This window comes from Mesorhizobium sp. M8A.F.Ca.ET.165.01.1.1, assembly GCF_004792065.1.
Classification (GTDB): domain Bacteria; phylum Pseudomonadota; class Alphaproteobacteria; order Rhizobiales; family Rhizobiaceae; genus Mesorhizobium.
The window spans coordinates 804,461-916,159 of record NZ_SRTH01000001.1 but is presented as its reverse complement, the minus strand read 5'-3'; the positions used below and the strand labels follow the sequence as shown (position 1 = coordinate 916,159).

The following is a 111,699-nucleotide window of genomic DNA, read 5'->3' as shown; positions in this document are numbered from 1 at the left end:
AGCACGACGAATTGCAGCCACACCGGCAAGGCCGCGGAGGCATCGATGAACTGCGGCAGGAACGCCATGAAGAATATCGCGGTCTTGGGATTGAGCACCTCGACAGCGATGCTCTCGAAGAACGCTCGGCATGCCGATTTGCGCTCGATCGCCGGCAGCGCCACGTCGCCCTCCACGCGCTTGCGAAACAGCGAGATGCCGAGCCAGATCAGGTACAGCGCGCCGACCAGTTTGACCGCCATGTAGAGCGGCGGAACGGCATGGAACAGCACCGACAGGCCTGCGGCGGCGGCAAAGACATGCACATAGCCGCCGAGGTGAATGCCGAGTGCCGCCGTCAGCCCCGACCAGCGTCCGCGCGCCATGGTCTGCGCGGCGGCGTAGAGCATGGCCGGACCCGGAATATAGGCGAAGATCGCCGTGGTGGCGAAAAACGCGATCAGCAGTTCGGTCGACGGCATTTTTTGTTCCTTTGTCGTTGGGTCTATGACAGGCAGCGCTTACTAACTTCAGTCCTTCGTCTCCGTTTTGGCGATACCACAAATGTTGGGTGTCTTCGAATTCGACCTATGACCTTTTTCTGGCGTTGGCGCTGCCCCTCACCTGCCTGCCGGCATCCTCTCCCCGTATAGAGACGGGGAGAGGGACGCTGTCATCGATGGTTTCGCCAATTTTCAACGTTGCAAGAGAAGGCGGCGAGGTTGCGTCCAGTTTCTTCTCCCCGTCACTATACGGGGAGAAGGTGCCGGCAGGCGGATGAGGGGCGGCGCTGCCCTGACGTGATTGTCAGCAAGAAGCCTATGGCGACTCGCTAGACAGCAGCTTTGGGTCTAATCACGGATCCTGCTTTGTCGACAGCCCGGCCAGCCTCCCTTATAAGGACCGGAATCGCACGCAACCAGAGGCCTTCATGATCATCGTCACGGGCGGCGCCGGCATGATCGGCTCCAACATCGTCGCCGCGCTCAATGCGGAAGGTCATGACGACATCCTGGTCGTCGACGACCTCACCGACGGCCACAAGATCGCCAACTTGGCCGATCTCAGCATTGCCGACTATCTCGACAAGGACGACTTCCTGGCCCGCATGGAAGCCGGCTCGCTCGGCCGCATCGAGGCAGTCTTTCATCAGGGGGCTTGCTCGACCACCACCGAATGGAACGGCAAGTTCATGATGGACGTGAACTACGCCTATTCGAAACAGCTGCTGCATGCCTGCCAGGCGCTGCGCGTGCCCTTTCTCTACGCCTCCTCGGCTTCGGTCTATGGCGGCGGATCCGAATTTCGTGAGGAGCCGGCGTTTGAACGGCCACTCAACGTCTATGCCTATTCCAAGAAACTCTTCGACGACTATGTCAGGCGCACCGTGTTCGACAGCGATCATTCGCAGGTCGCGGGGCTGCGCTACTTCAATGTCTATGGCCCGCGCGAGGCGCATAAGGGCGCCATGGCCTCCGTCGCCTTCCATCTGTTCAACCAGGTCGAGCGCGGCGAAAATCCGAAGCTGTTCGGTGCCCATGGCGGCTTCGGACCGGGCGAGCAAAGCCGCGATTTCATCCATGTCGGCGATGTCGCCGACGTCAATCTGTGGCTATGGAAGCGTGGCGCGAGCGGCATCTTCAACTGCGGCACCGGCCGCGCCCAGCCGTTCCGCGCCATCGCCGAAACGGTCATCGACACGCTGGGCAAGGGCGAGATCGAGTTCATAGAATTCCCCGACCATCTCAAGGGCAGCTACCAGAGTTTTACCCAGGCTGATATGTCCCACTTGCGCGCGGCCGGCTATAACGGGCAATTCCGCACAGTAGAAACCGGCGTCAGAGACTATGTCGAATGGCTGAAAGCCCAACGATCCTCGTGATCGGCCCACGCTGGGTGGGCGATATGGTGATGGCGCAGTGCCTGTTCTCGGCGCTGAAGGAGCTCCATCCCAACGCCGCGATCGATGTGCTGGCGCCCGCCTGGGCGGCACCTCTGGTCAAGCGCATGCCGGAGATCCGCCAGCAGATCGACTTTCCGCTGAAGCCCGGCACGCTCGAATTCAGCCATCGCCGCCGCTTCGGCCGCCTGCTGCGCGGCCGCTACGACTTGGCCTATGTACTGCCAGGCAGCTGGAAGTCGGCGCTGATCCCGTTCTTTGCCCGCATTCCGCGCCGTTTCGGCAATCTGCGCGAAATGCGCTATGGCCTTTTGACCGACATCGTACCATTGCCCGACGCCGTGAAACGGCGCACCGCGCAGGCCTATTTCGGCCTCGCCCAGGGCGGCAGTTTCCGCGCACCCCGGCTGACCGTGGACGCGAAAAACCAGGCCGCCCTGCTCGACCGCTTCGGTCTGGCGCCGCAAAAATTCGTGGCCCTGATGCCCGGTGCCGAGTTCGGCCCGGCCAAGCGCTGGCCAAGCGAAAGCTATGCCGGCCTTGCCCGCGAATTCATGGGCAAGGGACTGAAGGTCGCCCTGTTCGGCTCGAAGAACGACCGCGACGTGACGGCCGAAATCGCCGCATTGGCCCCCGGCGTCGTCGACCTCGCCGGCCAGACGCGGCTGGAGGACGCCATCGACCTGATCTCGGCCGCCCGGCTCGCGGTCTCCAACGACAGCGGGCTCATGCATGTCGCGGCCGCCGTCGGCACGCCGATCGTTGCCGTCTACGGCTCGACCTCGCCTGAAAATACGCCGCCACTGGCGGAACGGCGCGAACTGGTCTGGCTCGGCCTGTCCTGCTCGCCTTGCCACCAGAAAAACTGTCCGCTCGGCCACCTCAACTGCCTCAAGACATTGGAAGTCGGGCGGGTCGCCGCGGCGGCGGACCGGCTGCTGGAAGTTCCGGCCGCGGCATGAAGGTGCTGATCGTCAAGACATCGTCGATGGGCGATGTCATCCACACCTTTCCGGCACTCGAGGATGCCTGCCGCGCGCGGCCCGATATCGCTTTCGACTGGTGCGTGGAGGAGGCGTTTGCCGGCATCGTCGCGCTGCATCCGGCGATCGGCACCATCCACACGGTGGCGATAAGGCGCTGGCGAAAGAGCCTCTTCGACACGAACACCTGGCGCCAGGCGGCGGCCCTGCGCCGTGCCTTGCGCGCCTGCCGATATGATCTCGTCGTCGATGCGCAAGGCCTGCTGAAATCGGCCCTGGTGGCACGCCAGGCGCGTGCGCCGATCGCCGGCTTCGACCGGTCGAGCGCGCGCGAACCCTCGGCGACGCTGTTCTACGACGTCCCCTACGCCGTGCCGCGCGACCTGCACGCCATCGAGCGGACAAGGCGGCTGTTCGGGTTGGCGCTCGGCTACCGGCCCGATCTTTCGACGCTCGACTCCGGCATCGTCGCACCGATGGGCACGATCGCCGGCATCGACGGAAAAGCGGCCTTCCTGCTGCACGGCACCAGCCGCGAGGACAAGAAATGGCCTGCCGAGGACTGGATCGGAACCGCCCGCCTGCTGGTCGAGCGCGGCATGACGCCGGTCACCACCTGGTCGAACGAACGGGAGAAGGCCGTGGCCGAAGCGATCGCCAAGGCCGTGCCATCCACGGTCGTGCTGCCCAAATCGCCGCTGGCCGACATCGCAGCCATTCTCGGCCGCTCGACGCTCGTCATCGGCGCCGATACGGGATTGACCCACCTCGCCAGCGCCTTCGGCCTGCCGACGGTGGCGGTATTTTTGGCAACTGAACCGGGTTTGACCGGGCCGCGTGGGCAATATGCATCGACGCTGCTGGCAGCGTCCGGCGCGCGCGTGACGCCGGCGCAGGTGGTGGCGGAAGCGGAACGACTTTTAGAGCTTAGCCGGGCAAATACCCGGAAATACTGACTTTTCGACCGAACGATTGGAAAGGCCAGCGCCGCCCCTCATCTGCCTGCCGGCATCTTCTCCCTGTATAGTGACGGGGAGAAGGGGCTGAAATACGCGGTCGGTGCCAGCCACTTGGCGAAATCATCGATGACAGCGTCTTTCTCCCCGTCACTATACGGGGAGAAATGCCCGGCAGGGCAATGAGGGGCGGCGCAAACCTTCGCGCGGATAGCGCCTGTCAGCGCGGAGCCTCACCCAGCCGACGCCCTCAGATAAACTGCACCTGGACGATTTCGTACCCGCGTGCGCCACCAGGCGCATTGACCTCGATGGCGTCGCCGACTTCCTTGCCGATCAGCGCGCGCGCGATGGGCGAAGAGATCGAGATGCGGCCGGACTTCACGTCGGCTTCCTGGTCGCCGACGATCTGGTAGGTCTTCTTCTCCTCGGTGTCCTCGTCGACCAGCACCACGGTGGCGCCGAACTTGACCTTGTCGCCGCTGAGCTTGGTGACGTCGATCACCTCGGCGCGCGCGATATAATCCTCGAGCTCGTTGACGCGGCCCTCATTGAGGCTCTGCGCCTCTTTCGCGGCATGGTATTCGGCATTTTCGGACAGGTCGCCATGCGAGCGCGCCTCGGAGATCGCCTCGATGATGCGCGGCCGCTCTTCCTGCTGGCGCCAACGCAGTTCTTCCTTCAATGACGCGAACCCCTCGCCTGTCATCGGGACCTTGTTCATAGTGCCTGACCTTTCCTGCCGCCGCCCCCGCGTTTCGGGGGAAGCCTTGTCGTTGGGTACAAAAAGAAAACGGTCCGGCAGCCTCGGGCTAACGGAACCGTTTCACCGCAATTTCCCTGAATATAGCAATCTTTGCGGGCTTTTCACGCTCAAAAATCGGTTTTGCAAAAATCATCCCTTCTTTTGTCAGCGAAGGTGGCTATGGAATGGAGCGAACAAAAACGGCCGCGATCGCTCGCGGCCGCTTCGAGAAACCATGGTGCCCGATCAGCTCCTCATGAAATGTTCGATCTGCTCGGACAGCATGCCGTATTCGCGCGAACCCTTGCCGGTGCGCTTTTCGATCTCCGTCAGCTGCTGCTGGGCGCCGGCCAGGTCACCGATCTGCAGATGCGCCTCGCCGAGATATTCGCGCACCAGCGTGTAATTCGGGTCGATGCGCAGCGCTTCCTCGTAGTAGCCGAGGCCGACGGTAACGCGGCCGGAATGGCGGTGCGAATAGCCGAGATAGTTGAGGATGCGCGGATCCTGCTTGTTGGCGGCCAGAACGAGAACCGAGATCGCCTCGTCGTAGCGGCCGGCCATCGCCAGTGCATGGCCCGCATCATAGATGCTGTCGTCGTCCAGCATGCCTTCCTTGGGCGGCACGCATTTCTGCTTCTTCTTATCCCAGACCTCGCCCTTTTTGCATTGGGTGACAGTCTGGTCGCTGCCACCGCTGCTGCCGGCGGCAAACGCCGGAACGGCGAGGAACTGCAGAGCGACAAGCGCGCTCGCCGCCTGGATAAGCACTCTTTTATGCATGGAAACCTCCTGAGGCTGTGACAATGCCACACTAACGCCGAGCAGTCCGCGTTTCATCCCGGAAAAAAGCCCGGCTGGAGAACATGAGGTGACGGATGCCGCAAATCCGGTATCATCCGGCAAACGACTGACGGAGAGGCCCGTGCAGCGGCGGCGTGAAAAGACCTGGGATCTGACGATCGGACCCGACACCGTGCGGCTGTTCATTCTCAAGGCCAAGGCGCTGAGCGCGGCCGTCAACGAGGACTATGCCGACGGCGCCGAACACGAGGTCGAGTTCGACGGCGACAGGCATGACAACCATCACCACGACGGCCTTGCCGAGGAAAGCTCGGAAAACCTCACCGAGGAAGAGCTGCGCGAGCTGATCAACGACCTCAATATCGACGAGGCGGCCGAGCTGATCGCGCTGGCCTGGGTCGGCCGCGGCGACTACGACGCCTCGGAATGGGCCGAAGCGGTGGCGGCGGCGCGGGAGCGCGCCAACAAACGCACGGCGAAATACCTGCTCGGCATGCCGCTGCTCGCCGACTTGCTGGAAGAGGGGCTGGAAGCAATCGGCGCGTAACGCGGAGGTAACCGATTGTGATCGGGTCGAAGCGCCTGTCCAGGCAACTTCAGCCGACCGGCGCCGTTTCCGAGCGATGGCAACGCTGAGCTTTTCCCGATTCTGCACTCTGGCGCTGCTTTTGGCGGCGGCGGTTCTGCTGGTGACGCCGGCCGACGCCAGACATCGTCACAGACACCACGGGCCGCTAAGCCCGCGCGTGGATCAGCCGCTGACGCAGCGGGCCGACCAGCCGCTGCGGCCAAGAGGCAAGCGACAGTCGAGAGCGCGGGTCAGGCAGCATATCGCGCCAAAACCCGCACCGCAAAAAACGCAGGATGCCCAGCCGTCCGCCGATGTTCCGGTGCCCGAGCCACGTCCGGCGGACGCCCCAAAGGCAGACGCTCCAAAGACGCAGGACCGGAACACCGAAGGTCCGAAGAGCGGCGGAGCGCCCGATCTGCTCAAGGACGAAAAGTCCCATCGGAAAAGCCAGACACCGCCCGAACCACCAGCCGAAACGGAAAGCGAGCCGGAGCCGCCAGCCGTGGTGCCAACACCGACGCCTAAGCCCGACACCACGACGCCCGAGCCTCAGCCGCCGGCCGTCGCCCCCCAGCCGACGCCAAAACCGGCGGATGCGGGCGACGAGGAGAAGATGCTGCCCGATCCGCGCTCGGCCGATCTCCCCGCCGACAAGATGCCGGCTGAGGAAGTCGCCTGCCGCGAGCGCCTGAAGACGCTCGGCGTCGAATTCGAGGACCACAAAGCCGAGAGCAATCCCGAAATCGGCTGCTCGATCCCCTACCCGATCGTGCTGAAGTCGCTCGGCAAGTCGATCGCGATTGCCCCCGGCACCGAACTCAACTGCCCGATGGCGGAGGCGGCAGTGCGTTTTGCCGCCGACGTCATCCAGCCGGCCGCGAAAGCCGAATTCGGCGCGGACCTGAAATCGATCAGCCAGGCATCCGCCTTCGTCTGCCGGCCGCGCCACGGCACGCGCAAACTGTCGGAACATGCTTTCGGCAACGCGCTCGACATCGCCAGCTTTACGCTGTCCGACGGCAAGACGATCGAGGTCGGCCCGACACCGCCGGAAAAGGACGGCAAATTCCTCGACGCCGTGCGCAAGGCCGCCTGCGGACCATTCAAGACCGTGCTCGGCCCCGGCGCCGACGCCGACCACGCGCTGCACTTCCATCTCGATCTCGAACCGCGCCGGCATGGCGGCACGTTCTGCCAATAAATGCGGCTGTTACAGGCTCGCTGCCGCATTTCAGCCGCAGGCGTGAACGCGGGCGCTGAGTTTTCCTTTACCCTTGATCGTTAAAATGCCGGATATCCAACAGGATTCCGCCAATGGCCGGCACATTTCGCGCCGTTTTCCGCGCCGCCGCGCGGCAACTGAAACCTGCATCGCTGCTGGCCGCCGGTCTGGGGATGGCCGCGGTTTCGGCCTGCAACACCGGCAGCGTGCTGTCGTTGCAGCCCGCCGTCGATGTCGGCTCGCAGACCGCGGCCGTGCCTCAATATACGGGCATGCAGAGGCTTGTCCCGTCCAATCCCTACATGACGCAGGCCGCCTATCCACGCATGGATGAACCGATGTCGCCGGTGGAGCAAATCCCAGCCAGCGAAACCGATTGCCGCCAGCAGCTGAAGCGCCTCGATGTCGCCTACACCGACCTGGCGCCGATCCATGAAGGCCAGTGCGGCATCGACTATCCGGTCAAGGTCACCGCAATCGGCGGCATCCAGATGAAACCCGCCGCGACGCTGACCTGCGACATGGCCGCCACCTTCGCCGCCTGGACGAAGAACGAACTCGTTCCCTCCGCCCGCTGGCGCTATTTCTCCGGCGTCAGGACCATCCACCAGGGCTCGAGCTATTCCTGCCGCAACATTGCCGGTGAGGGCGTGCTGTCCGAGCACGGCAAGGGCAACGCGCTCGACGTCATGAGCATCGAACTCAACAATGGCGATGACATCGACGTGCGCAAGCCCGGCCTGTTCGCCTTCCGCACCCGGGGCTTCCTCAACAATGTGCGCGCCGACGGTTGCCAGTATTTCACCACCGTGCTCGGCCCCGGCTACAATTACGACCACCGCAACCATTTCCACTTCGACATCAAGAACCGCAAGAACGGTTATCGCGCCTGCCGGTAGAGCACCGCAATCAAGGACGATGGAATTTAGCCGGAGCCGGTACTTCGTCATCCTAGGGTGGAGCAGTCGCGAAGCGACGTCGCGGAGACCCTAGGATCCATGCCGTGACCCCTGAGCAGGTGCGACGGTGAGATGCTATCAGAAGAACGTGTGTCCACTCTCAGGCAGTTCCGCTCATTCTGAACCGCTGTATTCTTCGGCCGTTGTCGTGGCATGGATCCTAGGGTCTGCGCTGCGTCGCTTCGCTCCTTGCTCCGCCCTAGGATGACGAAGGCATGGTGGCAGCAACGAGACAGTGAGTAGATGATCCACGGAAGCCTTCGACGACGCGTAACGATCTGGCTGGTGGCAGGTCTGGCCGCCTATGTGGCGCTCGCCTATGTCGTCGCGCCGGAATTCTGGACATTCCGCGATCGCGGCTTTCGCAACCAGCGCTTCGAGATGGTCACCCACACGCCGCAAGGCATTCCCGGCGACCCGATCAATGTCGGCCTGGTCGGTACGGAGAAGGAGTTGGTGCACGCTTTCGCCGTCGCCGGCTGGGACACCGCCGACGCCGTCACCTTGAGGACCGCCATCGATATCGGCGAGAGTGTTCTGTTTTCCCGCCCCTATCCCGATGCCCCGGTGAGCCGCCTGCTGTTCGAGGGCCGCGCCCAGGAACTCGCTTTCGAAAAGCCGGTCGGCGACAGTGCTGACCGGCGCCACCACATCCGTTTTTGGCGGACGGATACGGTCGGCGACGATGGCAGGCCGCTCTGGCTGGGCGCCGCCAGCTTCGATCGCGGTGTCGGCTTGAGCCACGACACGGGCGCCATCACCCATCATATCGGTCCCGACATCGATGCCGAACGCGACTTTGTGATCGGCGATCTCAATGCCGCCGGCCTGTTGTCCTCGACCAGCGACCTGGCGGGCATCGGCGCCACCAAAACCGGCCGCAACGGTGGCGGCGACCCCTATTTCACCGATGGCAGGGCGATCGTCGGCGTGCTGAAGCAGTTGCGGTGATCACAGGTCAGGCCGTGGCGATGACGATCTTGCCGAACGGCCCCTTCTCCAGATGCTCGAAGGCCCGCGGCACCTCGTCGAAACCAAAGACCTTGTCGATGACCGGCTTGATCGCCAGCGCCTCGATCGCCTCGTTCATCCGTTCGAAGGCGCGGCGATGGCCGATCGAAATGCCTTGCACGACAATACGGTTGCGCAGGAAGGGCACGATCGGGAAGCTGAGTTCCATGCTGCCCAGCAGGCCGATGATCGACAGCCGCCCATCGGCGGCCAACGCGTCGAGCGATCGCCGCGCATTGTCGCCGCCGACCATTTCGAGGATATGGTTGACGCCGGCGCCACCCGTCAACTCACGCGCCACCTCGTCCCATGCCGGTTTGGCGCGATAGTTGATCACCTGCCAGGCGCCGAGCGTCTTTGCCCGCTCGAGCTTGCCGTCGCTGCTTGACGTGACGATGGCGCGCAGGCCGAAGGCGTGGGCGAATTGCAGCGCAAACAGGGAGACACCGCCGGTGCCCTGGATCAGGACGGTCTGGCCGGGCACCGGTCGTGTCGCCTCGGCCATGGCGAACCAGGCCGTCAGCGCCGCGATCGGCAGCGTCGAGGCCTCCGCGTCGTTGAGCGAGGGCGGCGCCAGCACGGCGGCGTCCTCATTCAGGAGCAGATAGTCGCTCAACGTGCCGGGCAGCGACGATCCCAGCGTGTGCTGGTGCAGCACCGGCGGCGCATCGCCATCCGGCCAGTCGGCGATCACCTGCCCCAGCACGCGCTGGCCGGTCCGGAAACGGCTGACACCGCCGCCGACCGCCACCACTTCGCCAACGGCATCGGAGGTCGGCACGAATGGAAAGGCAAGGTCGGGGATCAGCACGCCATCGACGATCATCCTGTCCTTGTAGTTCAGCGATATGGCCTTGATCCGCACCAGCAGTTCATGCGGCCCGGGCTCGGGAATCCTCCCTTCGGCCAATTCCAGCCTGGGCAGGCCGAAGCCGGTCATCCGCCAGGATCTGTTGATGTCGCTCTTCATTGCGTCTGCTCCCGATTGCATGGCTGGCGGGATATTTACGCCGTTTCACTGTGGAAAAAAGCGCTTCCATGATCCATAATCGGAAACGAGTTGGTGATCAGATTTCTACAATGGGAATAGATCGATGGAATCCGCGGATCTGCAAGGCATCGTCGCCTTTGTTCAAACGATCGAGGCCGGAAGCTTCACCGGCGCAGGCGAGCGGCTGCGCGTGACGAAATCGGCGGTCGGCAAATCGGTCGCGCAACTGGAACAGCGGCTTGGCATCCGCTTGCTCAACCGCACCACGCGCAGCCTCAGCCCGACCAGCGAAGGCCTGTGCTATTATGAAGCCTGCGTCAGGGCGCTGTCCGAGATCGAAGCCGCCCAGGCGCTGCTGGCCTCGCGCCGGCAGGTGCCCTCGGGCCGCCTTCGGGTCGACCTGCCCTCGGCCTTCGGCCACCGCTGCGTGGCGCCTGTGCTGTTCGACATTTCCAGGCGATTTCCCGATCTGGCCATGGAGATTTCCTTCAACGACCGCCGCGTCGACCTCATCGAGGAAGGCATCGACCTCGCGGTCCGCATGGGCGACCTCGACGACAGCCTGTCGCTCGCCGCACGCCGGCTCTATACCCAGCGCTCGGCCATATGCGCCGCCCCCGCCTATCTCGACAGAAACGGCAGGCCACGGACGATCGAGGACCTCGCCGGCCATGACCTGATCGGCTACACCCGCAACGGCGTCGCCCACGCCTGGAGCATCAGGCAAGCCGATGGCCATGTCGCGAAATTCACGCCGCGGGCAAGGCTGGTGCTCGACAATGGCGAGCCGATGCTGGGCGCTGTCCTTGCCGGCTGCGGCATCACCTTCCTGCCGACCTGGCTGGTGGCGGACAGCCTCAGGAGCGGCGCGCTGGAAATGGTGCTGGTGGACACGCTGGTCGAAAACATTTCCGTCCATGCCATCTGGCCGGCGACACGAGCCTTGACGCCCAAGGTGCGGGTCGTCGTCGACGCGCTGGTCGCGCACTTCTCGTCGCCACCCTGGGATGCCGCCTGATCGGCCCGTATCGCCGTCATCTTTTTAAAATGGTCGCCGACTATTTTCGAAAGCCGTGCGGCAATGCTATTGACCCCTCATGTTATACGTTGAAATCGCCACCGTGGTCGTCCTCATCTGCGTGAACGGCCTTCTGTCGATGTCCGAACTCGCCATCGTCTCGTCGCGGCCGGCTCGCCTGAAGGCGATGATCGACCGCAACGTCAAGGGTGCCGGCCGCGCTCTGGCGCTTGGCTCCAATCCGGGCAAATTCCTGTCCTCCGTGCAGATCGGCATCACGCTGGTCGGCGTGCTGTCGGGCGCCTTTTCCGGTGCCACGCTCGGCCAGAGGCTGGCGCAATATCTGGCCTCGACAGGCATCCGCGAGACCATCGCCGACCCGCTCGGCGTCGGCATCGTCGTGGCCATCATCACCTACGCCTCGCTGATCATCGGCGAACTCGTGCCCAAGCAGATCGCGCTGCGCGATCCCGAGCGCGTTGCCGTGAGAGCCGCGCCGGCGATGACCATCCTCGCCACCATCTCGGCGCCTCTGGTCTTCCTGCTCGATATTTCGGGCCGTGCCGTGCTCTGGCTGCTCGGCCAGCGCGGCGAAAGCGAGGAAAAGGTCACCGACGAGGAGATCAAGATGCTGGTCGCCGAGGCCGAGCATCACGGCACCATCGAATCCGACGAGCGGCGCATGATCGCCGGTGTCATGCGGCTCGGCGACCGCGCCGTGCGCGCCGTCATGTCGCCGCGCACCGATGTCGACTGGATCAACCTGCAGTCCGATGAACCCACCATCCGCAAGCTGCTGATGGACACCCAGCATTCGCGCCTGCCCGCCGGCGACGGCGGGGTGGACGCCATGATCGGCGTCATCCAGACGCGCGACGTGCTGGCAGCACTGCTCGGCGGCCGCGCGCTCGACCCCCGCAAATACGTGCGCGCGGCACCCATCGTGCACGACCAGGCCGACGCCCTTGACGTGCTGCAGAAGCTGAAGGAGAGCGACGTGCCGATGGCGCTTGTGCATGACGAATACGGCCACTTCGAAGGCATCGTCACGCCCGCCGACATTCTGGAAGCCATCACCGGCGTCTTCCGCTCGGACCTCGAGGCCGGCGAGGAAGAAAGCGCCGTCCAGCGCGACGACGGCTCATGGCTGCTCGCCGGTTATATGCAGGCCGACGAGATGGCCGAAGTGCTGGGCATCGACCTGCCGGAGAACCGCGATTACGAAACCGTCGCCGGCTATGTGCTGTCGCACATGCACCATCTGCCGGCGACCGGCGAATGCGTCGACGCCCAGGGCTGGCGCTTTGAGGTGGTCGATCTCGACGGCCGCCGCATCGACAAGCTGATCGCCACCCGCCTGCCCAGCGGCCACCGCGAAGTGGCGCGCTGACCGTTCAAATGTCCAAGGCCGACGGCGGTTATTAGAGCAATTCCAGGAAAAGAGTGAAACGGCTTCCGTTCGGAATTGCGTAAAAACAAAGAGTTGGAGCCGTTCGCGATTCCGTGAAACGCGGAACGGCTCTAGCGGCGCGCCGGTTCACTGCCGGTCGGCGGTCTACTGCTCAGCGAAAGCCCGCGCGAATGAATCGAGCAGCGGCCGCGCGAGATACTCCAGGAAAGTGCGATCGCCGGTGCTGATGAACGCCTCGACCGGCGTCCCGGGGTAAAGCTGCTCGCGCCTCACGCCGGGCGGCAGGTCGGCGGCAATCGTCAGCTTGGCGCGGAAATAGGGTTCACGCGTGGCTGGATCGATGAGCCGATCCGCCGAAATCTGTGTCACGGTGGCTGAGACCTCTGGCGTGAGCCGCGCGTTCAAGGCGGATAGTCGCAGTTTCGCCGGCTGGCCGACACGGACCTGATCGATGTCCTTCGGCCGCAGCTTCGCATCGACGACCAGGCCAGACGCGGTGGGCAGGATTTCCATGATCTTTTCGCCCGGAGCAATCACGCTGCCCTTGGAATTGTAGGTCGACGACACCACGATGCCTGCCGCCGGCGCCTTGATCGTCGTTCGCCGCAGCACCGCCTCCGCCGTCCTGATCTGTTCCTCGACATCGGCCAGGTTGGAGCGAACGTCGTCGAGTTTCGTCAGCGCCTCCTCGACGCGTTGCGTGGTCAGGCGCTCGGTCTGCTCCTGGGCCTCCACGATCTGGGTATTGGCCGTCGCCAGATTGGCCTCCAGCATCCCGGCTTGCCCGACGAGATCGGCCTCGCTGCGCAAAAGCTGGGAGTATTCGGTACGGTTGGTGAGGCCCCTGTCGAGCAGGCTGGTCTTGATGCCGAGTTCTTTCTTGACGACTTCGGCTTGTTGCTGAATGGCCTGTTTCTGGGCCTGCAATCCCACCACCGACTGCCGGTGCATGGCGACCCGTTGTGCCAGGATCGATTGTTCCGACCGGAACCGGGCGAGCCTGGCGTCGAATTCCTTTTGCTGTTCTCGAATCAGGATCTCGAAATCCGGCTGGAAAGGTTCCGGCGCCGCTTTGGCGATTGGCGCCAGCCTGTCCAACCCGTCGCGTTCCGCCTCCAGCCGCGCCGCACTTGCCCTGAGCGCGATCGACTGTCGCGTCAGCCGGTTGAGCTCGGCCTGCGCGGCCGTTGGATCCAGCACGACCAGATCCTGGGCCAGTTGCACGCGATCGCCTTCATGGACCAGCAGTGCCTGGACGATACCGCCCTCGCGATGCTGGATCTGGATGTTTCCGCCGGTTGCCGAGATCGTGCCTTGGGTGATCACCGCGCCCGACAAGGGGGCGCTGACGGCCCAGTAGCCGAAGCCGCCCGCCAGCAGCGCCATGGCTGCATAACCGGTAAGCGCCACGCGTCTTATGTCGGTGCGTGGCTGGCCGTCCAAGGCGATGCTCTGTGTCGTCATCTCACGATCCGAAACTGCCACCCGCGCGGATCGTCGGGACGAACGACCCGGTCACCACCGTGCTCTGCTGGACGCCCTTGCCGATGACCGAGCGCCGCAGCATCTCGCTGCTTGGGCCGAAGGCTTCGATCATGCCGCCGCGCAAAAGCATCACGCGATCGCAAGCAGCCGCGATCGAAGGCTGATGGGTGATCACGATGACCGTGACGCCCGCCGTCCGCGCGGCCGAAAGCGCCGCCTCTAGCGCGGCCTCGCCGCTACCATCGAGATGGGAACTGGGCTCGTCGAGCACCAGGAGCCGCGGATTGCCGTAGAAGGCGCGCGCCAACCCGATCCGCTGGCGCTCGCCGCCCGACAACGCCCTGTCCGACGGGCCGATCATGGTCTGGTAGCCGTCGCGCTGCGCCAGGATCAGCTCATGCACCTGGGCGCGCCTTGCCGCGTCCACGATGGCGGCATCGTGCGCCTCCGGGTCGAAGCGGGCGACGTTCTGCGCGATCGATCCCGGAAAGAGCTCGACCTCCTGCGCGAGGTAGCCGACATGCTTTCCGAGCTGGCTTTCGTCCCAGGTCCCGAGGTCGGCGCCGTCGATCCTGATTGAGCCGCCGGTCGGCCAGGCGGCACCCACGAGCAGCCGCGCCAGCGTCGATTTGCCGGCGCCGCTTGGGCCGACGATGGCCAACGCCTCGCCCGCGCCGATCGCGAAATTCAGCCGCTTGAGGATGGGCTCGGTGCCGGGCCGGGCATTCGGCGCCATGAAGAAAACATCCTGCGCGGAAATCGCGCCTGCCGGATCGGGCAGGATCAGTTTTCGCGGCTCGGCCGGACGCGCCGCAAGCGCCTTCTCCAGCCGCGTCCACGCGCGCCGGGCGTCGGCGATCTGCCGCCAGGCGCCGATCAGCTGGTCGAGCGGCTGCAGCGCGCGCGACGAGACCAGCGACGAGGCGAAGATCATGCCGGCCGTCATCTGCCCTTGAAGCACCAGCCATGCGCCGGCGCCGAGGATCGCCAGTTGCAGCATCATGCGCAACGCCCGCGAGGCGCCGCTGAAGATTGCATTGGCGCTCGAGGAGCGGTCATGGAAGGCGAGCGCCGCCGCTACGTGCCGTCCCCAGACCCGCGAGGCATTTTCCACCATGCCCATGGCGCGCAGCGTCTCGGCATTGCGGGCAAAGGCCTGTTCCGCCTGGCTGGCCAGAGCCGAGCGCTCCGTGGACAAGGCGTCGTTGCGGCCGATGGCGAGCTGGTTGGCCACGACCAGGAAAATCAGAAGCACCGCGCCGGCGACCGTCACCCAGAACAGCACCGGATGGATGAGATAGAGCAACGCAAGGAAGACAGGGGCAAAGGGCAGGTCGAACAGCACCGCCACGCCGCGCGACCTGATGAAGGCGCAGACCGAGGCGAGGTCGCGCAGCGGCGAAAGAACGCCGGCATATTTTGCGCCAAGCGAAACGGCGAAGGTGCTGGCACCCAGCTTGCGGTCGACGGTCGCCGCGACGCGCTGCGTGTAAACCGCCCGGATCGCGTCCAGCAGCCCGAGGAAGGCGAGCGCGAGAACCGCGATGCCCGAAAGATAGACAAGCGTCTCGACGCTGGAGGACGGCAGCACGCGGTCATAAACCTGCAGCAGGTAGAGTGGAATCACCAGCAGCAGGATGTTGATCAACAGCGAGAAGACGCCGACATCGGCGATGGCACGTATGAACACTGGGCGCAGGCCGGACGGTCCGGTCATTTGCGCATTTCCCGCCGCTGCATGACCCGGGACCTTACACGTGGCCCCCGAATTCGGAACCGCCGTGCAGCGTGCTGCTGGCGATGCTGTGCGTGGCGGTGCTGCTGGTGAGGTGCAGGGCGCTCGCCGGCGCATTGTCCAGCGTATAGGCGCGGATGTAGTCGATCTTCATCTCTGCAGGCGTCGCCAGATGATCGGGAGGCGCGCCGGCAAAGCCGCCGACCGCGAGATCGGCCAGCATGTACATGGGCTTGTTCATGTCGGACGGCGTCGCCGCTTCCGCAACCTGCACACCGTCATAGGTCCAGACGAGCTTGTCCGGTGTCCAGAGCAGGCCATAGGTGTGGAAGCCGGCGGTATCCATGGTATTCACCGTCGACGAGACCTTGGTGTGCGTTCCCGTTTCATTCGAGTGCGCCGTCATGATCAACGAGTTCGGGTCCTGCCCGCGCGTTTCCACGACATCCAGCTCCGGCGGCCACGAACCGTCTTCCGGCAGCAGCCAGAAGGCTGGCCAGGCGCCGGCGTTCTCGGGCAGGTCGGCCCGCATTTCGAAATAGCCGTAGGTTTGGGAGAAGGTGTCATGCGTGGTGATGATGCCTGACGTGTATTCGTAGTTGTTGATCAGCGGCTTGATGTCGGCCGGCGCCTGCGCGGCGGTGATGGTCAGCACGCCGTTGTTCACGCTGAACGGGTGGACGGAGCTCGTCGGCGCGTAATTGGCGTCGATGTACCATTGCAACTCGCCATTGTTGGTCAACGTGCTGCCGTTGGGCGCTCCCCACGAGAAATTGGTATCCCATGTGCCGCCCTGGTCGTTGTGAAGATTGAGCGAGTTGAACTCGTCGCTGAACGACAGCTTCATTGCCGACATGTCGATCGGCAGTTCGAACTGGCCGGGCTGCATCTTGTCGATGGTCGTGTCCTTGAACTCGAGAATCTCACCGGATCCCAAATTCAACAGCACGTTCGATCCCGCCTGGATCATGTTGGAATGGATGGCGTCGAACGACGTGAACCCATAGCCATTGAGGCGGACCGTGTCGGTGGCGGCAAAATTCGCGATCAGGTCGCTTCCATTGCCCTTCGAGACGATGAACGTGTCGTAACCGCCGCCGCCGTCGATCAGCACATCGTTTCCCGCGCCGCCGTCCAGGGTCTGGTGTCCGACCGTGGCGGTGATGATGTTGTCCAACCCATTTCCGAAGGCATAGTTGTTGGCGTGTGTGACGATGAGGTTCTCGACATTGTCGGGGAGCTTGTAGCTCATCCATGTGCTGATCGTGTCGATGCCTGCGCCAGCCGCCTCCGCCACCTTGTTGCCGGCCCCATAGAGGTAATAGATGTCGTCACCCGTGCCACCATGCATGGTGACGTTGACATTGCCTGCGCCATAGAAGGAGTCATTTCCGGTGCTGCCGTACAAGTCCGGCCCGGATCCCGCCGCCGAGTACCAATGGTTGGAAGCGCCGCTATAGGGAAGAGGAACGCCCACGGCGTTGACGAAGAAGCTCATCGGATAAACCCTTCTCGTGATGCCTGGCCAGTTCGCATCGTTCGATTCCCGCAGGCCGCATCCGGACCAACGTTGCCTTGCACGATATCGTTCCAGGAATTTGCCACATAGTCTGTCATAGCATCGACCATTCGGTGACATTTTCTGAGCGGACAGCACAACAGACCAACATAAAGTCTATGGACCGTAATCACGCGGGCGAAATATTTAATAAAAATTTCATGATGTGCAGAAGTCTACTTGCGGCCCGCCTGATTCAGGTCCGCGGATGAAGCTCTGCTTTTTGGCGAGCCCATACAATTGCCGCTCCGGGAACGAGGTCGAGCAAGGCTGGCGCTTCCACGTCGCCGATCTCGGCGACCGCCGCATCGATGGCGAACCACGCTTTTTGATTACCCGACTATCTCGGCATACTCGTCGATGACGAGAAACGCCTTGTGGACCCTCTCGGGATCCAGGCGCTCATCGACGACCAGATAATGGAAATCCCTGAAGATACCGATGATGCTTTGCGCGCCGCGAATCTGGCGGCGTGCCTCGAAGGCCGCGCCGCCCGTGCTGGCATATCCCGCCGACCAGTCGACCTGGCCCTCGCCGACGATGAGGCCGACGGCGACGTGGCCACGCGTCGGGGACTGATCGTCCCATCCGCTCCAAGCTATCAACGCTTCATGCGCCTTCATGTCATCGCCTCGCGGCATAAGCATAGGACGCTGGCTTGATGGCTTCAAACGCAAATGAGGGATTTGCAAATTTCAGGCTGAGCACTGCCGGGAGCGGTCCACCGCCGGTCCTGGAAACCATGCCGCGCCCGTTGCGCCCGGCAGTTTCGCCGCCATCCAGCCACACAAGGAATTACTTATATATACTGATTATATGCAGAAAATCTAATGTTGCGTTGAAGTAACGGCAGAAAAAAATCAGTAACGAACGCATCAACTGCGAGACAGGAATCAAACCCGGAGTTAACCTATTGCCGGTTTGGTTCGGCGCGAGCCACCCGAACCGCGACATTCGGCATGGCAGGCAGCAGAGTTTCGAGCGGGGCAGACTGATGAAGGCGAACGGCGGCGCGCTTCGGCGCATTTGGGACGGCACGCTCCTTGCGGGTGTGAACGGCGCGGCGGTCGCCTGCCTGTTTCCAGGGATGGCATCGGCGGCGCAATACGACGTCGCCAGCCTGGGCGAACTCAACAATGCCCTGGCCACGATCACTTCGACGGGTGACCCAACGCCCGTTATCGTCCTGAGGTCCGACATCACGACCAGCATCAACGTCCTGACTTCGACCAGCCCGCTGACGATCGACACGAATGGATACACGCTGACGGCTCCTCAATTCAGCGGTGGACAAGCGGTGATCGTGACCGGAACCGGCAATGTTGTCGGACTGAGTAACGTGGCCGGGCTTGTGGTTAATAATGGGGCTAACGTCACCAATGAGGTATCGGTTGAAGGCGCCTCGTTCAGCACTCCGGGCACCACCGGACAAATTGGCGCGAGCGTCATGAACAATTCGACGCTTGCCAACAGCGGCAGCATCGTAGGCGGCAACGGCACCACGGCTGGCGGTCCAGGTGTGCAAGTGAGCTCCGGTGGCCAGTTGACGAACAACGCGGGCGGCACCATTCAGGGAGGTAGCGGTAGCCAAGGATTGGGGGGCATCGGCGTTGCCATTGGGAGTCCTGCCGGCGCGCAGACAAAGCTCACCAATAACGGTACCATCCTGGGTGGCGAGGGTACGACCGGCGGTGGCATCGGTGTCGTGGTGCGCACCAACAATGTCGGAACGATTACCAATACTGGCAAGGTCCAAGGCGGCACCGGAGCGGCTGCAATCATGACCAACAGCGTCGGGGGATCGCTCAGCATCGTCAACAGCGGCAGCATCAGTGGCGGCGCGGGCGCCAATGCCATTTCTCTTATCGCAGGCTCGACAGGGAGCCTTAAGCTTGAACTTCAGGCCGGTTCGGCAATTATCGGGAATGTCGTGGGCGGAAATGGAGCGAATGACGTTTTCACCGTCGGGGGCGACACCGCCGCGGTCCTCGACGGCATGATCGGCGCAGCCGGCCAGTACCGAAACTTCGACATACTCGAAAAGACCGGAGCCAGCACCTGGGCGCTGACCGCGGACAACACCGCCACGCAAGCCTGGACGATCTCGCAGGGAACGCTTCAGATCGGCAATGGCGGTACGACCGGCAGCATTCTTGGCAATGTCACCAACAACGGCACGCTGGCCTTCGACCGCTCCGACACCTACACCTATGCCGGCGTCATCTCCGGCAGCGGCGCGGTGAGCCAGATCGGCACCGGCACGACGGTGCTCACCGGTGCCAACACCTATAGCGGTGGAACCACGATCTCCGCCGGCACGCTCTCGGTCTCCGCCGACAACAATCTCGGCGATGCTTCCGGCGGCCTGACCTTCAATGGCGGCGTGCTGCAGGTGACCGGAACCGCCTTCACCGGCACCGACCGCACCATCACCTTGGGGTTGCTGGGCGGCAGCTTCGACATCGCCGACGCCGGTAACGCTTTCACCGCCAGCCAGGCGATCACCGGCAGCGGCGCGCTGACCAAGCTTGGCGCCGGCACGCTGATCCTGACCGGCGACAGCAACTACGGCGGCGGCACGACGATCTCGGCCGGCACGCTGCAGCTCGGCAATGGCGGCACATCAGGTTCAATCACCGGCAACGTCGCCAACAATGGAACCTTGGCCTTCGACCGCTCGGACACCTATACCTTTGCCGGCACGATTTCAGGCAACGGCGCAGCGATCCAGCAGGGCGCCGGCACAACGATCCTGACGGCCGACAGCAACTACACCGGCGGCACGACGATCTCCGCCGGCACGCTGCAGCTCGGCAATGGCGGCCTGTCGGGTTCGATAACTGGCAACGTCACCAACAACGGCACCCTCGTCTTCGACCGCTCCAACGGCCTGGTTCTTGCCGGCGTCATCTCGGGCAGCGGCGGCGTGATCCAACAGGGTTCGAGCACCACCGCCCTGACCGGCGACAACACGTACAACGGCGGCACGACGATCTCGGCCGGCACGTTGCAACTCGGCAATCGCGGCACATCCGGTTCGATAACAGGCGACGTCACCAACAACGGCACGCTCGCCTTCTACCGCACGGATAGCTATACCTTTGCCGGCACCATTTCCGGCAGCGGAGCGGTGAACCAGTTGGGGTCCGGCACCACGATCCTGACCGCCGACAACACCTATGCCGGCGTCACGACGATCTCGGCCGGCACGCTGCAGCTCGGCAATGGCGGCACGTCAGGCTCGATAGCAGGTAATGTCATCGACAACGGGACGCTTGCCTTCGATCGTTCCGATGCAGTGACCTTTGCCGGCGTCATCTCCGGCAGCGGCGCGGTGAGCCAGATCGGCACCGGCACCACGATCCTGACCGCCGACAACACCTATGCCGGCGTGACGACGATCGCGGCCGGCACGCTGCAGCTTGGCAATGGCGGCACGTCAGGCTCGATAGCAGGCAGCGTGACCAACAACGGCACCCTCATCGTCGACCGCTCCAACGGCGTGACCCTCGCTGGCGCGATATCCGGCAGCGGCTCAGTTGTGCAGCAGGGCGCCGGCAGCACGACGCTCGCCGGTACGAACAGCTACAGCGGCGGCTCGACGATCTCCGCCGGCACGCTGATCGGCCAGGCAACGAGCTTCGGCACCGGCAACATCCTGAACGACGCCGCGCTCGTCTTCGACCAGCCGGCCAACGCCACCTTTGCCTCCATCATCGAAGGCAGCGGCACGCTTGCCAAGCGGGGCGCCGGCAATCTCGATCTCACCGGCATCAACACGCTGAGCGGCGCGACCTCGATCGAGGCCGGCAAGCTCTCGGTCAATGGCTCCCTTACCAACTCGGCCGTCACCATTCTCGGTGGCGGAGCGCTTGGCGGCAACGGCACCGTGGGATCGACGACACTCCAGGCCGGCGGCGTCATCGCGCCCGGCAACTCCATCGGCCTGCTGACCATCCAGGGCAATTTCGTCGGCGCGGGCGGCACGGTCGAGATCGAGGCTATTCTCGATGGCGACGCCTCTTCCACCGACAAGCTCGTCATCACCGGCAACACCTCGGGCACCGCCAACGTCAAGGTGATTGGCCTCGGCGGTGGTGGCGCGCAGACCGTCGACGGCATCAAGATCATCGATGTCGGCGGCACGTCGGCCGGTACCTTCAACCTTTTGGGCGATTACGTCTTCCAGGGCGACCAGGCCGTGGTGGCCGGCGCCTATGCCTACCGCATGTATCAGAACGGCATTTCCACGCCGGCCGACGGCGACTGGTACCTGCGCTCCGCGCTGATCAATCCCGTCGATCCTGGCGGCCCGACGTCGCCGCTCTATGCTCCCAGCGTGCCGGTCTACGAGGCCTATGCCGGCGTGCTGCAGAGTTTCAACCAGCTCGGAACGCTGCAGCAGCGCGCCGGCAACCGCTCATGGACCGGAGCGGCGCAACCCGATGCGGACGAGCGCGTCGAGGGTGGCAGTCCGATCTGGGGCCGCATCGAAGCCGCCCACAAAAAGTTCGACCCCGGCACGTCCACGACCGGCACCGACTACGACGCGGATCTGTGGAGAGTGCAGGCGGGCCTCGACGGCCAGCTCGCGCAAATGGCCTCCGGCGTCCTGATCGGTGGCGTGACCGTTCATTACGGTACGGTGAAGTCGGATATCTCCTCGGCTTTCGGCCTCGGCTCGATCGACACGACAGGCTACGGCTTCGGCGGCACGCTGACTTGGTACGGCAACAGCGGCTTCTATGTCGACGCGCAGGCCGAACTGACCTGGTTCGACAGCGACCTGTCCTCCGCCACGCTCGGCAACAGGCTGGTCAAGGGCAATAACGGCTTCGGCTATGGCCTCGGTATCGAAGCCGGGCAGAAGATCGGTCTCCAGGGCAACTGGTCGCTGACGCCGCAGGCGCAGCTCAGCTATTCCTCGGTCGATTTCGACAGCTTTACCGACCCCTACGGCGCCGTCGTCGCCAATGGCGGCAGCGACAGCCTGATCGGCAGGCTCGGCCTGTCGGCGGACTATGAAAGCCGGTGGAAGGACAAGACGGGCCGAACGAGCCGCTCGCATGTCTACGGCATCGGCAATCTTTATTACGACTTCCTCGACGGCTCCGATGTCGATGTCTCGGGCACCGTATTCAGCAGCAAGTCGCGGCAGCTGTCGGGCGGGCTCGGTGTCGGCGGCTCGCTGAGCTGGGCCGATGACCGTTATTCCGTCAATGGCGAGGTCTTGGCACGCACCAGCCTGGAAGACTTCGGCGACAGCCGCTCCATCGGCGGCACGGTCGGCTTCAAGGTCAAGTGGTAAGTCGAGCCAGGCGCGCTTTCCGGGAACGGGGAGCACGCCTGGTGAAAACCAGCGGCAAACCTACCCTCAGACCGCGGCTTCGATCGGCTCGGCAAGCCTTGGATTGGAACGCGCCGCGATCAGGCAACTGGCGACGATAAGGCCCGCTCCCGCCAGCGTGGTCCAGGTCACCGCCTCGTCGAAGAAGAACCAGCCAAGCGCGATCGCCCAGATGAAGGCCGAGTACTCAGTCGGGATCAGATATTGCGCTTCGGCGCGCGCGTAGGCCCAGCTCATCAGGAACTGGCCGGCGAGCGACAGCGCCGTCACCCCGGCGAGCGGAAGCCAGAGCTCGCGCGGCAAGGCGATGGCGAGCCAGGGCGCCGCGAGACCGAGCATGACCGCCACGCACAGGTTCTGGAACAGCATGATCTCGATCGGCTTGGCCACCAGTGCCTGCTGCCGCGCAAGGATCAGATTGTAGGCATAGAATACCGTCGATACCAGCACCGCCGCCGTGCCGAGCAAGGCATCCCTTGCATGGTTCGCCTGCCCGAACTGGCCGCCCACGATGATTGCGACGCCCGCTATGCCGGCCATTGAGGCCCAGATCGCCTGACGCTGTATGCGTTCACCGAGCAGCAGCGCGGCGAGCAGCAGGGCAAACAGCGGCGCGACGAAACTGAGCCCGATCGCCTCCGCCAGCGGCAACCGGGCGAGCCCCCAGAAGAAGGACAGCAAGACAAAGCCGACGACCGCGGCACGCAGCGCATGCAGCCTGAGCACGGAAGGCGCGGGCAGCCTGCGTGGCCCCATCGACCAGCCTGTGCCCGCAACCACTGTCGCCAGCAAGTTGCGCCACAGCACCGTGTTGTAGACGCCGACCGCGATGACCAGGACCTTCATGGCCGCGTCCATCCCCGACAGCAGGAAGATGCCAAGCGCGCAGACAAGCACCGGGATCATGGGAGAAACGGCGCCTGCCAGGCTGGATGACTTCACGAGGCCCCTCATGTGATGGATCGCAGCCGGATATATCAGGGCGGACCGGCGGGGCCAGATGGCAGCCTCGCCGATATGGCGGTCCAACACGCGTTCGAGATCCGGGACTCGAAGTTTCTCCCGCGCGTGTCGATTTCACCATGGCCCGTTCGTCATATGATTGAACCAACCCAACTAAGGAGAAAGACCATGCGGTTCATGATGCTGATGATCCCCGGCGGCTACGCGGAGGCGGCGCCCGATGTCATGCCTGGCGCCGAGGCGGTGGAAGGGATGATGAAGTACAATCACGAGCTGAAGAAAGCCGGCGTGCTTCTGACGCTCGACGGCCTGCATCCGCCGTCCGCCGGGGCGCGGGTCAGCTACAAGGGTGGCAAGCCTCTGGTCGTCGACGGCCCCTTCGCCGAGGTGAAGGAAGTGCTGGGCGGCTATTGGGTGATCGACGTGCGCTCACGCGACGAGGCCATCGAATGGGCCCGCCGCTGCCCCGCCGGAGAGGATGACGTGATCGAAATCCGTCAGGTCTTTGAAATGAGCGAATTTCCCGAGGACGTCCAGAAGGTGGCGGATCGTCTCGGCAGGATCAAGGATTGATCGCCAACAGAACCATCGAGGCCGTCTGGCGGATCGAGCAGCCGAAGCTCACCGCCAGATTGGCACGCACCCTCAGGGATGTCGGGCTGGCCGAGGAAATCGCGCAGGACGCCTTCGTGCTGGCGCTGGAGCGCTGGCCTCGCGACGGCATCCCGCGCAATCCGGCCGCCTGGTTGACGCAGGTCGCCAGGAACCGGGCGCTCGACCGGCTGCGCCGCACCACCATGATCGACGGCAAGCATCGCACGCTCGCCATCGACCTCGCCGAGCTGGAGCGCGAGATGCCCGACATCGAGACGGCGCTCGACGAGGATATCGACGACGACCTCTTGCGGCTGATCTTCACCGCTTGCCATCCCGTCCTGCCCGCCGAGCAGCGCGCCGCACTGGCGCTGCGACTCCTGGGCGGCCTGTCGACGCCGGAGATCGCCCGCGCCTTCCTGGTGCCCGAAGCCACCGCCGCCCAGCGCATCGTGCGCGCCAAGCGAACCCTTCGCGATGCCGCCATCCCGTTCGAGACGCCGCGCGCGGAAGAGCGCCGCGAGCGCCTCGCCGCAGTGCTGGAGGTGGTCTATCTCATCTTCAACGAGGGCTATGTGGCGACCGCCGGACCGGACTGGCTGCGCGCCGATCTCTGCGCCGAGGCGCTGCGCCTCGGCCGCTCGCTGGCGGCGCTGATGCCCGACGAGCCCGAGGTGCGGGGGCTGGTGTCGCTGATGGAGCTCAACGCCTCCCGCTTCGCGGCCCGCACCGGCAAAGCGGGCGATCCGATCCTGCTGCTCGACCAGGACCGCGGCCGCTGGGACTGGTCGCTCATCCGGAGCGGCCTCGACGGCCTGAATCGCGCCATGGTCCTGACCTCGGCGCCCGGCCCCTATCTGCTGCAGGCGATGATCGCGGCCTGCCACGCCCGCGCGGTCACCGCCGCCGACACCGACTGGATCGCGATATCGGCCTATTACCAGGCGCTTGCCTTGGCGGCCCCCTCGCCCATCGTCGAGATCAACCGGGCCGTGGCCGTCGGCATGGCGTTCGGTCCGGCGCAAGGCCTCGCCATCGTCGAGGCGCTGAAGGACGAGCCGCGCCTGAAGGACTCGCATCTCCTGCCCACGGTGCGCGGCGATTTCCTGGAGAAGCTCGGCCATCGGGCGGAAGCCAGCGCCGCGTTCCGCCACGCCGCCCAATTGACCGGCAATGACAGAGAGCGCGCGCTGTTGCTGGCCCGTGCCACCCTCAATGAGCGTCCGGCGGCGGCGCCTTCGGCGTGACATTGCGCAGGAACGGAACCAGCGCCGTCGCGATGACGAAGGCGGCCATGATCGCCAGGAAGGCGTCGGCGTAGGCCATGGTGGATGCCTCGCGATAGGCGAGCGCCCATAGCTGCTTCAGCGAAGCGGTGTGACCGTCGGCGACGGCACCGGGCAACTGCCCGTAACGCAGCGCGACGTTGTCGACCAGACGCATCGCGGCTTCGTTCTGCGGCGTCAGATGCGAAGCGATCGTCAGGAAATGGAAATTGGTGCGGTCGTTGAGGATCGCGCCGCAAATGGCGATGCCGACCGCGCCGCCGAGATTGCGCATCGTGTTGAACAGGCCGCTGGCATATTTCAGCCGTTCGGGCGGCAGGCTGCCAAGGCCGAGATTGACGCTCGGCGCGACGGCGAACACCTGCGGGAAACCGCGAAACAGTTGCGGAATGAGCAGCTCGGCCGCACCCCACTGGCTGGTGATGGCGCTGAAACTCCACATCGAGGCGCCGAAGGAGGCCAGCCCGAACATCATCAGCCAGCGCGTGTCGAAGCGCTTGGCGAGGAAGATGTAGACGGGAACGCCGACCATCGAGGCGACGCCGGTGGAGAACACAGCGAGCCCGGTCTGCAAGGCGTCGTAGCCCCTGACATAGCCGAGGAACAGCGGCGTCAGATAGATCGTGGCGAAGATGCCGATACCGGTGACGAAGGAGAGAAAACAGCCGATGGCGAAATTGCGGTTGCCGAAGGCACGGAAATCGACCACCGGCTGCGCAAAGGTCAGGCTGCGGATGACGAACAGAACCATGGTGATCCCGGCGACGATGGCGCCATTGCGGATCGTGGCATCGTCGAACCAGTTCCAGCGCGAGCCTTCCTCAAGGACGTATTCCGCCGTGCCCAGGCTGACCGCCATCAGCACCATCCCGATATAGTCGGCCCCCCTGAGCAGCGACGGATCGGCCTTGTCGATCTTGACCAGCAGCGCAACGAGGATGGTGATGATGGTGCCCGGAATGACGTTGACATAGAACAGCCAGTGCCAGTTCAGCGTGTCGGTGATCCAGCCGCCGATGACAGGCCCGAGCGTCGGCGCAATCGAGGCGATGCTGCCGACCACCGCTGCGGCATAGACCCGCCTTGGCCCCTGGAAATAATGGAACGACGAGGTGAACACCGTCGGGATCATCGACGCGCCGAGCAGCCCCTGCAGCGCGCGGAACACGATCATGCTTTCGATGCTCCAGGCGAAGCCGCACAGCATGCTGGCGAGCGTGAAACCGGCCGCCGAAATGGTGAACAGCCAGCGTGTCGAGAACACCCGCGTGAGCCAGCCCGACAGCGGGATGACGATAATTTCCGCCACCAGATAGGATGTCTGCACCCAACCGATCTGGTCCTGCGCGGTCGACAGGCCGCCGCCGATGTCCTGCAGCGACGACGCCACGATCTGGATGTCGAGAAGCGCGATGAACATCCCGACGCACATCACCATGAATGGCAGAATGCTGGCGATGAAGGATTGCGGGACGGCGCGCTCAGACATGGCGTCCTCAGTGCGCGCCAGTATCGACCATGACCGTGGTCGACAAGCCTGGCCGCAACGCGACCTTTTGCGCCTGGTCCTGGTCGATGGCGATGCGAACGGGCACGCGCTGGACGATCTTGGTGAAATTGCCGGTCGCGTTCTGTGGCGGGATCACGCTGAAGATCGCTCCCGTCGCCGGCCCAAGGCTGGTGACATGACCCTTGAGCGGCGCGTCCGGCGCGATGTCGGTATAGACCGTCGCCGCCTGCCCGTCGGTCATGTCGCGCAACTGGTCTTCCTTGAAATTGGCATCGACCCACAGGCCTGAAGCCGGAACGATGGTCAGGAGATAACTGCCCGGCGACACATAGGTGCCGACCTGCGCCAGCCTGTTGCCGACGATACCGTCGATGGGCGAGCGGACCTCGGTAAAGCCGAGATCGAGCTGCGCTGTATCGACATCGGCCCTGGCGGCCGCGAGCGCGGCGGTCGCTTCCGAGATCTGGGTGTTGAGCACATCGAGCCGTTGCGTGGCGGCCGCGAGCCCGGCGCGGGAGGCGGTCACCGACGCCCTGGCCTGGCCATCGGCGGCAAGGCTTCTCTGCGCGTCCTGCTGCGTGCCGGCTTTGGTGCTGGCCAGCGCCTCATAGCGTTTGGCGTCCTGGGCGGTGAAGACGGCCGCCACGTTCTTGGCCTCGAGATCGGCTTGCGCCTGCTCGATCAGCGAATTCTGCAGCGAGACCTGGGCGCGAAGATTATCGAGGGCCGATTGCTGCTGCTGGACGGCGGCCCGCGCACGGTCCAACGCCGCCATGAACGGCCGGTCGTCGATGCGGATGACGAGCTGGCCCGCCGTGACATGCTGGTTGTCCTCGACGAGGATCTCGTCGATGTGCCCGGCAACGCGTGGCGCCAGCGGCGTGACGTTGCCGCCGACATAGGCATCGTCGGTCGAGACGAGGAAACGGCCTGCCTGCCACCATTGGAGGCCATACCATCCGGCGACGCTGACAGCGACCAGGGCGCCCAATACCAGCAACGGCTTGCGGCGCTTCCTTGCCGGCGCGGGAATTTCAACGGTCGAGGGCTGCACTGGCTGCAACTCGGCAGCGGAGAGAACCTTGTTCATTTGCTCCGCGCCTCTTCACGGCTTTGATCAACCAGCGCGTTGTCGACAAGCGGCAGGCCGGAGCCGTTGCTGGTGAAGCGATATCGCTGGCGCATGCGGTCGGTGGCCATCGGCCCCGTGGCCATGGTGAAATCATCGCTGTCGAGCTGCCTGCCGCTCTGGCGATCCACCAGAACCGGCTCGGCCCAGCGACCATCAGTCTTGTCCACGACCACCAGGCTCGGGCCCTCGGGCGCCAGATGCTTGTTTCCCCAGGCGAGCAAGGAAAGCAGGACCGGGCGGAAATCGCGCGCCTTGGCGGTCAGCACATATTCGTGACGAAGCGGCCGTTCGCAATAGACGCGCTTTTCGAACAGCCCGCGCTCGACCAGGCTGTTCAGCCGCCGCGTCAGGATGTTGGGCGCGATCGCCAGGCTCTTTTGAAACTGGTCGAAGCGCGTCAGCCCCTGGAATGCGTCCCGCAGAAGCAGGATGCTCCACCACTCGCCGACATCGTCGAGGCTGCGCGCGATCGGGCACGGGCGTGTTTCGAAGCTTGTTTTCGCAACCATGATCGACAGTCTCTTTCAAGATGAAAGTGACTTGTAGCCAAGTTAGTTGCATTATGCAAGTCACTCGGTCGTGATCATGCGAGTGGGCGCGAGAGACGCAATTGACTGCGGGCGCAGCCGCAACTTCTTTGCAAGAACCCCAATGAAAAAGGGCGGCGCAAGCGCCGCCCTTCGGGAGGATGATGATCTGCTACGAGATCAGGCCGCCTGGGCTTCCCCAACGACGGCATCGGCGGCACGAGCGGCTTTCAGTACCTTGGCCCACCAGGCGACGTCGTTGACCAGCGCGGTGGCGGCCTGGTTCAGGTGCTCGAGATCTTCGAGCTTCTTCTCGCCCTGGCGCACGGCAAGGAAATCGCCCCAGGCGATATGGACGGCGGACTTGACCGGCGCCATCTGCAATTCGACGGCGTGCAGACGAAGCTGCTCGACGGCGCGCGAGCCGCCGACACTGCCATAGCCGACAAAGCCTGCCGGCTTCTTGTTCCACTCGTTGGCGGCGTAGTCGATGGCGTTCTTCAGCACGGCCGTCGGGCCGTGATTATATTCGGCGGCGGTGAAGATGAAGCCGTCGAATCCGGCGACCTTCTTCTGCCAGCGCTGTGCGACTTCGTTCTGCGACGGCGCCCAGGCCGAAGACGCTACCTCATCGAAGAAGGGCAGCGGAAAGTCGCGCAGATCGACAATTTCGACATCGATATCGGCATGTGCCTTGGCGATCTTGGCGATCCACTGCGTCGGCACGTCGGCGAAGCGGGCGGCGCGCGTCGAACCGATGACAATGGCGATTTTGGGCTTGGACATAAGGGGCTCTCCTTGCGGGAATTTTTGGTATCGTTTGGATACCGGCGCTATATGTGATACTGACAAACAGGCGCGCAAGGAGGCACGTTTTTGTTACTGAGGCACCCGCATAACACCGAGGACTGCCGGGCCGTGTCGGAGATCCTGCAGCGCGTCGGCGACAAATGGACCGTGCTCGTGGTCGGCAAACTGGGCGGCGGACCGCTGCGTTTCAACGAGCTGCGCGCGGCCGTCGGCGGCATCTCGCAGAAGATGCTGACGACCACCTTGCGCGGCCTGGAGCGCGACGGCTTCGTCACGCGCAAGGTGTTTCCGACCATTCCGCCGCGCGTCGATTACGAGCTGACCGAACTCGGCCATGAGTTGCTGGTACCGGTCGGCGCGCTTGGCGAATGGGCGCGCAAGAACACCCAGCGCGTTCAGTCGGCGCGCGCCAGATTCGACGAGATGCAAGCCTGAAACCCTTGCACGGCAAGGGCTCCGGAATTCGCACCGAGCGACGCTGCGTGTTTGCAGGGAAGTCATGGTTCCCTGAAATAGACGCCTTGGTCCGCTGAAAAAGACCTGGGAGTTTGTCTGTGGCGCTCGAGGCTCGGCCTCACGCATGCTCGCGCCCCGCGACGGTGACCGCATTCCAAAGGCAGCCAATCAGGCTCTTGTCGCCATGGCCTCGCAAGGCATCGGGCTGCAGGTCGCGCACGTCGCTCTCCGCTCCTTCACGCCAGTCGTGTCATGCAAACAGGCGGTGCGCCCGAGGTCCTGTTTGACTTCGGCATAAGCAGTTATGCCGAGCAGGCAGGCCAGGGCGGCGAGAGCCGCCGCAAGCCAGCCGTTCAATAGGTGTTGACGCATTGTCTTCCTCCGACGCCTGCAGAATTGGCCGTGAAGGCAACGGCAGGATGTCGCTGAACGCATCGCTCCCTCGAGCGATGTTACAAATGCCCGGAGTGGTGTATCGAATCAGCTCTCGGCCGGAACGGCCTTCGGCTTGCCCTCGCCGTCGAGCGCCACCATGACGAAATCGGCGTGGGTGACCTTTTCCATCAGGTCGGAGAGATAGCGCTGGGCCCAGGCCTCGACCTTGAGCGTCATCGAGGTGCGGCCGACGCGTTCGACATGGGTGTAGATGCACAGCGTGTCGCCGATCTTCATCGGCTTGGCGAAGGACATCTCCTTGACCGCGGCCGTCACCACGCGACCCCTGGCCCGCTCGGCGGCGCGGATGCCGCAGGCAAGGTCCATCTGCGCCATCACCCAGCCGCCGAAAATGTCGCCGGCGGCGTTGGCATCCGAAGGCATGGCCAGTGTGCGCAGCGTCAGATCGCCGATCGGCCGTCCATCAGCGTACTGCACCATGCGAGAAATCCTTCGAAATAATGATCATCGGTATCGCCACGGCAGGAATAGGTCAACGCAAGGCAGCCGCCGCTTCCTCGCACCCACAGGATCACAGGCTCGCCGGTGGTGCCCCATTTTCGGTGATAGTGGGTTTTGGAGAGGGCTTCCCCCACTCCGTCGCTGCTTCGCAGCGCCACCTCTCCCCCCTCCGGAGGGAGAGGAAGGGAGCCAGGCCGGGCAAGGCTCGCGCCTTTCCTCTCCCCCGTCGATCGGGGGGTCCGAAGGACGGGCGAGACCCGCGGCTCGCCCCGGCAAGGTATCGAGCGAAGCTCGACGGAGTGGGGGTCGACTGCGCGGCATAAGACCAGGCGGTAGCTGAGAGGTCGTACCTCTCAAAAATAACGCGCAAGGTTAGCTCGGATGCGGTCCAGCACCGTGTCACAGGAAAGGTCCGGCACGAATGCCTTGCCGGTGATCGCCTCGCAGGCCTGGGCATAGACGCGTGAGGCCTGTTCGACGATCTCGTCCGGAATCCTGGGGATCGGGTCCTTGTAGGGATCGCAGCGCGCCGCCACCCACGAGCGGATGAAATCCTTGTCGAAGCTCTCCGGCCGGGTGCCATCAGCCAGCGCCTGTTCGTAGCTCGCGGCGATCCAGTAGCGGCTGCTGTCGGGCGTGTGGATTTCGTCGGCGAGAATGATCGTCCCGTCCTTGTCGGTGCCGAATTCGTATTTCGTGTCGGCCAGGATCAGGCCGCGCTCGGCGGCGCGCGCCTGGCCGCGGGCGAACAGCTTCAAGGCGTAGCTCGAAACGGTCTCCCACTGCGCCGGCGTGAGCAGGCCCTGCCCCAGGATCTCGGCCCTGGACAGCGGCTCGTCATGGCCGCCATCGGCGGCCTTGCTCGTCGGCGTGATGACCGGTTCGGCCAGCTTCTCATTGTCGCGCAGGCCTTCCGGCAGGCGCATTCCGTACATCTCCCGTTCGCCGCGCTTGTACCGGGTCAGGATGGAGGTGCTGGTGGTCCCGGCCAGATAGCCGCGCACGACGATCTCGACCGGCAGGATGTCGAGCCTTGTGCCGACGACGACGTTGGGGTCGGGATATTCCAGCACATGGTTCGGACAGATGTCGGCGGTTTCCTCGAACCAGTAGCGCGCCGTCTGCGTCAGGATCTCTCCCTTGAACGGGATCGAGGTCAGGATGATGTCGAAGGCGCTGAGACGGTCGGTGGCGATGATGATGCGCCTGCCGTCGGTCAGGTCGTAATTTTCGCGGACCTTGCCCCGGTAATAGCCCGGCAGTTCGGGAATGAAAGCATCCGACAGGACACGCATGGGTTCTCCTGCCTTGTGCAGAGTGGCCGATGTCCCCGCATAGTCCGTCGACCCCATGCATATCAAGCGCGATTGTCGGTATTCCCCACAACCCGGCCGGATAGACCAGTCGCTTTTTTCACAACCGATGCCGGAAGGCGCGGCGACGCGGCGAACTCGTGGCGTCTAGGCTGCGCCCTGTTTTCAGGAGCGGCCCATTTCCATCATGCAGACCTATGATTTCATCATCGTCGGCTCCGGCTCGGCCGGCTCGGTGCTCGCCGACAAGCTCTCGGCCTCGGGCCGTTTCTCCGTGCTGGTGCTGGAGGCCGGCGGCAGCGACCGTCGCTTCTACGTGCAGATGCCGCTCGGCTACGGCAAGACCTTCTTCGATCCCACGGTGAACTGGAACTACAAGACCGAGCCGGATCCCGGCCTTGGCGGCAATGTCGACCACTGGCCGCGCGGCAAGCTGCTCGGCGGGTCGAGTTCGATCAACGCCATGGTCTGGATCCGCGGCGCGCGCGAGGATTTCGACGACTGGCGCGCCGCCGGCAATCCCGGCTGGGGCTATGACGATCTGTTGCCGGCCTTCAAGGCGCTCGAGGACAATGAGGCCGGCGCCGACCAATGGCGCGGCACCGGCGGCCCGCTTCACATCAGCGACACCACGAACGCCGTCCACCCGCTGACGAAGCGTTATCTCGCCGCCGGCCAGCAGGCCGGCCTGCCGCTCAACCCCGATTTCAACGGTGCTGCCCAGGAAGGCGTCGGCATCTACCAGATCTCGACCAAGAACGGCCGCCGCATGTCGGCCGCCCGCGCCTTCCTGCGCCCGGCGATGAAGCGCGCCAATGTCCGCGTCGAGACCAACGCGCTGGCGAGCCGCATCCTGTTCGAAGGCAAGCGCGCCGTCGGCGTCGAATATCTGCGCAACGGTGAGACCAGGACGGCACGAGCCGGCCGCGAAGTGATCCTCTCCGCCGGCTCGATCAACTCGCCGCAGCTCATGCAACTCTCCGGCATCGGCCCCGCGGCATTGCTCAAAGGCTTGGGCATCCCGGTCGTGCAAGCCAACGAGAATGTCGGCGCCAATCTGCAGGACCATGTCGGCATCAACTACACCTTCAAGGGCAAGCTGCCGACGCTCAACCAGATCCTGCGGCCCTGGTGGGGCAAGCTTCTGGTCGGCATGCAGTACATCCTGACGCGCTCCGGCCCGCTGTCTTTGTCGATGAACCACGGCGGCGGCTTCTTCCGCACCGATCCGGCCTTCTCGCGGCCCAACATGCAGCTTTATTTCCAGGCCTTCTCGACCCTCATCCCGAAAAACGGCGAGCGTCCGATCCTGACGCCCGACCCATGGCCGGGCTTCTCCATCGGCCTGTCCAACTGCCGCCCCTCGAGCCGGGGCGAGATCATGATCCGCTCCAGGAACCCGCTCGATTATCCCAAGATCGTCGCCAACGCCTATTCCACCAATGCCGATGTCGACGAGATGCTGGCGGCGGTGAAATTCGTGCGCAAGATCGCCTCGATGCCGGCCATGGCCGAGATCATCGCCGAGGAGGTGTTGCCCGGCCCGTCGATCCAGTCCGACGCCGACCTGATCTCCGATTTCAGGAAGCGCTCCGGGACCGTCTATCACCCGGTTTCGACCTGCCGCATGGGGCCCGACCCCTCGCGCTCCGTCGTCGATCCGCGCCTGAAAGTTCATGGCCTTGAAGGCCTGCGCGTCATCGACGCTTCGATCTTTCCCGACAACATCACCGGCAACACCAACGCCGCCTCGGTCATGACCGGGTGGAAGGGCGCCGAACTGGTTCTGGAGGACCACACATGAAGATCACCGACGTCAAGACCTGGGTTGTCGGCAACCCGCCGCCCGGCATCGGCGGCAAATATTTCATCTTCGTCAAGCTCACGACCGACGGCGGCGTGGTCGGCTATGGCGAAGCCTACAATGCCACCTTCTCCGCCCATGTCACGGCCAGGATGATCGAGGACATGGCCGAGCGCTATCTGATCGGCCGCGATCCGCACGACATCGAGAACTTCTTCCGCCGTGCCTATTCCTCGGGCTTCACCCAGCGTCCCGACGTCTCCGGCATGGGCTGCTTCTCGGCACTCGAAATGGCCTGCTGGGACATCGTCGGCAAGGAAGCGAACAAGCCGGTCTACAAGCTGCTCGGCGGCCAGGTGCACGAGACGCTGCGCTCCTACACCTATCTCTACCCGCACACGGGCAGCGTCCATTCCGAGGACGCGCCCGATGGCAGGAACGTCTACAACGACCCTGAGATGGCCGCAGCCTGCGCGCTCGAATATGTCGAGCAGGGATTTAATGCCGTCAAGCTCGACCCGGCCGGCCCCTACACCGCCTTCGACGGTCATCAGCCGCGCCTCGTCGACATCGATGTCTCCACCCGCATGATCAAGGCGATCCGCGAGGCGGTCGGCACCCGCGCCGACATATTGTTCGGCACGCACGGCCAGTTCACCGCATCGGGCGCGCTGCGCATGGCGCGCGCCATCGAACCCTACGACCCCCTGTGGTTCGAGGAGCCGGTGCCCCCGGACATGCCCGAAGTGATGGCGCAGGTGGCGCGTGCGACTTCGATCCCGATCGCCACCGGCGAGCGGCTGACGACCAAGTCCGAATTCGCCCGCGTCATCGAGAACCGCGCCGCGACCATCCTGCAGCCGGACCTCGGCCGCTCCGGCGGCATTCTCGAAACCAAGAAGATCGCCGCCATGGCCGAGGCCTACCACATCCAGGTCGCGCCGCATTGCTATTGCGGGCCGATCGTCGGTGCCGCCAACATCCAGCTCGCGGTGACACTGCCGAACTTCCTGATCCTGGAATCGCTGAAGCAGTGGGACGGCTTCCACGCGACGCTGCTGAAGAAGAAGATCGAATGGCAGGACGGCAACGTCATCCCCTCGAAGGAGCCTGGCCTCGGCGTCGAGCTCAACGAGGCGGTCTGCGACGCGCATCCTTACACCGGCAAGGACCTGCATCTGCAGATGATGCAGATGCCGCTGATGCCGTGAGCGAAAGCTACGCCTTCATCGGCCTTGGCCATCTCGGCGGCAACCTTGCCGCCAGCCTGATCCGCAACGGCTTTGCCGTTACCGTTGTCGACCGCGACCCCACCGCCGTCGAGCGCCTTGTCGCGCTCGGCGCCACGGCTGCCGGCAGTCCCGCCGAGGCCGCCGCCCGCGCCGGCAATGCCATAAGCTGCCTGCCTTCACCAAAAGTCAGCGAGGCAGTGCTGGCCGGCCCGGGCGGATTGCTGGAAGGCCTGCCCGAGGGCGGCACCTGGATCGAGATGTCGACCAACGGCCGCGACGAGATTTTGCGGCTTGCCGCCCTCGCCTCGGCCAAGGGCGTCGAGACATTGGAATGCCCGGTCACCGGCGGCGTGCATCTGGCGGCGGTGGGCAAGATCACCGCGCTGGTCGGCGGCAATGCGGCCCTCTACAAGCGCCACCGCCCCGCCATCGAAGCGATGTGCGCCAAATCGTTCCTGATGGGGCCGATCGGCTCGGCGGCGGTGATCAAGGTCATCACCAACATGCTGGCCTTCATCCATCTGGTCGCCGCCGGCGAGGCGCTGATGCTGGCCAAGCGGGGCGGGCTCGACCTCGCGCAATCCTACCACGCCATCGTTGCTTCTTCCGGCAACAGCTTCGTCCACGAGACCGAAAGCCAGCTCGTGCTGAACGGCTCCTACGACATCGGCTTCACCATGGACCTGGCGCTGAAAGACCTCGGCTTCGCGCTCGCCATGGGCGAACAATCGGGCGTGCCGCTCGATCTGGCATCGCGGGTCAACGCGATTTTTCAGCAAGGCAAGGCAGCCTATGGGGGCGCCGCCTGGTCGACGCAGATCGTCAAATTGCTGGAAGATGCAGTTGGCACCGACCTGCGTGTGCCTGGTTTTCCGGCCAGATTGGAGATGTGATCCCGGCAGACCAGCCAATGAAATCAAGGCGTTGGGCAAGCATCTGGAATCACGGCCTCAACAACTTGAATCAGAGCTGGAACATCCCGACTGGTTATCGGTTTCGATCACGCTGCACGTCTCGGCGATCGGCAGAAGCACCCCTTCCCTTCGTCATCCTCGGGCTTGACCCGAGGATCCATGCCGTGACCTTGGCCAAAGAATGCGACGGAGCAGAATCAGCACCGTTGCAGCGCTATGGGAACGCTCCACCCCGCTCAACGCCTTCATTCAATATCTCAGCGTCAGGGCCCCCGGCAAAATCTCGAAGGTCGCGGGTATCCGCCCGGGCGACTCGCCGTCTATATCGACCAGCGCGCCATTCTTCTCGACGTCGCCGAGCGGTTCGACCACCACTTTCCGGCCGCGCAGGATAGTAATGGCGGGGTGGTTGCGGTGCCTGCCGCCATAGAGCAGCCTGATATCCCAGATCAGCTTCAGCTTGCCCGCCGCGCGCAGGATGACGATGTCGAACTGTCCGTCGGCCAGCTCCGCATCCGGCGCGATCATCATGCCGCCGCCGAAGAATTTGCCGTTGGCCACCGCCACCAGCGCCATGCGCGCCTCGACCGGGTCGCCGTCATCGACGGTAATCCGCACGTCCTGAAAGCGGTAACGGACGAACTCGACCACGGTGCGCCACAGGAACAGCGCTTTGGCCGACATGCTGCCCTTGCGCTTGTCGGCATTGACGGCGCGGTCGGTGGCGCCCGACAGGCCAAGGCTGGCGATGTTGATGAAGTGGCGGCTGGCCAGCGCGCCATGCTCGTCGATGTAGCAGATACGGCCGGCATCGACCGCCCTTGCCTTGGCTTCGGCAATCCGCTTCAGCGTCGCGTCGATCTCCGTCGGCAGGCCGAGGCCGCGCGCGAAATCGATGCCTGTGCCGCACGGCAGGAGGCCGAGTTCGGTTGTCCTGCCGCCCTCCTCGCGGGCCTGCAGCAACCCGTCGGCCACTTCGCTCGCGGTGCCGTCGCCACCGGCCGCGATCACCAGGTCGAAGCCGTTTGCGGCGAGATCGAGCGCAAGCCGCTCGGCATCGCCCTCGGCCTGGGTCTCGCGCAATTCGAAATCGCCGAAGTGCTTTTTCAGCGCGGCGGCGACATCGGGCCAATGCCGTTTCAGCCGGCCGCCGCCGGCAATCGGATTGAGCACCACCCCGACCTTCAATGCTTTCCTCCCCCGGATGGCGCCAACCCGATCCTTTGCCGGCCCCGATCGTTTGCCAGCATTGAAACCCGCGCCTGTCGGCAGGGCAAGGGGCACCATCGGTTCGTTCGCCGAAAAAGCGGGGCAGGCTGTCTAAGGTGTTCGCGCTTGAATTTCCCTGGCTTCTGGCATCGGTCCCCGATAATCCCGCTATCCACAGGGGTAAGCCCATTCCCCACAACCCTTACCCGGCGTAAGTTCAACCCATCTCAGGCGGCTACCGATCGCCAAGCCGAAAGGCGAAGTGAAAGGCGGATTTCCTGAGGCCCGTACGGCCCGGATCGAGACCAGGCTTGCCTGTTCGAGGGATGGTAGCCGAGACCTACGGGGCCGCGGAAAGCGTGCCAACGCCGACGGCGGACCGATGCTGCCATGAAGGACGGCAAAAACCTTCGATGGCACGCAGGGCAAAGCCCGCAAGGGCCAAGACCAGCGTGGTCTGGAACGGATGCTGCCTTCGGGTGGCTTCTGGCAGGACCGTCAAAATCAAGGCCGGCATGGCGCGACGACTTTACGGAAGTTGCTGCCGCGACCGTGTCCTGATCTGACAGGGAGGCGCTGGGAGAAATCCCGGCGCCGACTGTCTTTCTTAACCCTCGCAAAGTCCTTTCCCGGCGAAGTTGCGGGCGCCGCTTCACCGCGCGTCAAAATCGGTTAGTATCGCTGCGTCGTCAGAGTCCGTCTGCAACGGGCTTTTCGGAGGGGGATACTTCATGACGCTGATCCAGAAGCTTGCCATCGCCTACGCGTTCCTGTTCTTCGCGGTCGTGGCCATCGGCTACATTCCGGCCTTCAACGATGCCGACGGCAATCTGTTCGGCCTGTTCTCCCTGCAATGGTATGACGACCTGCTGCATGCCTTTTCAGGCGTCTGGGCGCTGGCCGCCGCATTCATCTCGCACCGCCAGGCGGTGTTCTATTTCAAGCTGTTCGGCTCGGTCTATCTGTTCGACGGCGTGCTCGGACTGGTCACCGGCTCCGGCTGCCTCGATGCCGGCATCTTTATCAACGGCTTCCGCTCCCTCAACGACATCGAATTCCCCACCCGCTTCTTCGCCAACCTGCCGCACATCGTCATCGGCGGGATCGCCGTCTATATCGGCTTCTGGCTGTCGAAGCGCATCTACGACCACTTCGCCACGGCCTGATCGGCCATGTTCCTGTTCCGCTTGATAAAGCGCATCGTCAAGACGATCCTCTGGCTGATCGTCATCGTCATCCTGATCCCCATCGCCGGGCTTGCCTATGGCTTCCTGACCACGCCGTCACTCGACAGGACGCCGCTGCCCGGCATTGCCGACGGCGCGCCGCCAAAGGCGCTGGCCGACAAGGTGCGCGCCGAGATTCCCGGCTACCAGCGGCCGGAGGAATCGACCTTCCTCACCTACCCCGAATGGGCGATCGTCTACGCCGCGCGCGAATATGCCGGTTTCGTCGCCAAGGACCAGCCAAGCGGCTTTCCCTATTGGTCCTATGTCGGCCGCTTCTGGCAGGATTACGCGACGGTGATCCGCGCCAGTTCCCCCTACAAGTTCAACTACGCCAACCACCAGATGCTGGTCATCATCGGCACCAGCCATTCGATCGAGCATATCCTGCAATGGGCCTATGAGAACACGGTCGGCCGTATCACCGAGGCGGCATCGACCAAGCGTACCGCCGCCGACATCTACCAGGCCAAGGTGGCGGCGGATTATGCAGCTTTTCTCGACCAGGTGCCGTGGTACCAGTTCCCCTACGCGCAAAAGCGCGCCGGGCTGTTTGCCGTGCAGCCGGCGCCTGGTGACAGTTCCATCCGCACCAGCGAACGCAAGCTCGCCTTCGGCCTCGCCGACACCATCAAGCAAGGCTATGCCGATCTGATCAAGCAGGCGCTGGCGGCGACCTCCGACCCGGCCTTCCTCGATGTCCATGTCTGGGCCAAGGGGCCGGTCGGCGAGGCCACCCGCAACGAGCCCGACACCTTGCTGGAACGGGACCTGGGTCCGGACGGCACCGTCTTCGTCACCAAGCGCTATCAGGTCTTCACCGACATGATCCCGCGGCTGATCGACAAGGGTGTCTCCTTCGTCGAGATCGGCGGCAATGACGAGATCATGGTCACGGTGCTGTCGACCGACGCGATCGCCATTCCCGAAGGCATGCGCATCCTGTTCAGCTATCCGCTCCCGGCGGATCCCTCGACGCGCCGCACCGGCATGGTCGTGGCCGTGCGCAAGCTGCATCTGGTGCTGCCGTCGCTGATCAAGGCCGGCGCCAGGCTCGAACACGTCTACGACTACTGAGGTGACAGCCCTGCCATGCGTCGACTGATCCGGATTGTCGGCTGGCTCGCGTTCACGCTGCTCGTGCTGATCATGGTGGTGCTCGTCGGCTTTCGCGGCGCGGCGGCCTGGCGCGAGACGCTGTCGCCACAGGAGGCTGCGCCGGCGGGAGCCCTGTTCGCGACGGTCGATGGGCTGAAGATGCACTACCAGGTCTGGGGGCCGCCGGACGGGCCGCCGCTGCTTTTGTTCCACGGTACGGCGTCGTGGGCCGAAACCTACCGCGATATCGCAGCACGCCTGGGTGAACAGGGCTTTCGCGTGATCGCCGTCGACATGCCGCCCTTCGGTTATTCGGAAAGACCGGCCGACCAGGACTATTCGCGCGCCGCTCACGCCAGGCGTGTCCTGGGCTTTGCCGACGCGCTCGGCCTTCGCCATTTCAGCGTCGGCGTCCACTCTTATGGTGGCGGAGGCGTGATTGAAGCCGCCTTCTCGGCCCCGGGCCGCATCGATGCGCTGATCCTGCTCGACGTGGCGATTGGCCTCGGCCAGACCGAGGCGCCCGCCCCACCGTTCGCATCTCTCCTGAAAAGGGATTGGCCACGCCAGCTCCTGACCGCCTCGACCTTCACCAATCCGCTCATGACCGGGATCGGTTTGCGCCGGTTCATCGAGAACGACGATCTGGTCACGGCGGAGCGCATCGCCATCTACACGCGCCCGCTGAACGTCACGGGCACCACCAATGCCGTTGGTCACTGGCTGTTCAGCGGCCTCTACAATGACGAGCGGAAATCGCTTGCCGCCAACAAGGCGAATTATCGCGCCTTCACACCGCCGGTCCTCGTCATCTGGGGACGAGAGGATTCGACCACGCCGCTGGCCCAGGGCGAAGAGATCGCCTCGCTGTTTCCACACGCCGAACTGGCCGTCCTCGATGGCGTCAACCACATCCCGCAGGTCGAGCGCCCGCACGACGTGGTGCGGCTGATCGCCAATTTCCTCAGACGGATCTTCCCGGGCAGCGGGTAGGCACGCGCCGCCACGCACATTCGACGGTTGAAGCCAAAATCCCGCCTTGTTCGCGCGCAATGGAGAATTGCATGTCGCCTGGAACGCGGCACGCACCTGACTGGGCTGCCGGGGGGCATCTCGAAGGGACGAGACCGTGATCAAGACCGCCCTTGTCGCCATGACCATCGTCGGCTGCGACTGCGACGCCAAGCTGTGCGAATATATCGGCGAGACGCCGGCCAAGTGGTCGACCATCGCCGATTGCGAAGCCGCGATGAAGAGCCAGATCCTGCACGAGCGCAATTTCAATTATCCGCTGGTGTCCGGCATCTGCCGCACCAAGGGGTCGGCGTCCTCATCGCACCTGGCCGCGATCGCGTCAGGCCCGGAACTGAAGCCCGCCAGCCGAACCGTCAGAACGGAGAGCCCGCTGCCGCCGGAGCTCAGCCATCGGCCGAGCGTGCCCGTCGGATCGCCGACGACGGCCCTGGACGCGGCCGCTGCCCGGCCCGTCGCTTATGAACAGGTAGTCGATGGCGGAACCGGCGTGCTCTATCGCACGAAGAACGGCTACGCCGTGGTCAAGACCGATCTCGGCCGCGCCGCCTCGGCAACCGCCGACGCGGCAAAGCGCTCGGTGAACTGGCTGGCCGGCCTGGTGCCGAGCAAGCTCTAGGCACAGCCTACATCTTCAGCTTCAGGCTCTGCCAGAACTTGTCGATCAGCGGCTTCTCGGTCGCCGCATCCTCGCCGGCGACGCGCGTGATGAACAAAAGCCCCTGGTCGGCGCGACCGTAGCCGACGATTTCGAAATAAGCGGTGTCGGTGCGGGTCTTCACCTCGGCGGTGATGCCGGTCAATTCCTTGCCGTCGGCAAGCTTGCGCGTCGTCGGCTGCTGCGTCAGCGCGGCACCCGCCTGGACCGATTCCTTGGTCATCTCCTGCAGCATCAGCTGGTTGAGCGACATCGGGTTCATCTCGCCGTATTCCTGCACCACGACGATCGTGCCCAGCGCCGAGGCCATCAGATATTGCGTGATGTTCTCGCCGAGATCGCTCTTGGTCACCGAAATGCCGCTCGGATGGTTGAAGGAGAAACTGCCGCCGGCAAAGGTGGCGAAATCGTTCTTGTCGAGCTTCACTTCGACCTGTCTGCCGTCCGGCAGCGTCACATGGGTGCTCTCGCCGGCGTCGATATCAACCGCCTTGCCGTCGATCGTCACCTTGAAGGCCTTGAGGTCCTCGGCTCCGGCGGATCCAGCGCACAGCGCGATAAGAGTGAGGGCTGCCGCCGATACCATGCGCATTGACTGTTCTCCTGCTCTATTCCTGAGCAGTTCCGGACGGAAAACCGCTTCACACTTTTCCTGGAACTGCTTCTTCTACCACCCCGCTCAGCGCCTTGATGGCACGGTAGAAGGTCGAGGAAAACAGTTCCGTCGGGTCATGGCGCCGCTTTGCCGCCAGGAAGGCCGGCAGTTCGGGATAGGACGCCAGCAGCTCCTTGCCCGTATAGTGCAGCTGGTAGGGCAGGAAGAACCGACCGCCATGCTTGATCGTCACGTCGATCAGCGCCCGCGTCAGCGCCCGCATCCTGGCATTGCCATCGGCATCGGCCGGCTGGTTGATATAGAGCACCAGCGAATAGGCCGGCTCCGGCGCGTAGGTCAGCGCCACATCCTCCTTGTGGACGACGCGCACCGAGGCGTTGAGGACAGGCAGATCCTGGTTGCGCAGGATTTCGCGCGCTTCCGCGATGAACTCGACATAGGCTGCGCGGGGAATAAAATATTCGTGCAGTATGTCGGTCTCGTTCATGAGGTCGTTGAACAGATACGGCACCGAATCGTGCATCGGGTTGTTGCGGGTGACGAGACAGGCCTCGCCCTGGGCAAGCGCCGAGCTGCGCGGCACCGTGCAGCTCTCGAATTTCGGCTCCAGCGTCTTTTCGGTGAACCATTTCAGTTCCTGGAACGCGCTGCCCCACTTGGCCATGTTCATGATCACCCGCTTCAGGCCGACGCCATCGGGTTCACCGAGCGCCGGCTGGTCCGCCGGCGGCTGCTCCGCCACCTTGTCGTAGCGGTAGACGATCATGTCCTCGAGGAAATTGCCCGGCGCCGTCGACAGATGGCCGTAGAACAGGCCGATGTCCTTGTTGGGTTCCAGCACCTCGGCGAAGAATTTCGGAAAGTCGTCGGATTTGATGATCTCGCGCGAGGTGCGGTAGACGGCATTGTCGACGATATCGAGCGTCGCCTCCACCACCACGCCGAACAGGCCGTAGCCGCCGACGACATGGCGGAACAGCTCGCTGTTGTCGGCTGGCGAGCAGGTGGTCACCGACCCGTCGGCCAGCATCACCCGCATCGAGCGGATCGAGCCGGCCACCGAGCCCGCCTGATGGTCCATGCCGTGCGCGTTCACCGACAGCGAACCGCCGACCGAAAAAATATCGGTCGACTGCATCGCCTTCACCGCGAAGCGCGGATGCAGCATGGTCTGGATGTCGTGCCAGCGCGCGCCCGGCTGCAAGGTCATTGTCCTGGCCGCGGCGTCCACCGTGACCTTGTTGAACGGTCTGAGGTCGAGAACCAGCGCATTGTCGTCGAAGGCATGCCCGCCCATCGAATGGCGGATGGCCGCCAGCGACACTTTCAGCCCGTTGGCGCGCGCGAAGGCCAGCGCCTTGGCGATATGCTCTTCCTCGCTGACCTCGACCACGCCATAGACCGGCGTCCTCGACAGGCCGCTGGCATCGTTTATGTCGCCGCCTTTTGCCAGCCAGGGCAGCGACGGATCGAAGGCCGGCGCCTTGTCGATCGGCTTCAGCGGCAGCGCGATGCCGTCGATATCGGCGATGCGTCCGGTGTTCTTCGGCCCTGACGGGCCTCGCGCCAGCCGCGCCACGGTGGTGCCGCCCCACAGGACGGCGCCGCCAAGGACAGCCGCGCCCAGAAGCAGCCGCCGCGACAGGCGAAATCCCTTTTGTTCCTCGGCCATGCAGATCCCCCGCAGCCAAGGAATAGCGCGGCCTCTGGGCAAAAACCATAGCAGCGCTGCCGGAACGGCGTTTCGCCACCGTCGACGCCCGGCGATGCGTGTCCAAGGTCATGAAAATGGCCGATCCCCGAAGGAACCGGCCAGATTGGAGCAGGGTCTCAAAAGTCCGATCAGGAGTCTCTATGAAGCCTTCTTGATCGACGTCACCATGCCGGTCTTGTCGTCGACGGTCACCGCCACTTTGGCGCCGACCTTCAATTTCCCGACCGACGCATCGGGCGCCAGCTGGTAGATCTTGCCGTCGTCGAGGGTGACCGACTTGGTTGTCGGATCGACCGCCTGGATAGTGCCCTGAACGGTCGCGGCATAGGCCGTGCCAAGAAAGGCGAGCAGAGCGGCGGTGGTTGCGAGGGTCTTCTTCATGGATAGCACTCCGTGCTGTTTCGGTTTTCCGGCACCGCTTGGGAGAGGCAGCACCGAACGGCCCGAGACTGGAGCGGAAAGCGCGCCATCGGCAAATCACGTTGAATGAATTTTCGCAAAGGAAATCATTGGCTTAATTCCGACACAATAGCCTCCAAGCCCTCCGATGCCGACAGCTTTCCCGCCCAGATGGAAGCCTCTTCTCCGCACGAAAAGAGTCGTTTGACGGATTGTGGCTCGCGCCGCCGGCGATCACGCGGCCGCCGCAATCCCTTCCCGGCCGCATCACGAAACAGGACTTCGATTTTTCATCGGTACACATTTTATGTCGCGGGGCCGGCTCGAGCCTCCCATTCGGCGGAGAGCAATTTCGCGCTTAGGTTGCAAACTCGAAGCGAATGCGGGATGGTGTCGCGCTTGTGATAAGGGGGGACTTCCATGAAAATCGCCGTCCGGACCACGCTATCCCTGATGCTGGCGATTTTGCCGGGCCTGGCTGGCGCGCAAGGCGCCGATCCGGGTGACGACAGCACGATCATCTTTGCTCCTGATGATCCCGACATGGCGTCGGCGACCGCGCGAGCCCTCGCCGGCCTGGATGAATTCCTGGCCTTGTCCGAAACACCTCCGTCTGGCACCGACAGGTTCAAACTGAAGGTCAAGGTGCGTGACGGCAACGTCACCGAACACTTCTGGGTCGTACCGTTTCGCCGCACGGAAACCGGATTTGCCGGCATATTGGCGAACGAACCGGAAGAAGTGCATAACGTCGTGCTCGGTCAGAATATCGAATTCACGCGCAACGACATTTCCGACTGGGGATACACTAGGGACGGCCATCAGGTCGGCAGCTTCACCGTCTGTGTGATGTTCAAGAGAATGTCCAAGGAAGAGGCGGACTATATGCGCGGCAAATACGGCTTCGACTGCTGAGCCTGCTTCGGCCTATCAGATCGCCCCGTCCCTCACGCCGATCTTCCTCACCAAGGCCGCCGTCGCCAGCATGGCGCCCATGTCCGAGATCATGGGCGCGACATGGGTCTGATAATCCAGCGGCACCGAAATGGCGGGCAGTTCGAAGAAGTTCTTCGCTTGCGGCAACAACAGAAAACCGTCGCCGCCATTGAGCGCGACACGCGCCGGCTCGTCCGGCCAGGTTTCGCCGAGCCACTTCAGCGCCTGCGCCAGCCGCCCGGTCACCAGCGGCCGCGCCGCCTCGACATTGTCGGTGCGGAATTCATAGGCGGCGTCGAGAAAAGGCTCCCCCGACGACAGGTCCTGCAGCTTGGACCCAAACATGCCACGGAAAAAGCCGACGACCGCATTGGTTCGCCGCGTCGCCACCAGGATTCCCGGGAACGGCTGGACGGCCTCGAAGGCGACGATGACACCCTTGAATGCAGTCGACGAACCCTTGCCGTTCCCTTCCCGCAATTCCGTCTCGTAAAGCTCGAACGGAAACTCTTCGTAGCGTCCGGAAACGACATCGTCGAAGGACTGCCGGTTGAAAGGCCCGACCGTCTCGCGCGGCAGCCGGTCGAAGGAGTTCGGCCTTCCGCCGTGCTGGTAGTGCACATCGCGGATAAAACCGAAAATGATGGGCAGCAGCGTGTCGCGGAACGATTGCTGCAGCCGCGTCGCCGGTTTCATGGCCTGGAAATAGAGCAGGACCGAAGCGGCGAAGCCGATGACATAGAGAAATACATGCGGCGTCGAGAACCATTGCTCGTGGGGATCGGCGACCTTGTTGAACAGCCAGGCAATGAGCGCGACGAAAACGACCACCAGGCCAACGAACAATGGGACGCGCCACTTGACCCGGCGGGCGACCGAGGCCCTTGTCGCTTCGTATGTCCCGATGTCCTTCTTGATGGCCGCGATAGCTGCCGCGCCCGGCATGAAATCCGCTGTTTCCATCGCCATCCCCCGCTGCCGAAGCCCGCTTTGCGCCATTATGATAGCTGCTTTTGCAGGAACGGCGCCAGCCGGATAGAGCGATCTTCCCTTCTCACCTTGAGGGAGAAGGGAAGATCGCCCTCAGCCGACCCTCGACCTTTTGCCGCATTCCACCTTCCAATCCGTCCACCGACACCAGCCGCTCAGGGTCGCCCACGCGTAGCCGCATGAATGGAAGCAGCCGATAGGCGGCGACCCTGCCGCGCGTCTGCGCTTCAGCACTGACGTCGACGATGAAAATCCCGCCGATACGCCCTGGCCATGGCTGGCGGGCAAAAGCGGTGCCGAGGAAGTCGCCGAGCCCATAGGCGACGATCGCCTCTCCGATCCGCTGCACCGGCTGCACGACATGGGCATGATGGCCGGCGATCAGCCCGACGCCGTGCCCGGCCAGCCGCCGCGCCAGCGCCCGCGTTCCGGCACGCGGAAAATGCCGGAATTCCCAGTCCCAGTGCGGCACCGCACAGAGGAGATCGATCCCCGCGCTCGCCTCGCGCGGCCAGCGCGCCGGATCGCCTTCCATCAAGACGCGGCCGGCAAACAGGCTTTCGTCGGCGTTGCGCCAGAGCGTGAAAGCGGCGAAGCCGAGAGCGATCGGCCCGACCGCGAAGCGTTCGACCGGACCAGTGGCGGCCAGGCCGATGGTGCGGATATCGAGCCGCTTCAACGTGGCCAACGTCGCGTCGAAACCGGCGACACCCTGGTCGAACACATGATTGTTGGCCAGCGACAGCACGAGTTTTTCGCGCTCGATCCCGACCGCCGCCAATGCCTCCACCAGAAAGCGTTCGCTCATCGCATGATGCGTGCCGAGCTTGGTCCCCAGCACGGCACTTGGCTTGTCCACGATCGGGCTTTCGCAATTGCCGATCACCAGGTCGGCAGTGCCGAGCAGCTCCTTGATCGCCGGATCGCACGCCGGCGCGCTGCGGTTGGCCACGGCCGAGATGTCGCCGACGAAGGCAAGCCGCACCATCTGCTTCGGCGGCGGATCCATCGGCATCCCCGCCGCCGGGGCAAACCCGTTGGCGTCGCCGCCAAGCGACGGCTTCAGGAACCGCGGCAGCCAGGACAGTTTGTAGGAAAGCGGATAGTTCGACACGCGATGCCCAATTTGCTTGCCCTGTGTAGACCGTCCGTCCGGCGTGTTGAAGCCATCCGGCGACAATCATGCGGCGTGACCGGCAGGCGGCGGACGGCAAATTCGTGTATGATCGCCGGCGCGAAACGCGCCTGGAGGGGAACATGAAACGAGTTGCGAGCCTGCTGGCCTCAGCCTTTATTCTGCTTGTACCGTTGTCTTCGGCTAGCGCCGCCATGCCCGAAGCGGCAACCGCATTGTTCGAAGCCAAGACCGTGGCCGCGCGCGACGGCGCCCTGTCGACACTGGAAGCGGCTGCGCCGAAAGATCCGGCTTCGGCCTATGCCGCCGGCGCCGGCGAGTTCTTCACCGCACTGGAATTGCTGGCGAGCGGCCTGCACCGCCATGGCTTCGAGAGCCCGCAATCCTTCATGCTGCCGCTGATGCAGCTGCCGGTGCCGACAAACCCCAACCCCGAGCCGCTGACCTACGAAGAGTTCCGCTCCATCCTGGTCGCCTTCCGCGACCGGCTGGCAAAGTCCGCGGCGACGCTGGGTTCGGTGCCGGCCGACGCCGATATCGGCATGGTCATCGACCTCACCCATGTCGGCATCGACCTCAACGAGGACGGCACGATCGCACCGGATGAAAGCATGGCGGCGATCATGGCGGCGCTGTCGCACGGCGGCATGGCGCCAGACGGCGCCGCACCGGCGCTCACCTTCCGCTTCGACCGCGCCGACGGCTACTGGCTGCAGGGCTATGCCGAGTTCCTGATGGCGCAGGCCGATTTCTGGCTGGCGCATGATTTCAGGGGCACGTTCGACGGCTCGTTCCACATGCTGTTCCCGCGCGCCAAGCTGCCATTGCAGGACATCCTCGTGCCGCCGCCCAGCGAGATGGGCGGCAACATGTTCTCCTCGGAATGGCGCATCGCCGATTTCATCTCGATGGTGCACATGATCAACTGGCCGGTGATCGAGCCGGAGCGCCGCAAGGCGGCGCGCCAGGAGCTGCTCGAAATGATCCGGCTGTCGCGCGAGGACTGGAAAGCGATCCGCGCCGAGACCGACAATGACCGCGAATGGCTGCCGGGCCCGCAGCAGAAGGGCGAAAACCAGCTCACCGGCCTCGAAGTCGGCGAGGAGCAGCTCCAGGCCTGGCTCGCCACCTTGACCATGGCCGAGGACTTGCTCGAAGGCCGGGCGCTGCTGCCGCATTTCCGCATCACCGGCAAGGGCATCAACATGAAGCGCTTCTTCGACGAGCCGAAGCCCTTCGACCTCGTACTGTCGATCACCGGCCCCGGCATCGCACCCTATCTGGAGACCGGCAAGATCCTGACCAGCGACGATTTCGACCTGATCCAGCGCGAATTCGGCGGCGGCGGGTTTCTGACGTTCGCGCTGTGGTTCAATTGAGGACTAAGCGCCTCGAACCGCACTGACGATCAGAAGAAACGGCGTTGGAGACGCAGGAGCCCGGCCACGACCGCCGCTATCAGCGCGTTCGATATCACGCCGACCGCGCCGCTCATCCAGGCGATATCGCCGGATTGACCAAGAATTACGAAGGGATAGAAGATGGCGATGATGACAATCGCCGCCACCAGTCCAAGCCAGCCCACGCTTGGCTGCTTGACCCTGAGGCTGAGGAAATAGGCGATAGCGATCAGCACGATCCTGAGCGGGTCCAGTATGTGGGCAATGACGATAGCGGTCAGAAGAATGGCCGGGCACTAAGCTTCAAAACCAAACCTTTCAAATGCCAGGTTTCAAGTGGCAGGGCTCATGGAATTCAGCCGGCCTGATGTCGACAGGTCTTATCGCGCGAACCCGTGCAGCCGCGCCAGCAGCCATTGCAGCGGATTGTTGACGAATGCCTTGGTGACGAAGCTGTCATGGGCGGCTTCCGAGGCGAGCAGAGCGATGGTGCCGGCTTCCAGCCGCCGCGGCGGATCGGCGCTTGCATTGATGCCCTTGCCTGCCAGCGCCTGCCTGATCTCGGCATTGCCCGAGGCCGAGGATTTGCCGTAGGCGCTGACGAAGAAACTCTTCCTGTGATGCGCGATCCAGTCGGCGAAGACGTCGGCTTCGTCGAACACGGCGTCGAGCAGGATGACGCCGAGCAGGCGGCCGCCAATGTCACCATTCCCAAGCACGGAAGCGGCCGGATTGTAGCCGCCGCTATAGGCGACCAGCACCACCGGCATGGCCTCGAATTTTGCCGCCTTGGCGCCGGTCAGCCTGGCCAGGCCTTGCGCCGCCTCGGCCATGAACCCGGAAAAATAGCCCGGTGTCCAGAAATTGCCGGCGCTGGAATCCTGCGCGTCGCGGGCAAATTGCGGCGCCACCAGCACGGCGTTGAGGCCTGAAGCCTCGACCTGCGCGACCACGCGCTGGCGCCCGACCACGTCTCGCTGCAAGGTCGCGCCGTTGCCGTGGAAGAACACGACGATGACAGCAGGCTTGGCGGCATCGAAACCTTTGGGAATCGCGAGCAGCGTCGAGCGATCCGAATAGGTCTTGTCTTCCCAGTAGATTCCCCCACGCGGCGAGGTGTGGCCGTGGCGGCCGTTCGCATCGACGTCGAGAAACGGCGCGGAGCCGTCGGGCAGCTTGCCCCGGTACGGAAACGGCGACGCCTTGAACGGCACGATGGTTGAGATCGCCTTGTGCGAGTGCGCGCCCTGGCTTGCGGCCGGGAATACCGCCGTGGCCAGCAGTCCGGCGACGATGGCGCGCCGGTCCGGCATCAAGCGGGCACCACCCGGAGAGCCGGCGCCCTTGATGGCAACAGCACCGCGAAGAAGGCCGGAATGGCGACGAGATAGGCGATCCCAGCCCATTGCAGCACGGCGCTGAGGCCGAAGCTGGTGGCGACGATCGGCACCGCGGCCGAGCCGATCACCGAGAAGCAGCCATTGATGCCCCAGGCCCAGACGAACAGATGCTCCTTGCCGAGCCGCGCCAGCCAGGTCATGGCGGTGGCCATCGGCATGCCCATCAGGAAGGCCGGCGGCGACACCAAGAGGAAGCAGAGCAGCAACCGCACCGCATAGGGATAGGCGCCGATCCAGTCGAGCACCGGCGACAGATAGAAGCCGTAAATCAGCAGCAGCGCGCAGATGGCCAGCAGCACCACCGGCAGCAGCGTCCTGGCACGGTCGAAGATGCGTTCGGCGAACAGGCTGCCGAGACCGGAAAACACCAGCATCGAGGAGATCAGCACCGAGGCCGAAACGGTCGGATTGGCCAGCGCCACGGTGAAGCGGCTGATCAGCCCGACCTCGACCATGATGTAGCCGAGGCCGAGGCACGCGAAATAGAGGATGGTGCCGAGCTTGCCGCGCGAGCGCGAGAACACGATGCGCCAGCCGAAGAGCACCGGCAACAACACCAGCGACGCCGCCGTGATGCAGGCAATGCCGAGCGTCGCCCAGATCAGCAGATAGCCCCAATCGTCCTGGAACAGGTCGAGCCGGTCGAGCGTGCGCGGCAGGTCGGCGACCTTCACATAGGCCGCAAAATAAGGTTGATCGTTGCTCAGCGCACGCGCGTCGAAGACATAGTCGCTCGCGAGCTTTTCCCAGCCGCCGGTCAGAAGTGCGTGCCAGGTCATGCGCTGCAGTTCCGTCGCCGGCAACACCTGCGGACCGGCATCGGCATCCGCGCAGGCATCGAGCGTCGGATCGGCGGGTGCGGTCGGATCGCAGTCAGGATTTGCAGGCGTGGTCGGGTCGGCGGGTTGGGTGAGCGTCGCGTCCTGTCCGCTGCCGAAGATCGACGCGCGGTAATCATCGAGTACCTTCTGCGCCCCCGAGCCGTCATAAACCATTCCTGGATAATAGACTTCCTCCCAGGACATCGATTTGGTGTAGTCGCGCAGCGTCTTGATTTCGGTTTCCGTGAAGCCGCCACGCTTGAACAGCACCGTCGTGGTGGAGAGATAGCTCGACACGGCGAAGACATCGTTGGCGGCACCTTGGCGGTCGAAAATCTCCGCCGCTTCGGCGACGGTAGAATAAAGCTTGAGCACCGATTTTGGCGGCTCTTCCTTGTTCCACAAGGTGATCGACAGCACGCCGCCTTCGGCAAGCGCGTGCATGTAGCTCAGCATCGCCTCGCGGGTATAGGCGTATTTCTCCGAAATGGCGAAGCCGCCGGGATTGGACAGGCCGACGCTGTCGGCCAGGCTGAGGTCGATGACGTCGTAGCGCTCGGCCGTATTGGCGAGGAACAGGCGCCCGTCATAGTCGATCACCTTGAGCCGCGGTTCCGCCAGTATATTGCCGGTGACATCCCTGAGGATCGGATCGCGGAAGGCCCGCAACGTCATCGGGTTGCTCTCGGCGAGGGTCACCGAGGTCGAACCGGCATTGAGCGCGGCCTGTGTGGAAATGCCGCCGCCGAACTGCACAACGAATGTCTTGGGTTTCTCCTTGATGACATAGGGATAGTGCATCGGCAGATAGCGGAAATAGACTTGCTCGGCCGGCGCCAGGTTGCGCATGATGCCTTCCGGCCCGTCGCCGTCGCGATACATGCCGACATAGGTGTTGGCCGGAACCTCGGGCATGCCGAAGGCGGCGTTGTCGCTCAGGCCCGGCGCGAAATGCATGTAGGAGCTGGCATAGACCTGCAAATCGCCGAACGGCGAGACGCTGCGGTAGATGCGCTTGCCGTCCGGGAAGTTGCGGGCATAGGCGACACCCTTGTATTGCGAGACAGTGATGTCGGGTATGCCTGTAAGCCCGGGCAGCACGAGGTAGCCTGATATCGACAGCGCCGCGACCACCAGGCCCGCGACAACGCTCTTCCAGGCGCCGAACGCGGCGAACCACAGCAGCGAACCGGCGGCCCACAAAAGCAGCGGCACGACGATGATGGTTTCAGGCGCGAACAGATACAGCGACACCAGCACGACGAGGCCGGCAAGCCCCGAGCCGGTCAGGTCGGCGAAATAGACGCGGCCGAAGGCGGTGCGGCTTTTCAGGAAGACGATGCCGAGGAAGAAGGCGCCGGCCAGGAACGGCAGGAGGTAGAGCAGGAAATTGGCGAGCAGCCGCCATTTCTGCTGGGGATCGGACACCAGGAAGATGGCATTGAACGGCACCGTCTGGGCGATGAGGTTGGAGCCGACGGCGAGCGGGCCGATCAGCAACAGGGCCACCGTTGCGGCGCCTTGCCAGTGGCGATCGAACCAACCCTTGCCGGCGAAGATGACGACACTGGACAAGGAGAAACCAAGCATGGCGAGGCTGACCACCAGCGAGCCGAAATGCGACCAGCTGCCCACGGCAAACACCCGCATGACGGCGATCTGCAGGGCGATGATGGCGCCGGCGATCAGCCCGACCGCGAGGTAATGCGCAAGCCGTGGCGCCTCCAGCGAGGCGATGCCTGGTCGAGAGATCGATGCGACGGCTGCCATTCAGGCCCCTCGATGCGAATTCAGCAAGGCCGGTGCCGCCGCGCGGCGACTCAGCCGTTATGCGTGCCGACGATCTGGTCGCCTTCCAGCTTGGTGAAGGGCACGAAAGGCACCACCTTGCCGTTATAGATGTCCGAGCGGACGATGTTGAACGTGCCGTCGGCAAGCTGCTGCTTGATCACCTTGAGCACATGCTGGGCGCCCGGCGGACCGACGGGAATGACCATGACGCCATTGGGCTTGAGCTGCTGCAGCAGCGATGGCGGAATATGGTCGATGCCGCAGGTGACGATGATCTTGTCGAACGGACCGACGCTCTCCCAGCCATAATAGCCATCGGCATTGCGGCTGGTGACCGCGCCGAATTCGCTGTAGCCGCGCTCGATCAGCCCGTCATAGATACGGCGGGTGCGCTGCGCCAGCGGATTGATGATCTCGATCGTGTGCACCTTGTCGGTGAGGTTGGCCAGATAGGCCGACTGGTAGCCCGAGCCGGTGCCGATCTCGAGCACGGCTTCGCCGAACTGCACGTCGATGGCCGTCGTCATGCGCCCGACCAGGTGCGGGCCTGAAATCGTCACGCCATAGCCGATATCGAGGAAGGCATGATCATAGGCGCGGCCCAGGTTCTGCGGCAGCACGAACTCCTCGCGCGGGGTCAGCAGGAAGGCGCGCTTGTTGCGATCGTCCAGCACGTCCTTGTTGTAGACCATGATCTGGAAGCGATCGAATCGCTCAGCCAGCAACTTCGGATCCTCGCCGCGATTGGCCACCATCCAGTCGATGAAGGACTTCTTATCCTTGAACGGCACCTCCGCATTGCGGTCATAGGGAACCGGCACGGCAGCCTTGACGGCGGCCGGAAGAATGGAAAACGCCGCGGCTCCCGCCGACAGCGCCAAGAAGTCCCGACGCTTCATGGAAAAGCCTCCAAAGGTGACCTTTGCCACCTTGAAACCAAGCACTTGACCGGATTGCACCGCCTCCCAAAACGAGTCAATCGGCCGCCGGAAGTCGATCCGCCAGGCCGAAAAATTGTGGCAGGACGGCAACAGTAGTCGCGGGCACCCGGTGGCGTTCGCGGCGGCGCGGCCGATGCCTGTCGGCGCGCCTCATTGCCGCGGGAAGCGCTCGATCGTGTTTTTGCAAGGATTAGCAAGGGCTGTTTTGCTTGACTCGACAGGCAAAAACAGGCAGCAAAACAGCCTTGGAAGGGCTGCAATACCGCGTGCATGGTCGTGGACGAGCCTTTTTCGGCACAAAGTCCACGTCTCTCGATTGGTTTTGAGAGGGATTGGTTAACCAACTTTGTCCATATTTTGAAGCAATCGGCAACTAACGACAGGCGCGGCAAACGCGTCGGGGACCACCTGGGATCACTCACAGAATGGTCGTCGCGGCTATCACAGCCGCGGACGTGGGAGCCGATTGGAGCAAGATTGGTTGCATGGCGTTCTTGAGTCGTAAAATTGTCGGGGACAGGCGTTGGGGCGGCGAGACCGCTGTCGAAGCGTCACGTGCCTCATCCTTCACCCCTGAACGGGTTGTCCCCTGGGTCGCTGTGCCAGGCGTCGGCGTTGCCGTCGGCCTATGGCTGATCGGCACCATGGCCGGCCTCAGCTCCGTCGGCGCCTCGCTCTCGGCGACGTCGGCAGGCCTGCCGCAGACGCTGTCCATGCCGGGCGTTCTCGCTCTCGCCGATCCGCTGAAACAGCATTTCCTCAGCTCTTCGGCGCCGTTCGTGATGGCCAATGCCCATGGCGGCGCGCAGGCGCTGCACGACCATGCCGTACAGTGCGGCGCCAGCTGCTTCAAGCTGGCCGCGGTAACCTCCAAGGCGGAGAAATCCGCGCGTCTGGTGGCACAGGTCAAACCAACGCCGGCGAAGTCGAAATCGCAGCAACGCTTCGAGCTGATGGAAGCGTCGCTGTCGCCGACAAAGCTTGCCGCCGCCTTCGCCGGTGCGGGAAAGCCGGCGGCCCCAGCCAGCACCCATCCCCTTATTTCCACCGCCGCCCAGCAAGTCACCGAGGCGTCTCTCGTGCCGTCCGTCCAGGTCATGGCCAGCCTGTCCAACGACATGCCGGCTCCGGCGGCGGAACGCTTCGCCCGCGCCGATACGGGTTCCGTCGTGCAGACCGCGCCGGCGCCGACGGGCTTTGCCCAGTCGGAAACGCCCGACAACGCGCAGCTGGCGCTTGCCCTCGTCGAGTCGATGCCGGTCGAGGACGAAGCCTTCGCCTCGCCGCTGCCGATGACAGAATCCTCACCCGATGTCGCGGTTGCGCCGGTGGAGACCCAGCAGGAACAGCCCGGCGACGCCGCCTCGCTGCCGGATGCGCTTACCGACGGCGTCCCGCTGCCGACCCGCCGCCCGCAATATGAGGCTCCGCAGCCCAAGGTCGTGGAGCAGGACAAGCCGGCTCCGCAGCCCAAGGCACTGCCACAGAAGCCTGCACCTCAGGCAAAGCCGGTCGAGGTGGCCAGGCAGCCTGCCCGCCAGGGCCGCTCCGGCGAAAACGGCGACGTGCTGGCCTATGCCAAGCCGGATACCCCTGCGGGCGGCCTCGGCCAGGCGTTCAGGAACCTGTTCAACGGCCCCAGTGCCGGAAGCGGCGCTGGCCATGGCGTGGCCGTCTATGACATCAGCGCCAAGACCGTCTACATGCCGGACGGCCAGCGGCTCGAAGCGCATTCCGGCCTCGGCGCCATGGTTGACCAGCCGCGCTATGTCCACGTGAAGGACCGTGGTCCGACGCCGCCCGACACCTACAATCTGTCGCTGCGCGAATCCCGCTTCCACGGCGTCGAGGCGATCCGCCTGACACCGACGAGCGGCGGCAACAAATACAACCGCAACGGCCTCCTCGCGCATACCTACATGCTGCGCGGCGGCCGCGCCGAATCCAATGGCTGCGTCGTCTTCCGGGACTATGCCCGCTTCCTCGCCGCCTTCAAGAAGGGCAGGGTTACACGCCTCGTCGTAGTGGATCGCCTGAAGGGATCGGCGACCCGGGTCGCGTCGAACGGAAGCGGCGCTTGAGATAAGGCGGAACCCACCGACACCTCCTGACAGCCTTCTGTCAGGAGCATGACGCGCCCGCCGGCCAGCCTTCATCGCGCTCTTTCCATTTTCGCCAAGACCTCCCATATTCGGGACATGGCCAAATCCCCCGATAAAAGAACGCCGCCGACGGCGGATGACGACCGCGCCGCGCCGAAGCGGCGCAGCCCGCTGACCGATTTCCTCGACGCGTCCGAGCCGCTGCACAAGGGCGGCTTCGCCGAGATGCCGCAGGCTGAGCTGACGGGCACGCCGCTAACCGGTTCGATCGCGGATTGGGCCGAGCAGATCGAACAGGAGGCTGAACGGGAAGGCCGCGCCGCGGGCAAAGGCGGCGGCGCCAAGTCGCCGAAGAAGATTCCAGAGCGCTCCGCGGCGCCGGGCCGCACCGCGCGCGGCACCTCGATGGGCGGCGCCGCGTCGGCCCGCGAACGCACGGCGGCCGGCCTCAATCCGGTCGCCGGGCTCGACATCTCGCTGGAAGAAGCCGAGACGATGTCGTCCAGTGGCGTCACCGCCACCGTGGCAGCGCTCTCGGCTCTGATCGAATCCGGCAATCCGCTGCACAAGGACGGCGTGCTGTGGACGCCGCACCGCCCTGCCCGGCCGGAGAAATCCGAAGGCGGCATCGCCATCAAGATGGTGTCGGACTTCGAACCGGCGGGCGACCAGCCGACCGCCATCAAGGATCTTGTCGAAGGCGTCGACAACAGCGACCGCACGCAGGTGCTGCTCGGCGTTACCGGATCCGGCAAAACCTTCACCATGGCCAAGGTGATCGAGGAGACGCAGCGCCCTGCCTTGATCCTGGCCCCCAACAAGACGCTGGCCGCGCAGCTCTATTCCGAGTTCAAGAAATTCTTCCCCGACAATGCGGTGGAGTATTTCGTCTCCTACTACGACTATTACCAGCCGGAAGCCTACGTTCCGCGCACCGACACCTTCATCGAGAAGGAATCCTCGATCAACGAGCAGATCGACCGCATGCGCCATTCGGCGACGCGTTCGCTGCTCGAGCGCGACGACGTCATCATCGTCGCCTCGGTGTCCTGCATCTACGGTATCGGGTCGGTCGAGACCTATACGGCGATGACCTTCCAGATGCAGATCGGCGACCGGCTCGACCAGCGCGCCCTGCTCGCCGACCTCGTCGCCCAGCAGTACAAGCGCCAGGACATCAATTTCGTGCGCGGCTCGTTCCGCGTGCGCGGCGACACGATCGAAATCTTCCCCGCCCACCTGGAAGACCGCGCCTGGCGCATCTCGATGTTCGGCGACGAGATCGAGGCGATCACCGAATTCGACCCGCTGACCGGCCAGAAGACCGGCGAGCTGAAGAGCGTCAAGATCTACGCCAATTCGCACTATGTGACGCCGCGCCCGACGCTCAACCAGGCGATCAAGTCGATCAAGGAAGAGCTCAAGCACCGGCTGGTGGAACTCGAGCGCGCCGGCCGGCTGCTTGAAGCGCAGCGGCTGGAACAGCGCTGCCGCTTCGACCTCGAAATGCTGGAAGCCACCGGCTCCTGCGCCGGCATCGAGAACTATTCGCGCTATCTCACAGGCCGCCAGCCTGGCGATCCGCCGCCGACTTTGTTCGAATACATTCCCGACAACGCGCTGGTCTTCATCGACGAAAGCCACGTCACCGTGCCGCAGATCGGCGGCATGTATCGCGGCGACTTCAGGCGCAAGGCGACACTGGCCGAATACGGCTTCCGCTTGCCCTCCTGCATGGACAACCGGCCGCTGCGCTTCGAGGAATGGGACGCCATGCGGCCGCTTTCGGTTGCCGTTTCGGCGACGCCGGGCGCCTGGGAAATGGAGCAGGCCGGCGGCGTCTTCGCCGAGCAGGTCATCCGCCCGACCGGCCTGATCGATCCGCCGGTCGAAGTGCGCCCGGCCAAGAGCCAGGTCGACGACGTCGTCGGCGAAATCCGCGAGACGACGGCCGCCGGCTACCGCACGCTGGTCACCGTGCTGACCAAGCGCATGGCCGAGGACCTGACCGAATACCTGCACGAGCAGGGCGTGCGCGTTCGTTACATGCATTCCGACATCGACACGCTGGAGCGCATCGAGATCCTGCGCGACCTGCGCCTCGGCGCCTTCGACGTGCTGGTCGGCATCAACCTGCTGCGCGAAGGTCTCGACATTCCCGAATGCGGCTTTGTCGCCATCCTCGATGCCGACAAGGAAGGTTTTTTGCGTTCGGAGACATCGCTGATCCAGACCATCGGGCGCGCTGCCCGCAATGTCGACGGCAAGGTCATCCTCTACGCCGACCAGGTCACCGGCTCGATGGAACGGGCGATGGCCGAGACAAACCGTCGCCGCGAAAAGCAGATGGAGTGGAACGCCGCCAACGGCATCACGCCGGAATCGGTCAAGTCTCGGATCTCCGACATTCTCGACTCGGTCTACGAGAAGGACCATGTCCGCGCCGATATCTCGCAGTTCACCGACGGCGCCGGCGCCATGATAGGCAACAATTTCAAAGCCCATCTCGACGCGCTGGACAAGCAGATGCGCGACGCCGCCGCCAATCTCGACTTCGAGAAGGCGGCCCGCATCCGCGACGAGATCAAGCGGCTGCGCGAGATGGAACTGTCGATCTCCGACGATCCGCTGGCGCGCGAGGTGGAAGGCCAAAGTCCGGCCTCGGGCCGCGAAAAAGGCAAGCACAACAAGGGCGTGGCCAAGCATCGTACGGCTGAGGAACAGGAGCGGTTCCGCAAGCTCGACCAGGCACGTGCCGCCGAAGAGGCGGCCAAGGCCGCCCGGCCCAACCTCTTCCGCAAGCCCGATCTCGACGAGATGGGCGCCGGCGGCGCCGTACCGGTGAAGAAGCCGCTGTTCGCCAAGCCGTCGCTGGACGATATGGGCCCCGGTACCGACATGCCGACCCCGTCAGGCGCGGTGTCGCGCTCGCTGTTCAAGAAGCAGTCGGCCGAAGAGGCGCACGGCTCCGATTTCGGCATCCCGGGCGACGCGACCAAACCGCTGTTCAAGAAGAACTCACTCGACGAAATGACCGTGCGGCGCACGGAGACGCCGATCGAAGGCGAGAAGCCGGTCAAGCGCGAGCGCACCGGCATCGGCTCCTACGAGGACCCAGGCGACGCCCGCCGCGAAAAGCGCCGGCCTGGCAAGACAGGCAGACCGGGAAAGTAGCGATCCTTCGCGCCCCCTCTGTCCTGCCGGACATCTCCCCCACGAGGAGATCGGATATCATCTTTGCTTTCGCCAATCTCCAACGTCGCGGAATGAGCGAGGCGCACAAGCTGCCAATCTCCCTCCTTGTGGGGGAGATGTCCGGCAGGAGGGGGGCGCTGTCCCTCCATCATAGATCAGCTCTTCTTGGCACCTTGCCAGTCATGGGACGAACCTATACGGGCCTTGGCATTGGCTCCTCCGCTCGGAAACCAAACTCCCGCACGGCCCACCCCCATGAAACCCAGAGACATCGCCGCCTACATCTTCCTGGCCGTCACGTGGGGCCTGTCCTTTCTGGTCCTGCTCAAGGTGGTGCACGCATTCGGCTGGGTCGGCGCGGTCACCTTGCGCGCGCTGATTGCCGGCAGCACGCTCTTTCTGCTTGCCGCCGCGACGCGGCGACGGCTGGATTTCAGCGCCGGCTGGCGGCACTTCGCGGTGGTCGGCGCGACGACCGTCGCCGCTCAGCTGATCGGCCTTTCCTATGCCACGCCGCGCATCGGCACGGCCATGGCGGCCATTCTGGTTGCCGCGATCCCGCTGTTCTCGATGATCATCGGCCAGCTCTGGGGGCTTGAGCGCATCACTGTTCGTGGCCTGGGCGGGCTGCTGCTCGGCGCTGCCGGCATTGTCGTCCTGGTCGGCTTCCCCGCCGTTCCGGTCACCGCATCCTTTGCGACCGGCTGCGCCGCCTCGCTGTTCAGCTCGTTCTCGGCCGCCTTCGGCAGCAATTACGCCAATCGCCATCTGCGCTCGGCCGGCTCGCTGGAACTCACCAGCGCCGCCTTCCTGTTCGGTGGGCTGATGACGCTGCCGCTGCTGCTCGTCGTGCCGGTGCCGGCCATTCCGCGCCCCGTCGACTTCCTTTACCTGGCGATCCTGGCCTGCGTCATGAGCGCATTGACCTATGTCGTCTATTTCCGGCTGGTGGCCTCAATCGGTGCAACCAGGACGATCAGCGTCGAATTCGCCGTGACCACGATCGCCGTGCTGACCGGAACGATCCTGCTCGGCGAGTCGCTGACCGTCATCCAAGGCTTCGGCGCGGTGGCGATCATCTGCGGCTGCATCCTGGTGCTGGACCCCTTCCCGCGCCGCGCGAAAGCGGTGGCCTTGCCATCAGCCCCGCCTTTGGTGTAGCCAGTCGTCACACTCGAACGTCTCGAAAGGAGGGCTCACGTGTTTACGTTTTTTCGTCACCATCGTCAGCGTGGCCCGATTTCTGCCCTGCGAGCTAGCTTGCAGGGCTGACCAGGGACGGTCCGGGTTTTTTTCCCGCTTCGATTTTTTGGTCTGCCCTTCGTGGTGTGCAACGCCTGGCCTGATAGCCGGCACGCGCACCGTCAAAGTGCATTGACCCGGACTTTCCGGACAGACCAGAGAAATCGAAAATGGCCCTGATCAGCCTCAAATCCCTCGGCGTCACCATGAGTGCGCCGCTCTTCTCCAATCTCGACCTCAGCATCGGCACTGGCGACCGGCTCGGCATCGTTGCCGCCAACGGCCGCGGCAAGTCGACCTTGTTGAAATGCCTGACCGGCGAGCTGGAGCCGACAACGGGCGACATCACCCGCACGCGCGGCCTGCGCGTCGGCCATGTCGAACAGTCCGTTGCCCCTGCCCTGCTCGGCAGTACTTTTTACCAGGTGGTGGCGGATGCCTTGCCACCGGAGCAGACCGACAGCGAGATGTGGCGCGTCGACGTGGTCCTCGATTCGCTCGACGTGCCCGAGCCAATGCGCGAGCGGGAGATGCGGGCGCTGAGCGGCGGCTGGCAGCGGCTGGCGCTGATCGCCCGCGTTTGGGTCACCGATCCCGACGTGCTGCTGCTCGACGAGCCGACCAACCATCTCGACCTCGCCCGCATCAGCCAGTTGGAAACCTGGCTCAACGCGCTGCCGCGCGACGTGCCCGTCATCATCGCCAGCCATGACCGCGCCTTCCTCGACGCCACCACCAACCGCACGCTGTTCCTGCGTCCGGAACAGTCGCCGGTGTTTTCGCTACCCTACTCACGGGCCCGGGAAGCGCTGGACGAGGTCGACGCCTCGACCGAGCGAAAATTCCAGCGCGACATGAAAGTGGCGCAGCAATTGCGCCGGCAGGCGGCCAAGCTCAACAATCTCGGCATCAATTCGGGCAGCGACCTGCTGACGGTCAAGACCAAGCAGCTCAACCAGCGCGCGGAAAAGCTCGAAGAGGCAGCCAATCCGGCGCATCGCGAAAAATCGGCGGGCGCGATCAAACTCGCCAATCGCGGCACGCACGCGAAGGTGCTGATCACGCTCGACGACGCGGCGGTGGAAACGCCCGACGGCACGCTGCTGTTCAGGACCGGCAAGCGCCACATCTGCCAGGGCGACCGCATCGTGCTGCTCGGCCGCAACGGCGTCGGCAAATCGCGCTTCGTCACCTTGATCCGCAGCGCCATCCTCGAACAGGATGCGGTGCGCAATGTGAAGGTGACGCCGTCGACCGTGCTCGGCTACAGCGATCAGGCGCTATCCGGCATCAGCGGCGACGACACGCCGCTGGCCATGGTCTCGCGCCGCTACGATGTCGGCGAACAGCGCGCCCGCTCGCTGCTCGCCGGCGCCGGCGTGGTCATCGAGATACAGGAGAAAAGGATCGGTGTGCTGTCGGGCGGCCAGAAGGCGCGGCTGATGATGCTGGCGCTCAGGCTCGCCAATCCCAACTTCTACCTGCTCGACGAGCCGACTAACCATCTCGACATAGACGGCCAGGAAGCGCTGGAGGAGGAGTTGCTGAAGCACCAGGCAAGCTGCCTGCTCGCCTCGCACGACCGCTCCTTCATCCGTGCCGTCGGCAACCGCTTCTGGCTGATCGAGAAGCGGAAGCTGACCGAGGTCGAAGACCCGGAGCGTTTCTTCCGCGAAGTGGCTGAAGGAACCGGCTGAGCGGCGACGAAGATGCATTGCCGATGAAGTTTCAGCCTGTCACTGACAGGGCGCACCTTTGGTATCATGAGACGTACTCTTGATTCCTGAAACGTATCATGTCATGGTACGTCCGTCGGAACCCCACGGATGATTCGCTCGTTCAAGGACAAGACCAGCCAAGCCGTTTCGAACGGCAAGGCTCCAAAGGGCTTCCCTTCGGATCTTGTCCGACCGGCCCAACGGAAGCTGTACATGATCGACAACGCCGCCGAACTGTCAGATCTCAAGACGCCTCCCGGCAACAGGCTTGAGCCGTTGAAAGGCAACCGTGCCGGTCAGCATTCGATCCGCATCAACGATCAGTTTCGCATCTGCTTTCGCTGGGTGGATGGGCAAGCAGAAGATGTTGAAATAACCGACTACCATTGAAGGCAGGTCCCAAATGCTTGATATCAACCCGCCCATCCATCCCGGAGAAATTCTCCGCGAAGAGTATCTCATACCGCTTGGTCTGAAGCCTTACACGCTGGCCAAAAAGCTTCATGTGCCGCGCACGCGCATCGAGCGCCTAGCCAGCGAGACGACACCGGTAACGCCCGATACCGCACTGCGCCTTGCGAAGTTTTTTGGGACCACGCCGCAGTTTTGGATGAACATGCAGGCAAGCTATGACCTCGCCGTCGAGGGGAAGGCCAAGAGAGCCGACCTTGAAACGATCGAACGATTGGAGACTGCTGCCTGACGTAAGGGCGCCGCGCCGGTAACAGAGAAAAAATTCGACAATCTGTCGGATCGCCCGTTGCTGCCTCGTCCTTGGGATGCCGACACGATGATGCCGGCGCCAACCCAGGGAGAAGTCATCATGTCCGTCCTGTCATCCATCGGCGGCATCGCAACCCGGTATGCCGCGGCGCGCGCCCGTCACCGCAGCGAACGCATCCTTTTGTCGCTGCCGGCCGAACTGCGCAAGGATATCGGCTTTCCGGAAATCTTCGATGCCCGCGACAGCCGTCGCGCGGCCACGTCCTCGGCCAAGGTCATATGACCATGGCCAGCCGCAGCATGCACCGGCCTCAAAAGCCGGCCGGTGCCCGATGATCCGGCCGCGGCGAAAAATTTTCGGGCCCTGTAGGATTGGCGTCACCTCATCCGTCCTATGATCCGCAAGGCCATGCCAAACGTGAAGAGGAACACGAGAATGACCGACCAGACCCCGCCCCGCGCCAAAGTACTTGGCGGATTGACCCCCTATCTGCAGGTCAACGGCGCCATCAAGGCCGCCGAATTCTACAAGAAGGCTTTCGGGGCCGAGGAAGTCTTTGCCTATCCGGCGGATGAAAAAGGCCGCACCATGCATATCCATCTCTACATCAACGGCTCGACGCTGATGCTCGGCGACGCCTATCCGGAACACGGCCATCCGCACCAGGCGGCGCAGGGCTATACGCTGCAGCTCCATCTCGGCAAGGATGACATCGACGCCTGGTGGAAACGCGCCGTCGACGCCGGCTGCGAGATCGTCACGCCGCTGCAGGTGATGTTCTGGGGCGACCGCTGGGGCCAGGTGAAGGATCCCTTCGGCGTCGCCTGGGCAATGAACGCACCGACTGAATAAGCTTAGCGTGCGCGCCCTCGCCGAGGGGGATGCGCCCAAACAATCCTATGGCGGAGCAAGGAGCGAAGCGACGCGGCGTAGACCATAGGATCCGTGCCGTAACGTCAAAATATCGGAAACGGCGAAGACTTCTGCCCCGCGGCATTCTTCGATCGAGGTCGCGGCATGGATCCTAGGGTCTTCGCGACGGAGCTTCGCTCCTGCTTCGCCCTAGGATGACGAAGCTGATGGGCATCTCCGCGACCCGCTCGCTAATCCAGCTTGTCGAGCAGCGGCTTCAGCCGGTCGCCGTAGCGCTTCCACAAATCGACCGAGCCCTGGTACATCGGCTGGCGCACCTGCGCGGCGGATGCCGTGCGCACCGGCCGGTCGGTCGCGTGGAACGACAGCACGGCATCGTCCCATGGCAGGCCGAGATAGTCGATCAGCGCCCGGCTCTGGCCTTCCTGGTCGGCGACGAAGTCCTCGTAGCGCACATCGTGCACGACGCCGGGCAGCACCTTGTGCCAATGCGCCATTATGTCGGTATAGAGATTGTGGAAATCGGCGAGTTCGCCGAGGTCATAGCCATAGCGGTGGCTGTCGCCGCGGAAATGCACCTTGTAGATCGACAGGCATGTCGCCGCCGCATCGCGGGCGCAGTGGATGATCCTGGCCTTCGGCAGCATCATGCGGATGAAGCCGACGAGCAGGAAGTTGCCCGGCATCTTGTCGGTGACGTGGCGCATATGCGGATAGCGGGCATGCAGCATGTCGAGATAGGCCTGCCCCGCCTCGGCGAAATCGGTATCGTCGGTGTCGGCCACGCCCCAGGGGAAGCCGCCCGGCATGTCCGACGGAAACTGCCTGCCGACCGCCGTCTTCAGGATGCTGAGCTCGCCCGCGCCATAAACCTGGGGGTGGCTGGCGATGATCTGTTCGACCAGCGTCGTGCCCGAACGCGGCATGCCGACGATGAAGATCGGCGCATCGTCGGTGATCGGGCTCGGCCTGTGCTTCTCGAAGAAGCCGGCATCGAACACGGTCTTCATCGCCTCGAATTCGGCACGCGTCTTCACCGGATCATAGTCGATGCCCTTGCGGCGGATGGCATTGCCCTCGGCGAAGTAGTCGAAGGCCTTGCCGTAATCCTTGAGATCGTCATTGGCCTTGCCGAGGCCAAACGACAGCTGCATGCGTGCCAGGCTGTCCTGGGGCGCCTTGGCGTGCTGCGCCTCCATACCGGCCAATTCGGCATCGCGCTCCTTCTGGCGCTTGACCTGCGTCAGCATCAGCCATGCGCGGGCCATGCCGGGCTGGATCGCCACCGCTTGCCGGAACAGGTCTGTCGCCTCGCCGAGCTTGCCCTTCTCCATCAGCCCGACGCCCAGCCCGTGCAACAGGTCGGCATCCTTGGGGCGAATGGTCAGGGCCTCCTGGAAGACAGCCAGTGCCTCGTCGAGGCGTCCGGCTTCCTGCAGGGTTTCGGCAAGCCCGATGCGCGCGCGCACGTGGAATGGATTGCGCTGCACTGTGCCGCGATAGATGTCCTCGGCCTCCTCGAACCGGCCGATCTGCTTCAGCGACGAACCGAGATTGTCGCGCGCCGCGAGCTGCTCCGGCCGCAGGTCCACCGCGCCGCGGAAGAAATCGATCGCCGCCGTGACGCGGCCGAGATCGCGCATCACCGTGCCGAGATTGTTGAGGAAGTCGGGGTTCGTCGGCTGCAGCTGAACCGACTGCTCCAGGAAATCCATGCCTTCTTCGCTGCGCCCGGTCTGGTGCAGCAGCAAGCCGAGGAAATGCGCCGCGGCCGCGTGTTTGGGCTGACGCGCCAGCACCTGCCGGTAGATCGCCTCGGCCTCCTGCCGGCGCCCGGCCTGATGCAGTTGCAGCGCCTGCTGCACATACTGGTCGAGGCCCAGCGGCGGCCGTCCTCCGGCGCCAGACTTGGCCGCGCCAGACGTAGCTCCCGCACCCGCCGCTCTTCTCTGATCTCTGTTGATGGGACACCTGCCGTGTTTTCGCGCCTGCCCGCGATCTAGGCCATCGGCGCGGCACGTTCAAGGCTTTGCTTGGTTCTGTGCCCTACATCGCCGCGAAAGCGGTCAGATCAGGCGGTTGGTCTCGGCAACCTGCCTGGCCCGCCTGACGGTGCCGTCGGTGTCGGAGATCGTACGCCTTGCCGCCTCGTCGCTTCTGATGGTCAGCCGCGCCGACTGGACGGCCATCGGCTTTCCAGCGGCGCCATTGGCGTATGTGGCGATTGGCTTGACGATCGGATTGATCGCCACCGTCTTCCCTTTCGAGGTTCTGACTGAAACCATGATTTTATCCTTTTCAGAAAAAATAAAAAGTACGGGCGTCAAGGAAAAACTCGGCGTGTTTCCAAGAAACTTTTAGAAATATCTTGAACCATAACGGAATTGTTCGAAAGTTTATAGAGGTCTATTTTTCTATCCGAGGCGGGTAATTCAACAATTCTTCTTGAAGAGAGCGCAAAGTTGAGCTATATGGGAGATATCGTTTGGGCCAGAATTGGCATCTCGCGGCGTCGGAGGTTTTCGACCCGCCAATCTCATTCCAAATTGCCGGTACCGGACGCGCGGCACATTCGTCGTGTCCCCACTTTTTTGCTCTCAGACCGCTGTTTACGTGACGCCATGAGGCGGGGAAATATCAAGGCCAGGACAATGCCGGACCGCACCACCCGCTCCATCGCCCATTTCACCGCACCGTTCGTGCTCGGTGGCCTGGAAGGACAACTGCCGGCTGGCGACTACGACATCGATCACGACGAAGAGTTGATCGATGGCATGTCGCGGCTTGCCTGGCGCCGCATCGCCACCTTCATCCATCTGCCGGCAAGGGCGATGAACAACCCGCCCACCAGCCAGCTTGTCGCCATCGACTACATGGACCTCGAAACCGCGCTGATGCGCGACCGGGAGAATGCAGCATGATCCGTTTCCAACAGAATGCGCGTCCGCGCACCGACACGCCCTCGCATCTCTTCGCCATCGGCCAGACCGTGCGCATGAAAAGCCGGACCGGCCTGCTCAGCAAGACCGCGGAACTGTTCGAGATCAAGAGCAGGCTGCCGGTCAAGGACGGTTCCCCGCAATACCGTATCCGCAGCGAGCAGGAGACCCACGAACGGGTCACCACGGAAGACAATCTCGAACTGGCCGACAATCCGGTCACCTGAGCGGAAAGCCAGCCGACACGCCCAGCCAACGCGCATCAGGAGCAGTCATGTCCAAGGGTCAGCAGCGAAGCAATCGCGAGGTGCGCAAGCTGAAGAAGGACAAGGTGGTGGCCAAGCCTGCCTCCCCGTTCGGCTCGTCGGTCAAGCAGGCGGAGAGCGGCTTGAAGCCGAAGTCCAAGGGTTGATAGCCCGAGCGGCGCTGAGTGCGCACACCCGCTGCCGTGAGCAGACAATGGACTGACGCAACATGCTCACGCAATATTCCGCCCGGAGGCTTGCTTGAACTTTGTAATCGAATTCTACCGGTCGCGCGACACCGAGGAAGCGACGCTCGACAAGGTGTCGCTGGAGGCGCCGACCCTGCGTGCGGCGCTGCAATGCGCCACCGCGCTGTTCCACAGCCTGTCCATGCCGCAAACCCCCGACCGCCTGCGCATTTCCGACGAGCACGGCAGCGAGTTTTATGCAGGACCCGCCGATGGGGCGTATCCTGCCTAGGCAGCCATGTTTGGATCTCGCCCGCCGCGCAACCGCAAGCGCCTTGTGACGTTGAGCGTGCACAACCCTATGCAGGAGTTCCGCAATGCCCCTTGCCGCCTTTGCCATCAATTGTTCGCTGAAAGCTTCCGGCGACAAGGAAAAATCGTCCACGGACAAGATCATCGCCGATCTGCTCGCAGCGCTCAAACCGCATGGCGTGAAGGGCGAGGTCGTGCGGGCTGTCGATCACGACATCAAGCCCGGCGTGCTCTCCGACATGGGCAAGGGCGACGACTGGCCTGGCCTGCGAGAAAAGATTGTCGCCGCCGATATCTTCATCCTCGGTCTGCCGATCTGGTTGGGCCAGCCGTCAAGCATCGCCAAGCGCGTCATGGAACGCATGGACGCCTTTCTCGACGAAACCGACGACAAGGGCCGCATGCCGGCCGCCGGCAAGGTGGCGCTGGTGGCGATCGTCGGCAACGAGGACGGCGCGCATCACTGCCACGCGGAATGCTTCCAGGCGCTGAACGACGTCGGCTTCACCATCCCCGCCAATGGCGGCGTCTACTGGGTCGGTGAAGCCATGGGCGACGTCAACTATGTCGACCTGCCGAAGACTCCCGACAAGGTCGCCGAAGCCATCGAAATGGCGGCTTCAAACGCCGCTCATCTGGCCGGCCTGCTCAGGACCAAGGCTTATGTCGGCGTGGAAGAATAACTGCAATTTCCGCTTCTTCGACAAGGAGGGAAGGTAGTTCTCAGCACGGCCCTTCGCCGACGATGCGATAGTCCGAGGCGCGGGCCTCGCAGGCGTTGGGGAAGGTGCGCATCTCGCCATGCCGGCGGCCGCACACCGGCGCGTATTCGCGGGTGCAGAAGGCCTGCTGGCCGCCACCAACACCACCATCGCGGCAGGGGCCATCGCGCACAATGCGGTAACCCGCCCTGTCGGCAAGGCAGGCATTGGCGAAGGTCTGGCGATCGTCGCCGCGCCGGGCGCAGACCGGCTCGTACTGCTTGGTGCAGAATTGCGGTTCGGGGCGCGGCGGACGCGGGCGCGGTCCGTCATCGACGACGACCGTACAGGCGGCAAGAATTGCCGACAGGAACAGGACGCTAAAACCCTGCCGTGAAAAGATTGCCGCAAGTAACTTCATGATCGTCTCTCCCTCGATCCCCGTCCGGTGCATACCGCCCAAGACTGCCTGGCGGTTCGCTGACAATGATATCGCTCAAAACAAGATTTAGATCAGTCGCCAATGGCATGATCCTCGCCATTCCACTGTCGATTGCAACCCCGCCCGCGGCCTCTATCGGGAAATGACAGCGGGATCGGTCGGGTCCGCCGCGTCGCCGGCAATCATCGCTTCTGGCCCATGCATGACCGGGGCTGTGGGCCGATGACCCCTCGGCCAACGAAGCCTATCTGCGGCCGGTCGACGCTTTGATCGGTCGATTTATGCGTCGGGATGCGCCCATGGCGGCGGCCCGCGGCGCTATCTTGCAACCTTCACGTTTCCGTGCGATAAATTCTGTGTTCGGGCATTTGCGACCCGGAGAGCGGAACGTTTTGGACGACCTTTCCCCGATACTGTGAATCTCTGACGGCCCCGTTTTTCGGCGGGGGGTTTGACCATGCGCCAATGCATGACTGCCGAAAGCAACCACCAGGAACTGCCCTCGACGCCAGGTGGCGGGCAGGACCACCAAGACTGAACGGGTGAAGGAGTTTCCCCAATGGCCCAGACCGGCACCGTTAAATTCTTCAATGCAACCAAAGGCTTCGGTTTCATCACGCCCGACGGCGGCGCCAAGGACGTGTTCGTCCACATTTCAGCGATCGAGGCCTCGGGCCTGCGCACGCTCGTCGACGGCCAGAAGGTCACCTTCGACGTCGAGCCGGACCGCATGGGCAAGGGCCCGAAAGCGGTCAACCTGCGCGCAGCCTGAGCGATCGGCGCACCGCACGTCCCAGGCGGATGAGCGAACGAGGAGCTTGACCAGCACCTGGGCAGGCAGACAGATTTTTGAAAGGCGCGGCGGTTTTCGCCGCGCCTTTTTCATGTCAGCAGTGCAGCATGAACGCATGTTACCGGCAAGTTCATCCGGGTTCCGGCCAATGACGCGCATCATAACAAGCACTTAAAGCGCGGCGGGCTTTAAGTGCCCGCAAAACTTTCTCTTGCCGATGACGCTAAAATAAAGGACAAATTTCCTCTCGGGCATTTGCCGGCCCGAGACTGGAGTTTATGGGATCAAAGGAGCTTCCCATGCCGCAGACCGGCACCGTCAAATTCTTCAACCATGCCAAGGGCTTCGGCTTCATCACACCGGATGATGGCGCGAAGGATGTCTTCGTGCATATTTCGGCCGTGCAGGCGTCGGGTCTTCCCGGTCTCGAAGATGGGCAGAAAGTGACATTCGACACCGAGCCGGACAAGCGCGGCAAGGGACCCAAGGCCGTCAACCTGTCGGTCGGCTGAGCCGGCTTCGGACGACGCCGGCTCCGGCAGGTCAGGTCCGCGCCCCGAGGGTGCGGCTGTTGATGCCGTGAAAGAATGCGCGTGGTCAAAATTTCGTTCAGCCCCCGTTCAGCCACGGTCTCATATTAGTCACTGGTAAAGCCGGACCGTATCCCCTGCAGACCTGCACGGCCCGGTACGAAGGAGACCAAGATGAACCGCATTTTCAAGACAGCCGTGCTGTCCGCCGCCGTGGTCGCCACCACGCTGGGGACCTTTTCGGCAGCCAATGCCGATGACTGGCGCCGTTGGCACCATCACGGCCATGGCAATGGCGACGCTGTGGCAGCCGGCGTTCTCGGCCTTGCCGCCGGCGCGCTGATTGGTGGCGCATTGGCCAATGACCGGCCGCCGCCCGATTCCGACCGTTATTACGATGACGGTTACTACGATCGTCAGGTGCTCGTGCGCCCGGCTCCGGTCCGCCGCTACTATGTGGAACCGCAGGTGGTCTATGCCGACCGCTACGCCGAACCCTGGACGCGCGGCTGGTACGAGTATTGCTCGGATCGCTACCGCACCTTCAATTCCCGCACCGGCACCTTCACCGGCAGCGACGGCGAACAGCATTTCTGCACCGCCAACTGAGGCTTCCCTGCCCCAGACAAAAAGCGCTGACCGCAAGGCCGGCGCTTTTTTGTTGTCGGCTTGTTGGGCTTTCGAACCCAGGGCGGTCCAGACCTCATTCATTCAGGTCAAAAACGGATTGGTCCGCCGTTCCTCGCCGAAGCGCCCGCCGGGGCCATGGCCGCAAATGAAGCCGATGTCGTCGCCGAGCGGCAACAGCTTGTCCTTGATCGAGGCGATGAGTGCCGCATGGTCGCCGCCCGGCAGGTCGGTGCGGCCGACCGAGCCGCGAAACAGCACGTCGCCGACATGGGCGAATTTGGCGGCGCGGTTGTAGTAGACGACATGGCCGGGCGCGTGGCCGGGGCAATGCAGCACCTCGAACACATGGCCGCCAAACGACACAGTTTCCCCTTCTGCAAGGAACCGGTCGGGCACGCAATTGCGCACGCCGTCGATGCCGTAGCGCCTGCCCTGGTTTTCCAGATTGTCGAGCAGCATCTTGTCGGCTTCATGCGGGCCGATGATCTCGATGCCGAGCGCCTCCTTCAACTCCATGGCGCCGCCGGCATGGTCGATATGGCCATGCGTGATCCATATCGCTTCGGCGGTGATCGCATTGTCCTTCAACACCGCCAGCACCTTGTCGATGTCGCCGCCGGGATCGACCACCACGCCGTGCTTGTCGTCCATGTCGAACAGGATGGTGCAGTTCTGCTGGAACGGAGTGACCGGCACGATACCGGCATTGAGCTGACCCATGATCGTCCTTTCGCTGTGTCAGCGATCATGTAGAGGCATCGGCCAAGACCGTCCACGTCCGGAAGGTCAAACAGTGCGTGTCCAAAAAGAAATGGGCGGCCGAAGCCGCCCATTCTGCCAGCCCGAGATTGGCAGGCTTACTTTTTCATGGCGCCCATGACCGCGCCGAGAATGCCGGTCAGGATCGCGCCGCCGCCTGCGCCACCGACGATGTTCTGCAGGTTGAGCGCGCTGCCCAGGCCGCTGGTGGCCGCCGCGGCTGCGTCAGGAGTGATCGCGCCACCGCCGAGCAGGCTGCCGAGGATCGCCGCGCCGCCGACGCCGCCGATGGCTCCGCCCAGGATTTTGGGAAGCTGACCCATCGCCGCCGTCTTGATCGCCGCGCCGACCGCCTGACCACCGATAATGCCTGTAATGATCTGAATGATGATCGGAAGAAGCGTGTTCATGTCCATATGATTAGTCCCTCCATAGCTGCCAGCCTCCCGGGCCGACACCATCATGAGACGCCGAATTGGACGAAAGTCAAATGCACAAACGCTTAAATAAAAGGGGCGGCCTGAAAACCGCCCCTGCTTGCGAGAAAAGCTGTGACTATCGTTATTCTGCGGCAATCGCATGCTTGGGTTGAACGGCCATAGAATAGTCGTTCATGAGATTCTTGGCGATCTCGCCGACCTCGAATCGGTAAGGGCCGATCTCCGAAACCGGGGTTACTTCCGCTGCCGTTCCGGTCAGGAAGCATTGCTCGAAGCCTTCCAGTTCTTCCGGCAGGATGGCGCGCTCGATGACCTCCAGGCCGCGATCCCTGGCCAGGCCAATGACCGTGCGGCGGGTGATGCCGTCGAGGAAGCAGTCGGGCTTGGGCGTGTGGATCTTGCCGTCCTTGACGAAGAAGATGTTGGCGCCGGTCGCTTCCGCGACCTGGCCCCGCCAGTCGAGCATCATGGCGTCGGCGTAGCCCTTGGCCTCGGCGGCATGCTTGGACATGGTGCAGATCATGTAGAGGCCGGCGGCCTTCGACCGCGACGGCGCCGTGCGCGGGTCGGGCCGGCGCCATTCCGCCACATCGAGACGGATGCCCTTCAGCTTCTGCGCCGGATCGAAATAGCTCGGCCACTGCCAGATGGCGATGGCGACGTTGATGCGGTTGTTTTGCGCCGAAACGCCCATCTGCTCGCTGCCGCGCCAGGCGATCGGCCTGACATAGGCGTCCTGGAAGCCCTGCTTCTTCAGGAGCGTGGTCGAGGCGTCGTTGAGCTCGGCCACCGAATAGGGAATCTTGAAGCCGAGCAGGCGCGCTGATTCATGCAGCCGCTCGGTATGTTCGTTGAGCTTGAAGATCTCGCCGCCATAGGCGCGCTCGCCCTCGAAGACCGCGCTGGCGTAGTGCAGGCCATGGGTCAGCACGTGGATCTTGGCGTCTCCCCACGGGACGAACTCGCCATTCATCCAGATGAAGCCGTCCAGTTGATCGAAAGGAACGGATGCCATGGTAACCTCCCGCGGACAACGGCCCGCATATCTCAGTGTCGTTGCGTGTTCTTTTTTGGCCGCGCCAGGTGATTGGAGACGCCGGCCGGTGTCTCGAAGCGTAAGCGGATAATCGCGCCCTGGCAAACTCAGGAAGTTCCGGAAAAACCGGCCTGCCTTGCCTTTTCGTTCGCAATCCGCCCAAAAGCTTGTCAAAAATTACCATTGCAGGGAAATTACGTCAATAGTACTGACATAATCTCCCGTTCCCATGGAGAAATGATGACGGATAAAAGCCCAGCTGCCGGAAAACCGATCAGGACCGCGATCACCAGCGAGGACGGCATCGACTTCGCCATCATCGAACTCTTCTTCTTCGCCTATCGCGACTTCACCTCCGATCCCGATCAGATCCTGGCCGATTACGGCTTCGGCCGCGCCCACCACCGCGTGCTGCATTTCGTCAACCGCCGGCCGGGCCTGACCGTCGCCGAACTGCTCGACGTGCTGAAGATAACCAAGCAGAGCCTGGCGCGTGTGCTCAAGCAATTGATCGACACCGATCACGTCGTGCAGTTGCAAGGCCCGCGCGACCGCCGCCAGCGCGAACTTTATCCAACGGCCAAGGGCCGCGCGCTGGCGCTGGCGCTGGCGCGGCCACAGTCGCGCCGCATCCATGCTGCATTGGAAGATTCCGGCGCCGCCGAACGGACCTTGGTGGAACGCTTCCTCGAAGCGATGGTCAATCCGGAACTGAGAGCTCAGATCGACGTTGGGTCCGCAAAAATGTCAGGAAAAAGCCATGGAGAGCACTGAGAGGATCGACCAGGCGGCCGCACCGGACGACGACGCACCGCATCTGCTCGTGGTCGACGACGACACCCGTATCCGCAATCTTCTCAAGCAGTATCTGACCGAAAACGGCTTTCGCGTCACCGTCGCCGGCAATGCCGGCGAGGCCCGCCGCAAGCTCGCCGGTCTCGACTTCGACCTGCTTGTGCTCGATGTCATGATGCCGGGTGAAACCGGCGTCGACCTGACAAAGTCGTTGCGCGCCGAAAAGAATGTGCCGATCCTGATGCTGACGGCCCTGTCGGAGACCGACAGCCGCATTTCCGGGCTCGAGGCCGGCGCCGACGACTATTTGCCAAAGCCCTTCGACCCGCGCGAGTTGATCCTGCGCATTAACAACATCTTGCGCCGGGGCGGCCCGGCGGCGACGCCCAAGGTCGAACAGTTGGTGTTCGGTCCCTACACATTCCAGATCGCCAGGCGCGAACTGAAGCGCGGCGGCGAAGCGCTTAAGCTGACCGACCGCGAACAGGAGATCCTGGCGATCTTCGCCGCGCGCGCCGGCGAAACCATCCCCCGCCACGAGCTGGTCGGTGACGATTCGGAAGTCGGCGAGCGCACCATCGACGTCCAGATCAACCGGCTGCGCCGCAAGATCGAGCGCGATCCGTCCAACCCGGTCTGGCTGCAGACCGTGCGCGGTATTGGGTATCGGCTCAGCGTGGAATAGAATGCCGGCGGCGGCTCAAGTGCATGATCCCGAAAACTGGGAACCGGTTTTCGGAAAGATTATGCTCCAACAAAGAGTTAGCCGCGGATGAAAAGAGCCAATGGCGACCACGGAACTGGAACAGCCGGACAATGACGGCCTGAGCGCACGCGCCACGCGGACGTTCAAGGCGGTGCCGCGCATCTGGAACCGGTTCTGGCGTCTCGTTTCGCTTTACATGCCCAAGCGCCTCTATGCGCGGTCGTTGATCATCGTCATCGCGCCGATGATCCTTTTGCAATCGGTCGTCGCCTTCGATTTCATGGAACGTCACTGGGCAACCGTGACGCAACGCCTGTCGCAGGCCACCGTGCGCGACATCGCCGCCATCATCGACCTGATCGAGACCTATCCGCACGACGCCGACTACGCCAACATCATCCGCATCGCGCAGGACCGCATGCAGCTCAAGGTCGACCTCCTGCCGCCCGATCCGTTGCCGCCGCCCGGTCCAAAACCGTTCTTCTCGATCCTCGACGATGTTCTCTCCGCCGAAATTACCCGCCAGATCAACCGCCCATTCTGGATCGACACGGTCGGCAATTCCAACATCGTCGAGGTCCGCGTCCAGCTCGAAAACAAGGTGCTGCGCGTCTTCGTGCGGCGCAGCCAGGCCTATGCCTCCAACACCCATATCTTCCTGATCTGGATGGTCGGTACCTCGCTGGTGCTTCTGATGATCGCCATCCCCTTCCTGCGCAACCAGATCCGGCCGATCTTGGCGCTTGCCGAGGCCGCCGAGAGCTTCGGCAAGGGCCGGCCGATGCCGCGCGATTTCCGCCCGCGCGGGGCCGAGGAGGTGCGCCGCGCCGGCTTTGCCTTCATCCAGATGCGCGAGCGCATCGAGCGCCAGATCGAGCAGCGCACGGCCATGCTGACCGGTGTGAGCCATGATCTCAGAACCATCCTCACCCGCTTCAAGCTGCAGCTGGCGCTGGCCGGCGGCAAGGCCGAGACCAAGGCGGCGCTGGACCAGGATATCGAGGACATGCAGTCGATGCTGGAAGGCTATCTCGCCTTTGCCCGCGGCGAGGCCTCGGAGGATCCGGGACGGTTCGATCTCGAAGCCTATTTCCAGAAGCTCGGCGAGGAAGCGGGTTTGCGCAAATGCAAGCTGTCGACGACGCTTTCCGGCGATCCGACCGTGCATGTGCGGCCGAACGCCTTCGCGCGGCTCTTGTCCAACGTCATCGGCAATGCCTTCCGCTATGCCAAGACGGTGGAGGTCACCGCCAATCATGGCCGCGGCTCGCTTCTGGTCACCATCGACGACGACGGCCCGGGCATTCCTCCTGACAGGCGGGAAGACGTCTTCAAGCCCTTCGTGCGGCTCGACGAGGCCCGCAACCTCGATGCCAGCGGCACCGGGCTCGGCCTGTCGATCGCCCGCGACATCGCCCGCAGCCATGGCGGCGACATCACGCTCGACGACAGTCCGATGGGCGGCCTGCGCGCCGTGATCAAGGTTCCGGCCTGATTTCTATTTGACTAACTGAGTATGATCTTGCCTGAAAAACGGTTTCGACTTTCCGGGGGCGCGGTCTGCTTCATCCGCCCGTCATGAAACCATGGTCAAGAGCGCGCATGAAGCGCGCGACCGCACTTGATTCGTCCTTGCCGCCTCACTTCGACCCCGTGCCCGCCAGGGTGCGCTGGAGCGAAGCGAGGGCGGCCGCATGGTCGCCGTTCCGGTATCGTTTCAAGGCAACCGCAGACCTCCGAAGCAAAGGGCCGCCATGCGCATATTGATGGTCACCGACGCCTGGCGCCCGCAAGTCAACGGCGTCGTCCACACGCTGGAGCGGCTCACCGAGACTCTGAAGTCCTTCGACGTCGCGGTCGAGTTCCTGACCCCGAACATCTTCCGCACCCTGCCCTTGCCGACCTACCCCGACATCCGCCTGGCGCTGACCACGCCCGGCCATGTCGCGCGCCTGATCGACGGCTACAAGGCCGACCATATCCACATCGTCACCGAAGGGCCGCTGGGCATCATGGCGCGGCGCTATTGCCGCAATGCCGGCCGGCCGTTCACCACCAGCTATCACACCCGCTTCCCCGAATATCTCAGTGCCCGCCTGCCGGTGCCGGAGAGCTGGGCCTATCGCTGGCTGCGCGATTTCCACAATTCAGGCCAGGGCACGCTGGTCGCCACCCAGTCGCTCGCCGACGATCTTGCCGCGCGTGGCTTCAACAGGTTGAGGCCGTGGACGCGCGGCGTCGACACCGATCATTTCCGGCCAGACAAAAGGAAGGACCTCGGTTTCCCCGGACCGGTTTTCCTGTGCGTCGGCCGAGTCGCCATCGAAAAGAACCTCTCCGCCTTCCTCGATCTCGACCTGCCCGGCAGCAAGGTGATCGTCGGCGAAGGTCCCGAGCTTGCCAAGCTCAAGGCGAAATATCCGAAGGCGCATTTCCTCGGCCATCGTCCCAATGACGAACTGGCCGAAATCTATGCCTCGGCCGACGTCTTCGTCTTCCCCAGCCGCACCGACACCTTCGGCAACGTCATCATCGAGGCGCTGGCCAGCGGCACGCCGGTCGCCGCCTATCCGGTGACCGGGCCGATCGACATCGTCGGCGACGGTTTTGGTGGCGCGGTGTCGAACGATTTGCGCGAGGCGGCGCTTACCGCACTCAACGTCAGCCGCGACCAGGCCCGCGAGCGCGCCATGCGCTACAGCTGGAAGGCCTGCGCGGAAATGTTCCTCGACGCGGTTGAGGAAGCATTGGGAACGACACGCAAGCTGGCGGCCTGATAGAGCCGGCGCATAGGATGCGGTGAAGTTCAGGTCAGGTCAAACACGCTCCTTGCGAGAGCTGTGCGACAGTTGCTTGCGGTGCATTATTCGGTGTGTGTAGTTCGTTGCGGGATTGACGCCGATTTCTACGCTGGACGACGTGCCTGCAGTATCATCGAAGCGTCGCGTCTTGCGCGTCGGCAAGACCGTTGCGAGGGTGTTCGGCTATTGCCGCGCGAATGCCTGGCCGCTCTTCGTGGCCGCCTGGTTTCCCTGCTTTCTGACAACGCTTTGTCTGGCGGTGCTTGCTCTTGTTCTTTTTGCCGATCCGGGGAAGGCGCCAACCTGGCTTCTATCGCGGGGCTTTGACCCCAGGACTTGGCTTTCCGCGATTGTCGCCGCGCCGTTCTCGGCGATGGTCCTTGCGTTCGTTCTGGACCGTATGGGAAATGCGCCCGAGGATGGCCGGGTCGTCGTTCGGCGCGGCATTGAGAGTGTCAAGCGCTTCGCTATCTCGGGCGTGCGCTTTGAGCTCGACCGGCGGATTCTTTTGGCCGCCCTGCTTCTCGCAGTCATCCAGCTGTTTTGCGGCTTTGCGGTCGCCGGCGAGCACAGACTGCTTTTTGCCGGCCTGATGGCCACACATGACCTGCCGCTCCGCCCCGAGGACGTCGCGCCTTGGGTGTCGGCGATGGGCGCCTTCAACCTCCTCGCGGGTGGTTTCGTCCTTGGCTGGACATATCTGTTTGTCGGCGATTTTCTGTGGACGGGATCGTTTGATCCAATCGGCTGCTGGCGTGCGCTGGACGGCAATCTTCTGCGTTTCACCGCCATAATGTTCATCGTTCTGGCAATAGTTGCCATACTCAAATATGGACTGGCCCTGGCCGGAGCTTTGGTCCTGATTCCCGCGGATGGCGCGTCGCCTTCCTTCTTGACCCTTATTATGATCCATTTCGGACTGGCCTGGCCGTTCGACGTCCTGCATCTCGTGCTCTCAGCCGCAACGGTCGGAACCATTCTCGGCGCGTTCCGGCCCCGAGCTGTCGCTTCAATCCAGCCGGCTGCAGCACCACCATGATGACGCTTGCCGGGGCTTCCTGATCTAGAATAGCCGCCCGCCGTCCGGCACCTTGCGTTCGATGGCGCCCAACACCACGGCGCCCTCTTCATCGGGAAAACCGAGCGTCAGCACTTCCGACATGAACGGGCCGATCTGGCGCGGCGGGAAATTGACCACCGCGAACACCTGGCGGCCGATCAACGTTTCCGGCGTATAGTATTTGGTGATCTGCGCCGACGACTTCTTGACGCCGATGGCGGCGCCGAAATCGATCTTCAGCTTGAAGGCAGGCTTGCGCGCCTCCGGAAACGGTACGGCCTCGATGATCGTGCCGGCACGGATGTCGACACGATCGAAATCGGCGAAGCTGATTTCGGGCTTGCGCTCGTTGCTTGAACTCATCTCGAACGCGTCTTGCTCAGGCGTTGCCGAAGGTCTCGAACAGCACGCCGGCGAGCGCGTCCTTGGCCGAGGTTCCCGACCAGACGACGAACTGGAAAGCCTGGAAGTAGCACTCGCAGGCTTCCAGTGCCGAGGACAAAAGCACCTCGACCTGCTGGCTCGAGGGTTCGACCCCGCCGGCAAGCAGCAGCGACTGGCGGAACATGATGGCGCCTTCCTGCTCCCAGAGGTCGAAATGGCCGAACAGCATCTGTTCGTTGATCAGCGACAACAAACGCATCACTTCCAGCGTGCGGGTTTCCGGCACCTTGATGTCGAAGGCGCAGGCCAGATGCAGCGCCTCGAAATCTTCCATCCACGAGAAGGAGACGTGATAGTCGGTCCAGCTGCCGGCAACCGAGATCGAGATTTCGTCGTCGCCGGCCCGTTCGAAGGACCAGTCATTGTTGTGGGCCACCTGCTCGATCACATCCACGGGATGGATTTCGCGGGAAAATTCGAGTTCGAGAAGTTCCATGGAATGCTTCCTGTGTTCAGGGGAGCGCCACACGCTCCGCGGGGCACACACGACGAACAATCTTGTCTAGAACTCGGACGGCCGGGACTTCTCAACGCAAAGACCCCAGACCGGACCCCACCGCCCGGCGGCATGACCCTGCTCCGAATCATGCAACAAATTCAGTCTATTGATCGGGAGTCGCGTGAACAGCCCAATTTTTCGCACTGCGTCATTCGCATGTGGAAAGGTGCCTGTCACAAAGAGTCACGCAATGCCGGTAAGCGATTCACGGCAAAGCGATTTTCAGGCTGGTGCTTTGTGGAAAAGTTTAACGAATTATTTTTTCGGCTTGGGCTTCGCCGGAGCCGCAGGTGTGGCCTGACCGGTCAGTTCGGCGATCCTGGCCTCGAGCGCCTCGATGCGCTCGGCAAGCCTGCCGTTCTCTTCTCTCGCCTTGGCGGCCATCTCGCGCGCGGCCTCGAACTCCTCGCGCTGCACGACATCCATGGAGTTGAGGATGCGCTCCGCCTGGCCCTTGAAGGCCGTTTCCACCTCGCGCCGCACACCTTGAGCGGCACCGGCGGCATCGGTCATCAGCTTGGCGAATTCATCGAGAATGCGGTTCGGTCCGGTCGACATGGCAAATCCTCGCTTGCTTGATTTGAGTTAGTGGTGCTGCGCGCCGAATGCAAGAACGTTGAGGCCGGTGCGGCATCACGTCGGCGCCAACCTCCCAAACGACTGGTAAGTCGCGCCAATAACTATTATTGTTTTGGAGGGAATATGCAGGAGCACCACCATGGCCATTAGCGCGGATTTGGGCACCCGGCTCGAAGACATCGTCAACCAGCTTGTCAACACAGGGCGCTACAACTCGAAGAGCGAAGTGCTGCGCGAAGGTGTTCGCCTCGTCGAAGAGCGCGAGAAACGCCTTGCGGCTCTCGATGCGGCTCTCGCCAAAGGCCTTTCAGACGCTGATGCTGGGCGCGTAAAGGCGGTTGACGAAGTGTTTGACCGCTTGGAGGCCAAGTACAAGGCAATGGCAGCCAAAAAGTGAAGCGGCTGGTCTTAACCGATCAGGCGGAGGCGGACCTTGAAGCCATTGGCGATTATATCGCGATGGACAACCCATTTCATGCCGTGACATTCGTGCAGGAATTGCGCCACGATTGTATGGAATTGCGCACCATGCCGGAGCGATATCCACTCTTTGAACACCATCGATCTTCCGGCATTCGGCGGCGTCCTCACGGCAACTATCTGATTTTCTATCGCGTTGGCGTAGAAACCGTTGAGATATTGCACATCCTGCACGGCTCAATGGACCTTAGAGCAATTCCGTTCCCGGATAACTGACGGATCGATACCCGAGCATGGACCGGCTTTCGAACGGCTCCTTCTGTACGGCATGGCGTCAATTCGCGTAGTGTGCTGTTTTTCTCACGACCTGCATCGAGCATGAGTCGCTTCCAATCAGGGTCACCCAATGGCAACGCCCCCGCGCCGACCGACAAATGCGATGGAAGCCGCCGAAGCTGTCTTCAAGCCGGTCAAGAAGCCGGCCGCGGCCCCGCCTCGCGAACCCTCCACCGCTCCCAATGTCCGCGAGCTTGTCTCGATCAGGATCGACCGGGCCGTGCTCGATCATTTCCAGGAAGATGGTCCCGGCTGGCAGGATAGGATCAACGACGCCTTGCGTGAACTGGTGTCCGCCAAGCCCAGGGGTTGAGCACGCCCACCCGGCGACGGAGCTGGGAGCGATCCTGTTCACGGACCATGGACGGCCGTGACCTTGCCTTGACCCTGCCAAAACCCTGCCGCATGGTCCGCGCCGATCGCAACCGAGAGCTCCCCGTTGAACGAATATTTCCTGCTGCCGCTGGCGTCGCTGCCTTTCCCGAACATCAACCCGATCCTCGTCCAGATCGGGCCGCTGGCGGTGCACTGGTACGGCATCGGTTACATCGTCGGCATCCTGTTTGCCTGGTGGTATGCCAAGCGGCTCGCGGCAAATCCGAAACTCTGGCCCGACGGCGTCCTGCCGATGAAGCCGGAGGATCTTGACGATTTCATCGTCTGGGCGGCCATCGGCGTGGTTCTGGGCGGCCGCACCGGCTATGTCCTGTTCTATGACCTGGCGCGCTATATCGCCCATCCGCTCGATATCTTCGCCGTCTGGCAAGGCGGCATGTCCTTCCATGGCGGCCTGCTCGGCGTCATCCTCGCCATGACGCTGTTTTCCATGAAGCGCGGCATCCGCACATGGTCGCTGTTCGATGTCGTGGCAGCCGGCGTGCCGGCCGGCCTCGGCCTCGTGCGTGTCGCCAACTTCATCAACTCCGAACTCTGGGGGCGGCCGACCGATGTGCCCTGGGCGATCGAATTCCCCAATGGCGGTCCGTTCACCCGCCATCCGAGCCAGCTCTACGAGGCCCTGCTCGAAGGCCTGGTGCTGTTTGTCGTGCTGCGCATCCTCACCCATTCGCGCCTCAAGCTGAAGACGCCGCGCTTTGTCGGCGGCGCCTTCATCTGCGGCTACGGCCTGTCGCGCATCTTTGTCGAGTTCTTCCGCGAACCCGACCAGCAGCTCGGCTATCTCCTCGCCACCAACTGGCTGACCATGGGCATGATCCTGTCGACGCCGATGGTGCTGGCCGGCATCTGGGCGATGGCGACAGCCAAGCCGGTGACCCAAGCTCAGCCGCAGGTGACATGACGCGACTGAAATCCCGCATCGTCGACCTGATCGAGGCGGTGGGCCCGATGCCCGTCAACGAATACATGGCGCTGTGCCTGTTCGATCCGCGCGACGGTTACTACACGACCCGCGAACCGTTCGGCGCGGCCGGCGACTTCATCACCGCGCCGGAGATCAGCCAGATGTTCGGCGAGCTCGTCGCCGTCTGGCTTTACCAGGCCTGGACAGCAATCGGCCGGCCGATGCCGGTCACCATCGCCGAGATCGGCCCCGGCCGCGGCACGCTGATGAAGGACATGCTGCGCACCTTGTCGCGGCTCGATCCGGCCTTGGCCGATGGCGCCGCCTTCGCCATGGTCGAGACCAGCCCGCGCCTGACGGAAGTCCAGAAACAGACGCTCGGCGAGACACCATTCGATGTTTCCTGGCACGAGATCATCGACACGCTGCCGCGGCAGCCGCTGCTGATCGTCGGCAACGAATTGTTCGATGCCGTGCCCATCCGCCAGTTCCTCCGCGCCGGCGCCGAATGGCGCGAGCGCATGGTCGGCCTGGACGAGGCCGGCAATCTCTGCTTCTTCGCCGGCGCCGGCTCGGTCGACCCGACGCTGCTGCCCAGGGATGCGGGCGACGCGCCGCAAGGCGCGATCGTCGAAGTCGCGCCCGCCCGCACCGCACTGATGGCGGCCATCGCCGAGCGCATGGCCAGCGACGGCGGCGCCGGACTATTCCCCGACTACGGCCATCTGCGGCCTGGTATCGGCGACACGCTGCAGGCCTTGCGCCGGCACAATCATGAAGATGTGCTGGCCAATCCCGGCGAGGCCGACCTCACCTCGCATGTCGATTTCGCCGCTCTTGCGGCAGTCGTGCGCGCGCATGGTCTCGACGCCCATCTGTCGACGCAGGGCGATTTCCTGCTCGGGATGGGCATTCTGGAGCGCGCCGGCCAGCTGGGCGCCGATGCCGGCCAGGCGGCACGCGACAGGATATCCAATGCCGTCGAGCGCCTCGCCGGCCCGCAAGCGATGGGCGAGTTGTTCAAGGTGCTTGCCGTCATGCCGCGTGGTATCTCCGTCAGGCCCTTCGCCACGGCGGATTGACTTTTTGCCGCTGCCCCTCCCAATCTCCCGTCCGGTAAGAGAGCGGCCGGACCGCCGGCTGCTTTTCCTTGACGAAACCGCCCACACGGACAACAACGCCCACATGCTCAATCAGACCAAACCGGATCCCGTTCGGTCGCCGCTGCTGGACAAGGCGCAGGCACAAGGCATCCGCCACGGCTATTTCACCCGCAATGGCGGCGTCTCCACCGGCATCTACCAGGGCCTCAACATCGGCACCGGGTCGGATGACGACCAGGCGCTGGTGGCCGAGAACCGGGCCCGTGTCGCCGCCTGGATGGGCGTGCCCGCAAGCCATCTCCTGACCGCCTGGCAGATCCATTCGCCCGACGTCGTCATCGCCCGGGAACCATTCGCGGGCGAGCGGCCCAAGGCCGATGCCATCGTCACCGACCGGCCCGGCATCGCCATCGGCGCCTCGACCGCCGATTGCGGCCCGGTTCTGTTCGCGGATGCCGGCGCGCGCATCATCGGCGCGGCGCATGCCGGCTGGAAAGGCGCTTTCACCGGCGTGCTCGAAAACACCATTGCCGCCATGGAGAGCCTCGGCGCCCGTCGCGAAAACATCATCGCCGTGCTCGGCCCTTCGATCGGCCCCGACAATTACGAAGTGGGGCCGGAATTCGTCGCCCGCTTCGTCGAGGCCGACAGCGAAAATGCCCGGTATTTCGTGCCTTCGGCACATGCCGGCCATTCGATGTTCGACCTCGCCAGTTACACGGTCGACCGGCTGGCCAGGGCCGGCGTGACGGCCGAGGGTCTCGGCCGCTGCACCTATGCCGAGGAAGATCTGTTTTACTCCTACCGGCGCACCACGCACCGCAAGGAGCCCGATTATGGCCGGCAGGTTTCGGCAATCGTTTTGGAGAAGATATAATGGCGCTGCATTTTGAACGATCGGAATTCGACGCGCGGCGCGACCGGCTGATGATCGAGATGGCCGAGAAGAAGCTCGACGCCATGCTGCTGTTCGCGCAGGAAAGCATGTACTGGCTGACGGGTTACGACACGTTCGGCTTCTGCTTCTTCCAGTGCCTGGTGGTGAAGGCCGACGGCTCCATGGTGCTTCTGACCCGCTCGGCGGACCTTCGCCAGGCGCGCAACACCTCGATCATCGACAACATCGTGCTGTGGACCGACCGCGACGGCGCCAATCCGGCGGTCGACCTGCGCAACCTGCTCAACGAACTCGACCTGCTCGGCGCCCGCATCGGCGTCGAATACGACACCCACGGCCTGACCGCCTATAATGGCCGCCGCCTGGACGAGCAGTTGCAGACCTTCGGCCAGATCGCCGATGCCTCGGGCATCGTCGGCCGGCTGCGCTTGTTCAAGAGCCCGGCCGAGGTCGCCAAGGCGGAAAAGGCCGCCAATCTCTCCGACGACGCGCTGGACGCGGCCCTGCCGCTGATCAAGCAGGGCGGCGACGAGGCCCTGATCCTGGCCGCCATGCAGGGCGCGGTCTTCGCCGGCGGCGGCGACTACCCGGCCAACGAGTTCATCATCGGCTCCGGCGTCGATGCGCTGCTGTGCCGTTACAAGGCCGGCCGCCGCAAGCTCACCAAGAACGACCAGCTGACGCTCGAATGGGCCGGCGTCTTCCATCACTACCATGCGCCGATGATGCGTACCGTGCTGACCGGCAAGGTGTCCAAGCGCCATCAGGAGCTGTTCGACGCCGCACGCGCCGCGCTTCTGGCCGTCGAAAAGGCGATGACGCCCGCAAACACCTTCGGCGACGTGTTCGACGCCCACGCCCGCACCATGGAATCGCACGGCCTGACCAAGCATCGGCTGAACGCCTGCGGCTATTCGGTCGGCGCCCGCTTCACGCCGTCCTGGATGGACATGCCGATGTTCTACCAGGGCAATCCCGAGCCGATCGCGCCGAACATGACGCTGTTTGCCCACATGATCATCATGGATTCCGAGACCGAGACGGCGATGACGCTTGGCCGCACCTACCTGACCACCGAATCCCAGCCGAAGCCGCTGTCCCGCCATGATCTCGACTTGATCGTGCAGTGAATCCATAATGGGAGGCGTTCTTCGCCAAGGAGTTAGAAGGCAAATGAGACGATCGCACCTGACGACCGTGTCATTGCTTGTGGCATTGGCTTTGACTGCCTGCACCAACGCAAAGGACGTTCTCGAACCCTCCGCCATCACCCCGCCGGCAGCCTCGGCACAGCCAGCACCCGCCACGCAGGGCAGCGCCGCCGCGACCGTTCCCGCCCCCCCGCCATCGACGGCCGCGCCGGCCTCCACGACCGCAGGCGCACCCGCCGCCTCGCCCGTCACCTCCGCCCAGGCCGCCGCGACCCTGTCGAAGACCCGGCTGCAGATCGCGCCGATCGTCGGCGCTTCGGTGGACGCCGCCACGCCGCTGACGGCGGAACTGCAGACACGCGCCAAGCAGCGCGGCATCACTCTGGCCGGCAGCCAGGACCAGACCGCGACCCATGTGCTCAAGGGTTACTTCTCGACGATGACGGAGGGCAAGGACACCACCGTCATCTATGTCTGGGACGTCTACGACCCCTCCGGCAACCGGCTGCACCGCATCAACGGCCAGATGAAGGCGCCTTCGACCGGTTCCGGCGGCAGTGCGGCCGACAGCTGGAAGTCGGTCTCGCCAGCCACCATGCAGGCGATCGCCGACCAGACCATCGATCAGTTTGCGGCCTTTCTCAGCGGCAAGGCGAGTTGAGGTGTTGCCAGCCGGTGATGCCGAACAGCTTTCTTAGGCTTAGCCGGCGGATTCGCGATCACGGCGCTTGCAATAGCCGCGCGGGCCGCTAAAAGCCCGGTTAAAAGGCGCAGGAGAGTCTGTTGGGGCTCTCCCTCCTCCACCAGGAACGGTGCATGAAACTCTTCGCAGGCAATTCCAACAGGGTGCTGGCCGAAGCGGTCGCTCGCTATCTCAACATCCCGCTGGGCAAGGCCAGTGTCAGGCGCTTCGCCGACCAGGAAATCTTCGTCGAAATCCAGGAGAATGTGCGCGGCGAGGATGTCTTCATCCTGCAGTCGACCTCGTTCCCGACCAACGATCACCTGATGGAACTGCTCATCATGATCGACGCCTTCATGCGCTCCTCGGCCAAGCGCATCACGGCGGTTATCCCCTATTTCGGCTATGCCAGGCAGGATCGCCGGGCATCGGGCCGCACGCCGATCTCGGCCAAGCTGGTCGCCAACATGATCACACGCGCCGGCGTCGACCGGGTTCTGACGCTGGATCTCCATGCCGGCCAGATCCAGGGTTTCTTCGACATCCCGACCGACAATCTGTTCTCGGTGCCGGTGATGGCCCGCGACGTGAAGGCGAAATACAAGCAGCTCGGCAATGTCGTGGTGGTGTCGCCCGATATTGGCGGCGTGGTGCGCGCCCGCGCGCTGGCCAAGCGCTTCGACGCCCAGCTCGCCATCGTCGACAAGCGCCGCGAGCGTCCGGGCGAATCGGAAGTCATGAACATCATCGGCGCGGTCGCCGGCAAGGATTGCCTTTTGATCGACGATATCGTCGATTCCGGCGGCACGCTGTGCAATGCCGCCGATGCGCTGCTCGCCAACGGCGCCACCAGCGTCACCGCCTACATCACCCACGGCGTGCTGTCGGGCGGCGCGGTTGCCCGCATCAGCGGCTCGAAGCTGCAGGAACTGGTGATCACCGATTCCATCCAGCCGACGCAAGGCGTGCTCGACGCGCCCAACATCCGCGTCATCTCGATCGCCGACCTGATGGGCGAAGCCATCTCGCGCACGGCGACCGAGGAATCGGTGTCGAGCCTGTTCGACTGAAAGCCAGTTACCCCTGCGGCCAGTTACCCCTGAGGCAAGGCCGATGGCGTCGGCGCTTCTAGCCGGGCCGGGGCTCGCCGCATGGCTTCGCCATTGTCGCGCGCGCCGCGCATATAGCCGCGCGGCGAGGAGCCGAGCATGCGCTTGAACATAGTGATGAAGGCCGGCACGCTGTCATAGCCGAGATCGAGCGCCACCCTGGTGATCAGCTCGCCATCGGCGAGCCTCGGCAAGGCCGCGAACAGGCAGGCCTGCTGGCGCCACGTCGACAGCGACAGGCCGGTCTGGCGCTGGAAGGCGCGCGTGAAGGAGCGCCGGCTCATGCCGACAGTATCGGCCCATTCGTCGATCGTCGCGTGCGGCGAGGGTGCGGCGACGAAACGCCTGCAGAGCGCCGCCAGCTTGGGATCGGACGGGAACGGCAGGCCGAGCGGCCGCTCCGGCAATTGCGGGATCTCGTGCAGGAGCAGGTTCATGATCAGGCCGCCGCGTCCCTCCAGTTCGCCGCCTTGCGGCAGCTTCTCGGATTCCACGATCAGGCTGTGCATCAGGTCGGTGATGCCGACGACGCGCATGCCCTCCGGCAGGCCCGGGATCGCCTGCGGCATGACATAGACCGAGCGCATCGACACATCGCCCAGCATCTCGACGGAATGTTCGATACCGGCCGGAATCCACATCGCATGGTCGGGCGGCACCATCCAGCGCCCATGCCGCGTCGTTACCAGCACGACGCCGACCAGCGCATGCAGCAACTGGCTGCGGCTGTGGTGGTGGTGCGGCACGTGGTAGCCGTCCGGATATTCCGTCGGCAACACCACCGCCGGCCCGACCGCCTGCTCGAGCCACTGCCAACGCAGCCCGTGCAATTGCCCGAGATCGGTGTGGCCGGCGCCGAAAATCTCCCTGGCTTTTGGCATTCGGTATGGCCCACTTGCGAAACTATTGGACCAAACCACGAAAGAAGTCGCTTGGCAACCGGACTATAAGGCTGCCTGCGGGAAGCGCCCGCCACGTCGCCTGCGGGAACAACCCGCCAAAAAGACTACGGAGCCTATCTTGACCGATACGACAGCCACCAGCGTCGCGCCGCCTGCGACCGCCAGTCACGCTTCAGCCCAGGCGACGGCCTTCACCGTCATCCTGGCGGTGAGCCTGTGCCACTGCATCAACGACATCATGCAGTCGCTGCTATCGGCCATTTATCCGCTTCTGAAAGACAATTACGGCCTCGACTTCTGGCAGATCGGCCTGTTGACCTTCACCTTCCAGGTGACGGCATCGCTACTGCAGCCGATCATCGGCGCGGTCACCGACAAGCGGCCGATGCCTTATTCGCTGCCCTGGGGCATGGCGTCCTCGCTGATCGGCCTGGTCGTGCTGGCCTATGCCGGGCACTACTACCTGCTGCTGATCGGCGCCTCGCTGATCGGCATCGGTTCGGCGATCTTCCATCCCGAATCCTCGCGCATCGCCCGCTTCGCTTCCGGCGGCCGGTTCGGCCTGGCGCAGTCGCTGTTCCAGGTCGGCGGCAATTTCGGCCAATCCATGGGCCCGTTGCTCGCCGCCTTCATCGTCGTGCCCTTCGGCCAGACCAGCATTGCCTGGTTCGCCGTCGGCTCGCTGATCGGCATCGTCATCCTGTGGCAGGTCGGCGGCTGGTACAGCCGCCTGCGCGCCGCGCAAGGCAATCGCAGGACGGCAAGCTTCGTCTCGCCCTTCCCGCGCCGCAAGGTGATGTGGGCCTTGGGGGTACTGACCTTGCTGGTGCTGACCAAGAACGCCTACATCGCCAGCCTCGCCAGCTACTACACCTTCTACTCCATCCATAAGTTCGGCGTTTCGGTGCAGATGTCGCAGGTCATGCTGTTCCTCTTCCTCGGCTCCTCGGCGCTGGGCATCCTGCTCGGCGGTCCGTTCGGCGACCGCTATGGACAAAAGGCGATGATCTGGTTCTCGATCGTCGGCGTGCTGCCCTTCACGCTGGCGCTCCCCTACGCCAACATGGAATGGACGATGGTGCTGACCGTGCTGATCGGCCTCATCCTGTCGTCGGCCTTCTCCAACATCGTCGTCTTCGCACAGGAACTGGTGCCGGGCCGCGTCGGCACGATCGCCGGCATCTTCTTCGGCTTCGCCTTCGGCGTCGGCGGCATCGCGGCCGCGGTGCTTGGCGTCGTCGCCGACATGAAGGGCATCGATTTCGTCTTCCAGATCTGCTCCTACCTGCCGTTCCTGGGGCTGCTGACGGTGTTCCTGCCCAACATGAAGCAAGCTCGCAAGGCGCAAGCGGCCGCTTAAATCATCCGGGCTGTGTCCAGGCAAAGGCACCCGCCATATCGCGGGTGCCTTTTTCGTTCAGGCGGGAAGGTTTCAGGCCTTGAAGAAGGCCAGCAGGTCGGCGTTGATGACTGCGGCGTGGGTCGTGGCCATGCCGTGCGGGAAACCCTTGTAGACTTTGAGCTCGCCCTTCTTGAGCAGCTTGATGGTCAACAGCGCCGAGTCGGCGATCGGAACGATCTGGTCGTCATCGCCATGCATGACCAACACCGGCACGTCGATCTTCTTGAGGTCCTCGGTGAAGTCGGTCTCCGAGAAGGCCTTGATGCAATCATAGTGCGCCTTGGTGCCGCCCATCATGCCCTGGCGGTACCAGTTGTCGATGACACCTTGCGAAACCTCGGCGCCTGGACGGTTGAAACCGTAGAACGGCCCAGTGGGAACGTCCACGTAAAGCTGGGCGCGGTTGGCGGCGACGCCGGAGCGGAAGCCGTCGAACACCTCGATGGGAAGGCCGCCGGGATTGGCCGGCGTCTTGAGCATGATCGGCGGCACCGCGCCGAGCAACGCTGCCTTGGCGACGCGTCCGCCCGCTCCGTACTGGGCGACATAGCGCGCCACCTCGCCGCCGCCGGTCGAATGGCCGACATGGATGGCATCCTTGAGGTCGAGATGCGCGGCAAGTTCAGCCACGTCGGCGGCGTAGGTGTCCATCTCGTTGCCGACATCTGTCTGGGTCGAGCGGCCGTGGCCGCGGCGGTCATGGGCGATGACGCGGTAGCCCTGTGCCAGGAAGAACAGCATCTGGGCGTCCCAGTCGTCACTGCTCAACGGCCAGCCGTGATGGAAGACGATAGGCTGACCGGTTCCCCAGTCCTTGTAGTAGATCTGCGTGCCGTCCTTGGTGGTGATCGTACCGCTGCCTGAGCCTGATTTGGTCTGCGAGGTCATCTCAATCTCCGTTGAATTTAGTGTCGCGATAAACAATATCGCGATACCGGTATCGCTAACGCAGCTTGATCCCCGTGTCCACAAAAAATATATATCGCGATATCATTTCTCGTGGTACATACTTGAGGCGCTTAATCGGCAAAGGACTGCGTCGTGCCTCTCCCGTTGGACAATCAGCTCTGTTTCACGCTCTACGCCACCAGCATGGCGATCAACCGCACCTACAAGCCGATGCTGGACGAGATGGGCATCACCTATCCGCAATATCTCGTGCTCAACGCGTTGGGCGAAGCCGACGGCATGTCGGTCGGCGCGATCGCGCACAGGCTCGCTCTGGAATCGAGCACTGTCACGCCGCTGGTCAAGCGTATGGAACAGGCTGGCCTGGTGACCCGCCAGCGCAATCAGGCCGACGAGCGCCAGGTACAGGTCGACCTGACATCCGCCGGCCGCAAGCTGCTCGTCCAGTGCAACTGCCTGAACGAGACCCTGATCGAGCGCTCGGGCATGACGCTGGCCGAACTCGACGCCCTGAACCGGCAGGTCCAGGCACTGCGCGATGCGTTGAGCGGCGACCGGTAGCGACGGCTCTTCGGCCGCCGCTTGCACCTGGGACCACCTTCCGCTATAGAGCCGCCACCCGCGTAGACACCCTTGGAGGCAACGCGGCGGAAGGCTGCCTTCCCCTTGTGATCCCGAACAAAGATCCGCTCGCTGCGGTTTCCGGCATTCGGACATCGAGGTCCGGCGGCTTTCGACGTTTACGGCCTGGCACATCGCCAACCGTAGGCGCTCCATAACACGCGAAAGGAAAAGCCATGAGCCACGATACTTACGAGCTCAAGGCCGAAGCGCGCGAACAGGTCGGTAAGGGGTCCGCCCGAGCAGTTCGCCGCAACGGTAAAGTGCCTGCAGTAATTTACGGTGACAAGCAGCCTCCCCTGGCGATCGCGCTCACCTACAAGGACATCTTCTACAAGATCCATGGCGGCGGGTTCCTGACCACGGTCGCCACGATCGATGTCGACGGCAAGAAGATCCAGGTCCTGCCGAAGGACTTCCAGCTCGACCCGGTCAAGGACTTCCCGATGCATGTGGATTTCCTGCGCATCGGCAAGGACACGGAAGTCAATGTCGACGTGCCTGTCCACTTCATCAATGAAGACAAGTCGCCCGGCATCAAGCGCGGCGGCGTGCTCAACATCGTGCGTCACGAGGTCGAGTTCCACTGCCCGGCCAATGCGATCCCGGAATTCATCACCGTCGATCTCACCGGCGCCGACATCGGCGATTCGATCCATATCTCGGCGGTCAAGCTGCCGGCTGGCGTCAAGCCGGTCATCTCCGATCGCGACTTCACCATCGCGACCATTGCCGGTTCGGCGGCGATGAAGCCGGAGACTGAAGAGACGGCTGAGGTTGCGGCCCCCGAAGCGGCTCCTGCCGCCGAAGAGAAGTAACTCTTTCACGCCCGGAGCAGACGATGCCAGGGAAGACGGCGCTTGTCTTTGCAGGCCTCGGCAATCCGGGCGCGAAATATGCTGAAAACCGGCACAATGTCGGCTTCATGGCGGCGGACGCTATCGCCCGCCGCCATTCCTTTTCGCCCTGGTCGAAGAAGTTCCAGGGCCTGATCGCCGAGGGCACGCTCGGCGGTGAAAAGATCATCCTGATCAAGCCGCAGACCTTCATGAACCTGTCCGGCCAGTCGGTCGGCGAAGCGCTGCGCTTCTACAAGCTCGACCTTTCCGCCCTCACCGTCTTCTATGACGAGATCGATCTTGCCGAAGGCAAGCTGCGCATCAAGACCGGCGGCGGTGCCGGCGGCCACAACGGCATCCGCTCGATCGATGGCCATGTCGGCAACGCCTATCGCCGCGTGCGCATCGGCGTCGGCCATCCCGGCGTCAAGGAAATGGTCCAGCATCATGTGCTCGGCGATTTCGCCAAGGCCGACCGCGACTGGCTCGACCCGTTGCTCGACGCGATCGCCGACAACGCTGCCATGATCGTCAAGGGCGACGAATCCGGCTTCATGAACAAGGCCGCCCTTGCCGTACAGGGCAAGGCGGGCGCCGAACCGGAAAAGCCGGCGCAAAAACAGGCTCCGAAACAGCAAAGCCATGTCCGCCAGGCCCGCCCCCAGCAGGCGCCCGCCAAGCTGCCCGAGACCGGCCCGATGGCGGCGATGCTGAAGAAACTGTTCGGCAACAAGGACTGAGCCGCGGGACCATCGGCGTTACAGGGCTTGACGTTCCCAACCCCTATCGCCCATAGCCCTCATCAAATTTCGCTTTTCCCGATAGGACCGGACAAAATGGGTTTCAAATGCGGCATCGTTGGCTTGCCCAATGTCGGCAAGTCGACGCTCTTCAACGCGCTGACGAGGACGGCCGCCGCACAGGCCGCCAACTATCCGTTCTGCACCATCGAACCGAACACCGGCGAGGTGGCGGTGCCGGACCCGCGCCTGCAGAAGATCGCCGCGATCGGCAAGTCGAAGGAGATCATCCCGACTCGCATCTCCTTCGTCGATATTGCCGGCCTGGTGCGCGGCGCCTCTAAGGGCGAAGGGCTGGGGAACCAGTTCCTCGCCAACATCCGCGAGGTCGACGCCATCGTCCACGTGCTGCGCTGCTTCGAGGATGACGACATCACCCATGTCGAGGGCCGCATCGACCCCGTCGCCGACGCCGAGACGGTCGAGACCGAGCTGATGCTTGCCGACCTCGACAGCCTCGAGCGCCGCATCGTGCAATTCCGCAAGCGCGCCGGCAGCAAGGACAAGGAAGCCACCGCCGTGCTGCCGATGATGGAGGCAGCGCTCGAGTTGCTGCAGGCCGGCAAGCCGACCCGCATCCTGCTCAAGGGTATTTCGGCCGAAGATTTGCGCATCCTGCAGGGGCTGAACCTGCTCACCTCGCATCCCGTGCTCTATGTCTGCAACGTCGCCGAGGCCGATGCCGCGACCGGCAACGAGCACACAAAGGCTGTGGAGAAAATGGCCGCCGCGCAGGGCGCCGGCACCGTAGTGATCTCGGCGGCGATCGAGGCGGAAGTCGCCCAGCTTTCCGACGAGGAGGAAATGGAATTCCTATCCTCGCTCGGCCTCGACGAGCCCGGCCTGAACAAGGTGATCCGCGCCGGCTACGACCTGTTGCACCTCATCACCTATTTTACCGTTGGGCCGAAGGAGACGCGCGCCTGGACCGTGCACAAGGGCGACAAGGCACCTCAGGCGGCCGGCGTCATCCACACCGATTTCGAGCGCGGCTTCATCCGCGCCCAGACCATCGCCTACAACGACTTTGTCACGCTGGGCGGGGAAGTGGCGGCCAAGGAAGCCGGCAAGGCGCGCGATGAAGGCAAGGAATATGTCGTCCAGGACGGCGACATCATGCTGTTCAAGTTCAACACGTGACCCTCCTGCCCAGTCGACAATGTCTGGGCGGAAGTAGAGCCGACGAAGCTTTCGTACCACCGGCTCCTCGACGAATTTTTCTGAGTGGCCGATGCCAGCCGGCCCTGCTCGGCTTGTCTTGATTTTGTCATGCCGCGGGTCTAAGCGGCAGCCACACGGTCGGCGTGCGACGAAAAACCGTGCAATCCGACACGATGCGTAACCTCAACGCGGCTCTGGCAGGGAGATTCGGCGATGATCAAGGCCTTCGTCGTCGACAATGATCGCCTGCGCCTCACCGACGACCTGCTGGTCAATGGCGACAAGGTCGTCTGGGCCGATCTCGTCAATCCGACCAAGGAGGAAGAGGCCACCATCGAAAGCTGGCTCGGCATCGCCATCCCGACCCGCGAGGAGATGGAGGAGATCGAGATTTCAAGCCGCCTCTATATCGAGGACGGCGCCTACTTCATGACCGCCACCTTGCCCGCGCAGACCGAGGTCGACGATCCCCTGATGTCGCCGGTCACCTTCGTGCTCGCCGGCGCCAGGCTGATCACCGTACGCTATCACGAACCGAAGGCGTTCAAGACCTTCCCGCTGCGCGCCGAGAAGGTGGCGACCGGCTGCAGCAGCGGCGACACCATCCTGATCGGCCTGCTGGAGGCGATCGTCGACCGCCTCGCCGACATCCTCGAGCGCGCCGGCCGCGATGTCGAAGTGATTTCGCGCGACATCTTCGAGGCGCGCTCGACCAAGGTGTCGAAGCGCAACCGCGACTTCCAGGAACTGCTGAAGGCCATCGGCCGCAAGGAGGACATCGCCTCCTCCATCCGCGACAGCCTGATCTCGCTGCAGCGGCTGGCGGGTTTCCTCGCCCATGTCGCGACTCTGACCAAGATGAGCAAGGACGTCCGCGCCCGCATCAAGACCCTGTCGCGCGACGTGCTGTCGCTTGCCGACCACGCCACCTTCCTGTCGCAGAAGATCTCCTTCCTGCTCGACGCCACGCTCGGTATGATCTCGATCGAGCAGAACGCCATCATCAAGATCTTCTCCGTCGCCGCCGTCATCTTCCTGCCGCCGACACTGGTCGCCTCGATCTACGGCATGAATTTCGATGTCATCCCCGAGCTGAAGTGGGAGTTCGGCTATCCCTTCGCCATCGCCATGATGGTGCTGTCGGCGATCCTGCCTTTCTGGTATTTCCGCCGCCGCGGCTGGCTCTGAACACCCGCTGCCTGGGCCTGGCTCACCAGAAAGGGCTTGACCAAACCGCCCGCGGCCTGCATCCGGGTTTTCCGATCCAAAGGGATCGCGCATTCTACAACCGGATTTGCTGACCATGACCGGAAAGACATGGGCGTATGAGGACTTCGTCGAGGGGGCCTCGTTCGACCTCGGCGCGAAAAAAGTAAGCGCGGCCGAGATCATCGAGTTCGCCAGCGAGTTCGACGCTCAGCCGATGCATCTCGACGAGGAGGCCGGCAAGGCCAGCATCCTCGGTGGCCTCTCGGCCTCGGGCTGGCACACCTGCGCCATGTTCATGCGCATGCTGTGCGATGCCTTCCTGCTGGATTCCACCTGCCAGGGCGCGCCCGGCGTCGATCAGGTCAAATGGAAGAAGCCGGTGCTCGCCGGCGATACGCTGCGGGGCAACCTGGTGGTTCTCGCCAGGCGCCTGTCGAAATCGAAGCCGCAACTCGGCTTCGTGACCATGCGCAGCGAACTGGTCAACCAGCGCGGCGAAAGTGTCTTCGAGCTCGAGAACTCCATCATGTTCCTGACGCGCGATGCCGCTGGGAGCCTGTCATGACATTGGACGAATTCTTCCGCATCGGCACCACGGTGACGCTGGGCTCGCACACATTCGAGCCCGAGGCGATCAAGGCGTTCGCCCGCAAATACGACCCTCAGATCTTCCATATCGACGAGGAGGCGGCGAGGAAGAGCGTGCTTGGCGGGCTCTGCGCCTCCGGCTGGCACACCGCGGCCACCTGGATGAAGCTTAATCTGGAAACCCGCCTGGACGCCGAAGGCTGGGACGGCCCGGTGCCCGAATTCGGCCCCTCGCCCGGATTCAAGAACCTGAAATGGCTAAAGCCCGTCCATGCCGGGCAAACCATCACCTTCGCACGCACGGCGCTTTCCCACCGCCCCATAGCGTCCCGTCCCGGCTGGCGGTTGCTGGCGCTGCTCTGCGAGGCCTCCGATTCGACCGGCGCCAAGGTGCTGGAATTCGAGAGCGCCGTGCTGGTGAAGGTGGAATGAGGTGTCTTTCCCTTCTCCCACAAGGGGAGAAGGGAAAAATGCTCAATGCCCCTCGAACCCGATCAGCGTCCTCACCGGCACGCCGAGCGCTTCGAGCTTGGCGCGTCCGCCCAGATCCGGCAGGTCGATGACGAAGCAGGCGGCGAGGATGTCGGCGCCGATCTGGCGCAGCAGCTTGACCGCCGCTTCCGCCGTGCCGCCGGTGGCGATCAGATCGTCGACCAGGATGACCTTTTCGCCGGGCGCGACGCCGTCCTTGTGCATCTCCATCTCATCCAGCCCATATTCCAGGCTGTAGGCGACGCGCACGGTCTCGTAAGGCAGCTTGCCCTTCTTGCGGATCGGCACGAAGCCGGCCGAGAGCTGGTGGGCCACGGCGCCGCCAAGGATGAAGCCCCGCGCCTCGATGCCGGCGATCTTGTCGATCTTCTGCCCGGCATAGGGGTGCACCAGCTCGTCGATGGCGCGGCGGAAGGCGCGTGCGTTGCCGAGCAGCGTGGTGATGTCGCGAAACAGGATGCCGGGCCTGGGATAGTCCGGGATGGTTCGGATCGAAGCCAGCAGCGTGTCTTCGAGAGAGGATTTCATGAAGCGGCTCCGGGTGATCCAGCTGACAGAAGCGAAACGGCGCGGGGCCGATCGTAACCCGGCGCGACCGACAACGGCTAGCGCGATGTGACGGTCGAGACAAGCACATCCGGCAAAGGATGTGGCAGCAAACGCAGGCGATCTCTTTGCCGTGGTGACACGAAAAAGGGGCGCCCGAAGGCGCCCCGCTCGGACAAATGGCTACCGGCCAGTCCTACATGCCGAGGTCGGAACGAAGCTCCGCCCTGGCCACTTCGTACTCGGCCTTGAAATCCTCGCGGTTGAGCAGGACCGCGGCAATGACGCTGCCGGAAATCTTGCCCATCTCGACGTCGGACGGATAATGGATGCCGCCGACGATGCGGTTGTGGGCGAACTCGGCCGAGCGCGCCATGATCTGGGCCCGCTTTTCCGGAACCATGTCGGACAGGATGATGCCCATCATCGTGCCGACGGTCGCATGGCCGGACGGCCAGGAACCGGAGCTCGAGAGCTTGACCACCGGCTTGACGAGATCGCTGAGCTGGTGCGGACGCGGACGCTTCCAGACGTCCTTGGCCGGGTCGACGACGGCGCCTTCGGTCTCCACCACACGATCGAAGAAGGCGCTGAATTTCGGCAGCTTGTCCTTGTTGAAATTCGGCCCCATGACATCGGCGAAACGCCAGACGTTTTCCTCGGCATCGGCGATGGCGCGGGCTTCCATTTCGGGTGTGCGCGTGACTTGCATGGTCAGCACCTCGCCAAGCTCGGCCTTGGTCTCGGCCGAATCATTGGCCGGGGGCGGCGGCAGGATCATCGTCAGGTCGACATCCTTGTTGGTGATGAAGGGTTTTGCGTCTTCGGCGCGGGCCGCGGAACCAACGACGAGCAGCAGCAGGCCTGCCGCAAGCGATGCGTATCTTTTCATGGGCGTGATCCTTTGATGAGAGCACCGCAGGATCGCGATGTGCGATGACGGCCATGTGACACCGCCGAGGCGTGGCCTAAGCTATCCACCCCAAAAGCAGAAAAGGGCACCTCGCGGCGCCCCTTTTGAATTCCAGACTATGGCATCGCTTAGTGGGCGACGGCTTCCCACACCTTACGCTTGGTCAGGTAGACAAGGGCGCCGAACAGAAGCAGGAACACCAGCACGCGGAAGCCCATCTTCTTGCGGTCTTCCATGTGTGGCTCGGCCGCCCATGTCAGGAAGGCAGCCACGTCACGGGAATACTGGTCGATGGTCTGCGGCGAGCCGTCGTCATAGGTCACCTGGCCGTCGGAGAGCGGCTTGGGCATCTTCAGCGACACGCCGGACATGAAGTACGGATTGTAGTGGGTGCCTTCCGGGATGACCATGCCGGCGGGCGGCGTCTCGTCGTAGCCTGTCAGCAGCGAATGGATGTAGTCAGGACCACCCGCATCATACTGGGTGAAGATGTCGAAGACGAACTGCGGGAAGCCGCGCTCGACGCCGCGCGCCTTGGCCAGCAGCGACATGTCGGGCGGCGCCGCGCCGCCATTGGACGCAGCGGCGGCTTCCTCATTGGCGAAGGGCGCCGGGAAATGGTCGGACGGCTTGCCGGGACGGTCGAACATGTCACCGGCATCGTTGGGGCCGTCGTGGATGGTGTATTCTGCTGACAGCGTCTTGATCTGCGCGTCGCTATAGCCGAGGTCCGACAGCGTGCGGAACGCCACCAGGTTCATCGAATGACAGGCCGAGCAGACTTCCTTGTAGACCTTCAGGCCGCGCTGCAGCTGCGCCTTGTCATAGGTGCCGAACGGACCGGTGAAGCTCCAGCTCATTTCCTTCGGCTCGTTGATCGGGAAATGCGTGGGTGCCGCCGCGTTGTGCGCTTCTTCGGCCGCGAACGCCCAAGTGCCTGCAACCCCAGTGCCGGCGGCCACAAGGCCGACCAGCGCCAGCGAGGTGAGAATCTTCTTCATGCCAAATCCCCTTAGATTCTCTACCGCTCAGCCCTTGGTCTCGGGTGCTGCCGTGGCGCCCGCCGGATGTCCGCCGCCACCCTTGTTCTTTTCGAGCACCGCCTCGGTGATCGAGTTCGGCAGCCTGCGCGGAGTCTCGATCAAGCCGAGCACGGGCAGCGCGACCAGGAAGAAGGCGAAGTAGAACAGCGTCGCCATCTGCGCCATGAACACATAGCTACCTTCCGCCGGCTGCGAGCCCAGCCAGCCCAGCAGGATGGCATCGGCCACGAACAGCCAGAAGAACAGCTTGTACCAGGGCCGGTAGACCGCCGAGCGCACCTTGGAAGTGTCGAGCCACGGCACCAGGAACAGCATGACGATGGCGCCGAACATACACAGCACGCCGCCGAGCTTGGAATTGATCGGCCCGATATTGAAGGTGATGGCGCGCAGGATCGCGTAGAACGGCAGGAAGTACCATTCCGGAACGATATGGGCCGGCGTCTTCAGCGGGTTGGCGACCGTGTAGTTGTCCGGATGGCCGAGATAGTTCGGCAGGTAGAAGACGAAGTAGGCGAAGACGAACAGGAACACGATCATGCCGAACGCGTCCTTGATGGTCGCGTAGGGGGTGAAGGCGACGGTGTCGGTCTTCGACTTGACCTCGATGCCGGTCGGGTTCGACTGGCCGACGACATGCAGCGCCCAGACGTGCAGCACGACGACGCCGGCAATCATGAACGGCAGCAGGTAATGCAGCGCGAAGAAGCGGTTGAGCGTCGGATTGTCGACGGCGAAGCCGCCGAGCAGCAGTTGCTGGATCCAGTCGCCGACCAGCGGGATGGCGCTGAAGAAGCCGGTGATGACGGTAGCGCCCCAGAAGCTCATCTGCCCCCATGGCAGCACATAGCCCATGAAGCCCGTCGCCATCATCAGGAGATAGATGATGCAGCCCAGGATCCACAGCAGTTCGCGAGGCGCCTTGTAGGAGCCGTAATAGAGACCGCGGAAGATGTGCAGGTAGACGGCGATGAAGAAGAACGAGGCGCCGTTGGCGTGCATGTAACGCAGGAGCCATCCGGAATTCACGTCGCGCATGATCTTCTCGACCGAACCGAAGGCGAGATTGGTGTCGGCCGTATAGTGCATGGCCAGGACGATGCCGGTCAGGATCTGCGCCACCAGCATGATTGCCAGTATGCCGCCGAAAGTCCACATATAGTTCAGGTTGCGCGGCACCGGATAGGCGATGAAGCTGTCATAGACCATCCTGGGCAGCGGCATGCGGGCGTCGAACCAGCGTTCGATACCGGTCTTCGGCGTATAGGTCGAGTGTCCCTCGCTCATCGAAATATCCCCTGCCTCAACCGATAAGGAGTTTGGTATCGGAAATGAACTTGAATACCGGAATCGCCATGTTCTCCGGTGCCGGGCCTTTGCGGATGCGGCCGGCAGTGTCGTATTGCGAGCCATGGCACGGGCAGAACCAGCCGCCGAAATCGCCTTCCTGGCCGAGCGGAATGCAGCCCAAATGGGTGCAGACCTGAACCATAACCATCCAGGCTTCCTTGCCGGGCGTGGTGCGGTTGGCGTCGGTCGCCGGCGCATCGGATGGCAAATTGGCGTTGCGGGCGATCGGATCCTTGAGATCGGAGAGGCTGACGGCCCCGCCGTCCTTCATTTCCTTCTCGGTGCGGTTGCGCACCACGACCGGCTTGCCGCGCCACTTGACGATCAGCGAGCTGCCGGGCGTCAGCGAGGAGACATCGACCTCGACCGAAGCGAGCGCCAGCGTCGAGGCGTCGGGGCGCATCTGGTCGATGAACGGCCAGGCGACGGCACCGGCGCCGACCACGGCGGCCATGCCGGTGGCGACGTAGAGAAAATCTCGACGGTTGGGATCGTGGATGTCGGTTGCGCTCACGGGTGCCTGATCCTTTCGCCTCTTCCGCGCCGGTGGCTGAGCCTTGTTCCCCGCTCAATCACGCCAACCCGACAGCGCATGGCGAACAGGCTAGCGAATTCCTCCGGCATTTGGACTTCGGTTTATGCGTGAAGCCCGTTTTTGTCCAGACGGGTCAAGGCACAAGGGCAGATTGTCGCGGGGACAAAATCCCCTATCGCGCGGCAAGGCGGCGAATGGCCGCAAAAGGCGGCTAAACAACCGGGAAACAACCGCAAATCCGGCATCGTTGTTTGCCTCGACATAGGCTGCCCGAGTGATCTATTTTCCCTGCCATGGTGCATGTCATCGATCGCGAGGAATGGTCTGTTCGTTCCAACCACTGGAAGGGCGAACTGCAAGGCGGCGTCTACGGCTCCAACTCCTGCCTGATCTTCAATTACTTGCCCGATGTCGGGGGCGGCCCGCGGCTGCACGCTCATCCCTATGCGGAGATCTTCATCATTCGCGAGGGAACCGGCCTGTTCACGGTCGGCGACCAGGAGATCGAGGCCTCGGCGGGGCAGATCGTCATCGTGCCGCCGCACACGCCGCACAAATTCACCAATCTCGGTCCAGGTCCGCTGGAAACGACCGACATCCACGAAAACGGTAGCTTCATCACGGAATGGCTGGAGTAATTCCTGCATAGCCCTGGCGGCGTCCCGGTTGGCGCCTAGATCAACGGCATAGGCGCCAACCAGAGAGCCGCCAGAGCCAGGATATGCAAACCTCGACCATCGAAATCGAAGGGCTGAGCATTGCGACCCGCGAGGCAGGCCCCGCTGGTGCGCCGGCTTTCCTTCTGCTGCACGGATGGCCGCAAAGCTCCTACGCCTTCGAGCGGGTGATCGGCCGGTTGGCGGCCGACTACCGGGTCGTCGCCCCTGACCTGCCCTGCATCGGCGGCTCGCAAGGCGTAGCCGAGGCTGGTGACAAGAGAACCTTGGCGAGGCTGATGAGAGGCGTCGCAGAGACTTGCGGGCTGCGCCAGCTCGTGGCCGCCGGCCACGATGTCGGCGGCCAGATCGTATTTGCCTTGTTGAGCGACCATCCTGAGATTCTTTCCGGCGCGGCGATCATGGATGTCGTCATTCCGGGCGTCGCTCCGTGGGAGAAGGTCATTCGCAATCCGCAAATCTGGCATTTCGCCTTTCACGCTATTCCAGCCTTGCCGGAAACGCTGGTCAGCGGCCATCAGAGCGCTTATTTCGACTTCTTCTTCAATGTGCTTTCGAAGGATCGAGCCTCGATCCCTGACGACGCCAGGGAAATCTACGCCAAGGCCTATTCCCGGCCGGAAAGCCTCCAGGCGGGGTTCGACTGGTATCGTGCCTTTCCCGAGGATGCCAAGGCCAATGCCGCGCGGCCCGCGAAGCCGATTGCGGTTCCGGTGCTGTATCTGAGGGGTGCGGCCGAGTCCGGCGACATCGGCGACTATGTCAATGGCCTGCGCGCGGCCGGGCTCTCAAATGTCGAGGGCGACATCATAGCCGACAGCGGACACTTCGTTGCCGATGAAAATCCCGAAGCGCTTGCCGCCCGCCTGGCGCGCTTCCACAGGGAAATCAGCGCGGCAAGTTCCAACTCTACATGGCGCCAAGCCTGACCAGCACGGCTTTGGGGATGTTGTATTCGCGGATGACGGCGTCGTGCTTGCGAAAGCCGCACAATTCGCGCTGGATGAAATAGGCGTGAACGGCCGCGGCAGCCTCCTTGAGAAGCAAGGGACGCATGTCCTTGTCGGCATTGCTGGTTAGCCGGGCCAGCGTCTCCTCGACCTTTTGACCGGCGCGGCCAAGTGCCGCCGCCTTCTCGGCGAGGATTTCATGGCCAAGCGCGTCGAACGCCGCTTCGGCGGCCGACGCGCCGGCAAGATGAGATGGCGGACGCAAGGACATTTCAGTTCCCTTTCCCGAACACCATGCGGTGGGTGACGAATTCTTCGCCTTCCACGCGCTGAAAGCCAAGCCGTTCATAAAAACCGAAGGCTTCCGGCGGCGCGCGGGTGTTCAACACGGAGAAATATTGGCCGGCCCGATCGATCACGGTCTCGACCAGCATGCGGCCGAGGCCGTTGCGGCGGTGGCGTGCGCTGACGAACAGGTGCCGGACCCGGCCCTGGTCCCTGCCCTCGAAATAGGGATCGATGTTCAGCCCGCATACGCCGGCGAGTTCCCGGCCATGCCATAGCCCGAACAGTCCCTCGCCGTGCTTCAGGAACTTGTTGCGGCCGCTTGCCCAGCCATCGGCCAACCGCACCAGCATCCAGTAGCCTTCCAGCCGGCTCTCGTCCTTCAACGCGTCGAAGGCCGCCACGGTTGGTCGCAAACGCTTGAGCGCATAGTCGATCTCCGGGCCAACCTCTCGGCCGATCTCCGGACTGACCTCTGGCGATCCACCCATGCGCCTACTCCGCCGGCCGCGTCTCTTCGAGCACGCTTTCCTCGTGATAGAGGAAGCCGCCGGACTGGCGCTTCCACAGCCGGGCATAGAGCCCATCGCGCGCCACCAGTTCGTCATGCGTGCCTTGCTCGACGATGCGGCCGCCGTCGAGCACCACCAGGCGATCAAGTGCCGCGATCGTCGACAGCCGGTGCGCGATGGCGATCACGGTCTTGTTCTCCATCAGCCGCGTCAGATTCTCCTGGATTGCCGCCTCGATGTCGGAATCGAGCGCCGACGTCGCCTCGTCGAGGATCAGGATCGGCGCGTCCTTGAGGAAGACGCGGGCGATCGCCACGCGCTGGCGCTGGCCGCCCGACAGCTTGACGCCGCGTTCGCCGACAAAGGCTTCGTAGCCCTGGCGATCCCTGTTGTCGCGCAAGCTCAGGATGAATTCGTGGGCCTCGGCCTTCTTGGCCGCCGCGATCACCTCCGCGTCGGTCGCATCGGGCATGCCGAGCTTGATGTTGTCGCGCAGCGAGCGATGAAACAGGGCGGTGTCCTGGCTGACGACGCCGATATTGGCGCGCAGCGAATTCTGCGTCACATCGGAGACGTCCTGGCCGTCGATGGTGATCCGGCCGCTTTCGAGGTCGTAGAGGCGCAGGATCAGGTTGGCCAACGTCGTCTTGCCGGCGCCCGATGGCCCGACCAGCCCGACCTTCTCGCCCGGCTTGACGACAAGGTCGACGCCGTTGAGCACGCCAAACCCCTTGCCGTAATGGAACTCGACATTCTTCACGTCGATGCGCCCACCCGTCACGACCAATTCCCTGGCATCCGGGGCATCGGTCAGCCCCAGCGGCTGCGAGATCAGCGCCTTGGAGTTCTCCAGCACGCCGAGGTTTCGCAAGATACTGTTCATCTGCATCATCAGCCGGCCGAGCAGCATGTTGAGGCGCAGCACCAGCGACAGCGTGAAGGCGACGGCGCCGACGGTGATCGAGCCCTCGACCCAGAGATAGACGGCAAAGCAGCCGATCGCCGTGATCATGATGCCCGACAGCGTCGTCAGCGCCATGCGCACGCCGGTCAACCGGCGGGTGAAGGGGCGCAATGCGTCGAGATAGATGTCGAAGCCGTTCCTGATGTAGCGGTCGTCGCCGTCCGCCGCGAAAAGTTTCAGCGTCTGCACGTTGGAGTAGGAATCGACGATGCGGCCATTGATCATCGAGCCCGCCTCGGCCGTCGCTTCGGCGTGCTTGCGGATTGCCGGCAGATAGCGCCTGGCCAGAAAGCCGAAAGCGGTGATCCAGATCACCACCAATGCCGCCAGCCTGAGATCGAGTCCTGCGACCAGTGCCAGCGTCGTCACCGTATAGACGATCATGAACCAGACGACCTCGATGAAGCTTTCCATCAGGTCGCCGGTCGCCTGCCCCGCCTGCCAGACTTTCGTCGCGATCCGGCCGGCGAAGTCGTTCTGGAAGAAGGCGTAGGACTGGCGCGAGACGTGCCGGTGCGCCTGCCAGCGCACCAGATTGTAGAAGCCGGGCGTGATCGTCTGCTCGTCGACCAGCGCCGAGAGGGCCACGACCATTGTGCGGAGGACCAGCACCACTGCGACCATGAACATCAGTTCGGGGCCGGCGGCGGTCCATAATGCATGCCAGCTCCGCTCGCCGGGCAATTGATCGAGAATATCGACCAGCCGCCCGACGAAATAGAACAGCCCGGCCTCGACCAGCGGCGCGATGCCGCCGACGACCAGCATGGCGAAGAAGGCGAACTTCGCCTGGCCGACATAGTGCCAGAGGAAGCCGGCGACGCTGGCCGGTGGCCGAAGATGCGCCGGCTCCCTGAACGGATAGACCCAGTTTTCGAACCAGCGGTAGACGGCTGTCATCATGCGGCGGCCATCATTCTGCGGCTTGCCCCTTCGCGCCAATGTCGTTGGCGACACTGTCGTTGGCGGCGCCGACCGGACTGTCCTCGAACAGGAATCCACCCGACTGGCGCTGCCAGAGTTGCGCGTAGAGCCCGCCGCCAGCGACCAGTTCCTCGTGCGAACCCTCCTCGATGACGCGGCCCTGGTCCATCACGACGAGCCTGTCCATCGCAGCGATGGTCGACAGCCGGTGCGCGATCGCGATGACGGTCTTGCCCTGCATGAGCTTGTAGAGATTCTCCTGGATGGCGGCTTCCGCCTCGGAATCGAGCGCCGACGTCGCTTCGTCAAGGATAAGAATAGGCGCGTCCTTCAACATAACGCGAGCAATGGCGATGCGTTGCCGCTGGCCACCGGACAGTTTGACGCCGCGGTCGCCGACATAGGCGTCGAAACCCTTGCGGCCGCTATGGTCCGAAAGCGCCGATATGAAATCCAGCGCCTCGGCCCGCCGTGCCGCCTCGACCAACATCTCATCGCTCGCATCGGGCCGGCCATAAAGGATGTTCTCGCGCACCGAACGATGCAGCAGCGAGGTGTCCTGTGTGACCATGCCGATCTGGGCACGCAGCGAATCCTGCTTCACGCCGGCGATCTCCTGGCCGTCGATCAGGATCCGGCCGGATTCCAGGTCGTAGAAGCGCAGGAGGAGATTGACCAGCGTCGACTTGCCGGCGCCCGAGCGTCCGACGATGCCGACCTTCTCGCCCGGTTTCACCGCCAGCGACAGGTTTTCGATGACGCCCTTCTGCTTGCCGTAGTGGAAGCGGATGTCCTCGAAGCGGATATCGCCTTTTGAAACGTTGATCTCCCTGGCATCCGGCCTGTCCTCGACGAGGCGCGGCAGCGAGATGGAGGCAATGCCGTCCTGCACCGTGCCGATATTCTCGAACAGGCCCGACATTTCCCACATGATCCACTGCGACATGCCCCACATCCGGAGCACCAGGCCGATGACCACGGCGACCGCGCCGATCGTCACAGCTTGCCCCATCCACAGCCACAGCGAGATGGCGGTGACCGAGAACAGCAGAAGCGCGTTCAATATGTAGAGCGAGCCGAACAGCACCGTCACCAGCCGCATCGACCGGTAGACCGTGTCGAGGAAGCCCATCATGCCTTCCCTGGCGAAGGCGGCCTCGCGGCGCGAATGACTGAACAGCTTGACCGTCTGGATGTTGGTGTAGCTGTCGACGACGCGGCCGGTCATGGTCGAGCGCGCATTGGCCTGCTCCTCGCCGACCTTGCCCAGGCGCGGGATGAAAAAGCGCAGCAACAGGATGTAGCCGACCAGCCAGACCCCGAGCGGCGCGGCCAGCCGCCAGTCGGCCGAACCGACGATCAGCAGCATGCCGAGGAAATAGACGATGACGTAGTTCAGGACGTCGATCACCTTGATGACGCATTCGCGCACGGCGAGCGCCGTCTGCATCAGCTTGGTGGCGATGCGGCCGGCGAATTCGTCTTGGTAGAAGCTCATCGATTGCTTGAGCAGATAGCGATGCACCTGCCAGCGGATGCGCATGGGATAGTTGCCCATCAGCGTCTGCTGGTTGAGCAGCGAATGCAGCCAAACCGTGCCGGGCAGCGCGAACAGCACGATGAACGCCATGCCGGCGAGCTTCCAGCCCTCCGTCTGCAGGAAGGTCTCGCGGTTCTGCCCCGACAGCCAGTCGACGATGCGGCCAAGGAAGCCGAACATCCACACTTCCGCGATGGCGATGGCCGCCACCAGTACCGCATCGATAAGGATATAGGGCCATGCGCCGCGCGTATAATGCAGGCAGAAGGCAACCAGCGTCTTGGGCGGTTCGACCGGTTCCGCAGCCGGGAACGGATCGAGCCTTCTTTCAAACCAGCTAAACAACAACATTAGGGCATGCCTGTAAAATCTGTTTTCCGCTTACGCGGCTTGGCGACGTACAAAGTCCTCGGATCGCATGGCGTCGAGGGCCGACGCTCCGGAATCATCCGGAGCGTCGGCCCTGCTTCGCGCAATATAGGGGCTCGCCGGCTTTTCGCCGACAGCCACCTTTGTCGATGCTGACGACACGGTGCCACCAGTGCGGTTTTTCGCGCCCGGCCGGATCAGCCGGATGATGCGGCGCACCAGCGACGGTCGGCTCAGGTCGGGAACCGCGTGCGAGAAATCGACATCCGGCAGCATGCCGCGATGCGGACGCCGGCGCACTTCGGCATGAACCGCCGACGAATAGGTTTCGCCGATCAGCAGCGCCCAGGTCGGCAGCCGGTGGATATGCAGGCTCCTCGAGCCCGGTATTCTGTATGGATCGAACATCGGTCCGTCCTCCGTGTTGAAATAGAGATAAAAAGGATGATCGACATCGTGCCGCGGGATCGGCGGCGGATCAGTCGGAACGCGTTGGGACGGGGCCATCGGCCCCTTCGGCAGCTTGAAAAACATCGCAGGATTCCTTCGAAGACCAGGGTATGGTTTCGGCGGAGATCGGTGCGGAAGTGCCTAAAAGATCAGGAGAAACGTCGTACCGAAACCGCCAGGGCGCAAGTAAGCCCACGGGTGGGGCGCTGGATGTGCATGGTCATCATGAATTACCCCTCCATCGGTTCGGGTTGACAATGCTGGTCGTATACCCGACTTCGAAAAAAATGGCCACCCGCAGGTCCAGGAATTTCCAAAACCAGGAAGCTGCTGTGGCCGATCTGCCACTTATTAGAAGGACGCGAAAGTGAACCGTGGTCTCCGCATCGCGCTCTACCAGCCTGACATAGCCGGCAATACCGGGACAATCCTGCGCTTCGCCGCTTGCCTCGGCCTTGGCGTCGACATCATCGAGCCGGCCGGCTTCCCGCTTTCCGACAGAGCGCTCAGGCGCGCCGGCATGGACTATCTCGAAATGGCCGCCCTGACCCGGCATGTCGACTGGAATGCCTTCGAGGAGTGGCGCAAGGCCCGCGCGGACCGGCTGGTGTTGCTGTCGACCAGGGCCACGGCCCCCTACACCGACTTCAGCTTCACCGACCGCGACATCCTCCTGTTTGGCCGCGAATCCGCGGGCGTGCCGGATCCAGTCCATCAGGCGGCGGATGTTCGGCTGACGATCCCGATGCAGCCCACCGCGCGCAGCCTCAACGTCGCCCTTTCCGTGGCCATGGTGGCGGGCGAAGCCATCCGGCAACTCGGCTAGGGGATCGCCGGCAGCGCGGTCCGCGGTGATTTTTGCCCAGGCGCACATCCGCCTTCTCCTTCGTTTGCACATCCAGGCTTTCTTGGCTACAAGCTCAACTTAACTTGAGGTCAAGGGGAAAGTGCGAAGATGGCGCCGGTAACGGAATTGACGGTCGGCCAAGTGGCCGCGCGCAGCGGCGTGGCGGTGTCGGCGCTGCATTTCTATGAAGCCCGCGGGCTGATTCGCAGCCACCGCACCTCCGGCAACCAGCGCCGCTACGGCCGCGATGTCCTGCGACGCGTGGCCATAATCCGGATTGCCCAGGAGGTCGGCATCACGCTCGCGGAGATCGGTGTCGCACTTGAATCATTACCTGAAGGCCGCACCCCGACGCGCGAGGATTGGAATCTGCTTTCAACGGCTTGGCGCGATAGCCTCGATCAGAAAATCAGCCAGCTGAAGAAACTGCGCGACGGGCTGACCGACTGCATCGGCTGCGGCTGCATGTCGATCGACAAATGCCCGCTGAGGAACAAGGGGGATCGGCTTGCCGGGGAGGGAACTGGCGCGAGAAGGCTGTTGGTCGAGCGTTAATCCGCTGCCGGCAGGCGCCTGATCGTGAACTCGATCAGATCGCCCGGGCGCTCGAACCAGCTTTCGATCTCGGTCCAGTAGGCCTGCTTGGGAAAGCGCTCGAACCATTCCTTGGCCTTGAGCCGGGCATCGGAGCGCGGCAGGACGAACGTCTCGCGCAAAAAGCCGTCGCGTGGCATACGCGCGCGCTCGGCCCGGCTTTGGTCGAGCCTTTTCTTCAGGCCATCCAGCGGCGGTCTTGCCGGGGTGCGCACGAAGCAACTCCTTACACCCTAAATCAGACGGGACTTGACCCTGACCCTCAAGAGATTAGGGATCGCGCCGGCAAAAGACGAGTCATTTATCGGGAATCCCCACGACGGGTGGCCCACAACCGGAGACGGCACTTGGAACGACCCGAAATACCGGCAGGGCTGCCCGCCGACATCGAAGAGAAGAAGATGAAGGCCCGGCTCTGGTTCGAGGCGCTGCGCGAGCGCATCTGCGCCGGCTTCGAGCAGATCGAGCAGGACCTGCAGGGCCCGCTCGCCTCATGGTCGCCGGGCCGTTTCGAGAAAACGCCGTGGGAGCGCGATCAGGGCAAGGGCGGCGGGGGCACCATGTCGATGATGCACGGCCGCGTCTTCGAGAAGGTCGGCGTCCACACCTCGACCGTCTATGGCGAGTTCTCGCCCGAGTTCCGCAAGCAGATGCCTGGCGCCGAGGAAGACCCGCGCTTCTGGGCATCGGGCATTTCGCTGATCGCGCATCCCTGGAACCCCAACGTTCCGGCCGTGCACATGAACACGCGTATGGTCGTCACATCCAGGCAATGGTTCGGCGGCGGCGCCGACCTGACGCCGGTGCTCGACCGCCGCCGCACCCAGGATGATCCCGACACGGCGGCCTTCCACCGCGCCATGCAGTTCGCTTGCGAGAAGAACGCCGACGTCGCCGACTATCCGAAATTCAAGGCCTGGTGCGACGAGTATTTCTTTCTGCCGCACCGCAACGAGCCGCGCGGCACCGGCGGCATCTTCTTCGACTGGCTGCATTCGGGCGAGGAGAAAGGCGGCTGGAACGCCGATTTCAACTTCGTCCAGGATGTCGGGCGTTCGTTCCTCGTCGTCTACGGCCACCTCGTGCGCGCCAACTTCAACGAGAACTGGACCGATGGCGACCGCGATGAACAGCTCATCCGCCGCGGCCGCTACGTCGAATTCAACCTGCTGCACGACCGTGGCACCATTTTCGGGCTGAAGACCGGCGGCAATGTCGCCTCGATCCTCTCCAGCCTGCCGCCGGAGGTGCGCTGGCCGTAGACGTCCGGTGACAGGACGGCGCACGCAGCTTTGATGCAACCATGCCGCCCCTCCCGTGTTATAGCTTTCGCCCCGCTTACGTCTGACCATCCGACCGTAAGCCAAAAGTGGCGGAGCCTCGACCGGCTCCATGGAGCAAGAGGAGAAATCCCATGAAGCAATTTCACTGCGGGTCGCTCGTTCCCGGCTGCGAATGGCACACACGGGCCGACGAGGAGGCCGAGGTGATGCGCCGCGCCGTCGAGCATATGCGCGAGACGCATGGCGAGACGACCATCCGCGAGACGATGATCGAGGCGATCCGCTCGCGCATCGAGAAGGTCCGCGACGCCGCGTAGGTGCGGCGGGGGGGTTTCAGGTAATAACAAAAGAACCGCGGTGCGCTTGGGTAACGCGTGCCGCGTTGATTTATTTGCGAGACACTGCCTGCATCTCAAAAAAAAATATTTGCTCCAGCTAAAATAAACCGTGCGGTAACCGAACCCGTGCGATCGTCGGACTGATTTCCAGACTACAGGGGGCCGCCAGAGAAGCCCGTCGCCGTCAGGCACTGGTCCGGAATCGGTGGGCGAGGTGTTCGCGCATGCGCGAAAAGTCCGGCAATCGTGCCAGTTTGTGCGCAACGGCGCTCCTGCCGTGGGCGCTCCTTGGCGCGTCGCCGGCGATTGCCCAGGACATGACGACATCGCTCATCGACATCCATCAGGGCTCGCCGGTCAGCGACAAGGCGAGAGGCCTGGGTGACGGCGGGTTGAGTTGCAGACCGGAAGCCGGGTATCGTTCAACCAGTGGTACCAGACAAACTGGGTCGACACGCATGTGGACCTGATGACGCAGATCACGCAGGACACCGGTATCCTTTGGGGATTTGGCACTGGGGAACAAGGCGAGAAGTATCGCATCGCGCCCAGCCTCAAGCTCGGATTCCTCACACAGCTGCATCCGAGCGCGAACAGCATCCTGTCCCTGTCGTTCACCACGACCTTCGGCGGCAAGCTCAGCGAAAAGCCCTGCCAGGCCGATTATGGCGATCTGGGCACCTTCAGCGTCAATTGCCGGCTCGCCGCCGGGGAGATGGCACCCGAGGAAACCTTGAAATATCTGGCTAACGCTAAACCGGAGAGCCAGCATCTGTGGCTGAATTACCGTGTTACTTTCTGATCGCGAGGGGCCGGGCACGAGATGTCGCGTAGCCGCGGAAGATCCGCGATCCTCCGTCCTAGCTTCTGTTTGAACCGGGGTAAAAACATGTCAAATACGCATTGGAAATTCGCTATTGCCACGGCCCTCGCCCTCCTGCCGGCATCGATTGCCGTGGCTCAGGAAGCTGTCGGTCCAGATCCGCTGTCCGCGCTCTGCGGCGGCGGTCAATCCAACGCATCCATATGCCTGAGCGCAACCCTGCCGGCGGCCACGTCGCAGACCTTGCAAAACTGGATGAGCCCGGATGTCGGGGCCGCATGGCGTGCCGGTTACAAAGGCAAAGGCGTCACCATCACGATCGTCGACGACTTCTCCAGCACCTCGAAGTTCAGCGGCAATTTCGGCATCGGCACCCAGACCCAGCGCCATGGCGAATGGACCCGCGAAGAAGCCAGCATGATCGCGCCGCTGGCGACGATACGGTCGAAAGACTTCTCCACCAGTTCCTCGGTCGCGCTGGCGCCGGGCCTGAACGTGCTCAATCTGAGCTATGGCATGTACGCCAAGGCAGGCTACAGCCCAAGCCAGATCGGATGGAGCGCCGAGGAGGCCTCCATCATCTACTATGCCACCAAGGGAACGGCCGTGGTTTCGAAGGCCGCGGGCAACGACGCGGTTGCCGTGGGCGGCGTCACCAGCGGCCAGCAGGATTATCTCGACCTCGCCTTGGTCGGAAAGGCATCCGCGATTTTCGTCGGCGCGCTCAACAGCAACGGCACGACGTCGAACAAGGCCACCATGGCCTGGTATTCCAACACCGCCGGCACCAACACGGCTGTGCAGAGCCATTTCCTGGTCGTGGGTGTCACCGGGGACAAGACCGGCCTTTACGGCACCTCTTTCGCCGCGCCGATCGTTGCCGGCTACGCCGCCATCGTGGGCAGCAAGTTCACCAAGGCAACGTCGACCCAGATCACCAACCAGTTGCTGAATACGGCCCGGACCGACACGTTGGCCAACTACAGCGCCTCCGTCTATGGCAAGGGCGAGGCAAGCCTTTCGCGTGCCCTGGCTCCGCTGTCGATCAAGTAGCAGGACGGAACAGCAGGGCAACACCGGCGGAGATCCGGCGTTTCCGACCTACGTGTCAAGCGCTTGCGCGGCGCGTTCGAGCAACGTGTCGCGATCAGGCGCAAATCCCGCCTCGACCCATTCGGCTTCGAGGTTCTTGAGGATTTCGCCAAGCTTCGGTCCCGGCTTTGCGCCGAGCGCCGTCAGATCGGCCCCTCTGAGCGGAAACTCGGGCCGTTCCCATTTGAGCGCAAAGCCAAGCAGGCGCGAAAAGCCGCCCGCTTGAAGCAATGCGTCATTGTCCTCGACGGCGCGCACCCGCGCCGCGGCAAGCGACAGACGCAGGCGGTCGACAAACCCTTGCCGGTTGCCGCGATAGAGCCGTTTCGCCAGTTCGCCTTCGGTCGTCTTCGGCTCGACGGCCGTGGTGAGGGCCCAATGGAGCATGCGGTCGGCTTCGGCGGTCGAGAACCTGAGCCTCTCGGCCAACGTCTTCATGCGCGCCGCATCCGGCGGCACGATTGCCTCCAGCCGCAGCATCGGATCCACCGCCCAGCCCAGGTCTTT

The 111,699-nt window shown here is 63.6% G+C and carries 117 protein-coding genes (2 of these 117 only partly in view); 68 read left to right on the top strand and 49 right to left on the bottom strand.

What is annotated here, in order from left to right:
* On the bottom strand, positions 1–461 hold the 5' portion of the coding sequence (locus tag EN808_RS04385) for a LysE family translocator (protein ID WP_127278283.1). It extends 172 nt beyond the left edge of the window; only the first 461 of its 633 coding nucleotides appear in the window; its start codon is at positions 459–461; its stop codon lies beyond the left edge, outside the window.
* A gap of 449 nt (positions 462–910) precedes the next feature.
* Here EN808_RS04385 and rfaD point away from each other — a divergent pair, with 449 nt between their 5' ends.
* The 3 genes from rfaD to waaC are packed head-to-tail and all read left to right on the top strand — an operon-like array spanning position 911 to position 3,818.
* Complete coding sequence (gene rfaD / locus EN808_RS04375; RefSeq protein WP_135884184.1) at positions 911–1,861, top strand: ADP-glyceromanno-heptose 6-epimerase; 951 nt, start codon at positions 911–913, stop codon at positions 1,859–1,861.
* The gene (gene waaF, locus EN808_RS04370) at positions 1,834–2,841 is read left to right on the top strand and encodes a lipopolysaccharide heptosyltransferase II (RefSeq protein WP_135915223.1); all 1,008 of its coding nucleotides are present in this window, start codon (positions 1,834–1,836) and stop codon (positions 2,839–2,841) included. The genes rfaD and waaF overlap by 28 nt, the downstream gene beginning before the upstream one ends.
* On the top strand, positions 2,838–3,818 hold the full coding sequence (gene waaC, locus EN808_RS04365; protein ID WP_135867445.1) for a lipopolysaccharide heptosyltransferase I: 981 nt from the start codon (positions 2,838–2,840) through the stop codon (positions 3,816–3,818). Before waaF ends, waaC begins: the two co-directional genes overlap by 4 nt.
* A 250-nt stretch (positions 3,819–4,068) precedes the next feature.
* On the opposite strand, the gene greA is transcribed toward waaC, so the two are convergent.
* Positions 4,069–4,542 carry a transcription elongation factor GreA gene (greA, locus tag EN808_RS04355; RefSeq protein WP_023671981.1) on the bottom strand — a complete coding sequence of 158 codons (474 nt, stop codon included), beginning with the start codon at positions 4,540–4,542 and terminating at the stop codon, positions 4,069–4,071.
* Positions 4,543–4,809: 267 nt separating this feature from the next.
* The gene (locus tag EN808_RS04350) at positions 4,810–5,346 is read right to left on the bottom strand and encodes a tetratricopeptide repeat protein (protein ID WP_127873473.1); all 537 of its coding nucleotides are present in this window, start codon (positions 5,344–5,346) and stop codon (positions 4,810–4,812) included.
* Between the two features lie 142 nt (positions 5,347–5,488).
* Here EN808_RS04350 and EN808_RS04345 point away from each other — a divergent pair, with 142 nt between their 5' ends.
* The 4 genes from EN808_RS04345 to EN808_RS04330 all read left to right on the top strand — a co-directional run bounded on the left by EN808_RS04345 (position 5,489) and on the right by EN808_RS04330 (position 9,070).
* Positions 5,489–5,914, top strand: a complete 426-nt coding sequence (locus EN808_RS04345; RefSeq protein WP_135867506.1) for a DUF3775 domain-containing protein — start codon at positions 5,489–5,491, stop codon at positions 5,912–5,914.
* Between the two features lie 199 nt (positions 5,915–6,113).
* Entirely contained in the window at positions 6,114–7,139 is a 1,026-nt protein-coding gene (locus tag EN808_RS04340) for an extensin family protein (RefSeq protein ID WP_245512154.1), read from the top strand.
* A 113-nt stretch (positions 7,140–7,252) separates the two neighbouring features.
* Entirely contained in the window at positions 7,253–8,059 is an 807-nt protein-coding gene (locus EN808_RS04335; RefSeq protein WP_135867447.1) for an extensin family protein, read from the top strand.
* A gap of 303 nt (positions 8,060–8,362) precedes the next feature.
* Positions 8,363–9,070 (top strand): LssY C-terminal domain-containing protein, encoded by a 708-nt coding sequence (locus EN808_RS04330; protein WP_135867448.1) that lies wholly within the window; start codon positions 8,363–8,365, stop codon positions 9,068–9,070.
* 7 nt (positions 9,071–9,077) lie between these two features.
* Here EN808_RS04330 and EN808_RS04325 read toward each other — a convergent pair whose 3' ends face one another.
* Positions 9,078–10,100 (bottom strand): NAD(P)-dependent alcohol dehydrogenase, encoded by a 1,023-nt coding sequence (locus EN808_RS04325; RefSeq protein ID WP_135867449.1) that lies wholly within the window; start codon positions 10,098–10,100, stop codon positions 9,078–9,080.
* Between the two features lie 124 nt (positions 10,101–10,224).
* Here EN808_RS04325 and EN808_RS04320 point away from each other — a divergent pair, with 124 nt between their 5' ends.
* Positions 10,225–11,139 carry a LysR family transcriptional regulator gene (locus EN808_RS04320; protein WP_135867450.1) on the top strand — a complete coding sequence of 305 codons (915 nt, stop codon included), beginning with the start codon at positions 10,225–10,227 and terminating at the stop codon, positions 11,137–11,139.
* 79 nt (positions 11,140–11,218) lie between these two features.
* Positions 11,219–12,529, top strand: coding sequence for a hemolysin family protein (locus tag EN808_RS04315; RefSeq protein ID WP_127873480.1), 1,311 nt, complete (start codon positions 11,219–11,221; stop codon positions 12,527–12,529).
* 165 nt (positions 12,530–12,694) lie between these two features.
* Here EN808_RS04315 and EN808_RS04310 read toward each other — a convergent pair whose 3' ends face one another.
* From EN808_RS04310 to EN808_RS04295, 4 genes are all read right to left on the bottom strand, one after another.
* Complete coding sequence (locus EN808_RS04310; RefSeq protein WP_127873481.1) at positions 12,695–14,014, bottom strand: HlyD family type I secretion periplasmic adaptor subunit; 1,320 nt, start codon at positions 14,012–14,014, stop codon at positions 12,695–12,697.
* A 1-nt stretch (position 14,015) separates the two neighbouring features.
* A complete protein-coding gene (locus EN808_RS04305) occupies positions 14,016–15,752 on the bottom strand; it encodes a type I secretion system permease/ATPase (protein WP_135915222.1) in 1,737 nt (578 codons plus the stop codon).
* A gap of 34 nt (positions 15,753–15,786) precedes the next feature.
* Positions 15,787–17,268, bottom strand: coding sequence for a family 16 glycosylhydrolase (locus EN808_RS04300; RefSeq protein ID WP_127279449.1), 1,482 nt, complete (start codon positions 17,266–17,268; stop codon positions 15,787–15,789).
* A gap of 392 nt (positions 17,269–17,660) precedes the next feature.
* Positions 17,661–17,951, bottom strand: coding sequence for a hypothetical protein (locus EN808_RS04295; RefSeq protein ID WP_127279450.1), 291 nt, complete (start codon positions 17,949–17,951; stop codon positions 17,661–17,663).
* A 371-nt stretch (positions 17,952–18,322) separates the two neighbouring features.
* Here EN808_RS04295 and EN808_RS04290 point away from each other — a divergent pair, with 371 nt between their 5' ends.
* Positions 18,323–22,636: an autotransporter outer membrane beta-barrel domain-containing protein gene (locus tag EN808_RS04290; protein ID WP_135915221.1), complete on the top strand. Its 4,314-nt coding sequence runs from the start codon at positions 18,323–18,325 to the stop codon at positions 22,634–22,636.
* A gap of 66 nt (positions 22,637–22,702) precedes the next feature.
* Here EN808_RS04290 and EN808_RS04285 read toward each other — a convergent pair whose 3' ends face one another.
* Positions 22,703–23,629 (bottom strand): DMT family transporter, encoded by a 927-nt coding sequence (locus EN808_RS04285; protein ID WP_135915220.1) that lies wholly within the window; start codon positions 23,627–23,629, stop codon positions 22,703–22,705.
* A gap of 177 nt (positions 23,630–23,806) precedes the next feature.
* Between EN808_RS04285 and EN808_RS04280 the strand changes: the two genes are divergently transcribed.
* On the top strand, positions 23,807–24,211 hold the full coding sequence (locus tag EN808_RS04280; protein WP_135915219.1) for a YciI family protein: 405 nt from the start codon (positions 23,807–23,809) through the stop codon (positions 24,209–24,211).
* Positions 24,208–25,479 carry an RNA polymerase sigma factor gene (locus EN808_RS04275; RefSeq protein WP_127873485.1) on the top strand — a complete coding sequence of 424 codons (1,272 nt, stop codon included), beginning with the start codon at positions 24,208–24,210 and terminating at the stop codon, positions 25,477–25,479. Before EN808_RS04280 ends, EN808_RS04275 begins: the two co-directional genes overlap by 4 nt.
* On the opposite strand, the gene EN808_RS04270 is transcribed toward EN808_RS04275, so the two are convergent.
* The 4 genes from EN808_RS04270 to EN808_RS04255 all read right to left on the bottom strand — a co-directional run bounded on the left by EN808_RS04270 (position 25,445) and on the right by EN808_RS04255 (position 29,473).
* Positions 25,445–27,007: a DHA2 family efflux MFS transporter permease subunit gene (locus EN808_RS04270; RefSeq protein ID WP_135915218.1), complete on the bottom strand. Its 1,563-nt coding sequence runs from the start codon at positions 27,005–27,007 to the stop codon at positions 25,445–25,447. The two genes, EN808_RS04275 and EN808_RS04270, sit on opposite strands and share 35 nt — an antisense overlap.
* A gap of 7 nt (positions 27,008–27,014) precedes the next feature.
* Positions 27,015–28,118 carry an HlyD family secretion protein gene (locus EN808_RS04265; RefSeq protein ID WP_127873487.1) on the bottom strand — a complete coding sequence of 368 codons (1,104 nt, stop codon included), beginning with the start codon at positions 28,116–28,118 and terminating at the stop codon, positions 27,015–27,017.
* On the bottom strand, positions 28,115–28,669 hold the full coding sequence (locus EN808_RS04260; RefSeq protein WP_127873488.1) for a helix-turn-helix domain-containing protein: 555 nt from the start codon (positions 28,667–28,669) through the stop codon (positions 28,115–28,117). The genes EN808_RS04265 and EN808_RS04260 overlap by 4 nt, the downstream gene beginning before the upstream one ends.
* Positions 28,670–28,867: 198 nt before the next feature.
* The gene (locus tag EN808_RS04255; protein WP_127873489.1) at positions 28,868–29,473 is read right to left on the bottom strand and encodes an NADPH-dependent FMN reductase; all 606 of its coding nucleotides are present in this window, start codon (positions 29,471–29,473) and stop codon (positions 28,868–28,870) included.
* Between the two features lie 90 nt (positions 29,474–29,563).
* On the opposite strand from EN808_RS04255, the gene EN808_RS04250 reads away from it, so the two are divergent.
* The gene (locus EN808_RS04250; protein ID WP_127281183.1) at positions 29,564–29,932 is read left to right on the top strand and encodes a helix-turn-helix domain-containing protein; all 369 of its coding nucleotides are present in this window, start codon (positions 29,564–29,566) and stop codon (positions 29,930–29,932) included.
* A 501-nt stretch (positions 29,933–30,433) separates the two neighbouring features.
* Here EN808_RS04250 and EN808_RS04240 read toward each other — a convergent pair.
* The 3 genes from EN808_RS04240 to EN808_RS04230 all read right to left on the bottom strand — a co-directional run bounded on the left by EN808_RS04240 (position 30,434) and on the right by EN808_RS04230 (position 32,145).
* Positions 30,434–30,829: an acyl-CoA thioesterase gene (locus tag EN808_RS04240; protein WP_013893544.1), complete on the bottom strand. Its 396-nt coding sequence runs from the start codon at positions 30,827–30,829 to the stop codon at positions 30,434–30,436.
* A complete protein-coding gene (locus EN808_RS04235) occupies positions 30,790–31,008 on the bottom strand; it encodes a hypothetical protein (protein ID WP_135915216.1) in 219 nt (72 codons plus the stop codon). Before EN808_RS04235 ends, EN808_RS04240 begins: the two co-directional genes overlap by 40 nt.
* A 195-nt stretch (positions 31,009–31,203) precedes the next feature.
* Complete coding sequence (locus EN808_RS04230) at positions 31,204–32,145, bottom strand: phosphoribosylaminoimidazolesuccinocarboxamide synthase (RefSeq protein WP_135915215.1); 942 nt, start codon at positions 32,143–32,145, stop codon at positions 31,204–31,206.
* Between the two features lie 205 nt (positions 32,146–32,350).
* Between EN808_RS04230 and EN808_RS04225 the strand changes: the two genes are divergently transcribed.
* The 3 genes from EN808_RS04225 to EN808_RS04215 are packed head-to-tail and all read left to right on the top strand — an operon-like array spanning position 32,351 to position 36,092.
* A complete protein-coding gene (locus EN808_RS04225; protein WP_135915214.1) occupies positions 32,351–33,967 on the top strand; it encodes a GMC family oxidoreductase N-terminal domain-containing protein in 1,617 nt (538 codons plus the stop codon).
* Positions 33,964–35,178, top strand: coding sequence for a mandelate racemase/muconate lactonizing enzyme family protein (locus tag EN808_RS04220; RefSeq protein WP_127279782.1), 1,215 nt, complete (start codon positions 33,964–33,966; stop codon positions 35,176–35,178). The genes EN808_RS04225 and EN808_RS04220 overlap by 4 nt, the downstream gene beginning before the upstream one ends.
* Positions 35,175–36,092 carry an NAD(P)-dependent oxidoreductase gene (locus EN808_RS04215; RefSeq protein ID WP_135915213.1) on the top strand — a complete coding sequence of 306 codons (918 nt, stop codon included), beginning with the start codon at positions 35,175–35,177 and terminating at the stop codon, positions 36,090–36,092. The genes EN808_RS04220 and EN808_RS04215 overlap by 4 nt, the downstream gene beginning before the upstream one ends.
* A 270-nt stretch (positions 36,093–36,362) precedes the next feature.
* Here the strand turns inward: EN808_RS04215 and EN808_RS04210 are convergent, their stop codons facing one another.
* A complete protein-coding gene (locus EN808_RS04210) occupies positions 36,363–37,301 on the bottom strand; it encodes a diacylglycerol kinase family protein (protein ID WP_135915212.1) in 939 nt (312 codons plus the stop codon).
* Between the two features lie 752 nt (positions 37,302–38,053).
* On the opposite strand from EN808_RS04210, the gene EN808_RS04205 reads away from it, so the two are divergent.
* From EN808_RS04205 to EN808_RS04190, 4 genes are all read left to right on the top strand, one after another.
* Positions 38,054–38,488 (top strand): DUF4383 domain-containing protein, encoded by a 435-nt coding sequence (locus EN808_RS04205; RefSeq protein ID WP_127278524.1) that lies wholly within the window; start codon positions 38,054–38,056, stop codon positions 38,486–38,488.
* A gap of 6 nt (positions 38,489–38,494) precedes the next feature.
* Positions 38,495–39,625 (top strand): hypothetical protein, encoded by a 1,131-nt coding sequence (locus tag EN808_RS04200; protein WP_135915211.1) that lies wholly within the window; start codon positions 38,495–38,497, stop codon positions 39,623–39,625.
* Positions 39,626–39,640: 15 nt separating this feature from the next.
* Complete coding sequence (locus EN808_RS04195) at positions 39,641–40,639, top strand: alpha/beta hydrolase (RefSeq protein ID WP_135915210.1); 999 nt, start codon at positions 39,641–39,643, stop codon at positions 40,637–40,639.
* A gap of 136 nt (positions 40,640–40,775) precedes the next feature.
* Positions 40,776–41,297: a hypothetical protein gene (locus EN808_RS04190; protein ID WP_127873621.1), complete on the top strand. Its 522-nt coding sequence runs from the start codon at positions 40,776–40,778 to the stop codon at positions 41,295–41,297.
* Between the two features lie 7 nt (positions 41,298–41,304).
* Here the strand turns inward: EN808_RS04190 and EN808_RS04185 are convergent, their stop codons facing one another.
* The 3 genes from EN808_RS04185 to EN808_RS04175 form a co-directional block, all read right to left on the bottom strand.
* On the bottom strand, positions 41,305–41,928 hold the full coding sequence (locus EN808_RS04185; protein ID WP_135915209.1) for a hypothetical protein: 624 nt from the start codon (positions 41,926–41,928) through the stop codon (positions 41,305–41,307).
* 49 nt (positions 41,929–41,977) lie between these two features.
* On the bottom strand, positions 41,978–43,624 hold the full coding sequence (locus tag EN808_RS04180) for an FAD-binding oxidoreductase (protein ID WP_135915208.1): 1,647 nt from the start codon (positions 43,622–43,624) through the stop codon (positions 41,978–41,980).
* 180 nt (positions 43,625–43,804) lie between these two features.
* Positions 43,805–44,047 (bottom strand): DUF1344 domain-containing protein, encoded by a 243-nt coding sequence (locus tag EN808_RS04175; RefSeq protein WP_135915207.1) that lies wholly within the window; start codon positions 44,045–44,047, stop codon positions 43,805–43,807.
* 438 nt (positions 44,048–44,485) lie between these two features.
* Between EN808_RS04175 and EN808_RS04170 the strand changes: the two genes are divergently transcribed.
* Entirely contained in the window at positions 44,486–44,980 is a 495-nt protein-coding gene (locus tag EN808_RS04170) for a DUF2314 domain-containing protein (RefSeq protein WP_135915206.1), read from the top strand.
* 15 nt (positions 44,981–44,995) lie between these two features.
* Here EN808_RS04170 and EN808_RS04165 read toward each other — a convergent pair whose 3' ends face one another.
* Both EN808_RS04165 and EN808_RS04160 read right to left on the bottom strand, forming a co-directional pair.
* A complete protein-coding gene (locus EN808_RS04165) occupies positions 44,996–45,964 on the bottom strand; it encodes a DUF3137 domain-containing protein (protein WP_135915205.1) in 969 nt (322 codons plus the stop codon).
* Between the two features lie 91 nt (positions 45,965–46,055).
* Entirely contained in the window at positions 46,056–47,105 is a 1,050-nt protein-coding gene (locus EN808_RS04160; protein ID WP_135915204.1) for a CapA family protein, read from the bottom strand.
* A gap of 143 nt (positions 47,106–47,248) precedes the next feature.
* Between EN808_RS04160 and EN808_RS04155 the strand changes: the two genes are divergently transcribed.
* Positions 47,249–48,505, top strand: coding sequence for a hypothetical protein (locus tag EN808_RS04155; protein ID WP_135867464.1), 1,257 nt, complete (start codon positions 47,249–47,251; stop codon positions 48,503–48,505).
* A 29-nt stretch (positions 48,506–48,534) separates the two neighbouring features.
* On the opposite strand, the gene EN808_RS04150 is transcribed toward EN808_RS04155, so the two are convergent.
* The 4 genes from EN808_RS04150 to EN808_RS04135 form a co-directional block, all read right to left on the bottom strand.
* On the bottom strand, positions 48,535–48,762 hold the full coding sequence (locus EN808_RS04150) for a hypothetical protein (protein WP_245525030.1): 228 nt from the start codon (positions 48,760–48,762) through the stop codon (positions 48,535–48,537).
* 144 nt (positions 48,763–48,906) lie between these two features.
* Positions 48,907–49,839, bottom strand: coding sequence for a hypothetical protein (locus EN808_RS04145; RefSeq protein WP_135915202.1), 933 nt, complete (start codon positions 49,837–49,839; stop codon positions 48,907–48,909).
* Complete coding sequence (locus tag EN808_RS04140; RefSeq protein WP_135867467.1) at positions 49,839–52,517, bottom strand: hypothetical protein; 2,679 nt, start codon at positions 52,515–52,517, stop codon at positions 49,839–49,841. The genes EN808_RS04145 and EN808_RS04140 overlap by 1 nt, the downstream gene beginning before the upstream one ends.
* Before the next feature lie 50 nt (positions 52,518–52,567).
* A complete protein-coding gene (locus tag EN808_RS04135; protein ID WP_135867468.1) occupies positions 52,568–53,437 on the bottom strand; it encodes a protein-L-isoaspartate O-methyltransferase in 870 nt (289 codons plus the stop codon).
* A 527-nt stretch (positions 53,438–53,964) separates the two neighbouring features.
* Between EN808_RS04135 and EN808_RS04130 the strand changes: the two genes are divergently transcribed.
* The 8 genes from EN808_RS04130 (at position 53,965) to EN808_RS04095 (ending at position 63,312) form a co-directional block, all read left to right on the top strand.
* Complete coding sequence (locus EN808_RS04130) at positions 53,965–55,560, top strand: DUF2778 domain-containing protein (RefSeq protein WP_127869742.1); 1,596 nt, start codon at positions 53,965–53,967, stop codon at positions 55,558–55,560.
* Positions 55,561–55,677: 117 nt separating this feature from the next.
* Positions 55,678–58,755, top strand: a complete 3,078-nt coding sequence (gene uvrB / locus EN808_RS04125; protein ID WP_135915264.1) for an excinuclease ABC subunit UvrB — start codon at positions 55,678–55,680, stop codon at positions 58,753–58,755.
* A 276-nt stretch (positions 58,756–59,031) separates the two neighbouring features.
* On the top strand, positions 59,032–59,937 hold the full coding sequence (locus EN808_RS04120; protein WP_127279688.1) for a DMT family transporter: 906 nt from the start codon (positions 59,032–59,034) through the stop codon (positions 59,935–59,937).
* 251 nt (positions 59,938–60,188) lie between these two features.
* Positions 60,189–61,715 carry an ABC-F family ATP-binding cassette domain-containing protein gene (locus tag EN808_RS04115; RefSeq protein ID WP_135915201.1) on the top strand — a complete coding sequence of 509 codons (1,527 nt, stop codon included), beginning with the start codon at positions 60,189–60,191 and terminating at the stop codon, positions 61,713–61,715.
* Positions 61,716–61,844: 129 nt separating this feature from the next.
* Positions 61,845–62,126 (top strand): type II toxin-antitoxin system RelE/ParE family toxin, encoded by a 282-nt coding sequence (locus EN808_RS04110; protein ID WP_135856120.1) that lies wholly within the window; start codon positions 61,845–61,847, stop codon positions 62,124–62,126.
* A gap of 13 nt (positions 62,127–62,139) precedes the next feature.
* Positions 62,140–62,439 carry a HigA family addiction module antitoxin gene (locus EN808_RS04105; protein WP_127278412.1) on the top strand — a complete coding sequence of 100 codons (300 nt, stop codon included), beginning with the start codon at positions 62,140–62,142 and terminating at the stop codon, positions 62,437–62,439.
* Between the two features lie 120 nt (positions 62,440–62,559).
* Complete coding sequence (locus tag EN808_RS04100; protein WP_135915200.1) at positions 62,560–62,742, top strand: hypothetical protein; 183 nt, start codon at positions 62,560–62,562, stop codon at positions 62,740–62,742.
* Between the two features lie 153 nt (positions 62,743–62,895).
* A complete protein-coding gene (locus tag EN808_RS04095; protein WP_127278410.1) occupies positions 62,896–63,312 on the top strand; it encodes a glyoxalase/bleomycin resistance/extradiol dioxygenase family protein in 417 nt (138 codons plus the stop codon).
* 251 nt (positions 63,313–63,563) lie between these two features.
* Here the strand turns inward: EN808_RS04095 and EN808_RS04090 are convergent, their stop codons facing one another.
* Positions 63,564–65,198, bottom strand: coding sequence for a sulfotransferase (locus EN808_RS04090; RefSeq protein ID WP_127278409.1), 1,635 nt, complete (start codon positions 65,196–65,198; stop codon positions 63,564–63,566).
* Between the two features lie 201 nt (positions 65,199–65,399).
* On the bottom strand, positions 65,400–65,618 hold the full coding sequence (locus EN808_RS04085) for a hypothetical protein (RefSeq protein ID WP_127869747.1): 219 nt from the start codon (positions 65,616–65,618) through the stop codon (positions 65,400–65,402).
* A 366-nt stretch (positions 65,619–65,984) separates the two neighbouring features.
* Between EN808_RS04085 and EN808_RS04080 the strand changes: the two genes are divergently transcribed.
* The 5 genes from EN808_RS04080 to EN808_RS04065 all read left to right on the top strand — a co-directional run bounded on the left by EN808_RS04080 (position 65,985) and on the right by EN808_RS04065 (position 67,700).
* Entirely contained in the window at positions 65,985–66,254 is a 270-nt protein-coding gene (locus EN808_RS04080) for a hypothetical protein (protein ID WP_135881196.1), read from the top strand.
* Entirely contained in the window at positions 66,251–66,499 is a 249-nt protein-coding gene (locus tag EN808_RS04075) for a hypothetical protein (RefSeq protein ID WP_127278406.1), read from the top strand. The genes EN808_RS04080 and EN808_RS04075 overlap by 4 nt, the downstream gene beginning before the upstream one ends.
* A gap of 47 nt (positions 66,500–66,546) precedes the next feature.
* Complete coding sequence (locus EN808_RS36200) at positions 66,547–66,684, top strand: hypothetical protein (RefSeq protein WP_189524054.1); 138 nt, start codon at positions 66,547–66,549, stop codon at positions 66,682–66,684.
* Between the two features lie 94 nt (positions 66,685–66,778).
* The gene (locus EN808_RS04070) at positions 66,779–66,997 is read left to right on the top strand and encodes a hypothetical protein (protein WP_127278405.1); all 219 of its coding nucleotides are present in this window, start codon (positions 66,779–66,781) and stop codon (positions 66,995–66,997) included.
* An 85-nt stretch (positions 66,998–67,082) separates the two neighbouring features.
* Complete coding sequence (locus EN808_RS04065; protein ID WP_127278404.1) at positions 67,083–67,700, top strand: NAD(P)H-dependent oxidoreductase; 618 nt, start codon at positions 67,083–67,085, stop codon at positions 67,698–67,700.
* A 40-nt stretch (positions 67,701–67,740) separates the two neighbouring features.
* On the opposite strand, the gene EN808_RS04060 is transcribed toward EN808_RS04065, so the two are convergent.
* Positions 67,741–68,139, bottom strand: coding sequence for a Kazal-type serine protease inhibitor (locus EN808_RS04060; protein ID WP_135915199.1), 399 nt, complete (start codon positions 68,137–68,139; stop codon positions 67,741–67,743).
* A 580-nt stretch (positions 68,140–68,719) separates the two neighbouring features.
* Here EN808_RS04060 and EN808_RS04055 point away from each other — a divergent pair.
* The 3 genes from EN808_RS04055 to EN808_RS04045 all read left to right on the top strand — a co-directional run bounded on the left by EN808_RS04055 (position 68,720) and on the right by EN808_RS04045 (position 70,092).
* Positions 68,720–68,932 (top strand): cold-shock protein, encoded by a 213-nt coding sequence (locus EN808_RS04055; protein WP_006202520.1) that lies wholly within the window; start codon positions 68,720–68,722, stop codon positions 68,930–68,932.
* Positions 68,933–69,252: 320 nt separating this feature from the next.
* Positions 69,253–69,465 (top strand): cold-shock protein, encoded by a 213-nt coding sequence (locus EN808_RS04050; RefSeq protein WP_008877668.1) that lies wholly within the window; start codon positions 69,253–69,255, stop codon positions 69,463–69,465.
* A 192-nt stretch (positions 69,466–69,657) separates the two neighbouring features.
* Complete coding sequence (locus EN808_RS04045; RefSeq protein WP_127869750.1) at positions 69,658–70,092, top strand: BA14K family protein; 435 nt, start codon at positions 69,658–69,660, stop codon at positions 70,090–70,092.
* A gap of 102 nt (positions 70,093–70,194) precedes the next feature.
* Here EN808_RS04045 and EN808_RS04040 read toward each other — a convergent pair whose 3' ends face one another.
* The 3 genes from EN808_RS04040 to EN808_RS04030 all read right to left on the bottom strand — a co-directional run bounded on the left by EN808_RS04040 (position 70,195) and on the right by EN808_RS04030 (position 72,327).
* A complete protein-coding gene (locus tag EN808_RS04040; RefSeq protein WP_127278401.1) occupies positions 70,195–70,833 on the bottom strand; it encodes an MBL fold metallo-hydrolase in 639 nt (212 codons plus the stop codon).
* 137 nt (positions 70,834–70,970) lie between these two features.
* The gene (locus tag EN808_RS04035; RefSeq protein ID WP_127278400.1) at positions 70,971–71,288 is read right to left on the bottom strand and encodes a hypothetical protein; all 318 of its coding nucleotides are present in this window, start codon (positions 71,286–71,288) and stop codon (positions 70,971–70,973) included.
* 145 nt (positions 71,289–71,433) lie between these two features.
* Positions 71,434–72,327: a branched-chain amino acid aminotransferase gene (locus EN808_RS04030; RefSeq protein ID WP_127869751.1), complete on the bottom strand. Its 894-nt coding sequence runs from the start codon at positions 72,325–72,327 to the stop codon at positions 71,434–71,436.
* Between the two features lie 261 nt (positions 72,328–72,588).
* On the opposite strand from EN808_RS04030, the gene EN808_RS04025 reads away from it, so the two are divergent.
* The 5 genes from EN808_RS04025 to EN808_RS04005 all read left to right on the top strand — a co-directional run bounded on the left by EN808_RS04025 (position 72,589) and on the right by EN808_RS04005 (position 77,689).
* Positions 72,589–73,122 (top strand): MarR family transcriptional regulator, encoded by a 534-nt coding sequence (locus EN808_RS04025; RefSeq protein WP_167531318.1) that lies wholly within the window; start codon positions 72,589–72,591, stop codon positions 73,120–73,122.
* Positions 73,109–73,828, top strand: coding sequence for a response regulator transcription factor (locus tag EN808_RS04020; RefSeq protein WP_127869752.1), 720 nt, complete (start codon positions 73,109–73,111; stop codon positions 73,826–73,828). The genes EN808_RS04025 and EN808_RS04020 overlap by 14 nt, the downstream gene beginning before the upstream one ends.
* 100 nt (positions 73,829–73,928) lie before the next feature.
* Complete coding sequence (locus EN808_RS04015) at positions 73,929–75,344, top strand: ATP-binding protein (protein ID WP_127279699.1); 1,416 nt, start codon at positions 73,929–73,931, stop codon at positions 75,342–75,344.
* A 259-nt stretch (positions 75,345–75,603) separates the two neighbouring features.
* On the top strand, positions 75,604–76,626 hold the full coding sequence (locus tag EN808_RS04010) for a glycosyltransferase family 1 protein (protein ID WP_135867475.1): 1,023 nt from the start codon (positions 75,604–75,606) through the stop codon (positions 76,624–76,626).
* A 172-nt stretch (positions 76,627–76,798) separates the two neighbouring features.
* Positions 76,799–77,689 (top strand): hypothetical protein, encoded by an 891-nt coding sequence (locus EN808_RS04005; RefSeq protein ID WP_245525029.1) that lies wholly within the window; start codon positions 76,799–76,801, stop codon positions 77,687–77,689.
* A 24-nt stretch (positions 77,690–77,713) separates the two neighbouring features.
* On the opposite strand, the gene EN808_RS04000 is transcribed toward EN808_RS04005, so the two are convergent.
* The 3 genes from EN808_RS04000 to EN808_RS03990 form a co-directional block, all read right to left on the bottom strand.
* A complete protein-coding gene (locus EN808_RS04000) occupies positions 77,714–78,073 on the bottom strand; it encodes a tRNA-binding protein (RefSeq protein ID WP_127869754.1) in 360 nt (119 codons plus the stop codon).
* 16 nt (positions 78,074–78,089) lie between these two features.
* The gene (locus EN808_RS03995; protein WP_027143347.1) at positions 78,090–78,590 is read right to left on the bottom strand and encodes a YbjN domain-containing protein; all 501 of its coding nucleotides are present in this window, start codon (positions 78,588–78,590) and stop codon (positions 78,090–78,092) included.
* 318 nt (positions 78,591–78,908) lie between these two features.
* Positions 78,909–79,211 carry an accessory factor UbiK family protein gene (locus EN808_RS03990; protein ID WP_127280606.1) on the bottom strand — a complete coding sequence of 101 codons (303 nt, stop codon included), beginning with the start codon at positions 79,209–79,211 and terminating at the stop codon, positions 78,909–78,911.
* A gap of 160 nt (positions 79,212–79,371) precedes the next feature.
* Here EN808_RS03990 and EN808_RS03985 point away from each other — a divergent pair, with 160 nt between their 5' ends.
* From EN808_RS03985 to EN808_RS03945, 9 genes are all read left to right on the top strand, one after another.
* Entirely contained in the window at positions 79,372–79,629 is a 258-nt protein-coding gene (locus tag EN808_RS03985; RefSeq protein WP_127869755.1) for a type II toxin-antitoxin system ParD family antitoxin, read from the top strand.
* Positions 79,626–79,928: a type II toxin-antitoxin system RelE/ParE family toxin gene (locus EN808_RS03980; RefSeq protein WP_210212434.1), complete on the top strand. Its 303-nt coding sequence runs from the start codon at positions 79,626–79,628 to the stop codon at positions 79,926–79,928. Before EN808_RS03985 ends, EN808_RS03980 begins: the two co-directional genes overlap by 4 nt.
* A 130-nt stretch (positions 79,929–80,058) precedes the next feature.
* Positions 80,059–80,301, top strand: a complete 243-nt coding sequence (locus tag EN808_RS03975; RefSeq protein ID WP_127280608.1) for a BrnA antitoxin family protein — start codon at positions 80,059–80,061, stop codon at positions 80,299–80,301.
* Between the two features lie 126 nt (positions 80,302–80,427).
* Entirely contained in the window at positions 80,428–81,288 is an 861-nt protein-coding gene (gene lgt, locus EN808_RS03970; RefSeq protein WP_135915197.1) for a prolipoprotein diacylglyceryl transferase, read from the top strand.
* Entirely contained in the window at positions 81,285–82,373 is a 1,089-nt protein-coding gene (locus EN808_RS03965; protein ID WP_135915196.1) for a class I SAM-dependent methyltransferase, read from the top strand. The genes lgt and EN808_RS03965 overlap by 4 nt, the downstream gene beginning before the upstream one ends.
* A gap of 103 nt (positions 82,374–82,476) precedes the next feature.
* The gene (gene pgeF, locus EN808_RS03960; RefSeq protein ID WP_127869759.1) at positions 82,477–83,271 is read left to right on the top strand and encodes a peptidoglycan editing factor PgeF; all 795 of its coding nucleotides are present in this window, start codon (positions 82,477–82,479) and stop codon (positions 83,269–83,271) included.
* Complete coding sequence (locus tag EN808_RS03955) at positions 83,271–84,422, top strand: Xaa-Pro peptidase family protein (RefSeq protein WP_127278812.1); 1,152 nt, start codon at positions 83,271–83,273, stop codon at positions 84,420–84,422. The genes pgeF and EN808_RS03955 overlap by 1 nt, the downstream gene beginning before the upstream one ends.
* Before the next feature lie 43 nt (positions 84,423–84,465).
* Positions 84,466–85,104, top strand: coding sequence for a hypothetical protein (locus EN808_RS03950; protein ID WP_135915195.1), 639 nt, complete (start codon positions 84,466–84,468; stop codon positions 85,102–85,104).
* Between the two features lie 155 nt (positions 85,105–85,259).
* Positions 85,260–86,195, top strand: coding sequence for a ribose-phosphate pyrophosphokinase (locus EN808_RS03945; RefSeq protein ID WP_019860650.1), 936 nt, complete (start codon positions 85,260–85,262; stop codon positions 86,193–86,195).
* Between the two features lie 23 nt (positions 86,196–86,218).
* Here EN808_RS03945 and EN808_RS03940 read toward each other — a convergent pair whose 3' ends face one another.
* Entirely contained in the window at positions 86,219–87,115 is an 897-nt protein-coding gene (locus EN808_RS03940; protein ID WP_135915194.1) for a helix-turn-helix transcriptional regulator, read from the bottom strand.
* A 139-nt stretch (positions 87,116–87,254) separates the two neighbouring features.
* Between EN808_RS03940 and EN808_RS03935 the strand changes: the two genes are divergently transcribed.
* A complete protein-coding gene (locus EN808_RS03935) occupies positions 87,255–88,496 on the top strand; it encodes an MFS transporter (protein WP_167531308.1) in 1,242 nt (413 codons plus the stop codon).
* 72 nt (positions 88,497–88,568) lie between these two features.
* Here the strand turns inward: EN808_RS03935 and EN808_RS03930 are convergent, their stop codons facing one another.
* On the bottom strand, positions 88,569–89,426 hold the full coding sequence (locus EN808_RS03930) for an alpha/beta hydrolase (protein ID WP_127278809.1): 858 nt from the start codon (positions 89,424–89,426) through the stop codon (positions 88,569–88,571).
* A 153-nt stretch (positions 89,427–89,579) separates the two neighbouring features.
* Between EN808_RS03930 and EN808_RS03925 the strand changes: the two genes are divergently transcribed.
* The 7 genes from EN808_RS03925 to EN808_RS03895 all read left to right on the top strand — a co-directional run bounded on the left by EN808_RS03925 (position 89,580) and on the right by EN808_RS03895 (position 95,097).
* Positions 89,580–90,008: a MarR family transcriptional regulator gene (locus EN808_RS03925; protein ID WP_135881205.1), complete on the top strand. Its 429-nt coding sequence runs from the start codon at positions 89,580–89,582 to the stop codon at positions 90,006–90,008.
* A gap of 236 nt (positions 90,009–90,244) precedes the next feature.
* Complete coding sequence (locus EN808_RS03920) at positions 90,245–90,886, top strand: 50S ribosomal protein L25/general stress protein Ctc (protein WP_135867490.1); 642 nt, start codon at positions 90,245–90,247, stop codon at positions 90,884–90,886.
* Positions 90,887–90,909: 23 nt separating this feature from the next.
* Positions 90,910–91,647 (top strand): aminoacyl-tRNA hydrolase, encoded by a 738-nt coding sequence (gene pth, locus EN808_RS03915; RefSeq protein WP_127869760.1) that lies wholly within the window; start codon positions 90,910–90,912, stop codon positions 91,645–91,647.
* 96 nt (positions 91,648–91,743) lie between these two features.
* The gene (ychF, locus tag EN808_RS03910; RefSeq protein WP_127276055.1) at positions 91,744–92,847 is read left to right on the top strand and encodes a redox-regulated ATPase YchF; all 1,104 of its coding nucleotides are present in this window, start codon (positions 91,744–91,746) and stop codon (positions 92,845–92,847) included.
* Positions 92,848–93,081: 234 nt separating this feature from the next.
* Positions 93,082–94,056, top strand: a complete 975-nt coding sequence (corA, locus tag EN808_RS03905) for a magnesium/cobalt transporter CorA (protein WP_127276056.1) — start codon at positions 93,082–93,084, stop codon at positions 94,054–94,056.
* A 115-nt stretch (positions 94,057–94,171) separates the two neighbouring features.
* Complete coding sequence (locus EN808_RS03900; RefSeq protein WP_167531307.1) at positions 94,172–94,642, top strand: MaoC family dehydratase; 471 nt, start codon at positions 94,172–94,174, stop codon at positions 94,640–94,642.
* The gene (locus tag EN808_RS03895; RefSeq protein ID WP_127276057.1) at positions 94,639–95,097 is read left to right on the top strand and encodes a MaoC family dehydratase; all 459 of its coding nucleotides are present in this window, start codon (positions 94,639–94,641) and stop codon (positions 95,095–95,097) included. The genes EN808_RS03900 and EN808_RS03895 overlap by 4 nt, the downstream gene beginning before the upstream one ends.
* A gap of 42 nt (positions 95,098–95,139) precedes the next feature.
* Here the strand turns inward: EN808_RS03895 and EN808_RS03890 are convergent, their stop codons facing one another.
* The 5 genes from EN808_RS03890 to petA all read right to left on the bottom strand — a co-directional run bounded on the left by EN808_RS03890 (position 95,140) and on the right by petA (position 99,523).
* Positions 95,140–95,685 carry an adenine phosphoribosyltransferase gene (locus EN808_RS03890; protein WP_027143364.1) on the bottom strand — a complete coding sequence of 182 codons (546 nt, stop codon included), beginning with the start codon at positions 95,683–95,685 and terminating at the stop codon, positions 95,140–95,142.
* Between the two features lie 214 nt (positions 95,686–95,899).
* On the bottom strand, positions 95,900–96,595 hold the full coding sequence (locus tag EN808_RS03885) for a phosphatase PAP2 family protein (protein WP_135915193.1): 696 nt from the start codon (positions 96,593–96,595) through the stop codon (positions 95,900–95,902).
* A 149-nt stretch (positions 96,596–96,744) separates the two neighbouring features.
* The gene (locus EN808_RS03880; RefSeq protein WP_127276059.1) at positions 96,745–97,617 is read right to left on the bottom strand and encodes a cytochrome c1; all 873 of its coding nucleotides are present in this window, start codon (positions 97,615–97,617) and stop codon (positions 96,745–96,747) included.
* A 27-nt stretch (positions 97,618–97,644) separates the two neighbouring features.
* Positions 97,645–98,946 carry a cytochrome b N-terminal domain-containing protein gene (locus tag EN808_RS03875; protein WP_127276060.1) on the bottom strand — a complete coding sequence of 434 codons (1,302 nt, stop codon included), beginning with the start codon at positions 98,944–98,946 and terminating at the stop codon, positions 97,645–97,647.
* A gap of 16 nt (positions 98,947–98,962) precedes the next feature.
* A complete protein-coding gene (gene petA / locus EN808_RS03870) occupies positions 98,963–99,523 on the bottom strand; it encodes a ubiquinol-cytochrome c reductase iron-sulfur subunit (RefSeq protein ID WP_135915192.1) in 561 nt (186 codons plus the stop codon).
* A 314-nt stretch (positions 99,524–99,837) separates the two neighbouring features.
* On the opposite strand from petA, the gene EN808_RS03865 reads away from it, so the two are divergent.
* Both EN808_RS03865 and EN808_RS03860 read left to right on the top strand, forming a co-directional pair.
* Positions 99,838–100,182 (top strand): cupin domain-containing protein, encoded by a 345-nt coding sequence (locus EN808_RS03865; RefSeq protein ID WP_127276062.1) that lies wholly within the window; start codon positions 99,838–99,840, stop codon positions 100,180–100,182.
* An 83-nt stretch (positions 100,183–100,265) separates the two neighbouring features.
* Complete coding sequence (locus EN808_RS03860) at positions 100,266–101,150, top strand: alpha/beta hydrolase (protein WP_135915191.1); 885 nt, start codon at positions 100,266–100,268, stop codon at positions 101,148–101,150.
* Here EN808_RS03860 and EN808_RS03855 read toward each other — a convergent pair.
* The 5 genes from EN808_RS03855 to EN808_RS03835 are packed head-to-tail and all read right to left on the bottom strand — an operon-like array spanning position 101,131 to position 106,299.
* A complete protein-coding gene (locus tag EN808_RS03855) occupies positions 101,131–101,442 on the bottom strand; it encodes a DUF6665 family protein (RefSeq protein WP_127869764.1) in 312 nt (103 codons plus the stop codon). The genes EN808_RS03860 and EN808_RS03855 overlap by 20 nt on opposite strands.
* Before the next feature lies 1 nt (position 101,443).
* Positions 101,444–101,947 carry a GNAT family N-acetyltransferase gene (locus EN808_RS03850; protein ID WP_135915190.1) on the bottom strand — a complete coding sequence of 168 codons (504 nt, stop codon included), beginning with the start codon at positions 101,945–101,947 and terminating at the stop codon, positions 101,444–101,446.
* 4 nt (positions 101,948–101,951) lie between these two features.
* Positions 101,952–103,835, bottom strand: coding sequence for an ABC transporter ATP-binding protein (locus EN808_RS03845; protein WP_127869766.1), 1,884 nt, complete (start codon positions 103,833–103,835; stop codon positions 101,952–101,954).
* Between the two features lie 10 nt (positions 103,836–103,845).
* Positions 103,846–105,747 carry an ABC transporter ATP-binding protein gene (locus tag EN808_RS03840; RefSeq protein ID WP_127869767.1) on the bottom strand — a complete coding sequence of 634 codons (1,902 nt, stop codon included), beginning with the start codon at positions 105,745–105,747 and terminating at the stop codon, positions 103,846–103,848.
* A 30-nt stretch (positions 105,748–105,777) separates the two neighbouring features.
* A complete protein-coding gene (locus EN808_RS03835; RefSeq protein WP_189524053.1) occupies positions 105,778–106,299 on the bottom strand; it encodes a hypothetical protein in 522 nt (173 codons plus the stop codon).
* Positions 106,300–106,582: 283 nt separating this feature from the next.
* On the opposite strand from EN808_RS03835, the gene EN808_RS03830 reads away from it, so the two are divergent.
* Together EN808_RS03830 and soxR are read left to right on the top strand one after the other, a co-directional pair.
* Complete coding sequence (locus tag EN808_RS03830) at positions 106,583–107,041, top strand: tRNA (cytidine(34)-2'-O)-methyltransferase (protein ID WP_135915189.1); 459 nt, start codon at positions 106,583–106,585, stop codon at positions 107,039–107,041.
* A gap of 129 nt (positions 107,042–107,170) precedes the next feature.
* Positions 107,171–107,617, top strand: a complete 447-nt coding sequence (soxR, locus tag EN808_RS03825) for a redox-sensitive transcriptional activator SoxR (RefSeq protein ID WP_127276069.1) — start codon at positions 107,171–107,173, stop codon at positions 107,615–107,617.
* Here the strand turns inward: soxR and EN808_RS03820 are convergent.
* Positions 107,614–107,871 carry a hypothetical protein gene (locus tag EN808_RS03820; RefSeq protein ID WP_023770299.1) on the bottom strand — a complete coding sequence of 86 codons (258 nt, stop codon included), beginning with the start codon at positions 107,869–107,871 and terminating at the stop codon, positions 107,614–107,616. The genes soxR and EN808_RS03820 overlap by 4 nt on opposite strands.
* 132 nt (positions 107,872–108,003) lie before the next feature.
* Between EN808_RS03820 and hemF the strand changes: the two genes are divergently transcribed.
* The 4 genes from hemF (at position 108,004) to EN808_RS03800 (ending at position 111,153) form a co-directional block, all read left to right on the top strand.
* Complete coding sequence (gene hemF, locus EN808_RS03815) at positions 108,004–108,918, top strand: oxygen-dependent coproporphyrinogen oxidase (RefSeq protein WP_135915188.1); 915 nt, start codon at positions 108,004–108,006, stop codon at positions 108,916–108,918.
* A 152-nt stretch (positions 108,919–109,070) separates the two neighbouring features.
* Complete coding sequence (locus EN808_RS03810) at positions 109,071–109,256, top strand: DUF1059 domain-containing protein (protein ID WP_027047304.1); 186 nt, start codon at positions 109,071–109,073, stop codon at positions 109,254–109,256.
* Between the two features lie 418 nt (positions 109,257–109,674).
* Positions 109,675–110,079, top strand: a complete 405-nt coding sequence (locus EN808_RS03805; protein ID WP_245525028.1) for a hypothetical protein — start codon at positions 109,675–109,677, stop codon at positions 110,077–110,079.
* An 87-nt stretch (positions 110,080–110,166) separates the two neighbouring features.
* Positions 110,167–111,153, top strand: coding sequence for a S8 family serine peptidase (locus EN808_RS03800; RefSeq protein WP_135915187.1), 987 nt, complete (start codon positions 110,167–110,169; stop codon positions 111,151–111,153).
* A 48-nt stretch (positions 111,154–111,201) separates the two neighbouring features.
* Here the strand turns inward: EN808_RS03800 and EN808_RS03795 are convergent, their stop codons facing one another.
* Positions 111,202–111,699, bottom strand: partial view of a CCA tRNA nucleotidyltransferase gene (locus EN808_RS03795; protein ID WP_127280918.1) — the end only. Its footprint extends 765 nt past the window's final position; the window shows 498 of its 1,263 coding nt (coding positions 766–1,263); its start codon lies beyond the right edge, outside the window — the gene reads right to left on this strand; the stop codon is at positions 111,202–111,204.

Excerpts from the sequence above, each read along its gene's own strand:
- rfaD (WP_135884184.1), top strand. The coding sequence starts at position 911 with ATGATCATCGTCACGGGCGGCGCCGGCATGATCGGCTCCAACATCGTC.
- waaF (WP_135915223.1), top strand. The coding sequence starts at position 1,834 with ATGGCTGAAAGCCCAACGATCCTCGTGATCGGCCCACGCTGGGTGGGC.
- waaC (WP_135867445.1), top strand. The coding sequence starts at position 2,838 with ATGAAGGTGCTGATCGTCAAGACATCGTCGATGGGCGATGTCATCCAC.
- greA (WP_023671981.1), bottom strand. The coding sequence starts at position 4,542 with ATGAACAAGGTCCCGATGACAGGCGAGGGGTTCGCGTCATTGAAGGAA.
- EN808_RS04350 (WP_127873473.1), bottom strand. The coding sequence starts at position 5,346 with ATGCATAAAAGAGTGCTTATCCAGGCGGCGAGCGCGCTTGTCGCTCTG.
- EN808_RS04335 (WP_135867447.1), top strand. The coding sequence starts at position 7,253 with ATGGCCGGCACATTTCGCGCCGTTTTCCGCGCCGCCGCGCGGCAACTG.
- EN808_RS04330 (WP_135867448.1), top strand. The coding sequence starts at position 8,363 with ATGATCCACGGAAGCCTTCGACGACGCGTAACGATCTGGCTGGTGGCA.
- EN808_RS04325 (WP_135867449.1), bottom strand. The coding sequence starts at position 10,100 with ATGAAGAGCGACATCAACAGATCCTGGCGGATGACCGGCTTCGGCCTG.
- EN808_RS04320 (WP_135867450.1), top strand. The coding sequence starts at position 10,225 with ATGGAATCCGCGGATCTGCAAGGCATCGTCGCCTTTGTTCAAACGATC.
- EN808_RS04315 (WP_127873480.1), top strand. The coding sequence starts at position 11,219 with ATGTTATACGTTGAAATCGCCACCGTGGTCGTCCTCATCTGCGTGAAC.
- EN808_RS04310 (WP_127873481.1), bottom strand. The coding sequence starts at position 14,014 with ATGACGACACAGAGCATCGCCTTGGACGGCCAGCCACGCACCGACATA.
- EN808_RS04305 (WP_135915222.1), bottom strand. The coding sequence starts at position 15,752 with ATGACCGGACCGTCCGGCCTGCGCCCAGTGTTCATACGTGCCATCGCC.
- EN808_RS04300 (WP_127279449.1), bottom strand. The coding sequence starts at position 17,268 with ATGAGCTTCTTCGTCAACGCCGTGGGCGTTCCTCTTCCCTATAGCGGC.
- EN808_RS04295 (WP_127279450.1), bottom strand. The coding sequence starts at position 17,951 with ATGAAGGCGCATGAAGCGTTGATAGCTTGGAGCGGATGGGACGATCAG.
- EN808_RS04290 (WP_135915221.1), top strand. The coding sequence starts at position 18,323 with ATGAAGGCGAACGGCGGCGCGCTTCGGCGCATTTGGGACGGCACGCTC.
- EN808_RS04285 (WP_135915220.1), bottom strand. The coding sequence starts at position 23,629 with ATGAGGGGCCTCGTGAAGTCATCCAGCCTGGCAGGCGCCGTTTCTCCC.
- EN808_RS04280 (WP_135915219.1), top strand. The coding sequence starts at position 23,807 with ATGCGGTTCATGATGCTGATGATCCCCGGCGGCTACGCGGAGGCGGCG.
- EN808_RS04270 (WP_135915218.1), bottom strand. The coding sequence starts at position 27,007 with ATGTCTGAGCGCGCCGTCCCGCAATCCTTCATCGCCAGCATTCTGCCA.
- EN808_RS04265 (WP_127873487.1), bottom strand. The coding sequence starts at position 28,118 with ATGAACAAGGTTCTCTCCGCTGCCGAGTTGCAGCCAGTGCAGCCCTCG.
- EN808_RS04260 (WP_127873488.1), bottom strand. The coding sequence starts at position 28,669 with ATGGTTGCGAAAACAAGCTTCGAAACACGCCCGTGCCCGATCGCGCGC.
- EN808_RS04255 (WP_127873489.1), bottom strand. The coding sequence starts at position 29,473 with ATGTCCAAGCCCAAAATCGCCATTGTCATCGGTTCGACGCGCGCCGCC.
- EN808_RS04240 (WP_013893544.1), bottom strand. The coding sequence starts at position 30,829 with ATGGTGCAGTACGCTGATGGACGGCCGATCGGCGATCTGACGCTGCGC.
- EN808_RS04230 (WP_135915215.1), bottom strand. The coding sequence starts at position 32,145 with ATGCGTGTCCTGTCGGATGCTTTCATTCCCGAACTGCCGGGCTATTAC.
- EN808_RS04225 (WP_135915214.1), top strand. The coding sequence starts at position 32,351 with ATGCAGACCTATGATTTCATCATCGTCGGCTCCGGCTCGGCCGGCTCG.
- EN808_RS04220 (WP_127279782.1), top strand. The coding sequence starts at position 33,964 with ATGAAGATCACCGACGTCAAGACCTGGGTTGTCGGCAACCCGCCGCCC.
- EN808_RS04205 (WP_127278524.1), top strand. The coding sequence starts at position 38,054 with ATGACGCTGATCCAGAAGCTTGCCATCGCCTACGCGTTCCTGTTCTTC.
- EN808_RS04200 (WP_135915211.1), top strand. The coding sequence starts at position 38,495 with ATGTTCCTGTTCCGCTTGATAAAGCGCATCGTCAAGACGATCCTCTGG.
- EN808_RS04195 (WP_135915210.1), top strand. The coding sequence starts at position 39,641 with ATGCGTCGACTGATCCGGATTGTCGGCTGGCTCGCGTTCACGCTGCTC.
- EN808_RS04185 (WP_135915209.1), bottom strand. The coding sequence starts at position 41,928 with ATGCGCATGGTATCGGCGGCAGCCCTCACTCTTATCGCGCTGTGCGCT.
- EN808_RS04180 (WP_135915208.1), bottom strand. The coding sequence starts at position 43,624 with ATGGCCGAGGAACAAAAGGGATTTCGCCTGTCGCGGCGGCTGCTTCTG.
- EN808_RS04175 (WP_135915207.1), bottom strand. The coding sequence starts at position 44,047 with ATGAAGAAGACCCTCGCAACCACCGCCGCTCTGCTCGCCTTTCTTGGC.
- EN808_RS04170 (WP_135915206.1), top strand. The coding sequence starts at position 44,486 with ATGAAAATCGCCGTCCGGACCACGCTATCCCTGATGCTGGCGATTTTG.
- EN808_RS04165 (WP_135915205.1), bottom strand. The coding sequence starts at position 45,964 with ATGGAAACAGCGGATTTCATGCCGGGCGCGGCAGCTATCGCGGCCATC.
- EN808_RS04155 (WP_135867464.1), top strand. The coding sequence starts at position 47,249 with ATGAAACGAGTTGCGAGCCTGCTGGCCTCAGCCTTTATTCTGCTTGTA.
- EN808_RS04145 (WP_135915202.1), bottom strand. The coding sequence starts at position 49,839 with ATGCCGGACCGGCGCGCCATCGTCGCCGGACTGCTGGCCACGGCGGTA.
- EN808_RS04140 (WP_135867467.1), bottom strand. The coding sequence starts at position 52,517 with ATGGCAGCCGTCGCATCGATCTCTCGACCAGGCATCGCCTCGCTGGAG.
- EN808_RS04135 (WP_135867468.1), bottom strand. The coding sequence starts at position 53,437 with ATGAAGCGTCGGGACTTCTTGGCGCTGTCGGCGGGAGCCGCGGCGTTT.
- EN808_RS04130 (WP_127869742.1), top strand. The coding sequence starts at position 53,965 with ATGGCGTTCTTGAGTCGTAAAATTGTCGGGGACAGGCGTTGGGGCGGC.
- uvrB (WP_135915264.1), top strand. The coding sequence starts at position 55,678 with ATGGCCAAATCCCCCGATAAAAGAACGCCGCCGACGGCGGATGACGAC.
- EN808_RS04120 (WP_127279688.1), top strand. The coding sequence starts at position 59,032 with ATGAAACCCAGAGACATCGCCGCCTACATCTTCCTGGCCGTCACGTGG.
- EN808_RS04115 (WP_135915201.1), top strand. The coding sequence starts at position 60,189 with ATGGCCCTGATCAGCCTCAAATCCCTCGGCGTCACCATGAGTGCGCCG.
- EN808_RS04110 (WP_135856120.1), top strand. The coding sequence starts at position 61,845 with ATGATTCGCTCGTTCAAGGACAAGACCAGCCAAGCCGTTTCGAACGGC.
- EN808_RS04105 (WP_127278412.1), top strand. The coding sequence starts at position 62,140 with ATGCTTGATATCAACCCGCCCATCCATCCCGGAGAAATTCTCCGCGAA.
- EN808_RS04100 (WP_135915200.1), top strand. The coding sequence starts at position 62,560 with ATGTCCGTCCTGTCATCCATCGGCGGCATCGCAACCCGGTATGCCGCG.
- EN808_RS04095 (WP_127278410.1), top strand. The coding sequence starts at position 62,896 with ATGACCGACCAGACCCCGCCCCGCGCCAAAGTACTTGGCGGATTGACC.
- EN808_RS04085 (WP_127869747.1), bottom strand. The coding sequence starts at position 65,618 with ATGGTTTCAGTCAGAACCTCGAAAGGGAAGACGGTGGCGATCAATCCG.
- EN808_RS04080 (WP_135881196.1), top strand. The coding sequence starts at position 65,985 with ATGCCGGACCGCACCACCCGCTCCATCGCCCATTTCACCGCACCGTTC.
- EN808_RS04075 (WP_127278406.1), top strand. The coding sequence starts at position 66,251 with ATGATCCGTTTCCAACAGAATGCGCGTCCGCGCACCGACACGCCCTCG.
- EN808_RS36200 (WP_189524054.1), top strand. The coding sequence starts at position 66,547 with ATGTCCAAGGGTCAGCAGCGAAGCAATCGCGAGGTGCGCAAGCTGAAG.
- EN808_RS04065 (WP_127278404.1), top strand. The coding sequence starts at position 67,083 with ATGCCCCTTGCCGCCTTTGCCATCAATTGTTCGCTGAAAGCTTCCGGC.
- EN808_RS04060 (WP_135915199.1), bottom strand. The coding sequence starts at position 68,139 with ATGAAGTTACTTGCGGCAATCTTTTCACGGCAGGGTTTTAGCGTCCTG.
- EN808_RS04055 (WP_006202520.1), top strand. The coding sequence starts at position 68,720 with ATGGCCCAGACCGGCACCGTTAAATTCTTCAATGCAACCAAAGGCTTC.
- EN808_RS04050 (WP_008877668.1), top strand. The coding sequence starts at position 69,253 with ATGCCGCAGACCGGCACCGTCAAATTCTTCAACCATGCCAAGGGCTTC.
- EN808_RS04045 (WP_127869750.1), top strand. The coding sequence starts at position 69,658 with ATGAACCGCATTTTCAAGACAGCCGTGCTGTCCGCCGCCGTGGTCGCC.
- EN808_RS04040 (WP_127278401.1), bottom strand. The coding sequence starts at position 70,833 with ATGGGTCAGCTCAATGCCGGTATCGTGCCGGTCACTCCGTTCCAGCAG.
- EN808_RS04035 (WP_127278400.1), bottom strand. The coding sequence starts at position 71,288 with ATGGACATGAACACGCTTCTTCCGATCATCATTCAGATCATTACAGGC.
- EN808_RS04030 (WP_127869751.1), bottom strand. The coding sequence starts at position 72,327 with ATGGCATCCGTTCCTTTCGATCAACTGGACGGCTTCATCTGGATGAAT.
- EN808_RS04025 (WP_167531318.1), top strand. The coding sequence starts at position 72,589 with ATGACGGATAAAAGCCCAGCTGCCGGAAAACCGATCAGGACCGCGATC.
- EN808_RS04020 (WP_127869752.1), top strand. The coding sequence starts at position 73,109 with ATGGAGAGCACTGAGAGGATCGACCAGGCGGCCGCACCGGACGACGAC.
- EN808_RS04015 (WP_127279699.1), top strand. The coding sequence starts at position 73,929 with ATGGCGACCACGGAACTGGAACAGCCGGACAATGACGGCCTGAGCGCA.
- EN808_RS04010 (WP_135867475.1), top strand. The coding sequence starts at position 75,604 with ATGCGCATATTGATGGTCACCGACGCCTGGCGCCCGCAAGTCAACGGC.
- EN808_RS04000 (WP_127869754.1), bottom strand. The coding sequence starts at position 78,073 with ATGAGTTCAAGCAACGAGCGCAAGCCCGAAATCAGCTTCGCCGATTTC.
- EN808_RS03995 (WP_027143347.1), bottom strand. The coding sequence starts at position 78,590 with ATGGAACTTCTCGAACTCGAATTTTCCCGCGAAATCCATCCCGTGGAT.
- EN808_RS03990 (WP_127280606.1), bottom strand. The coding sequence starts at position 79,211 with ATGTCGACCGGACCGAACCGCATTCTCGATGAATTCGCCAAGCTGATG.
- EN808_RS03985 (WP_127869755.1), top strand. The coding sequence starts at position 79,372 with ATGGCCATTAGCGCGGATTTGGGCACCCGGCTCGAAGACATCGTCAAC.
- EN808_RS03975 (WP_127280608.1), top strand. The coding sequence starts at position 80,059 with ATGGCAACGCCCCCGCGCCGACCGACAAATGCGATGGAAGCCGCCGAA.
- EN808_RS03965 (WP_135915196.1), top strand. The coding sequence starts at position 81,285 with ATGACGCGACTGAAATCCCGCATCGTCGACCTGATCGAGGCGGTGGGC.
- pgeF (WP_127869759.1), top strand. The coding sequence starts at position 82,477 with ATGCTCAATCAGACCAAACCGGATCCCGTTCGGTCGCCGCTGCTGGAC.
- EN808_RS03955 (WP_127278812.1), top strand. The coding sequence starts at position 83,271 with ATGGCGCTGCATTTTGAACGATCGGAATTCGACGCGCGGCGCGACCGG.
- EN808_RS03950 (WP_135915195.1), top strand. The coding sequence starts at position 84,466 with ATGAGACGATCGCACCTGACGACCGTGTCATTGCTTGTGGCATTGGCT.
- EN808_RS03945 (WP_019860650.1), top strand. The coding sequence starts at position 85,260 with ATGAAACTCTTCGCAGGCAATTCCAACAGGGTGCTGGCCGAAGCGGTC.
- EN808_RS03940 (WP_135915194.1), bottom strand. The coding sequence starts at position 87,115 with ATGCCAAAAGCCAGGGAGATTTTCGGCGCCGGCCACACCGATCTCGGG.
- EN808_RS03930 (WP_127278809.1), bottom strand. The coding sequence starts at position 89,426 with ATGACCTCGCAGACCAAATCAGGCTCAGGCAGCGGTACGATCACCACC.
- EN808_RS03920 (WP_135867490.1), top strand. The coding sequence starts at position 90,245 with ATGAGCCACGATACTTACGAGCTCAAGGCCGAAGCGCGCGAACAGGTC.
- pth (WP_127869760.1), top strand. The coding sequence starts at position 90,910 with ATGCCAGGGAAGACGGCGCTTGTCTTTGCAGGCCTCGGCAATCCGGGC.
- ychF (WP_127276055.1), top strand. The coding sequence starts at position 91,744 with ATGGGTTTCAAATGCGGCATCGTTGGCTTGCCCAATGTCGGCAAGTCG.
- corA (WP_127276056.1), top strand. The coding sequence starts at position 93,082 with ATGATCAAGGCCTTCGTCGTCGACAATGATCGCCTGCGCCTCACCGAC.
- EN808_RS03900 (WP_167531307.1), top strand. The coding sequence starts at position 94,172 with ATGACCGGAAAGACATGGGCGTATGAGGACTTCGTCGAGGGGGCCTCG.
- EN808_RS03895 (WP_127276057.1), top strand. The coding sequence starts at position 94,639 with ATGACATTGGACGAATTCTTCCGCATCGGCACCACGGTGACGCTGGGC.
- EN808_RS03890 (WP_027143364.1), bottom strand. The coding sequence starts at position 95,685 with ATGAAATCCTCTCTCGAAGACACGCTGCTGGCTTCGATCCGAACCATC.
- EN808_RS03885 (WP_135915193.1), bottom strand. The coding sequence starts at position 96,595 with ATGAAAAGATACGCATCGCTTGCGGCAGGCCTGCTGCTGCTCGTCGTT.
- EN808_RS03880 (WP_127276059.1), bottom strand. The coding sequence starts at position 97,617 with ATGAAGAAGATTCTCACCTCGCTGGCGCTGGTCGGCCTTGTGGCCGCC.
- EN808_RS03875 (WP_127276060.1), bottom strand. The coding sequence starts at position 98,946 with ATGAGCGAGGGACACTCGACCTATACGCCGAAGACCGGTATCGAACGC.
- EN808_RS03865 (WP_127276062.1), top strand. The coding sequence starts at position 99,838 with ATGGTGCATGTCATCGATCGCGAGGAATGGTCTGTTCGTTCCAACCAC.
- EN808_RS03860 (WP_135915191.1), top strand. The coding sequence starts at position 100,266 with ATGCAAACCTCGACCATCGAAATCGAAGGGCTGAGCATTGCGACCCGC.
- EN808_RS03855 (WP_127869764.1), bottom strand. The coding sequence starts at position 101,442 with ATGTCCTTGCGTCCGCCATCTCATCTTGCCGGCGCGTCGGCCGCCGAA.
- EN808_RS03850 (WP_135915190.1), bottom strand. The coding sequence starts at position 101,947 with ATGGGTGGATCGCCAGAGGTCAGTCCGGAGATCGGCCGAGAGGTTGGC.
- EN808_RS03845 (WP_127869766.1), bottom strand. The coding sequence starts at position 103,835 with ATGATGACAGCCGTCTACCGCTGGTTCGAAAACTGGGTCTATCCGTTC.
- EN808_RS03840 (WP_127869767.1), bottom strand. The coding sequence starts at position 105,747 with ATGTTGTTGTTTAGCTGGTTTGAAAGAAGGCTCGATCCGTTCCCGGCT.
- EN808_RS03835 (WP_189524053.1), bottom strand. The coding sequence starts at position 106,299 with ATGTTTTTCAAGCTGCCGAAGGGGCCGATGGCCCCGTCCCAACGCGTT.
- soxR (WP_127276069.1), top strand. The coding sequence starts at position 107,171 with ATGGCGCCGGTAACGGAATTGACGGTCGGCCAAGTGGCCGCGCGCAGC.
- EN808_RS03810 (WP_027047304.1), top strand. The coding sequence starts at position 109,071 with ATGAAGCAATTTCACTGCGGGTCGCTCGTTCCCGGCTGCGAATGGCAC.
- EN808_RS03800 (WP_135915187.1), top strand. The coding sequence starts at position 110,167 with ATGTCAAATACGCATTGGAAATTCGCTATTGCCACGGCCCTCGCCCTC.